This window comes from Bordetella sp. BOR01 (assembly GCF_019218885.1).
In the GTDB taxonomy this organism is placed as follows: Bacteria; Pseudomonadota; Gammaproteobacteria; order Burkholderiales; family Burkholderiaceae_B; genus Bordetella_A.
Map to the genome: position 1 here is coordinate 1015664 of NZ_JAHUWT010000001.1, position 115343 is coordinate 1131006.

A 115343-nucleotide genomic window follows, 5' to 3' on the forward strand; every position below is an offset into this window, starting at 1 on the left:
CAGGCTTGCCGATCGACTATGTGGATGTACTGGGCAGCATGCCGGCCTACCTGACATCCACGGGATTTTCCATTACCCCGGTGCTGTCGCTGGTGCGGCCCGGGTTCACGCTGGTGCCCGATTCGTTCGAGGTGGCCGAAGTCTTCGAGGTGCCGCTGGCTTTCCTGATGGATCCGGCCAATCATCGCCTGTACCGCGCCCCGTTGCCCGACGGGCGCGAACGGCAGTACTACGCCATGCCCTGGCAGGGCCATTTCATCTGGGGCGCCACGGCGGGAATGCTGCGCAACCTGTACCACCTGGTGCGCCACAGGCTGGCCGCGAACGCGGACCAGGCCTGACCAGGCGTCAGTAGCGCTGCTGCGCGGCTTCGCTTTCTTCCAGGATGCGGCGATACAGGGCGTAGCGGCCGGCATCGATGGTGCCGGCCTGCAGCGCCGCCACCACGCCGCAGTCGGGTTCGCGGCGATGCGTACAGTTGTAGAAACGACAATGCTCGATATGCGGCGCAAATTCCGGAAAGCCACGCAGGATGTCGTCGCCGGACAAATGCTGCAGGCCGAATGCCTGGAACCCCGGTGAATCGATCAGGTCGCCGCCGGGGACTGGCAGGTGGTATAGCCGCGTGGTGGTGGTGGTGTGCCGGCCCATGTCCAGCGCGGTGGAATGCTCGCGCGTGGGGGCATCGGCGTCGGGCACCAGGGCATTGAGCAAGGTCGATTTGCCCATGCCGCTTTGGCCCAGCAGCAAGGTGGTGCGGCCCGCCAGCCGGGGCGCCAGCCGTTCGCGCACGGCGGCGGCGTCGTGCGCGCTGAGCTCGATTACCGGCACACCCAGGGCTTGCACCGACGCCAGCCGCGCGCGCGCTTCGTCCAGACCTGCCGGCAGGTCGACCTTGTTCAGGATGATCAGGGGCTCGATGTCGGCGCTCCAGGCGCCAGCCAGGGCGCGCCCGGCCAGGTCGTCGGAGAACGTGGGTTCGACCGCCACCACGATCAGCAACTGGTCGACATTGGCGGCAAACTGCTTGGCGCGCGTTTCGTCGGAGCGAAACAGCAGGTTGCGGCGCGGCAGGATAGCCTCGATGGCGCCCTCGTCGCGGCCCTGCGGCGCGATGCGGACCCGGTCGCCCACGGCGGCCCCCGCTTTCTTGCCGCGCGGAAAACAATGGCGCACGGATCCATCGGGGAATTCCACCACGTAGTGGCGGCCGTGTGCCGCAATGATGCGGCCTTCCAGGTGCGGGGCGGCAGCGGAACTCAACGGTGCGCCTTCGTGCTTCGCACTCCGGTATTCGCCCTTGGGGCGGCCCGGCGAGCTTGTTCGTGCGCCTTCGTGCTCCGCACTCCGGTATTCGCCCTTGGGGCGGCCCGGCGAGCTCATGTCCCCTGCGTCAGGTGGCGGATACGCACGGCGGCGGGGGGGTGGCTGTCGTAGAAGGCGGAGTGCACGGGATCGGGTGTCAGGGTGGCGGCGTTGTCATCGTACAGTTTGACCAGGGCCGAGACCAGCCTGTCGGGTGCGCTTTGCGTGGCGGCGTAGCGGTCGGCCTCGAATTCATCGCGGCGCGAATACCAGCTGGCCAACGGCGTCAGCATGAACGTGAACACGGGAATGGCCAGGAAGAACAGCAGCAGCGCCATGGCGTCGTTGCGGCCATCCAGGCGCGGCAGCACGCCCAGGCCTTCGTAGAACCAAGGCTGCTGGGCCAGCCAGCCCAGCACGGCAAAGAACAGCAGGGCGGCGCCGAAGCTCAGCACAATGCGCTTGATGATGTGGCGCTTGGCGAAATGGCCCAGTTCGTGCGCCAGCACGGCCTCGATTTCGTCGGCGTTCAGGCGCGCCAGCAGGGTGTCGAAGAACACGATGCGGCGCGATTTGCCGAAGCCGGTGAAATAGGCGTTGCCATGGGCCGAACGGCGCGAGCCGTCCATGACGAACAGCCCGCTGAGCGCAAAGCCGCAGCGTTGGGCCAGTTGCTTGATGCGGCCCGCCAATTCGGGGTCGGACAAGGGGGTGAATTTGTTGAAGATCGGCGCGATGAAGCTGGGGTAGATGAACAGCAGCAACAAGTTGAAGGCGGTCCAGAGGCCCCATGCCCAGACCCACCACAGGCTGCCGGCCTCGGCCATCAGCCACAGGATGGCGGCAGCCAGCGGCGTGCCCAGCACCAGGGCGATCAAGAGGCCCTTGGCCAGGTCGGCCGTGAACAAGGCCGGAGTCATGCGATTGAAGCCGAAGCGCGCCTCTAGCTTGAACTGCCGGTACAGCGTGAAGGGCAATCCCAGCAGGCCCAGCAGCAGCGCCACGCTGCCCAGCAGCAATAGTTGCCGCAGCAGGTCGTGCGAGGTGACTTGCGCCACCAGCAGATCGATGGCCTGCAGGCCGCCCAGCAAGGTCAGCGCCACCAGCAATACGGCGTCGTAGACGCGCTCGAGCATGCCCAGCCGCACGCGGGCCACGGTGTAGTCGGCTGCGCGCTGATGGCTGGTCAGGCCGATGCGCGGGGCGAACTCGGGGGGTACCTGGTCACGGTGGCGGGCCACATGGCGGATCTGGCGCGAGGCAAGCCACAGCCGCACGCAGATGTCGGCCAGCAGGAAGGAAACGAACAGCAGGGTCAGGAAGGTTAGCGGCACGGAATGGGAAGCGTATGAGAAAATGCGGTGTTTTAAAGGCAAATTATATGGCTGCGAACGAAAATCGACTGGTCTGGCTCGATATGGAGATGACCGGGCTCGATCCCACCAAAGAGCGCATCATCGAAGTGGCGGTGGTGGTGACCGAACCCGACCTGACCCTGGTGGCCGAGGGACCGGTGCTGGTCGTGCACCAATCCGACAGCCTGCTCGATGCCATGGACAACTGGAACAAGTCCACCCACGGCAAGAGCGGCTTGATCGACAAGGTGAAGGCATCCACGCTGACCGAGGCACAGGCCGAGCAGACGCTGCTGGATTTCCTGGCGCAGCACGTGCCGGCGGGCAAGTCGCCGCTGTGCGGCAACACCATCAGCCAAGACCGCCGTTTCATGTATGCCTACATGCCCAACCTCGAGCGCTTCTTCCATTATCGCAACCTGGACGTCAGTACCTTGAAAGAACTGGCGCGCCGCTGGGCGCCCGCGGTCTACAAAGGGTTCGAGAAAAAAAGCAAGCACGAGGCGCTGGCCGACATCTACGAGTCCATCGACGAACTGAAGTACTACCGCGAGCATTTCCTGAAGGCCTAGGTGCTTGCGGGCCAGCCAGCCATGCCCGCCTATTCCGTTGCCCAGATCCGCCGTGCCGAGCAGCAGGCGCTGGCGCTGGGCCGTGCCCTGATGCCACTGGCCGGCGCGGCGGCGGCTGATTTCATTGCCGCGCGCTTTCCCGCCGGCAGCGCCGTGCTGGCCCTGGTGGGGCCGGGCAACAACGGTGGCGATGCACTGGTGGCGTCTGCGCAACTGCTTGCCGCCGGCTACGCGGTGCGCGCGGTGATGCCGCGCGGCCCGCAGGGGCTGCCCGCCGATGCGGCCCGGGCTTATGCCGCCTGGCGCGCGCAGGGCGGGATGGAGCAAACCACCCTGGTAGCCGACCCGCCGCCCGAAGTCATCATCGACGGCCTGTTCGGCATCGGACTGAACCGGCCGCTGGGCCCGGCCTGGCAGGCGTTGGTCGACGCCGTCAATACATGGGGCAAGCCCGTGCTGGCGCTGGACGTGCCCAGCGGCGTGGAAGCCGACAGCGGCCGGGTGCTGGGGCGCGCGTTGCGCGCCCGCTGGACGCTGTCTTTCATCGGCACGGCGCGCGGCCTGCACATGCCCGGCGCGGGGCGCGAGGCCGCCGGCGAACTGCATGCGAATACCTTGGGCGTGGCGATCGCACCGTCCTAGGCGTGGCTCGGTGCTACCCGGGGGCGGATACGCTATGCCGCCAGGCGGCCGCCGAAGCGGGTATAGGCCTCGGAAGACAGCGCCGTGTAGCGCGCGTTGTCGCGCCCCGCTACCGCATCCAGGTGCCGTTCGGACGCGTCGAACAATTTCCAGTAGACCTGCCCGCACAGCGCGCGGGCGGCATGGCCCGGCCAGCGCTCGGGCAGCATCGGCATCGGCAGTTGCGGGTCGTGCAGCACGATGCGGCGCCAGGTGTGCAGCAAGAGCATGCGGCCGGCGAAGGCATCGGCGGGGTCGAGCGGTTCGTCCAGCAGTTTTTCCAGCGGCCCGAACTGGCGCGAGAAATGGCGGTATTGCGCCGCCAGCGTATCCAGGTTCCAGCATTGCGGCGCCAGGCTGGCGATGGGCAGGCCGCCGGCACCGGCCAGGTCGCGCCCCGACAGCACCAGGGCCTTGTCGGGAATGCCCAGTTTTTCCAGGATGGCGTGGGCGGTGTGTGCATCGGCCTGCGGGTGCGCGAACAGGCCTGGCGCGATCATGCCGAAGCCTTCCCAGGCCAGCTCGCGACGCAGTTCGGTGCGCTCGGCCAGGCCGTTGTTGCCCAGGCGCGGCAGGGCCACCAGTGTCCATTCGCCGTTCCAGTCGGCCGCCGGGCCCTCGTAGATGCGCTGCGAGGCATGCGCGGTATGGCGGCGGCCCTGGTCAGACAACTGGTACAGGCTGCGTCGTCCGTGCCGTTCGGCCTGCAGCCAGCCCTGGGCCACCAGCCGGAAGACGCTGGTGCGCAGCAGCCGTTCGTTGATGCCCAGCGGTTCCAGCAATTCGATGATGCCCCCCAGCCAGATGGCGCCGCCATGGCAGGCCAGCGCATCCCCCAGCAGGCTGACGCATAGCGACTTGGCGCGCGGCGGATCGTCCTTGAGCAGGCGGGCGATATAGCGGCCGACAGGAGAGGGGGGATTTGCCATGGGATCCAGGGCTATATGACGATGATCAACATGATACACATATCCAATGTGATACAAAAATAGGTTTGACAATTAAATTTGTGTATTAAATAATCGTCTCATGCCTGGCCTGACGAATGGCCGGCGCGCGCGCCATCGCTGGCGGGGCGCGACCGACAGGAGACGAACATGTACGCACAGCTTGTTGAAACCGGCGTCAAGCAGGTCCGAGGCGTCGACCAGCTTACCGGCCCGGAACAGGCGTTCCAGCGCCGCATCGACGAAGGCGTGCGCATCGAGCCCCAGGACTGGATGCCCGAGGCTTATCGCAAGACCCTCATCCGCCAGATCTCGCAGCACGCCCATTCCGAGATCGTCGGCATGCTGCCCGAAGGCAACTGGATCACCCGCGCGCCGTCGCTCAAGCGCAAGGCGATTTTGCTGGCCAAGGTGCAAGACGAGGCCGGGCACGGCCTGTACCTGTATAGCGCCGCCGAAACCCTGGGCGTGTCGCGCGATGAACTGGTCGACGAGCTGCACACCGGCCGCGCCAAGTATTCCAGCATCTTCAACTACCCGACGCTGAGCTGGGCCGATATCGGCATGATCGGCTGGCTGGTCGATGGCTCGGCCATCATCAACCAGATCCCCCTGTGCCGCTGTTCGTACGGCCCCTACGCGCGCGCCATGGTGCGGGTCTGCAAGGAAGAGTCGTTTCACCAGCGCCAGGGCTACGATCTGCTGATCCAGATGTGCCGGCATGGCACGCCCGAACAAAAAGCCATGTGCCAGGACGCGCTGAATCGCTGGTGGTGGCCCGCGCTGATGATGTTCGGCCCGTCTGATTCCGAATCGCCGAACAGCGCGCAGTCGATGGCCTGGAAGATCAAGCTGTTCTCCAATGACGAGCTGCGCCAGAAAATGGTGGACCAGACCGTGCCGCAGGCCGAATACCTGGGCCTGGCCGTGCCCGACCCCGACCTGAAGTGGAACGCCGAGCGTGGCCACTACGACTTCGGCGAGATCGACTGGACCGAGTTCTATGCGGTGATCAAGGGCCACGGGCCCTGCAACCGTGAACGCCTGGCCGCCCGCAAGCAGGCCCATGAGGCCGGTACCTGGGTGCGCGACGGCCTGGCCGCCCACGCCGAGAAGCAGGCACGCCGCAAGGCAGCCTGAGCCGCGCCCGTCTTTATTCTTTGGGCCGCCGGCCCAACCCTGAAGGATACGCATCATGAGCAAGGAATGGCCGCTGTGGGAAGTATTCATCCGCAGCCAGCACGGCCTGGCGCACAAGCACGTGGGCAGCCTGCATGCCACCGATGCCGAGATGGCCATCAACCATGCGCGCGACGTCTACACGCGGCGCAATGAAGGCCTGAGCATCTGGGTGGTGCGCGCCGCCGATATCGTGGCCAGCAGCCCGGGCGACAAAGAACCGTTCTTCGACCCGGCCAATAACAAGGTTTACCGGCACCCCACGTTCTTTCCCATGCCCGACGAAATCAAGCACATGTAAGGCATGGCCATGGACAAGCCGTTTTTCGAATACCTGTTGCGCCTGGGCGATACCACGCTGGTGCTGTCGCAGCGCCTGTCGGAATGGTGTGGTCACGGGCCGGCGCTGGAAGAAGACCTGGCGCTGACCAATACCGCGCTCGACCTGCTGGGCCAGGCCCGCATGTGGCTGACCCTGGCCGGCGAGGTCGAAGGCGCCGGGCGCGACGAAGACGCGCTGGCCTATCTACGCCATGCACATGAGTTCCGCAACGCGATCCTGGCCGAGCGGCCCAATGGCCACTATGGCGACACGCTGGCGCGCCAGTTTTTCTTTGACGTATGGCACTACTTCCTGCTGCAGCGCCTGGCGCAATCCACGGATGAGCGCGTGGCCGCGATCGCCGCCAAGTCGCTGAAAGAAGTCACCTATCACGTGCGGCGCTCGTCCGACCTGGTGGTGCGCCTGGGCGACGGCACGCCGGAAAGCCACGCGCGCATGCAAGAGGCCGTCGATAGCGCCTGGCGCTATACCGGCGAGCTGTTCACCGATGACGCGGTCGACCGCGACCTGGCCGCGCGCGGCATAGGCTGTGAACTGGCGGCGCTGCGCGAGCCCTGGCTGGCCCACGTGCGCGAAGTGCTGGACGAGGGCACGCTGGCCATGCCCGATGCCGACGATGCCGGCCATGCCGCGTACACGGGCGGGCGGCAGGGGCGGCATACCGAGGCCTTGAGCTACCTGCTGGCCGAAATGCAGGCGCTGCCGCGCGCTTATCCAGGAGCCGTGTGGTGAGCCACGCCACGTCCGCACCCACATCGCCGAGCCAGGTCATGACGTGGCTGGAAAGCGTGCCCGACCCCGAGATCCCCGTGCTGTCGGTGGTGGACCTGGGCGTGGTGCGCGACGTGGCCTGGGACGGCGAGACCTGCGTGGTCACCATCACGCCCACGTACTCGGGCTGCCCGGCCATGCGCGAGATCACGCATGACATCGAGTGCACGCTGGCCGGGCACGGCATTGCGACGGTACGCGTCGAAACCCGGCTGGCACCGGCCTGGACCACCGACTGGATGAGCCAACGCGGGCGCGCGGCCCTGAAGGGCTACGGCATCGCGGCGCCTGCCGAACGCGCCATAGACGTATCGGGCATCAGCCGGCGCATGACGGGGCCAGTCGTGGCTTGCCCGCATTGTGGTTCGGCGCAGACCCGGCTGGTCAGCAACTTCGGTTCGACGTCGTGCAAGGCCTTGTATCGCTGCAGCGCCTGCCGCGAGCCGTTCGATTATTTCAAGACACACTGAGCAGGGCAGCTTCGCGCCATGAGCCAGACTTCGTTCCATTCCCTGAAGGTTGCCTCGGTGGCGCGCAATACGCGCGACGCGGTGGTCGTCACCTTCGATTTGCCCCAAGACCTGCAAGCGCAGTTCGCGTTCCGGCCCGGGCAGTACCTGACGCTGCGCACCGAACTGGACGGCGAGGAATTGCGCCGCTCGTATTCGATTTGCTCGGCCCCCGGCGACGGCCTGCTGCGCGTGGCCATCAAGAAAGTCGATGAAGGCGCGTTCTCGAGCTGGGCCAACCATCAGCTGCAGCCCGGCCAGACGCTCGAAGTGATGCCGCCGGCCGGCAATTTCACGGTGGACTTCGCGCCTGCGCACCGCCACCACTACGTGGCCTTTGCCGTGGGCAGCGGCATCACGCCGGTGTTCTCGCTGGTGAAGACGGCGCTGTCGACCGAGCCGCACAGCCGTTTCACGCTGTTCTTCGGCAATCGAGCCTCGTCGTCGGTGCTGTTCCGCGAAGAAATCGAAGACTTGAAGAACCAGTACATGGAGCGATTTTCGCTGGTCTACATCATGAGCCGCGAAAGCCAGGACATCGAGCTGTTCAACGGCCGCCTGGACGGCGACAAAGTCGATCAACTCATGTCGGCCTGGATGCAGCCGGACGATATCGACTATGCCTTCGTCTGCGGGCCGCAGACCATGATCGAGAGCGTGGTGCAGCATCTGCAGCAGCGCGGCATCCCGAAGTCGCACATCAAGTTCGAGTTGTTCGGCGCGCCGCGCGGGCCGCGTGCCTTGCGCACCGGCCGCGATGCGCCGGTTGCGCCGGGCAAGGGCCAGTGCGAAGTCACCGTGGTGCAAGACGGCCACAGCCGCAGTTTCTTCATCGACAAGAACAAAGACAGCGTGCTGGACTCGGCGCTGGCGCAAGGCGTAGAGCTGCCTTATTCCTGCAAGGGCGGCGTCTGTTCGACGTGCCGCTGCAAAGTCATCGAGGGCGAGGTCGACATGGACGCCAACTTCGCGTTGGAAGACTACGAAGTGGCGCGCGGTTTCGTGCTCAGTTGCCAGAGTTTCCCGGTCAGCGACCGCCTGGTGCTGGATTTCGACCAGGAAACCTGATCTGCCCGCCATTCATTCCAGAACCTGATTCATTCCGGAGATCGTTTCGTGTCACAAGATTTTTTTGAACGCCACCAACCCCTGCTCGAGCGTGCACAGGCGGCCGCGGCCGAGCGCGGCTATTGGAGCCCCTTCGCCGAATCGCCCAGCCCGCGCCATTACGGCGAGACGGCCGGCGACGATGGCCGCGCGGCCTTCGAGGCCCAGCGCGGCAAGGCATTTCCGCTGGAATTGACCGGTGCCCAGGGGACGGTGGGCGGTGAGCAATCGCCCTACGGCTTCGCGCTGGACATCACGTATCCGCGCGTGCCGCCCGCCACGCTGGTGCAGAATGCCGGACGCGCCCTGGAACAATGGCGGCGCGCGGGCCCGCGCACCTGGGTCGGCGTGTCGCTGGAGATCCTGGCGCGCCTGAACAAGCGCAGCTTCGAGATTGCCCACGCCGTCCAGCACACGACGGGGCAGGGTTTCATGATGGCCTTCCAGGCTGGCGGCCCGCACGCGCAAGATCGTGGCGTCGAAGCCGTGACCTATGCCTGGCAGGAAATGGCGCGCATTCCGGGCGTGGCGCTATGGGAAAAACCGCAGGGCAAGAACGATCCCATCAAGATGGAAAAGCGCTTCACGGTGGTGCCGCGCGGCATTGCGCTGGTGATCGGCTGCTCGACCTTTCCCACCTGGAACGGTTATCCGGGCCTGTTCGCCAGCCTGGCTACCGGCAACACGGTGATCGTCAAGCCGCATCCCGGCGCGATCCTGCCGCTGGCCATCACCGTGCAGGTGGCGCGCGAAGTGCTGGCCGAAGCCGGCCTGGATGCCGACGTGGTGCAGTTGGCCGCCCATGCGGCCGGCGACGACACGGCGCAGCAACTGGCGCAGGACCCGGCCGTCAGGATCATCGACTTCACGGGCAGCAGCGCCAACGGCAACTGGCTGGAACAGCATGCGCGACAGGCGCAGGTATATACCGAGAAAGCCGGCGTGAACCAGGTCATCGTCGATTCCACCGACGACCTGAAAGGCATGGCGCGCAACCTGGCGTTCTCGCTGGCCCTGTATTCGGGCCAGATGTGCACGGCGCCGCAGAACATCTACGTGCCGCGTGACGGTATCCAGACCGCCGAGGGCCGCGCCAGTTTCGACGAGGTGGCGGCGGCCCTGGGCACGGCGCTGCAGAAATTGTGCGCCGATCCGGCCAAGGCGGTGGAACTGACCGGCGCCATCCAGAACGACGGCATCGCGGCGCGCATCGAACAGGCGCGCGGCCTGGGGCTGCCAGTGGTGGCCGACAGCCAGGCGCTGGCGCATCCGCAGTTCGAGGGGGCGCGCGTGCATACGCCCTTGCTGCTGCGTGCCGAGGCCGGCAACCCGGCCATCGCGCAGGAATGGTTCGGCCCCATCGCCTTCGTGGTGGCAACCGATTCCACCGTCCACAGCATCGAACTGGCCCGCGATAGCGTGATGCGCCACGGGGCCTTGTCGCTGGCGGCCTACAGCACCGATGACGCCGTGGCCGGCCAGGTGCAGGACGCGGCCGAAGTGGCGGGAGTGGCGTTGTCGTTGAACCTGACTGGCGCGGTGTTCGTGAACCAGACCGCCGCTTTCAGCGATTTCCACGGCACCGGCGCCAACCCGGCCGCCAATTCGGCGTTGTCGGATTCGGCCTTCGTGTCCAACCGCTTTCGCGTCGTGCAGACGCGCCGCCATGTCTGAACGGGATACGCCATGACATACCAAAGCATCTTGTTTGATTTGTCCGGCGGTATCGCACGCCTGACCTTGAACCGGCCCGACAGGCTCAACAGTTTCACGGCGGCCATGCATGGCGAGGTGGCCGATGCCCTGACCCGCATCGAGCGCGACGGCGCGCGCGTGTTGGTGCTGACGGGCGCCGGCCGCGGTTTCTGCGCCGGGCAAGACCTGAGCGAACGGCAGATGGCCGCCGCAGGCACGCCGCCCGACCTGGGCGAGACCGTGGAAAAGTTTTACGCGCCGCTGGTGCGCCGCCTGAACGCCCTGCCGCTGCCAGTGGTGGTGGGGGTCAATGGCGTTGCGGCGGGAGCGGGCGCCAACCTGGCCTTCGCGGGCGATATCGTCATCGCCAAGGAATCGGCGAGCTTTATCCAGTCGTTCTGCCGCCTGGGCCTGATTCCCGATACCGGCGGCACTTTCGCGTTGCCGCGGCTGGTGGGCCGTGCGCGCGCCATGGGGCTGGCCATGCTGGGCGACAAGCTGAGCGCGCGCCAGGCGCAAGATTGGGGGTTGATCTGGCAATGCGTGCCCGATGAGGAATTCGAGGCCGCGCTGGACAGGCTGGCCACGCATTTTTCGACCGCGCCGACGCGCGGCCTGGCCGGCACCAAGCAGGCCCTGCAAGCCAGCCTGCGCAACGACCTGGCCACCCAGCTCGACCTGGAACGCGACCTGATGCGCGAACTGGGCCGCAGCGCCGACTACGCCGAAGGCGTGGCCGCGTTCCTGGGCAAGCGCGAACCGCAATTCAAGGGGCGTTGATGACCGCGCATGTGCCTTCTGTAGACGTGCCGAACGATCCGCACGAACTGGCCCAGGCCGTGGGGGCCGCCATGTATTCGGCCGACGCCGCCACGCAGGGCCTGGACATGGACGTGGCCGAGATCGCCCCCGGCTTTGCGCGCCTGACCATGCGGGTGCGTCCGGACATGCTGAACGGACACCAGACCTGCCATGGCGGCTTCCTTTTTGCACTGGCCGACAGCGCGTTCGCGTTCGCCTGCAACTCGCGCAACGCCAGCACCGTGGCGTCGGGCTGCACCATCGATTTCCTGACACCGGGCTACGCCGGCGACGTGTTGACTGCCATCGCGCAGGAGCGCTCGCTGGCAGGCCGCACCGGTGTCTACGACGTGATCGTCACCAACCAGGATGGGCGGCAGTTGGCGCTGTTCCGCGGGCGCTCGTACCGTATCAAGGGCCAGATCGTCGGCGCGTCGCCGGATGCGTGAAGACCCGGGTTACGCCATACCGCCAGACTCAATAAGATAAGCGGCGCTGCGCCGCATTGCATTCCAGGAGACCGATCCCATGTCCAATACCGTGAGCAAACCCGGGCTGGATCCCATCGAACATGCCAGCCGCGATGAAATCGAATCGCTGCAGCTCGAGCGCCTGAAGTGGACGCTGGCGCATGCTTACCAGCATGTGCCGCACTACAAGCAGGCGTTCGATGCGGCCGGCGTGCATCCGGACGACTTGAAGCAACTGTCCGATATCGCCAAGTTTCCATTCACCACCAAGCAAGACCTGCGCGACAACTATCCGTTCGGCATGTTCGCGGTGCCGCGCGAGCAGGTGGCGCGGGTGCATGCATCCAGCGGCACCACGGGCAAGCCGACCGTGGTGGGCTACACCGCGCAAGACCTGGACAACTGGGCCAGCCTGGTGGCACGCTCGATACGCGCGGCGGGCGGCAAGCCGGGCGATATCGTGCACGTGGCGTACGGCTACGGTTTGTTCACCGGCGGGCTGGGCGCGCATTACGGCGCCGAGCGCCTGGGGTGCACCGTGATCCCGATGTCGGGCGGCCAGACGGAAAAACAGGTGCAGCTGATCAGCGACTTCCGGCCGGACATCATCATGGTGACGCCTTCGTACTTCTGCAACATCGTCGAAGAGCAGCGCCGCCAGGGTATCGACCCGCGCCAGAGCTCGCTGCGCATCGGCATTTTCGGCGCCGAACCCTGGACGGCGCAGATGCGCCAGGACATCGAGACCGAGGCGGCCATCGACGCCGTCGATATTTACGGCCTGTCCGAGGTGATGGGGCCGGGCGTGGCCAGCGAATGCGTGGAAACCAAAGACGGCCCGGTGGTTTGGGAAGACCATTTCTACGCCGAGATCGTCGATCCGGAAACCGGCCTGCCGGTGGCCGATGGCGAGTCCGGCGAACTGGTGTTCACGTCGCTGACCAAAGAGGCGATGCCCATCGTTCGCTATCGCACCCGCGACCTGACCCGGCTGCTGGCGCCGACCTCGCGCAGCATGCGCCGCATCGGCAAGATCACCGGCCGCAGCGATGACATGCTGATCGTGCGCGGCGTGAACCTGTTTCCCACGCAGGTGGAAGAACAGGTGCTGAAGATTGCCCAACTGGCGCCGCACTACCAGCTGGTGCTGACGCGCAGCGGCCACCTGGACGACTTGGAGATCCTGACCGAGGTGCGCGATGAGTTCGCCAGCCTGGCCGAGGCCGAGCGCGAGGCGCTGGGCAAGCAACTGCAGCATGCCGTCAAGTCGTATATCGGCGTGACCGCCCGGGTGCGGGTGGCCGATTGCGGGTTCGTGGAACGGACCTTGACGGGCAAGGCGCGCCGCGTGGTGGACAAGCGGCCGCGCTGATAGTCTTGCCGGACGCTGGCTTGAGCCCGGTTCGGGCATGCCCGCGTCCGGCTCAGGCCAGCCCCAGCATATCGGCCAGGCTCAGTTCGGTCTGCGCTTCGACCAGATGGATGTGCGATTCCAGGTCGCGTAGATGCAGGTCCATTTCGGCTACGGCCTGCTCCACGCGGCCCTGCTCTAGATAGTCGACCACGCGGGCGTGTTCATCGTGTTCGCAGGCGGCGTTGCCGGGCGGCTGAAAAATGGCCACGACCAATGAGCAGCGGGAAATGATTTCCATCAGGTAGCGCGCCAGCAGGGGGTTGCCCGACAACTCTCCCAGCTTCAGGTGGAAGGTGCTGGCCAGGCGGGCCCATTCGGTTTGCGGCGCGCGGTGCATGGCGCGGTGTTCTTCGCGCAGTTGCCGGCGCAGCATGGCGTAGTCGGCCCGATTGGCCGACTGGGCCACCAGCGGCAGGATGGCGGCTTCCAGCGCGCGCCGGGCTTCGAACAGCTTGTCGATTTCTTCGCGCGTAGGCATGGCCACGATAGCGCCGCGATTGGGCCGCAATTCCACGACGTGGTCGTGGGCCAGGCGCTGCAGGACCTTTTGCACGATGCTGCGGCCCACGCCGAACAGTTCGCACAAGGCGGCCTCGGGCAGCTTGGTGCCGGGACGCAAGCGCTGGCTCATGACCCCGCTGACGACAGACTGGTAGATGCGGGTCTCGGCATCTTCGGATATGTCGCCCGCCGGCGAGACGGCCAGCGTGCCGGGACGAACTTTGGGCCGTCCCCGTACGGGACGCGCGCTGCCGGCTGCAGCGGACGGGGTTTTGCTGGCGGTCGGATTTGCTGCTTTTTTCATGAGGAAGTGGCTAAGGATGAACCGGTTCCTGATGCCGTGTATTGTGCCACCAGCGCGTGGGCAGGAATCGCGGGCGCGCGTTGGCGGCAACGGGTTCAGGACGATGAGGTTCCCAGGGCGTCCAGATGCCGCCCAACCGCGGCGGCAAGCTGGATAAGCGCCATATCCGTGCCGGCCGGGCCCAGCAGCGATACACCCGCGGGCAGGCCGTCGGCGCCGATGAAAGGGATGTTGACCTGAGGCAGTCCGGCCAGGCCGGCGATCGACGTGATGCGGAACGTGTTGGCGCGGATGGCATCTACCGTGGCCGGGTCCGCGCTGCGGGATATGGCGGCGCTGGATGCCGAAGGCAGGATGCCGACTCTGTCCGCGCCCAGCAGATCACGCAGCTGCGCGCGCAGCCCTGCCTGCACGGTGCCGGCGTGAGTGGCCGTGCTGGCGTTTATTCCAGCGGCGGCCTGCCAGCGCGCCGCGATGGCAGCGCCGAATGCCGGACGCGCGCGCGTGATCCAGTCTTGGTGCGTTTGCCAGGCGTCATGGGCCGAGACGGTGATATAGGTCTGCCGCCAGATATCCAGGTCTGTGTCCGAGGTGGCCGCAGGCTCGACGGGCAGGGCGAAATGGCTTTCCAGAGCACTGCCGACTGCGTCGACCAGCGGCCCGAAGGCGGGTTCGGCCTGCCTGCAGGCATCGGTCAGCAAGACGGCGCCGCGCCATGCCGGGGCGTCGGCCGAAAGCAGCGCACGGCCCACGCGCTCGAAGATGTCGGCGCGCGCGGCCAGCCAGGTCATGGTGTCGAACTGTGGTGACAGCGGCACCACCCCGGCGGCGCTGAGGCGGCCATGGGTGGTGCGCAGACCCCACAGCCCGCAGTAACTGGACGGCACGCGGGTAGACCCGCCTGTGTCGGTGCCCAGCGCGAAGTCCACCAGTCCGGCGGCCACCGCGGCGGCCGAGCCGCTGGACGACCCCCCCGGCACGCGATCGGGCGCGCGCGTATTGCATGGCGTGCCATAGTGTGCATTCTCGCCCTGGATGCTGTAGGCCAGTTCGTCGGTCAGTGTCTTGCCGTGCAGGCATGCGCCGGCCGCCAGCAATTGGGCAACGAGCGCGCTGTGCGCGGCTGCCGGCGCATGGGATTCCAGCCAGGTGGGATTGCCTGCGCCAGTGCGCTGGCCCGCCACGTCGAACAAGTCTTTGGCTGCGAAGCTCAGGCCGTCGAGGGGACCGCTGCCGGTGGGCGGCAGGCTGAAGCGCCCATGGGGAACCCAGGCGCCGACGGTGTCTTCGAAGGGCAGGGCAGATAGAAGGGCTGTCATGCGCGGGTTTCCTGGATGAGTGTGTCGGTGTGGGCGCAAATGGCGCCCGGCGTGGTGAACCAGACTTGGCCGCTGTCGCGGTGGCCGGCAATGTGTGCCAGCGCGCGGCGCAAGTGCCGCAGTCGATACGGCTGGCCCACCAGATAGGGGTGCAGCGCAATGCCCATTACCAGTGGCTGCCGGCGCGATTGTTCGAGCATTTCGTCGAAGTTGTCGATGATGAGCTGGGCAAAGTCCTTGCCGTCCATGTGGCGCGCCACGATCATCGGGATATCGTTGACTTCCTGTGGGTAGGGAATGGCCCACAAGGGTGTGCCGCCGCGGGTGCGCAATTGGGTGGGCTGGTCGTCGTGGCACCAGTTCAGCGTGTAGCGGTACCCCGTCTCGGCCAACAGGTCGGGCGTCAGCTGCGATTCGGCGATCCAGGGCGAGAGCCAACCGGTGGGCCGCACGCCGGCCATGTCTTCGAAGCGGCCGGCGCAATGCGCAAGCAGCGCGCGCTCGGTGGCTTCGGGATAGGCGCCCTGGTGTTCGGCGTTGGTGTGGCCGTGTGCGATCAGTTCGTCGCCGCGTGCCACGCAGGCCGCGATCAGATCGGGACAGTGGTCCAGGATGGCAGTATTGGCGATGACGCCTGCCGGCAGGCACAGGGCATCGAAGAGTTCCAGGCAGCGCCAGGCGCCCACACGGTTGCCGTACTCGCGCCAGGCGTAGTTCAGGATGTCGGGCTCGGCAAAGCTCGCGCCCAGCCGCGCGCCCAGGCCGCTACCAAAGGCGAAATGTTCCAGGTTGAATCCCAGGTAGACCGCCAGCCGCGCGCCCTGCGGCCAGTGATAGTCGTGCCGGCGATGGATAGGCGAATAATCGAAACGGCCATGCGCGGCCAGGAGGCCGAACTCGGGCAGCGTGTCCATGGGGGGCGTCATGGCGTTGCCATTCCGGCCCTGACCAGCAGCCATTCGGCGCTGTCGTTCCAGACGTCCATTTCGGCGATCAAGCCATCGCGCACGACATAACGGTCGACATAACGATTGCCTTCGAAGGGCGTGCCATCCAGCCATGCGCCATATAACGTGCCGCGGTTGTACACGACCGCGTGCGCGGCGCTGGCGCCGGCCACCACGTCAGTCGATTCGAAGCGCTTCTTTACCCAGGCATAGCGTGCCTTGTTGAAGGCGGAGCATTCGGCCGGGTCGCGCATTTTGCGGCCGCCGGTGAAGCGAATACGCAATTGCGGGCTGACGTAGCGCCGCGCACCTTCAGGATCGGGCTTCATCAAGGTGACCAGGTAGGCGTCGACCAGTGCGCCGGGGTCGGTCGTATCCCCGGGAATGTGCTGATCTGGTGCGTCATGCATGGTTTTCTCCCATTTTTGCGCTGTTTTGGTGCGCGGTCGTCGTGGCGCTTGGTAGCGGGCAATGCAGCGTCGCGCTACATCCGCACCGAGCCTGGCGCCGGGAAATCGATTAATTGTCGTCAATGATGTGGGATTGATTGACGACAAAAATCTATGGAAGATCAAGCAAACAACATGCCAGCATGCCAACAAAAATTTCCGGACTGGCATGGGTTTTGCTTGATGAGGGGCAGGGCCTTGCCTGGCTGCGTACAACCCCAATTCGGGAGAACTCCATGTTTTGTCTTTCTCGCCGTAGTTTTGCCTGCACCGCTTTTGCCCTGGCCTGCGTGGGCCTGGGGGCGGGCGCGCAGGCCGCCGAACCCATCAAGATCGGCCTGATCACCGCGTTGTCGGGGCAATCGGCCCTGGCGGGCGAGGCCATTACCCGGGGCATGCAGGTTGCCATCGACGAAATCAATGCCCAGGGCGGATTGCTGGGTGGACGCCAGCTCGAACTGGTGCGGCGCGATGACGAGGCCAGCCCCGCCAAGGGCGTGGTGGCCGCGCGCGAGTTGATCTACAAGGAAAAAGTGGCGGTGATTTTCGGCGGGCTCGATACCCCGGTGTCCCTGGCCGTCGTGCCGCTGGTCAACCAAGCCAAGATGCCCTTCATGGGCCCCTGGGCCGCCGGTACGCCCATCACGAAGAATGGCTCCCGGCCCAATTACGTATTCCGCGTATCGGCGGTTGACGAGATCGTGGATGCGGGCATGGTGGACTATGCCCAGAAGGCCTTCGGCACCTCGAAGTTCGGGCTCATCATGGTCAACAACCCCTGGGGGGAATCCAACCAGAAAGGCCTGGTGGCGGCCCTTGCCGCCAAAGGCATGAAGCCGGTGGGCAGCGAAAAGTTCGACGGCAACGAAGTGGATGTCGTGCCGCAGCTCGGCCGCTTGAAAGCGGCGGGCGCCGATACGCTGTTCATGGTCGGCAACGTCGGCCCTTCGGCGCAAGTGGTGAAGTCGCTCGACCGAATGGGATGGAAGGTGCCCGTGGTTTCGCACTGGGGGCCGGCGGGCGGCCGCTTTACCGAGCTGGCCGGCCCCAATGCGAAGAACGTGCATTTCGTGCAGACCTACAGTTTCTTCGGCAAGCAATCGCCCACCGGCGAAAAGGTGATCGATGCGCTCAAAGCCAGGTATTCCAACGTGAAGGGTCCCGCAGACATCACGCCGGCCGTGGGCGTGGCCAACGCCTATGACGCCATGCACCTGACTGCGCTGGCTATCCAGAAGGCGGGCTCTACCGACGGCGATGCCATCCGCGAGGGCTTCTACAAAATCGACACCTACGACGGGCTGATCAAGCAGTACAAGCAGCCTTACTCGCCCGACGTGCACGATGCCATCACTGCGCAGGACTACGTCTGGGCGCAGTTCATCGATGACCGCATCCTGCCGGTCGGGCTGGTGAAGTAGGCGGCCACGGGAGCGTGCGATGCAATTGTTGGCAGCGATGATCAGCGGCCTGGGCCTGGGCAGCATGTATGGCCTGATGGCCCTGGGTTTCCATATCACTCATTCCGTTTCGGGGACGGTGAACTTTGCCCAGGGCAGTTCCATGATGCTGGGGGCGGTGCTGTGCTTCACTTTTGCCCAGACCCTGGGCTGGGGCATGGCACCGGCCATCGTGCTGGCATTGCTGTGCTGCGCGCTGTATGGGCTGCTGGTGGAATTCCTGGCCGTGCGGCCTTTTGCCTCGCGTGGCTCGAATGCCTGGCTGATGTCCACGGTGGCGCTGGGCATCGTGCTGGACAACGTGGTCATGCATACGTTCGGCAAAGAGTCCCGCAGCCTGCCTTCGCCGTTGGCGGTGGCGCCGATCGAGATGGCGGGGCTGGGGCTGGGTGTGTATCCGCTGCAGCTGGTGATCCCGTTGATGGGCTTTGCCTTGGCCGCCGTGCTGCATCTGGTGGCCCGCCGCACGCGCTGGGGAACGGCGCTGCTGGCGGTGGTGCAGAACCGCGATGCGGCGCGCCTGATGGGAATTCCCATCAGGCGCGCGGTCGCGGCCGCCTTTGCCGTGTCCACGCTGTTTGCTGGCGTGGCGGGCATCTTGATCGCACCCTTGTTCAACGTGAATGCCGACATGGGCACGCTGTTCGGCTTGAAGGCATTTGCCGTTGCCATACTGGGCGGCATTTCCAGTGCCTGGGGCGTGATGTTCGCCGGCCTGATCTTCGGCATGGCCGAGGCGCTGGTCACGGTCACGCTGGGTTCGGGCTACACCCACATTATTACTTTCGCCCTGGTGATTGCCGTGCTGGCGATGCGGCCCAATGGCCTGTTCGGGCGTGCAGAGGTCAAGAAAGTATGAATCTCAAGTCTTTCATGGCGGGCCTGACCGTGGCGGCCCTGGCGCTGGTGCTGGCCTTCACGCTCAACAGCTACTACGTCTTCGTGCTGGCCAATATCGTGCTGATTGCGATCGTGGGGATCGGCCTGAACGTTCTGCTGGGCCTGACCGGCCAGGTGTCTTTCGGGCATGTGGGTTTCTATGCCATCGGCGCCTATACGGTGGCCATTCTTACTACCAAGGCGGGCTGGAGCTTCTGGCCGGCCTGGGGCATGGGGGCGCTGCTGGCCGCGGGCCTGGGTACGTTGTTGGCGCTGCCGGCCTTGCGGGTCAAGGGCCCGTACCTGGCCATGATCACGATCGCTTTCAGCTTCATCGTGCAGCACGCCATCGTCGAGATGCACGGCCTGACGGGTGGCCAGAGCGGCATCATGGGTATTCTGCCGCCGCAGTTGGGCGCGGCCTGGGGGCCCGAGCAGACCGTGACGGTGCTGGCGGTGGCAACTGCCGCGGTGCTGCTGATCGGCTATGCACTGTTGTCCCGCGGCGCCTGGGGCGCGGCCATGCGCGCCGTCAACGACAGCGAGACCGCCGCGCAATCCATCGGCTTGAACCAACTGGTGATCAAGACCATGGCGTTCACCTTGTCGGCCGCGGCCGCAGGCCTGGCGGGCGGGCTGTTTGCGGCGCTGTCCGGTTTCGTCACTGCCGAGACCTTCGGCTTCATGCAGTCGATCCTGTTTGTGCTGGTCGTGATCGTGGGCGGCGCGGGTACGGTGGCCGGGCCCGTCATCGGCGCCTTGATTGTGGGCGTATTACCCGAGATGCTGGCTTCGCTGGAAGATTACCGGCTGCTGTTCTTCGGTGCCCTGTTGTTGCTGGTGCTCTGGGTAGCGCCGGACGGCGTGGTGGGTTTATGGCGCCAGGCCTGCGGCAAGATCAAGGCGCCTGTCCTGGCGGCCGAGGCGGCTGGCGCCGATCAGGCTGCCTTGCCCCGCCGAGCCCGTGCGTCGCTGGCCGCGCACAGGCTGGGCATTGCGTTCGGAGGTGTGCACGCCGTCAGCGACTTGTCGATGCAAATGCCCGAAGGTGCCGTTACCAGCCTGATCGGCCCGAACGGCGCCGGCAAGACCACCGCGTTGAACATGCTTAGCGGGTTCTACCAGCCTTCGGCGGGCCAGGTCACGCTGGGCGCGCAGCCGCTGGGCGGCCTGCCGGCCTTTCGTATCGCGCGCCACGGCGTGGCGCGTACTTACCAGACCTCGCAGTTGTTCGGTTCGCTCAGCGTGGAAGACAACGTGGTCTTGGCCATGCGCCGCGGCCGCCTGGGCGGACTGTTCGCCGCGCGGCATTTCCACGGTACGGCGGCCCGCCAGCGGGCACGGGCGCTGCTGGCATTCTGCGGCTATCAAGGCGCACCGCAAGCCAATGCGGCTGGCCTGGCGCACGTCGACCGCCGCCTGGTGGAAATCGCCCGCGCCCTGGCTACCGATCCCGACGTAGTCTTGCTGGACGAGCCGGCCGCCGGCCTGTCGCGTGAAGACAAGAGCATGCTGGCCAGCTTGCTGCGCCGTATCGCCGATGCGGGTGTGGGGGTGGTGCTGGTCGAGCACGACATGGCACTGGTGATGTCGGTCTCGGACCAGCTTGTCGTGCTGGATGCCGGCCGCCGGCTGGCCGGGGGCACGCCGGCCGAGGTACAGAATGACCCGGCGGTAAAGCAGGCGTACCTGGGCGAGACACTCGACACTCATGCGGATGCGCCGCGTGCGCCGCGCCCCCCAGGCGCGGAATTGCTGGGCGTGGACAAGCTGGTGGCGGGTTATGGCGCCGAGCCGGTATTGCACGGCATCAGCCTGCAAGTGCGTAGCGGGGAAATGGTCGCCTTGCTGGGCGCCAACGGGGCGGGCAAGTCGACGCTGATGCGCACCCTGGCCGGCCTGCACGGCAGCCAGTCGGGCGCCATGCACATCGATGGCCATCAACTGGAAGGGCTCGCGGCGGAACACGTCGTGGGGCTGGGCCTGGTTCTGGTGCCGGAAGGCCGACAGGTCTTTCCCGAGTTGTCCGTGCTGGACAACATCCGTCTAGGGGCTTTTCTGGACCCGCGCGATCGCGATGCGCGCGTCGAAAGCATGCTGCAGCGGTTTCCCCGCTTGCGTGAGCGCCTGCACCAGCGCGCCGGCCTGTTGTCGGGCGGCGAGCAGCAGATGCTGGCGGTGGCGCGCGGGCTGATGAGCCGGCCGCGGGTATTGCTGCTTGACGAGCCCTCGCTGGGCCTGGCTCCTAGAGTGATCGTCGAACTGTTCGCCGCGCTGGATTGCCTGCGCGACGAGAACATGACCATCTTGCTGGTGGACCAAATGGCCGGCCTGGCGCTGGCCTTGGCGGATCGGGCCTATGTGGTGGAAGGCGGACGGGTGGTGGCGCAAGGCACTGCGGCCGAGATCGCGGCCAATGATGAGTTGGCGGATGCCTATCTGGGCGGGCATGCCTGACATCCCGCATGGCAAAGAAGCCGGTGGCTGGCTCGATTGCGTTTCAGTGCCCCGCGGCGTCGGCGTGCGACCACAGCGGCGCGCCGATATCGGGCAGTGTCGCGTGCAGTACGGTACCCGTCTGCGATTCTGTCATCACCAGCGTGGATGTTTCCGGCTGGAAGGCCAGGTTGGTGACGGTGGAGCCCGCCGGGCTGCGCACGAAATGGGTGACCTCGCCGCGCGCGTTCAACACGAATGCGCCGCCCAGGCTGGCATGCGCCACCACCAGCCTGCCTTTGGCATCCACGGCCAGGCCGTCCGGCCCGCTGGCGCCGAAGAAGGTGCGGAACGCGCCCACCTTCGATAGCGAGCCGTCGGCCAGCAGCGGAGCGCGCCAGACCGCATTGGCGCGTGTCATGGCCATGTACAGCACCTGGCCGGCCGGATCCAGCGCGACGCCGTTCGGGCTGGGGCCGTTGGCCAGCAGCAGGTCCAATTGCCCGGATGGCCGCAGCCGGTACACGCGGCCGCTGGGGTCGTGCAGCCCGGTCTGGCCCTGGTCGGTGAAGTACAGATTGCCGCGCAGGTCGAAGTGCAGGTCGTTGAGGCCCTTGAAGCTTTCCGAGTTGCGGTGCCCCAGCATCACTTCCACGTTGCCTTCAGCCGGCCGCACGCGCAAGAGGCCGCGCCGGTAATCGGCCACCCACAGATCGCCGTCGCGGTCGATCGCGATGCCGTTGGGCCAGCCGCCGGTTTCGGCGACAGCTTGCCACTGGCCGGCCGGAGTCAGGCGGAAGATGCGCCCGTGCGCGATATCGGTCAGGTACAGGTTGCCGGCCCGGTCGAACGCCGGGCCTTCCAGGAAGCTGTCGACCACCTGGCCGGGCTTGTTGGCATGGGCCCAGTCGCTTGCGCGGCGCAGGCGCAGGGCATCGGGCAGGGTGGCCAGCACGCGTGCCTGCACTACCTGGGGAGGCTCGAACGAGAGATTCCACATGGTTTACTCCGTGCGCGGCAGCGGCCGGGGGGGCGGGCCATCGTAGGTGGGAATGAACTGGCGCGGCATGGGGCCTTTGATGCGGCCGCCTTGCTGGGTCTGTTCCCAGGCATGGGCCAGCACGCCCACCGAGCGCGACAGGCAGAACAGGCCGCGCGCCAGCGGCGGGGCGAAGCCGAGTTCGGCGTAGATGACGGCGGTGGCGCCGTCGATGTTCATGGGAATGGGCTTGCCCTTGCGTGTGCGCAGCAGGGCCTCGATGGCACGCGCGGTGGCGGCGTGGCGGCCGCTGATCTCGCCGGCTTGCGCGGCGCGATCCACCAATGCCAGCAGCGGCGCGCTGCGTGGATCGACCGGATGGAAGCGATGCCCGAAACCGGGAATCGCCTTGCCATGCGCGGCCGCATAGGTGTCCACGGCGTCGGCCACGGACTGTGCCTGGGGCGTGCCGGCATCGATGCGCGCGGCCGCATCCAGGTACAGCGCCAGCGCCTGCTCGCCCGCGCCGCCATGCACATCGCCCAGCACATTCACCGCCGAGGCCATGGCGCCGTTCAGGCCCACGCCGCAGGTGGCCGCCATGCGGGCGATGGCAATGCTGGGGGCCTGCGGCCCGTGATCCACGGCCGACATCAGGGCGGCTTCCAGCAGGCCGGCCTGTTGCGGGCTGGGCAGGTCGCCGCGCGTCAGCAGCCAGATCATCTGCGCCAGGCCGATATTGCCGATCAGGTCTTCAACGGCGTAGCCGCGATAGCGGATCACGCCGGGCTGCATGTCGATGATGGACGTGCGCCACCAGTCCTGGGCAAGTTGGCGGGGGTCGGTCGTGGAATTCGTCATGGATGGCCTTGAAAATCAGCGGGGTTGCCAGGCGGGGGCATCGCCGCCCAGGCGTGGCGTGGGGATGGCCCAGCGCGGCGCGGTCTCGGACATGCGCAACACCGGGCCCAGGGTTTTCAGGGCCCCGTAGCAGGTGTCCGATGCCACCGTGTAGGCATCCAGTTCATTGGCATCGAGCTGCTGCGGCGCGTCCTGGTAGGTATCGACCAATCCTTGGCGCTGCGCGAACATGGCCGATTGGCACAGCGATACGTCCACCCGATAGCTGCCGCCTTCGCGCGCCCGGCGGGCCAGCGCCAGCATGACGCCCAGCGCGCCCAGGTAGCCGGTGGTGTAGTCGCACAGCGGCGCAAACACCAGCTTGGGCCGGCCATTGCTGGTCAGTTGGCCGTTGCGATGGCATACCCCGGTCACGGCCTGCGCCACTTGTTCCCAGCCCGCGCGGTCGGCCCACGGACCGCCCGGCCCGAAGCAACTGACCGATAACTGCACCAGGCCGGGACGCAGGCGCAGCAGCTCGTCGGAGGTGAATCCCAGGCTGCCCAGGCGGCCGGGCCGGTAGCCGTCGATAAATACATCGGCCTCGCGCAACAGCGTGCGCATGGTGTCGGCCTGGCTCGACTGGCGCAGGTCGAGGAAGCAACTGCGCTTGCCATGGCTGGTGTCGCGCACGTGTTCCGGTGTTTGCGGCAGGTGCGGCGCCGTCACCATCAGGACATCGGCACCATGCTCGGCCAGGGTGCGGCCCGCCACGGGGCCCGCCAGGATGCGCGTCAGGTCCAGCACGCGCACGCCGGACAGGGGGCGGCGGCCGGGGGCGAAGGGTTCGGGCGCCGAGTCGGCCACCTTGGTGATCTGGACGATAGGCTGGCCCGCCAGGTAGCGGCCTTGCGGATGCGCCAGCCATTGTGCTTCGGTGCGAATCTTGCCGCCGCAGGCGCGCGCCGCCGCGATGGCGTCTTCCAGGGCATCGGCGTCCCAGCGGCCCACGGCCGCGCCGACCGCGGCCGGCGTGCTTTCGCACTGCAGTACTTCCAGCACCCGCTCCGACAGGTGCGGCAGGTTCAAGTGCGGCAGCAGCCATTGTCCGTCGCGCGTCTGCCACGGCTGGGTCACCGAAATCATGTGCGACATGGCCTGGGGAATGGGCACGGCCGCGTAGCTGCCGTCGCCCTGGCGGGCGCGGGTGTAGTCGACCGTGCGCAAGGTAGCGGCCGCGGCCCGCACATCCACGCTCAGGGCCTGGCGCCGGCCGGCGCGCAGTTGCCAGATGTCGTTGGCCGCCACGCCCACCGCCGCGATGCTGGCCGCCACCGCCTCGCCCACCCGGTAAGGGGTGGCGAAGAACGGATCGTGGCCCGTGATCGTGACTTCGGCCGGGTCGATGGCGCCCAGGCCGCGCACTTGCATCAGTTCCGCAAAGGCGGCAGCCTTGCCGGGTTCAGGGGTGTTCATACTGCCTGCTCCGTTTTCAGCGTTGCGATGTCTTCGGCCGTATAGCCCAGTTCCGCCAGGATCGCGTCAGTGTGCTGGCCCAGCGTGGGCGGCGGCGTGTCCACGGCCGGCGCCTGTCCGTCCAGCTTGATGCCGGTGCGCAGCACGCTGATATCGCGGTCCACGCCGGGGGCATTCTTGAAGGTGGCGATCATGCCGCGCTCGGCGACCTGCGGATGCGCCAGAGCCTGTGGCACGGTGTAGACCGGGCCCGACGGCACGCTGGCGGCAGTCAGCAGCGGCCACCATTGCTCGGCCGTCCTGGCCTGCAGCGCTGCTTCGATATCGGCCTTGAGTTCGTAACGATGGCGCAGCCGCGCTTCGCGTTCGGCGTAGCGCGTGTCCTGTGCCAGCTCGGGGCGCCCGATCACCTGGCACAGCGCTTCGAACTGGCTTTGCCGGTTGGCCGCGATGTTCAGCAGCCCCGAGCCGGTCTGGAACGTGCCCGAAGGGCTTGCCGTCATGTTCTCATTGCCCAGCGGCTGAGCCTCCCGGCCCGCCACCAGGTAATTGGAAACCGCCCACCCCATGGTTGCCATGATGGCTTCCAGCATCGAGATATCGATGAAGCAGCCCTGGGTGCGCTGGCGGTCGGCCAGGGCCGCCGCGATGGCGTAGGCCGCCGTCATGCCGCCGATGGTATCGGCCACCGGATAGCCCACCCGCAGTGGTGCCGCCTCGGGGCTGCCGGTGATGCTCATTGCGCCCGACATGCCTTGCACGATCTGGTCGTAGGCAGGCAGGTCGCGCAGCGAGCCGTCCTGGCCGAAGCCCGAGATGGCGCAGTAAACCAGCTTGGGGTTGTCCGCGCACAAGGCTTCGAAGTCCAGGCCCAGGCGCCGCATGACACCGGGCCGGAAATTCTCGACCACCACGTCGGCGCGCTGCACCAGGCGGCGGAACACCGCCTTGCCGCGTGGCTGCTTGAGGTCGACGGTGATCGAGCGCTTGCCGGCGTTCTGGGCCAGGAACGACGCGCCCATGCCGCGCTGGTTCAAGCCGGGGTCGGCGCCCAATTGGCGCGCCAGGTCGCCCGTGCCGCGCGCCTCGACCTTGATGACATCGGCGCCCAGGTGGGCAAGTTGGTGGCAGGCGAAGGGGCCTGCCAGCACATTGGTCAGGTCCAGGACACGAATGCCATGCAAAGGTCGGTATGCCATGTCGTGAGGTTCAGTCTACTTTGATGCCGCGTTGCTTGACGACGTCTGCCCAGCGGCTCATTTCCTGGTCGACCAGCTGGGTGGCTTCGGCCGGGGTGTTGCCGATGGTCTCCAGGCCCATCTGCCCCAGCCGCTCTTGCGAGGCGGGCAGGCGCAGCGTGGCGATGATGGATTGGTTGAGCTTGTCGATGGCCGCCTGCGGCGTGCCGGCAGGAGCGGCGAAACCGATCCAGAATTTGATGTCCATGCGCGGCAGGCCGACTTCTGGCGCGCTGGGCACGTCGGGCAGGGCAGGGCTGCGCTTGTCGCTGGCGATCATCAAGGCGCGCAGCTTGCCCGACTGGATGTGGGGCAGGGCGGTGGGCAGCGAGGTGATCAGCATCTGTACCTGGCCGCCCATCAGGTCGGCCAGCACGGCGCCCGCACCCTTGTACGGCACGTGCACGATATCCAGGTCGCCGGCCGAATCCTTGAACAGTTCGGCGGCCAGGTGAGTGTTGGTGCCGTTGCCGCCCGATCCGTAGAACAGTTGGCCGGGTTTTTCCTTGGCCAGCGCGATCAGTTCCTGCACCGTCTTGGCGGGTACCTTGGGGTTGACCACCAGCACGTGCGGTACTTGCACGGCCGTGGTGATGTGCGTGAAGTCTTTCTTGGCGTCGAAAGGCAGGTTCGACACCAGGCCGGGCGCGATGGCGAACGACATTTCGGTGGTCAGCAGCGTATAGCCGTCGGGCTGGGCGCGCGCCACGTTGCTCCAGCCCACGACGCCGCCGCCACCGGTGCGGTTGGTCACGATGGCGGGCTGGCCCAGTGCGGCGCCAAGCTGGTCGCCGATCAGGCGCGCCACCAGGTCGGTGCTGCCGCCCACGGCGAACGGCACCACGATGGTGACCGGCTTGTTGGGGTAGGGATCCTGGCCATAGGCGGGCGCCAGCGCGGCTGCCCCCAACATGGCGAGCAGGGCTCGGCGGGAAAGGGAAATGCTCATGGGGTTGTCTCCTGTGACGGGGTGTGGTTGTTGTGGTGCCGGATGCCGGCATTGACGCGCTGGCCATACTCCATGGCCTCGCGCCAGCCGCGGATGACCGCGGGAATGTGATCCAGGGCCTGCTTGACCGCCGTCAGCGCCACCGGGTCGTAGCCGGCCAGGCGTTCGGCCAGGGCGGCCGCGCGCGGCAGCAAGGCCGGTGGCGCAACGACTTCATTGAGCAAGCCCCAGCGTTCGACGGTGGTTGCGTCCAGGCGCTCGGTGGTCAGCAACAGCCAGGCGGCGCGCTTGCGGGCAATACCCGATAGCTGCGTTGTCGGGCCCGAGGCGCTGGCATACGTGGCGAAGCCCAGCTCGGGGCAGGCGAAGGTGGCGTTGTCGCTGGCCAGCGCCAGGTCGCAGGAATTCATCAGCGTGACGCCCCCGCCCAGCGCCATGCCATTGACCGCCGCAATGAAGGCGGCCGGGTGGGCGCGGATGGCGGCGTTCAGTTCCACCCACTCGGCCCCGCCGGTGTCTTGGCCGGCGGCGCGGTCGGCCGCGCGTTCGGTCAGGTCCAGGCCGGCGCAGAAGGCGCTGCCGCTGCCGGTCAGGACGATGGCGCGGGCCTCGCCTTCCAGGCCGCGCAAGGCGGCCATCAGGCCGGCGCGCAGGGCGCGGTCCAGGGCATTGCGTTTGTGGGGGCGGTCGATCCGGATCAAGGCCCAGCCGGGGTGCCGTTCGACGCGCAGCTTGTCTCTAGTCAAGGTAATCACTAAGATAGAACGATATTCTATCTTTATGATATGGCAGGGCGGATCGGCGTGTCAAACTACACTTCCCGTCATCGCCATTGCCCGAATCCGCCGCCCGCATGCCACGCAAACCCGCTGTTCCTTCTGTTGCCGACCTGAATGCCGCCGCGGGCGGTGTTGCCACGCTGGACCGCGGGCTGTCGGTGCTGGCCGTGTTCTCGGGCGAGTTGCCCAACCCCACCCTGGCCGATATCGCGGCGAGCACGCGCATTCCCAAAAGCACTGTGCTGCGCATGCTGTCATCGCTGGAGCATGCGCACCTGGCCGTCAAGCTGCCCGATGGCCGCTACGCGCTGGGGCCCGAGATTGCCCGCCTGCACCTGGTGTATGCCAGTTCGTTCTCGCTGGAACCCTTGGTCATGCCCCTGCTGCGCGACCTGGTGGCGCAAACCCAGGAAAGCGCCGCCTTCTACATCCGTGAAGGCGGCAAGCGCCTGTGCCTGCATCGCGTCGATTCGCCACGACCGGTGCGCGACCACATCCGGGTAGGCGACCTGCTGCCGCTGGAGCGCGGCGCAGGCGGCCGGGTGATGCTGGCCTACGACGGCGTGCCTGGCGATATCTACGCACGCATCCGTCGCGAGCACGTGGTGGTGCTGGCGGGCGACCGCGTGGCCGAGGTGGCCGGCGTGGCGGCACCGGTGTTCGGCGCAGCAGGGCAGTTGGCCGGTACCCTGACCCTGACCATGCCGGCAGAGCGGCTGGATGCGGCGTTTGCAGGCCCGGTATTGCAGGCGGCACGGCGCTTGACGGTGCAGCTGGGCGGGACGTTTCCCGCCGTGGACGAAGCCGCGGCGTAGAAGGCGGACGACGTCTCAGCGTGCGCCGCGCGCCGGCTTGCGCGCGATGGCGCGCTTCGATGGTGGGGCATCGGCGGCCGCGCGGAATCCGGCGGCCTGGGTTTGCAGGAATTCCCACAAGCGGTTGGCCGCCGGCCCGTGCGGGCGGTCGCGGCGGCGCGCCGCGACCAACTCTTCGGTGCGGCCCGGCAAATGGCGGCCGGTGATGGCCAGCAGGTGGCCCTTGGCCAGTTCGCGTTCGATCAGGAAGCGCGGCAGATGGCCCCAGGCCATGCCCTGCAGAATGATTTCTTTCTTCATCAGCTGGTCGGGCACGGTGCACTGGTGCGCATCTTCGATCACGAAATAGCTCTCGGCATCGGTATGGCGTGCGGTGTCGCGAATGATGCATTGAGTGAAGTCGCGCAACTGGTTGGGCGCCAGGCTGCGCGACGGCGCAAAGGGCAGGAAGCCGGGTGCCACCACCGGTACGAATGCCACTTTGCACAGGTCGACCCATTCAATGCGGGGATCGCTCTTGTCTATCCGGTGCAGGATCAGGTCGGCCTGGTCATCGAACAGGCGTTCCCATGGCCCCGTGACGGCCTCGTAGTGCAGGTCCAGCCGCGTGACGGGGCAGTTCGCGAAAAAGCGGCTGAGCAGCGCCAGGGTGGCCGGGCGCGGGCACAGGTCGCCGATGACGACGCGCAATTCGCTTTCTTCGCCCATGGCCAATTGGGCAGCATGCGCCTGCAGCCCTTCCAGTTCGTGCAGCAGCGCTTGGGCCTTGCGGTGGAAGGATCGTCCGGCGTCGGTCAGGCACACCCGGTAGCCGCCGCGGTCCAGCAGGGCCAGGCCCAACTGGCGCTCCAGCTTGGCCACGGCCGCAAACACGGCGGGATGCGAACGGTGCAGCGCTGTCGCGGCGGCCTGGAACCCGCCGGTACGCACCACGGCATCGAAGCATTGCAGGTCGTGCAGGGTGAATGCGCTCATGTTGGCTTTGTCAGGTTGATCTACAAAGAATGTGAAAGCTTTGTAATATCTTCCGGGACGGCCCGCAACTACGATTTGCTCATGAACCTTCATACAGGAACTGTCATGAGCGTACTGTCTTTCTTTTCCACCAGCGACGGGCAGCGCATTGCCTACCGGTACGACGGCCAGCCGGGCAAGCCGGTGCTGGTGCTGTCGAATTCGATCGCCACCACGCTGCATATGTGGGATGGGCAGGTGCAGGCCCTGGCGCGCCATTTCCACGTGCTGCGCTACGACGCCCGCGGCCATGGCGCCTCGGATGCGCCGGCCGGGCCGTACGACCTGGAACGGCTGGGCCGCGATGTGCTGGAACTGCTGGATACCCTGGGTGTCGGGCGCGCGCATTTCCTGGGCTTGTCGCTGGGCGGCATCGTGGGACAGTGGCTGGGGGTGCATGCGCCCGATCGTATCGACCGCCTGGTGCTGAGCAATACCTCGCCTTATCTGGGGCCGGCCGACCAGTGGGGCGCCTTGATCGATTCGGTGCTGCGCGCGCCGGATTTGTCGCAGGCGGCCGAGATGTTCATGGGCAATTGGTTTCCGCCACAGTTGCGGCGCGACACCCCTGAACTGGTCGAGCGGTTTCGCGCCATGGTGATGCATACGCCGGCGCAGGGGCTGGCGGGTAATTTCGGAGCGGTGCGCGATACGGACCTGCGGGCGGTGCTGGGGCGCATATCGCGGCCGACGCTGGTGATCGCGGGGCGCGACGATACGGTGACCCTGGCCAGCCATGGCGAGCAGATTGCGGCCGCGGTGCCCGGGGCCGGGCTGGTGATGCTGCAGGCGGTCCATATGCCCAACGTCGAGGTGGCCGAGGAATTCCTGCAGGCGGTACTGGCATTCCTGGCGGAGTCGCCGAATGGGGGCTGAGGTTTCTTGGCAGGGTCGGGGTTTTCCAGGATAGGAGCGGTCTGAGGATATAAGTAGGATGTCCAACAACCTACATCGTCATGACAAGGTGCTCCATGATTTTTGCCCCGCTCGATCGTTTCACGGTTCTCGACTTGTCGCGCGTGCGTTCAGGCCCCACCGCGGTCCGGCAGTTCGCCGACTGGGGCGCCGATGTGATCAAGATCGAAGAGCCTAGCCAGGTCAAGGACGACAAGCCGGGCGGCGCCGCCAAGTTCAGCGATTACCAGAACACGCATCGCAACAAGCGCAGCCTGACGCTCAACCTGAAGCACCCCGAGGGCAAGGCGGTGTTCCTGGAACTGGTCAAGCGCGCCGACGTGCTGGTGGAAAACTACCGGCCGTCGGTCAAGCGCAAGCTGGGCATCGACTTCGAGTCGCTAAGGCAGATAAACCCCCGCCTGGTGTACGCCAGTATCTCGGGCTTCGGCCAGGATGGCCCATATGCCGACCGCCCCGGGTTGGATCAGATCGCCCAGGGCCTCGGCGGCCTGATGTCGGTCACCGGCGAGGCCGGCCGCGGTCCGATGCGTGCCGGCATCCCGATCGCCGACCTCAGCGCCGGCCTGTTCGCGGCCATCGGCATCCTGATGGCCCTGCTGGACCGCGAGCGGACCGGGCAGGGGCGTTGGGTGCATACCTCGCTCTTGCAGGCACAGGTCTGGATGATGGACTTCCAGGCCACGCGCTGGCTGATCGACGGCGAAGTGCCCGGCCAATCGGGCAACGATCATCCCACCAGCGCGCCCACGGGCGTGTATCCCACAGCCGATGGCTATATCAACATCGCGGCCATGGGGTCGGGCATGTACGCGCGGCTGTGCGAAGTGCTGGAAATGCCGGAAATGAACGGCGACCCGCGCTTTGCCTCGGCCGGCCTGCGGGTGGAAAACCGGGCCGACCTGAACCGCGAGATCATCGCGCGCACGCGCCGCCGCACCAGCGCGCAATGGATCGAGAACCTGAATGCCGCCGGCGTGCCCTGCGGGCCGATCCTGTCCATGGATACGGCGTTCCAGGATGAACAGGTGCGGCACCTGGCCATGACCCGGCGCGTCAGCCATCCGCAACGCGGCGGCATCGACATCATGGCGCCGCCCGTGGTGTTCGATGGGGCCGAGATGCCGCCGGTAAGCGCCGCGCCTGAAACCGGCGCCCATTCCGACGAGATCCTGGGCTGGCTGGGGCTGGATGCCGCCGCGTGCGAGCGTTTGCGCGCCGCCGGGGCCGTGTGACACCATCGCCATTTTCCACGTTCATCCGTCAGGAATTCCATGGCCCGCCCGAAACCCTTGCCCGATTCGCTGTTCGACAGCCTGGACCGGCCCGACAATCTACCTGACGAGATCGCCCAGCAGATCCGCCAGAAGATCATCAGCCAGGCTTTCGAACCGGGCCAGCGCCTGCCCACCGAACTGGAGCTGTCCCAGTCGTTCGGCGTCAGCCGCAATGTGGTGCGCGAGGCCATCGCGCGCCTGAAGCTGTCGGGCTACATCGAGACGCGGCGCGGGGTCGGCAGCTTCGTGGCGGCCGAGCCCGGCCAGCACAACTTCGAGATACTGCCGTCCGACCTGCTGCATGCCGATGCGCTGGAGCAGGTCTACCAACTGCGCGTCGAGATCGAGGCCGGCGCGGCGGCATTGGCCGCGCAGCAGCGCACCGAGGTGCAACTGGACACGCTGCGCCAGGCACTGGCGCGGGTGGACGCCGCCGGCGGCGACTGGCGCCACGGCGCCGACCGCGCCCTGGATTTCCATATGGTGGTTTGCCAAGCCACCAACAATCCGTATTTCGTCAGGCTGCTGTCGCTGTTCGGGCGGGCCATCGGCGATGCCGTGCGCACGCTGCGCTACGGCAGTACCGGCACCGACCGCGTGGCACAGATCGAGGCCGAGCACCATCGCATTTTCGACGCGATCGTCGCGCGCGACAGCGACGCCGCGCGCGCCGCCATGCGCCAGCATCTTTCCAACGGCATGCAGCGCCGGCGCGCGCTGCTGCAATCCGAACAAGACCCGAATCAGGCAGGCACCCCATGACATCCGAACGCATTCTGCAAGACCGCATCACCGAGAACCTTGTCGTCGAGAAACGCGGCCCGGCAGGCTGGATCACGTTCAACGATCCGGGCCGGCACAACGCGGTGTCGTACGCCATGTGGGAAGGCCTGCCTATTGCGTTGCAGGCGCTGGCCGAAGACCCGGCCATCCGGCTGGTGGTGTTGACCGGCGCCGGTGAGCGCGCATTCGTCAGCGGCGCCAATATCTCGCAGTTCGATACGCTGCGCGCGGGCGAAGACGCAGTGCAGGCGTACGAAAAAGTCGCCGAGGCGGCGCAGTTGGCGCTGTATGACTACGACAAGCCCACGGTGGCGCGCATCAAGGGCTACTGCATCGGCGGCGGCCTGAATATCGCGCTGTGCTGCGACGTGCGCATCGCCTCGGACGACAGTTCGTTCGCCATCCCGGCCGGCAAGCTGGGGCTGGGCTACCGCATGACGGCCATCCGCAACCTGGTGACGACGGTAGGCCCCGCGCGCGCGCTGGAAATCTTCCTGACGGCGGCGCGCTACACAGCCGCCGAGGCCGAGGCGCGCGGGCTGCTGCATCAGGTGGTCGGCGCGGCCGACCTGGATGCGGCGGTGCAGGACTCGATCGCGAAGATCGGCGCCAACGCGCCGCTGACCCTGCATGCCGGCAAGAAGATGATCCGCCAGATGCAGCAGTTGGGCCCCGAAGTCGACCTGCAGGCCATGAACCGGCTGGTGATGGCCTGCTTCGAGAGCAATGACTACCGCGAAGGACGCAAGGCCTTCGCCGAGAAGCGGGCGCCGGTGTTCACCGGCACCTGAACCCCGGCCGCGCGGTAAGCGGCCGGGCGTTTCACCTACACCTGTACCTGATTGCCGGGCGCCTGCCCCGGCAGGGCCGCGTGCGCTCGCCACGCGGGGATGGCGGCTGCCTTCGCGCCGGCGTCCCGATCCGCGGGCTGCCCGGGCCATGTGTCACGGCCCTCATGAAGCAGATTCAGCACAATACGGAGACAAGCATGAAAGGCATACGCATGAAACGCTTCCTGGCCGTCCTGGCCATGGCGGGCGCGGCCGGCGGCCTGCCCGCGGCCCGGGCCGCGTATCCCGACCAGCCGATACGCATCGTGGTCGGCTATGCCGCCGGCGGCACCACCGATATCCTGGCGCGGGTACTGGGCGAGCAACTGGGCAAGGAGCTCAAGCAATCGATCATCGTCGAGAACAAGCCCGGCGCGGCCGGTAATATCGCCGCTTCGTACGTGCAGGATTCGCGGCCCGACGGCTACACCTTGTTCATGGCGACGGTGTCCAGCCATGGCATCAATCCGGCGCTCTACCAGCGCACGCTGGGCTATGACCCGCTGGGCGGCTTCACGCCCGTGGCGATGGTCGCGTCGATTCCGCTGGTGCTGGTCACCAACCCCAAGCTGCCGGCCAAGAGCGTGGACGAACTGGTGGCCCTGGCCAGATCCAAGCCGGGCGAACTGAACTATTCGTCCAGCGGCAATGGCTCACCGGTGCACTTGGCCGGGGCCATGTTCGCGCAGCAGGCGCACCTGGACCTGGTGCACGTCCCGTACCGCGGCGGCGCGCTGGCCAACACGGCGGTGATGAGCGGCGAGGCGCAATTCAGTTTTGCCACGCTGCCCGGCGCCATGTCGCAAGTGAAGGCCGGCAATTTGCGCGCCCTGGCGGTCACCACGCAGGAACGGTCACCGCAGTTGCCCGATGTGCCCGCGCTGGGCGAGAACGCCGCCTTCCAGGGCTACGACATCAATACGTGGAACGCGCTGCTGGCGCCGCGCGGCACGCCGCAAGCGGTGGTGGACACGCTGAGCGCGGCAATCAAGAAAGCCATGAGTGCGCCCAGCCTGCGGCAGCATTTCGAGAAAGAAGGCGCCGTGCCCACCGCCAGCACGCCCGCCGAACTGGAAAGTTTCATCCGTGGCGAGCTCGACAAATGGGCCGGGGTCGTCAAGTCGGTGAACATCCGCGTCGATTGAGCCGGGCGCGGCGCCGACGGAAATCAACCGCCGCCCAGCAGGTCGTAGGAATCGAGCAGCGCATAGACGATTTCCGGCTTGCGTTCCAGCCCGCGGCGAATGGCGGCGGGCAAGGTCTGCCGGGTCTTGCTGCACAGGCCCGGCAGGCTTGCGATCTCGATGTGCAGGCCGCGCACGGTGCGCACTTCATTGGCGCCGGGCGCGATGGTGAGGGCAACGCCCAGCTGGGCGCGCATCAGTTCCTGCATGCGACGCAAGTCATCCAGGCTGGCCAGGTTTTCCAGGCGCGCCACCAGTTTTTTTTCTTCTTCGCGGGTCAGGCGCAGGATGCGGATATCGCCGCCAGGCGTGGCCAGCAGCCTGTCGCGATCGCAGACACAGGCTCCCGGGGGGCATTCCTGGCGCAGGGGAAACGAAGCATTCATAACGCCAGCAACGGTATCACACGCGGCGGCCGGCTACTTGGCGTAGACCAGATCGCGCAGCCCCAGCGACAGGCCCGGCCAATAGGTGATCACCATCAAGCAGGCGATCACCACCAGCACGAAGGGAATCAGCGGCTTGACCAGGCGTTCGAGCGGCAGCTTGGCCACTGCGCAGGCGGCAAACAGGTTGACGCCGAACGGCGGCGTGATCATGCCCAGCGCCAGGTTGACCACCATGATGACGCCGAAATGCACGGGCTCGACGCCGAACTGCATGGCCACCGGCAGCAGCAGGGGGGCCAGCACCACCACCGAGGCCGAGGTCTCGATGAACATGCCGATGACGAACAGTGCGGCATTGACGCCCAGCAGGAAAGTGATCTTGTCGTGGAACAATTGCGCCAGCCAGGCGCCCAGCGCGTCGGGCACCCCGGCACGGTTGAGCAGGAAGCTGAATACGCCGGCGTTGGCGATGATGAACATGATCACCGAGGTGGATATCACCGAGCGGTGCAGCGTCTGGGACAGCGTGCGGAAGCTGAGCCGGCCATAGACGAACTTGCCGACCACCACGGCGTACATCACCGCCACCACCGAGGCCTCGGTGGGCGTGAAGATGCCGCCATAGATGCCGCCCAGGATGATCACGGGCATCATCAGCGCCAGCCAGGCGCGCTTGAAAGCCGGCCACAGCGGCAGCCTGCCTTCGCCGTCCAGCTTGCCCAGGCCGTGGCGCTTGGCATACAGCCACACATACAGCATCAACGCGCCGCCGATCAGGATGCCGGGCAAGACACCGGCAATGAACAGCTCGCCGGTGGACGTGTCGGTGGACACGGCGAACAGGATCATCGGGATCGACGGCGGGATGATCACGCCCAGCTCGGCCGCGCTGGCCTGCAGCGACGCCGCGAATGGCGCCGGATAGCCATGGCGGATCATCGCCGGGATCAGGATCGCGCCGACGGCGAAGGTGGTGGCCACGCTGGAACCGGCCACGGCCGCGAAAATCATGCAGGTCAGCACGCAGGTGCATGCCAGGCCGCCCTGGACACCGCCCACCACGCTTTTCGCGAACTCGACCATGCGGTCCGATATGCCGCCTGCTTCCATCAGGTTGCCGGCCAGGATGAAGAAGGGCACCGCCACCAGCGGGTACTTGTCCAGCGCCGCGTACAGCTGCTGCGCCACCACCAGCCAGGGCAGGCCGGCCAGCGACACCCCGGTCAGGCTGGCCAGGCCGATCGCGATCGCCACGGGCACTGACAGCCCGAAGAAGATCAGCATCGTCAGAATCATCAATTGGGACATGGCAAACAGCCTATATGGTCAGTGCGTATCAGTTTTTCATTGCGCTACGGCCCACCCAGCGTCGCATGAAGCAGGCGCGGGCTCGACCGGGGACGCCGCGGAGCCGGCTTTGCCGGTCCGCCAGCGTCGCCCCCTTGAGGGGGGAGCGCGCAGCGCTTCGGGGGTGGGTCTCACTCTCAGCCTTGTGCGTCGTTGCGCACCGGGGCGGGTTCGTCGGCGCCGAGCAGCCAGCGCGCCAGCACGGCAAGGGCCGCCAGCGAGGCGCCCACGGGAATCGCCAGGTAGATCCAGGAAATCGAGATATCCAGGCTGGGCACGTTCTGGAAACGCACCCGGTAGGTCATGTGTCCGCCGATCCAGGCGATGAACACCAGGAAGGCGATGCACGTGACGGCGATCAGGTGTTCCAGCGCGCGCTGCTTGCCGCCCTGCAACAGGTTGTGCAGCAGTTCCACGCTGATCATCGCGCCATGGCGAAAGGCCAGGGCGATGCCCAGCAGCACCGTCCAGATCAGCAGCGCGCGGGTCAGCACCTCGCTCCAGTCAGAGGGCTCGTGCAGGACGAAGCGGGCGATAACCTGGTAGAAAGCGGCGGCCGCGGCGGCCACCAGCAAGATCTGGGCGATGACCGACACGCCCTTGAACAGGGAGCGTTCGGCAAGACTGAGCAAGCGCATGGTGAGTTCCGGATGCGGAGATGGCGTCGGTGCTGAATGGGGCGGACAGGTGGCCGGGCCGCGCGCGGCAGCCCGGCCCGGCCGGGGCCGGCCTTACTTCGTGTCGCGGATCGCCTCGATCAGCTTCTTGTCGTATTTCTTGTAGTACTCGGCGTAGGCGGGTTCCACCGCGGCGGCGAAGGCATCGCGGTCGACATCGGTGGTGACTTCCATGCCTTCCTTGCGCAATTGTTCGACGCCGGTTTTCTCGATGTTGTCGACGTAGTCGCGCATGGCCTGGGCCGAAGCCTTGCCGGCCTGCTGGAAGCTGGCCTTCTCGGCGTCGGACAGGCCTTCATACACATTGGCCGACATCAGCACCAGGGCCGGGCCGTACACGTGGCCGGTCAGCGACAGGTATTTTTGTATTTGCGACAGCTTGGCCGAGGTGATCACCGACAGCGGGTTTTCCTGGCCGTCGATGGTGCCTTGCTGCAAGGCGGTGGCCACTTCAGGCCAGGCCATGGGAGTGGGCAGGATGCCGATGGCGCGGAAGGCCGAAATATGGATGGGGTTCTCGGTGGTGCGGATCTTCAGGCCCTTGGCGTCGGCCGGCGTCTTTACCGGGCGCACGTTGTTGGTCAGGTGGCGAAAGCCTTGCTCGCCCCAGGCCAGCGCGATGATGCCGCGGTCCGGGAACTTGGCCAGCATGTCCTGGCCGATCTGGCTGTCGAGCACCTTGCGGGCGTGCTGCAGGTCGCGCAGCAGGAAGGGAATATCGAAGACGCCCGTCTCGGGCACGAAGTTCAGGGTGGCGCCGGTGGACACGATGGCCAGGTCGATGGTGCCGATCTGCAGGCCTTCGATCACTTCGCGTTCGCCGCCCAGCGCGCTATTGGCGAACTGCTGGACTTTGTACTTGCCGTTGCTGGACGCCTCGATGGATTTGGCGAAGGCGTCGGCGCCGGCACCATAGTGCGACGACGTCGATAGGGCATACGCCATCTTCAGCGTATTCTGGGCGGCTGCGGGCAGCGCGGCGGTGGCGGCGCAGGCAGCCAGGATGGTGGCGGCAAGCCAAGTCTTACGCATGGTGTCTTCTCCGGGGAACAAATATTGGTATTGGCGCATCGCATGTTACGCCCAGCGCGAATGATAGCGGGATTCCCCTGACAAACAGACCATTGGTTACCATTGCAAAATGATGGATTTCCCTGATTCTTCTCCCCGTACCCGGCCGCCCGGCCTGATGACAGCCCTGCGCCAGGGCGCGCGCATGATGATGCGCGATGCCCGGGCCGGCGAACTGCGCCTGCTGGTGCTGGCCCTGGTGGTGGCCGTGGCCGCCGTCACCAGCGTGGGGTTCCTGGCCGACCGGGTCGGCCGCGCCCTTGAGCGCGATGCCAGCCAGATGCTGGGGGCCGACCTGGTGCTGGACGCCGACGAGCCCATTTCCGCCGGGTTCATCGACGCCGCCCGCCAGCAGGGGCTGGAAGTCTCGCGCACCCTGCAGTTTCCTTCCATGGCCAGCGCCGGCGATGCCGCGCAACTGGTCTCGTTGAAGGCCGTCGAGCCCGGCTATCCGCTGCGCGGCAGCCTGCGGGTGGCCGACGCCGCCTACGCCGAGGGCACGCCCACGCGCGACATCCCGGCGCCCGGCACGGTCTGGGCCGACCCGCAGTTGCTGGCCCTGCTGGGCATAGGCGTGGGCGACACCGTCGGCCTGGGCGATAGCCGGCTGCGGGTGGCGCGCGTGATCACCTATGAACCCGATCGCGGCATGCAGTTCGTGAACGTGGCGCCGCGCATCATGATGCGGGCCGACGACGTGCCGGCCACCGGCCTGGTGGCGCCCGGCAGCCGTATCGACTACGCCTTGCTGGCCGCCGGCGAACCGGCCGCCGTGGCCGCTTATTCCGATTGGCTGGGCGAGCACCTGCAGCGCGGCCAGAAACTGGCCACCCTGGAATCCGGACGCCCCGAAGTCCAGCGCACGCTCGATCGCGCGCAACGCTTCCTGTCGCTGGTGGCATTGCTGGCCGTGTTGATCTCGGCCGTGGCGGTGGCGCTGGCGGCCGGGCGGTTCATGGTGCGGCACCGCGATGGCATCGCGGTCATGCGCTGCCTGGGCGCCGTGCAGGCGCAGGTCACCCGCATGCTGGTACTGGAATTCACCCTGGTCGGCCTGTTCGCATCGGCGGCTGGCTGCCTGCTGGGCTACGCCGTGCACCAGGGCCTGGTGCTGGCGCTGGGCAGCCTGATCGACACCCAGTTGCCGGCGCCATCGGCCATTCCGGCCTTGCAGGGCCTGGTGACAGGGGTGCTGCTGTTGCTGGGCTTCGCGCTGCCTGCGCTGGCGCAATTGCGCCACGTACCGCCGGCCCGGGTGCTGCGCCGCGATGCCGATACCTTGCGCGCCCGCAGCGCGGCGGGCTATGCCCTAGGCGCGGTCGGCTTTGCCCTGCTGATCTGGTGGTTCGCCGGCAACGCGCGGCTGGGAGCCGTGGTAGCGGGCGGTTTCCTGGGCGCGTTCGCGGCCTTCGCGCTGGTGGCCTGGCTGTGCGTGCTGGGCCTGGGCCGGCTGCGCGGCGTGGCCGCCGGCCTGCCGGCACTGCGCTTCGCACTGGCCGGCGTGGTGCGCCGGCGCGCCGCCACCATCACCCAGGTGTGCGCGCTGGCCATCGGCCTGATGGCCCTGCTGCTGTTGGCCATGACCCGCACCGACCTGGTGGCCGGTTGGCAGCGCACGCTGCCGCCCGATGCGCCCAACCGCTTCCTGATCAATATCCAGCCCGACCAGCGCCAGCCCGTGCTCGATTTCCTGGCCGGCCATGGGCTGCGCGATGTGGCGCTGTGGCCCATGGTGCGCGGCCGCCTGGTCGCGGTCGGCGGCCGCCCCGTGGGGCCGGCCGACTACGAAGAGCCACGCGCCAAGCGCCTGGTCGACCGCGAGTTCAACCTGTCTTATGGCGACGCCCTGCCGGCCGGCAATAGCATCGACCAAGGGCGCTGGCTGCGGCCCGACATGCCTGAGGTCTCGCTGGAATCGGGCCTGGCCAAGTCGCTGCGCCTGTCGCTGGGCGACGTGCTTACCTTCGATATCGCCGGCCAGCAGGTCGACGTCACCGTATCCGGCACGCGCAGCGTCGATTGGGATTCCATGCAGGTCAATTTCTTCGCGGTGCTGTCGCCCGCGGCGCTGGAAAACATGCCGCACAGCTGGATCACCTCGTTTCACTTGCCGCCCAGCCAGGCGGCGCTGCCCCGCGAGCTGCTGCGCCAGTTTCCCAACCTGACGGTGTTCGACGTGGGTTCCATCCTGAACCAGTTGCAATCGGTGCTGGACCAGGTCGTCACCGCGGTGCAACTGCTGTTTGTGTTCACGCTGGCCGCTGGCGTGCTGGTGCTGGCCGCGGCCCTTACGGCTACCCGCGACGAGCGGGTGCGCGAAGCCGCGGTGCTGCGCGCACTGGGCGCCACGCGGGCCCAGCTGGCGCGCGCACAGCGCCTGGAAGTCCTGGCCGTGGGCGGGCTGGCGGGCCTGCTGGCGGCGGCCGGGGCCAGCATCATTGCCTGGGCCTTGTCCACCTATGTGTTCGATTTCCGCATTACGCTCAGCGCCTGGCCCTGGCTGGTGGGCGTGGCGGGCGGCATGGTGGCCGCCTGGGGCGGCGCCGCGCTGGCCCTGCGCGGCGTGCTGCGCACGCCGCCGCTGCTTACCCTGCGAGAAGCCTGATGACTGCTACCCGTGTCCAACCCCAGGTCGAATCCCTGCAAACCTCGGCCACGCTTCATGAAACCCTGGGCGGCGATGCGGCCATCCGGGCCCTGGTCGACCGTTTCTACGACCTGATGGACCTCGAACCCGACTTGGCGGCCTTGCGCGCGGCGCACGGGCCCAGCCTGGATTCGGCGCGCGACAAGCTGTTCCTGTTCCTGTGCGGCTACTTCGGCGGCCCCAACTATTACATCGAGCGCTACGGCCATCCGCGGCTGCGCGCGCGCCACCTGCCGTTTTCCATTGGCCGCGTCGAACGCGACCAATGGCTGGCCTGCATGGGCCGCGCCATGCAAGACCAGGGCCTGGCGCCGGAACTGGTCGAGCGCCTGTTGGCCTCGTTCTATGGCGTGGCCGACTGGATGCGCAATCGTGAAGACTGAACACGGCTTCGATGTCGCCGCCGGCGCCCGGCGGCTGGCCTGGGCCGGCCCGCCGGCCGGCGCCATGCTTTGCGATGCCCGCCTGGGGGCGGCCGACCCGCGCTGGCTGGATCCCGCCTGGTATGGTGCGCAGGCGCGCCCGGTGGACGCAGGCGGCCGCCAGTCGGCCTGGTTCGTGCAGGGCGACGACTGGCAAGGCGTATTGCGCGGCTACCGGCGCGGCGGGCTGGCGGCGCGGGTCAGCCGCAATGCCTATTTGTGGCAGGGCGAATCCCGCACCCGCAGCTTTCGCGAATACCGCCTGCTGGCCTGGCTGCGCGAACGCGGCCTGAGCGTGCCGGCGCCGCTGGCGGCCGCGTACTGGCATCAAGGGCTGACTTACCGCGCGGCCATCCTGGTAGAACGCATTGCCCATGTGCGGCCGTTGGCGCACCTGCTGGACGAGCCGGTGTGGGATGCCGCCGCCAGCGCCATCGCCGCCATGCACCGCCTGGGCGTGTGGCATGCCGACCTGAATGCCTACAACATCCTGCTCGACGCGCAAGGGCGCGCATGGCTGATCGATTTCGATCGCGGCACGGCGGGCGGGGTGTCGCCACGGGCCCGCCGCGCCAACTTGCTGCGCCTGCGGCGTTCGCTGCAGAAGGTGGGCGGCGCGGCCGGCCTGGCGTTCTGGCACCGGCTCGACCAGGCCTACCGCGCCTGCCTGGATTGAAACATATGTCCAGGTGTCAGGCTCCCACAGGGAGCCTGACACCATACGACTGAGACAGTCGTGGCACACAATGGTGTCAGGCACCTGCGGAGCCTGACACCTGGCCTCGTTCCACCTGGACCCATCATCGCCCACGCTGGCTGGCCCCGGCCTGTCCCGGGGCAAAAAGGGCGGCTTCGTCGGCTTTTCCTGGACAACCCCCCGTAAAAAGGCTTTATTATTTTGCCCTTTGGCAAATTTCGCACAATGTGTGGCAAGGGGCTCGCAATGAACATGAAGGCGGGAATGCAATGGGCGCTGGGCGCGGCGCTGGCCGCCGCCGCCGTGGCGAGCGCGGGGGCGCAGGACAAGGTCGTCAATGTCTATAACTGGGCCGAGTACACGGCGCCCGACACTATTCCGGGTTTCGAACGCGAAACCGGCATCAAGGTGCGCTACGACGTCTACGACAACAACGACACGCTGCAGGCCAAGCTGCTGACTGGCAAGTCGGGTTACGACGTGGTGGTGCCGTCCACCCATTACGCATCGCGCCAGATCCAGGCCGGGCTGTACCAGAAGCTGGACAAGTCCAAGATCCCCAATTGGAAGAACCTGGACCCCGACATCATGGCCCTGGTGGCCTCGGTGGATCCGGGCAATGAACACGTCATCCCCTGGGGCTACGGCACCAACGGCCTGGGCTACAACGTCACCAAGGTCAGGCAGGTCATGGGCGACGACGTCGACCTGGCCAGCTGGGACATGCTGTTCAAGCCGGAAAACGCCGCCAAGCTCAAAGACTGCGGCATTTCGGTGCTGGACGAGGCCGCGCAGGTGTTCCCGGCAGTGCTGAAGTACCTGGGCAAGGATCCCAACAGCGACAACCCAGATGACTACCAGGCCGCGCTGGCCCTGCTCAAGCAGATCCGGCCGTATATCCGCCAGTTCAGTTCGTCGGGCTACATCGACGAGCTCGCCGTGGGCGACCTGTGCATGGTCTACGGCTTTTCGGGCGACGTCATGATTTCCCGCAAGCGCGCCCAAGAGGCCAAGCGCCCCTACGAGATCAACTACTTCATTCCGAAGGGCGGGGCGCCCGCCTGGTTCGACGTCATGGCCATCCCGAAAGACGCGCCGCACCCGGAGGCCGCCCACGCGTTCATCAACTATATCGAGACGCCCCAAGTGCATGCGGCCATCACCAACACCATGTTCTACCCCAACGCCAACAAGGCGGCGCGCGAGTTCGTGGTGAAAGACGTGGCCGACAACCCCATGATCTACCCGCCGCCCGAAGTGGCCAAATCGCTCTATGTGATCAAGGCCCAGCCCCTGAAGATCCAGCGCCTGCAAACCCGCATGTGGGCTGAATTGAAGTCCGGACGATAGCCATCATGAGCGAAAGCCGTTACGCGGCGCAGCATTCGGCCGACCCCGACGAATTCGTCAGGGTGTCCGACCTGGTCAAGATATTCGGCGATGTGGTCGCCGTGCGCTCGGTCGACCTGGCGGTCAAGCGCAACGAGATCTTCGCGCTGCTGGGCAGTTCCGGGTGCGGCAAATCGACCTTGCTGCGCATGCTGGCCGGCTTCGAGGAAGCCACCTCGGGCCAGATCATGCTCGATGGCGAAGACATCACCGCGATGCCGCCGTACCGGCGTCCGGTCAACATGATGTTCCAGTCGTACGCGCTGTTTCCCCACATGACGGTCGAGGCCAACGTGGCCTTCGGCCTGAAGCAGGAAGGCGTGGACCGCGCCGAGATCCACGACCGCGTGTTCGAGGCCCTGAACCTGGTGCAGATGGCCGGCTATTCGCGCCGCAAGCCGCACCAGTTGTCGGGCGGACAGCAGCAGCGCGTGGCGCTGGCGCGCAGCCTGGTCAAGCGGCCCAAGCTGTTGCTGCTGGACGAACCCATGTCGGCGCTGGACAAGCAGATCCGCCAGAAAACCCAGATCGAGCTGGTCAAGATCCTGGAGCAGGTGGGCGTGACCTGCATCATGGTCACGCACGACCAGGAAGAGGCCATGACCATGGCGCACCGCCTGGCCGTCATGACCGAAGGCCAGATCGTGCAATGCGGCACGCCGCAAGACGTCTACGCGTTTCCCAATTCGCGCTTCGTGGCCGGCTTCATTGGTTCGACCAATCTGCTCACCGGCACCATCGTGGTCGATGAGCCCGACCACGTCGCCATCGAATGCACCGAGCTCACCCGTCCGCTGTACGTCAGCCACGGCGTCAGCGAGCCGCTGGGCATGGAAGTGCACGTGTCGATCCGGCCCGAACGCCTGGTGGTGTCGCGCACCCAGCCCCAGGGCGATTACAACTGGGCGCATGGCATGGTCAGCCACATGGCCTGGATGGGCAGCTACGCGCTCTACCAGGTGCGCCTGGATTCCGGCAAAGTCGTCGAGGCCAGCGTGCCCAGCCTGCTGCTGGCCCAGATCGACGCGCCCGGCATCGACGAGGAAATCTTCGTCAGCTGGGATGCCGACAGCGCCACGGTGCTGGCCTCATGAAGCTGCCCGCGCCGCGCGACTGGCTGCCGTCGGGCCGCACCCTGGCGGTCGTGCCGCCGTTCCTGTGGCTGACGCTGTTCTTGCTGGTGCCGTTCCTGCTGGTGCTCAAGATCAGCTTTGCCGAACTGCAGTTCGGCATTCCGCCCTATACGGCGCTGGCCGAATTCCAGGACGAGGCCATCCAGTTCAGCCTGCACCTGCGCGGCTATATCCTGCTGTTCACCGACAGCCTGTATCTGGCCACGTACCTGAACTCGCTGAAAATGGCCGCCGTCACCACCGTATGGTGCGCGCTGATCGGCTACCCCATTGCCTACTACATTGCCCGCTCGTCGCCGTCGATACGCAACGTGCTGCTGCTGGGCGTGATCCTGCCGTTCTGGACCTCGCTGCTGCTGCGCGTGTACGCCTGGGTGGGCATCCTGCGCAACGACGGCCTGCTCAACAAGCTGCTGATGAGCCTGGGCATCATTTCCAGCCCGCTGGAAATTTATCGCACCGACCTGGCGGTGTATATCGGCCTGGTGTACGCCTACCTGCCGTTCTTCATCCTGCCGCTGTATGCCAACCTGGTGAAGATGGACCTGCGCCTGCTCGAGGCCGCCTACGACCTGGGCGCGCGGCCCTGGCAGGCGTTCTGGCGCATCACCGTGCCGCTGTCGCGCCCCGGCGTCATCGCCGGCGCCATGCTGGTGTTCATCCCCACGGTGGGCGAATACGTCATCCCGGAAATGCTGGGCGGCGCCGATACCCTGATGATGGGCCGCGTCATGTGGAATGAATTCTTCAACAACGCCGACTGGCCCATGGCCTCGGCGGTGACCTGCGTCATGGTCTTGCTGCTGCTGGTTCCGCTGGCGCTGTTCCAGTACAACCAGGTGCGCCAGCAAGAGGCCATGCAACGGGGGGGCGCATGAAGGGGCCCAACAAGACCGCGCGCGGCCTGGCGCTGGGGCTGGGCTACTTCTTCCTGTACGCGCCCATCATCAGCCTGATGGTGTTCTCGTTCAACGATTCGCCGCTGGTCACCTCCTGGAGCGGCTTCTCCCTGCGCTGGTACGGTTCCTTGTTCAGCGACGACGCGCTGCTGCGCGCCGCCTGGCTGTCGTTCAAGATCGCCGCCCTGACTGCCACCGCCGCGGTCATCATCGGCACCTGGGCCGGTTACGTGCTGGTGCGCATGGGCCGGTTTCGCGGCTTCACGCTGTACGTGGGCATGCTCAGCGCGCCGCTGGTCATTCCCGAGGTCGTGCTGGGTATCTCGCTCTTGCTGATGTTCGTGGAACTGCGCGGCACGCTGGGCTGGCCGGCGGAAAACGGTATTTTCACCATCTGGGTGGGCCACGTCACGCTGTGCATGGCCTTCGTGGCCGTGGTGATCCAGGCGCGCATCCGCGACCTGGACCGCTCGCTCGAAGAAGCTGCGCTCGACCTGGGCGCCACGCCGCTGACGGTGTTCTTCCGCATCACGCTGCCGCTGATCGCACCAGCGCTGGTGTCAGCCTGGCTGCTATCGTTCACCTTGTCGCTCGATGACGTGGTGCTGGCTTCGTTCCTGTCGGGGCCGGGGTCCACCACGCTGCCCATGGAAGTGTTCTCGCGCGTGCGGCTGGGCCTGAAACCCGAAGTCAACGCGCTGGCCACCCTGTTCATCCTGGCGGTGGGCACCTGCGTCATCCTGGTCAACCGCTTGCAACAGCGCAAGGAAGCCGAATCCAAATGAAACCCCAAACAACCCTGTATGGCCTGAACAAGTGCAGCACCTGCATCAAGGCGCGCGACTGGCTGGAAAGCCACGGCGTGGCGCATGAGTTCATCGACTACCGCGACCACCCCCTGCCCGCCGCCACGCTGAAGGCCTGGGCGGGCAAGGTGGGTGGCTGGGAAAAGCTGGTGAACCGCACCTCGATGACCTGGCGCAGCCTGTCCGACGACCGCAAGGCGGCGCAAACCGACGCCGACTGGACGCGCCTCATCGCCGACTACCCGGCGCTGGTGCGCCGCCCGGTCACGGTGACTCCCGACGGCGAAGTCACGGTGGGTTACTCGGAAAAACGCTACGGCGAGCGCTTCGCCTGAGCATGCCCACCGATTCCGCCCGGCGCCGCAGGCCGCCCGAGCGGGGCGGCCGGTTGCCGGGGGCCGCGCTGCCCGATAGCTTCTTCAACCGCGATCCCGGCCAATTGGCGCGCGAGCTGCTGGGCATGGTCATCCGGCGGCGCCTGGACGGCCTGTGGCTGTCGGCCCGCATCATCGAGACCGAAGCGTATTACCTGGCAGAAAAGGGCAGCCACGCCTCGCTGGGCTATACGCATAAGCGGCGCGCGCTCTTCATGGATGGCGGCACCGTATACATGTACTACGCCCGTGGCGGCGATTCGCTCAATTTCAGTGCCGGCGGGCCGGGCAACGCGGTGCTGATCAAGTCGGCCCTTCCCTGGGTCGACGAAGTATCGGGCCCGGCGTCGCTGGCCCGCATGCAGGCCCTGAACCCCGATGCCAGCGGCCAGCCGCGCGCGCCCGCGCGGCTGTGCGCCGGGCAGACCCTGCTGTGCCGCGCGCTGGGCCTGAAAGTGCCCGACTGGGATGCACAGCATTTTGATCCGGCCGAGTTTTTCGTTGAAGATTTGGGCCAGTCGCCCCAGCGCCTGGTCTGCACGACCCGCCTGGGCATCCCGGCAGGGCGCGACGAACATTTGCGCTATCGGTATGTCGACCCCGCTTATGCGGCTTTCTGCACGCGCAACCCGTTGCGCCGCGGCCAGCAGGCCGGGCGCGACTACGACTGGACGGACCGCTACGGGGCGATCCTGAGCTGAGCCTTGGCCTGGGCTTCATCGTACTGGCGTTGCAGGCGGGCACGCCATAGCTTGTACTTGCGCCGCATGCGGCGCTTGTTCAGCCGCTTGCTCCAGGCGTACAGCGGAATCAACGGCAGCACGCCGAAGCCATCGATCAGGTACATGCCGGGTTTGCCATTGGCATTGCGGCCCAGGGCGATATTCTTGGCCGACAGGTCGCTGATCACGATGTGCGCGTCGATCAGGTCTTCGAAGAATGCATCCAGCCGGGCGCTCAGCGCCGGGCTGATGCCGTCGCGCGCGATGACCTGGGCCAGGGTGGGGGCCAGTTCGCCGTCGTCGCCGGTGATTTTTTCCACCAGTTGGCCCAGGCCCAGGGTGGTCTGGGCCAGGCCCACCACACGGGCCATGGGCACGTCCCACACGCCCGACGGCAGGGTGGTGGTGGTGACATATTCCGATAGCTCGTTCAGGTACACCCGGTAGGCGCTTTCGCGCTGGAACTGCTTATAGAAGCGCTTGAGCGGCTTGCGTTCCAGGTAGGCCGCGTAGGCATCCATGTTGATCACCTTGACCAGCAGCGACGCTTCGTTGGGGTGCTGGAAGATGTATCGGTCGGCGCCTTTGGCCAGTATCCGGGCCCCCGCAAGATCCAATGGTCCGAATACTGCGGCGTAGCTTGCGGACGACGTCGCGGGCACGGTGGCCAGCAGGTCCAGTGAGGTTTGCGGACCCAGGTCGAGGCGGGGGGCGACGGCCAGGGTGCGGGATTCGTCTTGCACGGTGTTGTTGGGATAGGTCTTTATTTTCGCGATTGTCGAAGTTAACCGGGTTTTACGCAACCGAGCCGGGCAAGCCGATGCGACGGCCCGCCTACAATGAGGCTTTCAGGAGACAGCCCTTGATCGAAGCCTTGCCCTGGATCACGGCGGCGGTGGCCGTCGTGGTGTTATTGGCTGTAGCCGGCCTGTGGCTGCGCCCCTCGGCCGATCATCGTGTAACAGACGCACTGGAACGCCTGGAACGCACCCTGCGCGCCGACCTGGACGAAAGCCAGCGCGGGCTGCGCACCGAGTTCGCCGAATCGACCCGGGGCTTGCGCGCCGAACTGGCCCAAAGCCATGAAGCGTTGCGCACGGTACTGTCGCGCGATGGGCAAGCGGCCCGCGCCGAATACGCCGATGCGCTGGCGCGTTTTGCCGCGCAGTTCGGCGAACGGCTGGAAGGCCTGGTGGCCTTGAACGACCGCCGCATGCAAGACGTGCGCCAGACGGTCGACCAGCGCTTGCAGGCTTTGCAGACCGACAACGGCGCACGGCTCGACGAAATGCGCCGCACCGTAGACGAAAAACTGCACGCCACGCTCGAGCAGCGCCTGGGCGAATCGTTCAAGCTGGTGTCCGATCGGCTCGAGGCCGTGCACAAGGGCCTGGGCGAGATGCAGTCGCTGGCCGCCGGGGTGGGCGACCTCAAGCGCGTGCTCACCAACGTGAAGTCGCGCGGCACTTGGGGCGAAGTGCAGTTGGCGCGCCTGATCCAGGACACCATGACGGCCGACCAGTACGCCAGCAACGTCAAGCCGGTGCCGGGCAGCGATGCAATCGTCGAGTTCGCCATCCGCCTGCCCGGTCGCCAGGCTGGCGCCGAGCCGGTATGGCTGCCGATCGATGCAAAGTTTCCCAAAGAAGAATACGAACGGCTGATGGACGCCTACGATGCTGCCGACCCCGACGGCGAACGCTCGGCCGGCGCCGCGCTGGCGCGGGCCATCGAGGTGCAGGCGCGCCAGATCGCCGCCAAATACGTGGCGCCGCCGCATACCACCGATTTCGCCATCATGTTCCTGCCCACCGAAGGCCTGTATGCCGAAGTGCTGCGCCGGCCCGGGCTGCTGGACAAGTTGCAGGCCCTGCGCGTCAATGTCGCCGGCCCCAGCAACCTGGCGGCCATGTTGAACAGCCTGCAAATGGGTTTTCGGACACTGGCCATCGAGCAGCGCTCGTCCGAGGTGTGGCAAGTGCTGCGGGCCGTCAAGACCGAGTTCGCCAAGTTCGGCGATTCGCTGGCGAGCGTCAAGAAGACACTGGACACCGCCAGCACCAAGCTGGGGCAGACCGAAGTGCGCACGCGGGCGATGTTGCGCAACTTGCGGACGGTAGAGGTCTTGTCCGAGGACGATGCGCAGAAGTTGCTGGGCGACGAGGGCGATCATTAACCCCCCTTGCCCTTGCGCCCAAAAATGAAAAGTGCTAACGGTGGGGTTTGGTCGAGCGCGACCGGGAGCCCCGCATGCCGCCTTTCCAGACCCATATCGTCGTCAACCAGGTAGCGCCCCTGGAAGATTATTCGCTGTACGACACCGACATCGCCCTGAACCAGGCTGTGCAGCGCGAAGGCGCCGCCGCTGCCGTGGCCGAGTTGCGCGAGCACGGCGCCTGGCTGGGGCGCGGGCATATCCTGGCGGCGGCCGAGCAGGCCAACCGCTGCTCGCCCCGCTGGCACGGCTACGATCGCTACGGCAACCGGGTCGACCAGGTCGAATTCCACGCCGCCTGGCACACGCTGCTGGCCGGCATCGTGTCGCGCGGCCTGCACAGCCGCGCCTGGCTGCAGCCCGAGCCGGGCGCCCAGGTGGCGCGCGCGGCGGCCTACCTGATGCAGGGCCAGGTCGAAGCCGGCACGCTGTGCCCCACCACCATGACTTTCGCCGCGGTGCCGCTGCTGCAGGACGAGCCCGCCGGCACCATCGATTTTGCCCAGGCCTGGCTGCCCGCGCTGGCTTCGCGCGATTACGACAGCGCCGACGCGCCGCTGCCGGCCAGGCGCAACGCCCTGATCGGCATGGGCCTGACCGAAAAGCAGGGCGGTTCCGACCTGCGCGCCATCACGACGCGCGCCGAGCCCGTCGGGCAGGGCGGACGCGGCGCGGCCTATCTGTTGACCGGCCACAAGTGGTTCTTGTCGGTGCCTCATGCCGATGCACACTTGGTGCTGGCCAATACCGATGCCGGACCGGGCTGCTTTTTCGTGCCGCGCTGGACACCCGACGGGCCGCGCAATGCGGTACGCATCCGCCGCCTGAAAGACAAATTGGGCAATCGCAGCAACGCCAGCGGCGAAGTGGAGTTCGAGCAGGCCTGGGGCATGTTGATGGGCGAACCCGGCCGCGGCTTGCCGCTGTTGTTGCAGATGGCCGCCACCACCCGGCTGGATTGCGTGCTGGGCAGTGCAGCCTTGCTGCGCCAGGCTGTGGTGCAGGCCGCGCATCATGCGCAACACCGGCAGGCCTTTGGCCAGGCCCTGGCGGCCCAGCCCTTGATGCGCCAGGTGCTGGCCGACCTGGCCCTGGAAAGCGAAGCCGCCACGGCATGGGCCTTGCGGCTGGCCCGCGCGGTCGACGAGCGCGGCCGGGCCGATGCGCGCGCGCTGGTGCGCGTGGGCACGCCGGCCGCCAAGTTGTGGGTATGCAAGCGCGCCATCGCTGCCATCGCCGAATGCATGGAGACCTGGGGCGGCAATGGTTATGTGGAAGACGGCCCGCTGCCGCGGCTGTACCGCGAGGCGCCGGTCAACTCCATCTGGGAAGGGTCGGGCAACATCATGGCCCTGGACGTGCTGCGCGCCCTGCAGCGCGACCCGGACTGCCTGGCCGCCCTGCATGCCGAACTGGAGCCCGCACGCGGTGCCTGGGCGGCCTACGACCAGGCCTGGGACGCCTGGCGTGCGCTGGCGGCGGACCAGGCCGGCCAGGCGCCGGACCCGGCCCACGCGCGCCGGGTGGCGGCCGGGCTGGCCCGGCTGTGGCAGGCCGCCCTGCTGATCCGGCACGCCCCGGCGGCGGTGGCCGACGCCTTCGTGGCCAGCCGCCTGGCGCATCCCGGGGGCATCGTCGGCGAACTGCCGCCGGGCGCCGACCTGGGGGCGATCCTGGCCCGGGCCTGGCCGGGTATCTGCTAAATTGCAGCGCTGGCTTCTTATCGACTTTCCGCGCGCCCGGCGCGCCACCGCACCATGCTTACTCAGCAAGAACTCAAACAACAGGCCGCCGACGCGGCGCTGGCCCTCATCCAGCCTGTGCTGGGCCCGGACGTGGTCATCGGCGTGGGCACGGGCTCTACCGCCGACTTGTTCATTGACGGCCTGGCCCGCTACCGTGGCCAGCTGCGCGGCACGGTCGCCAGTTCCGAGCGCAGCGCAGCGCGCCTGGCCGGCCATGGACTGGCCGTGCTGGACCTGAACCAGGTGGCCGGCATGCCCGTCTATGTCGACGGGGCCGACGAAATCGACGCCCGCCTGCACATGATCAAGGGCGGCGGCGGGGCGCTCACGCGCGAGAAAATCGTGGCCTCGGTGGCCGAGCGCTTCATCTGCATCGCCGACGAATCCAAGCTGGTCGAGCGCCTGGGGCGCTTCCCGCTGCCTGTCGAGGTCATTCCCATGGCCCGCCAGGCCGTGGCGCGCGCCCTGGCCGCCCTGGGCGGCCAGCCCGTCCTGCGCGAGGGTTTCACCACCGACAACGGCAATCTCATCCTGGACGTGGCCGGGCTGCAGATCGACGACGCGCCCGGTCTCGAGGCCGCGGTCAACAACCTGCCCGGGGTGGTTACCTGCGGCCTGTTCGCCCGTGCCGGCGCCGATGTGGCGCTACTGGCCACGCAGGGCGGCATCCGCCGGCTCGAGCGGTCCTAGCCTGGGCTGGGGCGGGCCGGGCAGCGGCCTTGCCGGCCTGCCGGGCCCGATTCATAATCCTGTCATACTCAAGTCATAACCTTGCGGGTCGGCAGGCCCATCACGCACTGCGCACAAAGGGCATCGCCATGTACACACCTACGCAGGGAGTCCGGATGACGGAGCATACCAACAAGCAATTCGACGCCGATCTGGAAAGCGTCCGTTCGCAGTTTCTGCAAATGGGCGGCGTGGTCGAGGCCATGATCCAGGAATCGGTCGACGCCATTCCCACCGGCGACCTGGAACTGGTCGACAAGGTGCGCGAACGCGAAAAACAGGTCAATCGCTACGAAGTCGAGATCGACGAGCGTGTCAGCCTGATCCTGGCCCGCCACCAGCCCACCGCCATCGACCTGCGTACCTTGCTGGCGGTGTCCAAGATGCTGACCGACATGGAACGCTGCGGCGACGAGGCCGAGAAAATCGCCAACACCGTGCGCCGCATGTACGAGGCCGAGCAGCGCCATATCCCGGTGATCGAGCTGCGCCACATGGCCAACAGCGTGGGTCGCATGCTGCACAACGTGCTCGACGCGTTCGCGCGGCTGGATCCCATCCTGGCGGCCCAGGTGGTGCGCAGCGACAAGGAAGTCGATCGCGAATGGAAAAGCGCGCTGCGCAACCTGATCACCTACATGATGGAAGACCCGCGCACCATTTCGCGCGCCATCGACATGGTGTTCATTGCCCGGGCGCTCGAACGCATCGGCGACCATACCAAGAACATGGCCGAACGGGTCATCTACATGGTGAAGGGCGCCGATGTGCGGCACACGGGCGTCAAGAACGCCGAGCGCCAGGCACGCGGCGAAGACGACGCGCCCGCGCCTGACCAGCCGCCGGCCGGCGAGGCCTGAGGCTCCGGCACCGCGGCTCGGCGTTTCGCAGCCGAGCCGCGGTGTACTACGCCGGCCAACTGGACATCGCCTTACCAGTCCCGCAGCGGACCAACCCCCTGCGTACGTAGGGGAGCCTATTGGTTGTACTGTTCCACCACGTTCAGCAGCGTGCGCTCAGACAAGTCCAGGTAGATTTCGAGCTCGCTCAGGGCTGCGCCCCGGTCGTCGTTGGACAGGTGCTGGTAGATACTGCGTTCGCGGACGATCCAGTCGGAAGTCTGGATCCGGCTCTCGTCGGGATGCGACGCGAACACCAGGCGCAATTGGGCACATAGCGTCTGGAAGAAATCATCCAGCAATGGGCTGCCCAGCATGGCCACGATCTGCTGGTGCACTTGCAGGCTGAGCGTGCCGACATCGCGCCAGCGCTTGCCGGCCAGGGCGCCCTCCGCCGTATCCAGCGTGGTGCGCATGGCGCCCAAGGCGGCCGCGTCGAGCTGCTGCCCCTTGGATATCGCGTGAAGCTCCAGCGCTCGCCGTGCCGCATAGATGTCGCGCAGCTCGCTGCTTTGCATGCGCCGCACGACCACACCTTTGTGGCGCACGAATGTAGCCAGCCCTTCGCGTCCCAATTGATGAAGGACTTCACGTATGGTGTTGCGGGACGCCTCGTACTTCGAGCTGAGATCGACTTCAACCAGTTGCGTGCCCGGGGGCAGGCGCCCGCCAATGATGTCGTCCCGCAATTGCCTGCTGATCCGGTCGGCGATGGGCGTCGCCGAGTGGTCGACCTGGGTTGTGCGCGTTCTCAATCTTTCCATACAACCTGTTCGGGGTGCATGCCGTGGTTGCCCTGGTAGGACGCCGTTTCGGGCGGCGCCCAGTTTACCAGCAAGGCCGGGTCTAGATCGTGGATTTCCACGCCCAACGGCCTGCATACATCGATCGGGTCGCGGGCATCCGGGCCCCACATCGGCACCGACAGGTCGCCGCCCGGGCAGGTGGACAGCGCGCATAGCAGATCGATTTCGGCAAAGAATTCCAGGTAGTCGCCCTGCTTGGCCGGGCAGGCTTTCATGAAATACTGGTCGTGATCGTTCAAGCCGGTGCACTGGAAGACATTGAGCACATCGTGCACGTCGTATTCGGTGAGGCCATGCGGAGCAATGGCACGGGTCAGATTCGAGTGGCAGTGGAAATGGAAATCCTGGCCTGTGAGCAAGCGGTTCACGTAAGGGTCGCAGCGCGTGCCCAGAAGGTCGTGCACCCGGCCGCCATCACCGTCCACGCCGTAGTGGGCCAATGTATCGTCCGTTATGGTCGCCATGGGGCGCAGGAACGGCAGTGTCGACCACAGGCGGTCATGCGTGCTGACGTGCGCCTGCTGCAACTGCCGGGTGCGCGAAGCCCACATGCGCTCGCGCGGATTGTGCAGGTTCCACATATTCAGGTCCGCCACCTGGGGCCCTTCGACCGTGACGATACGGAACACTTGTCCCGCCCTGACTTTCCAGGCGCGGCCGCTGCGAATCGGCACCACGAAGGATTCCGCCACTTCGCGCGCGTCTTGCCGAGCGGCGATCTGGTCGTAGAAGGCTTTGTCCACGCTCAGGACTGAGCCCTTGGTAACTTGATAAGCGGCAGGGTAGTTCGACATGCGTGCTCTCCATGTTCAGGTGTTGTCGTTGGCAGGCGGGCCGTAGCTGCCATCCGGGCCATGCACTTCGGTGCCGGCCAGTGGCGGGTTGAATACGCACACCAGGCGCAGGTCGCCCTTGGTGGCACGCAATATGTGCTGGTCGTGCTTGTCCAGCACATAGAGCGTGCCGGGCCGGATCGGGTATACCGCGCCGCAGGACACATCGACCACCTCGCCTTCGCCGTCGATACAATAATTGGCTTCGTAGTGGTGCTTGTAGTGCAGGTGTAGCTCGGCGCCCTCCAGCACACGCGTCTCATTGAGCGAATAGCCAACGCCATCGCGTTTGACGAGCATGCGCAGGCTCTCCCAGCCCGCGCCTCGCGCATGGCGCTCGGTATTGTTCAACTCGGATGCATTGACAACTAACATTTGAGTGTCCTTAGAAAGCAAGGGGATAATCGGCTCGACGGGCTGGGCGAGCGGGGGCATCCTTGGCCAGCACGCGCTCAACGCGTTCAGCCAGGGCTAGCAGGGTGGCATCGCCGGCCCGTTTGCCGGTGAGCATCAGGCCGATCGGCTGGCACGGGTTGGCGCCGGGCAGTGTGATGCTGGGCAGGTCCAGCCGATTGGCGAATTCAGTCAATTGAAAGGCGCGGCGGTTGTTGGCCGTGTAGGCATCGTCTTGCCGTAGCGCGTCAATGGCAGGCGGAACCATGGGCACGGTAGGGGTGGCAATGGCGTCGGCCCAAGTTATGGCGGCATCGTAGGCACGCGACAGCTCAGCCAGCCGCGTTTGCGCTTGCGCGTAGGCATGGGCCCGGACCTCGGCGCCCAACTGTATGCGCGGTCCGACCCGCGCGTCGTACAGATCCGCGTGGCTCGCCAGTCGCGCGGCATGCAGGCAGTAGGCCTCGGCTGCGATAATGCCGCCCTCGCTTGCCACCTGGCCCGCCATGGGTAGCATCGGCAAGGGTAGCGAACGGATCTTCGCGCCTGCTGCGGCCAACTGTCCCAGCCAGGTTTCGAATGCCAGTGCCACAGGCCGGTCCAGCACGTCGCACAGCCAGCGGTCGGGAACCAGCAGCCGTACGCCATGCAAGTGGTTGCACGGTTCGACCGCCTGGCGGGATTCCGGGCGTGTCAGTGCTTGGTCGGCGCGGCGGCACAACGCCGCGTTGGCCGCCATCAGGCCGGGCACGTCGAAGCTGGGCGACAGGTACAGCATGCCATCGCTCGGATAGCGTCCCCGGCTGGGCTTGAAGCCCACGACACCGCAGAATGCAGCGGGTATGCGGGTCGAGCCGCTGGTGTCCGAGCACACGGCGAGGTCGGACATGCCCAGCGCGGTGGCGACAGCGGCGCCCGAGCTGGAGCCGCCCGCCACGCATTCCGTCTCGGTCACCAGCGGCGTGCGTGGCGTGCCGTACCAGGGGTTGATACCCAAGGCGCCGTAGGCGAATTCGGTCATATTGGTCTGGGCCCGCAACAGGCAGCCTGCCTGCCGCAGCCGTGCGACCAATGGCGCATCGCGCCGGGCTGGAGGATCGTCCGCCAGCAGCCGCGAGCCCGCGTGGGTGATCCAGCCGGCCACCTCGAAGCAGGCTTTCACGCTCAATACGATACCGAACAGCTCCGCTGGCGCCGGATTGCCTGTCTCGGATAGCCTGTCCCAGGCCTCGGCCTCTTGCATGGCGGGCTCGTCGCGCCGATCGAGCAGGGCCAGGCCGGATGCCGCGCCATGTCTTCGGCTGTTGGCGATGCATTGTTGCAACGCCTGCCGGGCGCCCGCGAGAGAAAAAGGGGCTGTCATGCTGCACTCAGGCTGCGATCGGGGAGTCGTCGTGGATATGCACGTGATGCAGGAACTCTTGTACCCGCGAGTCGCTGCTCTGCAAGATCTCGCGTGCGGGGGCGTCGTGCAGGATGCGTCCCTGTTCCATGAACAGGATCCTGTCCGATACGCGGAAGGCGAAGTTCATCTCGTGCGTGACGATAAGCATCGTCATGCCTTCCTGCACCAGCGTTTCCACGACCTTGAGCACCTCTCCGACCAGTTCCGGGTCCAGCGCCGAAGTGGGCTCGTCGAACAGCATGATCGACGGCTTCATCGCCAGAGCGCGCGCGATCGCCACGCGCTGCTGCTGGCCTCCGGAGAGCTGGTGAGGATACTTGTGCGCGTGATCCAGCATGCCTACCTTGGCAAGCAGGACCAACGCCTCCAGCCGCAAGTCCTGCTCGCTGCCGCGTCGGTGATAGCGTGGGGCCATCATGACGTTGTTCAGGACGGTCTTGTGCGGAAAGAGGTTGAAGCTCTGGAACACCATGCCTACATCGAGGATGCGCGGCCCCGGGGCGGCCGTCCGTCCGCCGTCTGCCTGCAGGAAAGACTTGCCATGCAACAGGATTTCCCCGCCGTCCAGGGCTTCCAGGCCATTGATGGTGCGGATCAACGATGTCTTGCCCGAGCCGGAAGGGCCGATCAGGCAGATGACTTGTCCGGCTTCGACCGTCAGGTCGATGTGTTTGAGCACCTGCAGTGAACCGTATTGCTTCTGCACGTCTTTCAGTTGCAGGGCCGGCGCGCATCCGTTGTCCTGCGTGGCGGGTATGGCGGGCGCGCACGCACGGCGCTGTATCGCCTCAACCACCTTGGCCGGCAGGGAGAGTTCGGGCGGGGCGCGCCGGCTGATGTCCATGTGCGCCTCCAGCCAGCCCAGCAGCTTGTCGAATACCGTGACGACCAGCACGTAATAGACCGCCACGGCCAGCATGGTTTCGAACACCAGGAAATTCTGCGTGTACAACCTCTGGCCCACCAGCAGAATCTCGGCCAGTGAAATGACGGAAACCAGCGAAGTGAGCTTGGCAATGGTGATGAACTCATTGCTCAGCGCAGGCAGGGCGATGCGCAGGGCCTGGGGAATGACGATAAGCCGCTGGATGCCGGTATAGCGGATACCCAATGCCTTGCCAGCCTCAATCTGCCCCCTGGGCACTGCCAGTATGCCGCCCCGGTGGATTTCGGCGATGAAAGCGGTTTCGCTGACCACCATGGCGACCAGGCCGGCGTAGAAGGCATCTGATAGCAAGGCACTGGATGAGGGGAAGATCTGCGGCAGGTTGTAGACGAAGACCAGCAGCACCAACAGGGGCAGGCTGCGAAAAAACCAGATATACAGCCCGGCCAGGCGGTTGATCACCAGGCTCTTCGACTGTTTGCCCAGCGCCAGGACAAAGCCGAATGCCACGCCCAGTATCCAGGTGAGCACACTCAGTTTGACAACTACCCAGCAGGCGCGCCAGAAGTCGGAATCCCAGAATAGGCTTGCCGTGTAGGTCCAGTCGAAATCCATGTGTCAGCTCGAAGAATGCGGGGCAGGCGGGAGATCCGACCGAGCGCTACTGGCCCAGTGCGCTTTGCACATCCGCCGCATCCGGCTTGTCCAGCCCGTACTTCTTGAGCAGCGCCGGATACTCGCCGTTGTCGGTCGTGGCCTTGAGCGCCGCGTTCAACGCATCGAGCAGCGCGGTGTCATCCTTGTTGACGCCCAGGCCTATCACAATGGGATAAATCAGCTTGGTGGACGTGACCTTGATCGATCCAGCCGATTGTTGAACCAGTTCGTGCGAAACCGCCGCGTCTTCCATCATCACGTCGACCGCCTTGGACTTCAATGCCATCAGCGCTTCGGGCGATGTGGGGTATTCGCGCACCTGGATGGCGCCCCGCTTGCCGGGTACGCAATGCTCGGCCGAGACCTTGGCCAGCTTGGGCGTCCAGGACGCGCCCTTGATCGTGCCGATCCGCTTGCCGCACAGTGCATCGACGTCAGCGGGTGCGTAGGTGCCCGAGGTCAGTACCAGCAGCGACGATCCGGTCGTCAGGTATGGAACGTAATTGATCAGCTTGTGGCGCTCGGGGGTGACATACAGCGCCGACGCGACAATATCGAAGCGGTGCGCGCGCATGCCCAGGATCAAATCGGGAAAGCGAGTGTCCAGGAACACGGGCTGCAGCGACATCTGGCGGGCGAGCATGCGCGAGAAATCCGCATCGAATCCTGCGGGTTTGCCATCCTGCATGTAGGCGTAGGGGGGATAGGTCAGGTCCGAACCGACCGTGAGCTTGCCTGGCTGTACCGTCGTCACTGCGGCTGCCATGGCCGGGCCGGTGCCCAACACCACGGCGGCCAGTATGGCGGCAGCGCGGCGAAAGGGGGGCACAAGCGCGCGGAGGCAAAAAGTCGAAGCATGCATTTGGGTTCCGTCCGATGGTGGCGACGCGGCAGCACGCAAGACGTGCGATGCGTCCGGGTTTCGGGATGCGGCTCAAGATTGTTGAACAATCCAGATTTTGAGAGTCTTGCCTGGCTGAGACAATCCGGGTTTGCCCCTAAGGCGGCGTGGGGTGTCGACCTGCGAACGTAAGCTCGCGGGTGATGCTGGACAGGGTTGCTGAAAGGTGCGGGATGCCCAGGTCGGCCATCGTGGATGGCGGTGGGCCAGAATCCGCTGGCAGGGGCCTTCGGTGCCTGGGCTTACCCTGCCAGGGCGGGTGTTTCAAGGGCAGCAGCCATGGGTTTGCGCGCATGCATCGCGCACCTTGCGTGCGCGATGCATGTTTGCCAGGCTGCAGGGATTACGCCGAAGGCGGCACGAAGCCCTGGGCCTCGACGCTGCCGTCTTCGAACAGAAAACGTTCCATTTGCTGCTGCAGGTACTTGCGGGCGCGGGCGTCGGCCAGGTTAAGGCGGTTTTCGTTGACCAGCCGGGTTTGCACCTGCTTCCATTCTTCCCAGGCTTCCTTGGACACGCTTTGCCAGATGCGGGTGCCCAGTTCGCCGGGATAGGGCGGGAAGTCCAGCCCTTCGGCTTCGCGCTTCAGTTTTACACAGTTGACGGTACGGGACATGGTTCGCTGCCGGTTTCAATGATGGACCTGCCATTTTAGCGGCCCGCGGCCCGGCGCGCCGGCCAGCCGCGGTTACAAACCGGGCCGTTTACAGTTTCTTGATGAAAACCAGGCTGTTGCGCGAGCGGTTGTAGTTGTGCTGCTTCTCGCGCGGCAGGTCGGCAACCCCGCCCTGCACGAACCCGCGCTTCATGAACCAGTGCGAAGTGCGGGTGGTCAGCACGAACAGGCGCCGCGCGCCCATGGCACGGGCGCGCGATTCCATGTGGCGCAACAGGATCTCGCCTTCGCCCGAACCCTGCCATTCGGGATTCACGATCAGGCAGGCCATTTCCGCCATGTGATCGTCAGGGTAGGGATGCAGCGCGGCACAGCCGTAAATGACGCCGTCGTGCTCCAGTACCGTGAAGCGCTCGACCTCGCGTTCGATCACGCTGCGCGGGCGCGGCACCAGCGTGCCGTCGGCCTCGAGCGGCTCGATCAGGCTCAGGATAGCGCCCACGTCATCCAGCGTGGCCGGGCGCAAGTCGTCCAGCGTGTCTTCGACCACCATGGTGCCCACGCCATCGTGGGTGAAGATTTCCAGCAGCACGCTGCCATCCAGGGCATAGGGCACCAGGTGCGCGCGCGCCACTCCGCGCTTGACCGATAGCGAAGCATGGCGCAGGAAGAACGCCGTGTCTTCGTCCAGTTCGCCTTGCTGCAGCAGGGCGTCGGCATCGATCCGGGCCAGTTCGGTGTCCACCGTGCCGTCGGGGGCCAGCACGCCGGGCGAGCTGGACAGGAAAATCAGTTTCTCGGCGCGCAGGGCCACCGCCACGCTGGTGGCCAGCTCTTCCATGGCCAGGTTGAAGGCATCGCCCGTGGGCGAAAAACCCAGCGGCGACAGCAGCACCACCGACGAGCCCTTTTCAATGGCGAACTTCAAGGCGTCGACATCGATCTTGCGGACCTGGCCGGTGTGCTGGTAATCGATGCCGCCCACCACCCCGGTGGGGCGGGCGGTGACGAAATTGCCCGAGATGACGCGGATATGCGAATGCGACATCGGCGTGTTGGGCAAGCCCTGGCTGAAGGCTGCCTCGATATCCAGGCGGATCTCGCCGGCGGCTTCCTTGGCGCATTCCAGCGCGGCCGGGTCGGTGGGCGCCATGCCGCGGTCGAACTGCTGGGTATAGCCTTTCAGGCGCAATTGCTCATTGACCTGCGGGCGCGAACCATGCACCAGCACCAGCCGCACCCCCAGCGCCGACAACAACGACAAGTCCTGCACCAGCGCGTTCAGCGCGCCCGCCTGCACCAGGTCGCCGCCGAAGGCGACCACGAAGGTCTTGCCTCGGAAAGCATGCACGTAGGGGGCAACCTCGCGGAACCATCGTACGAATTGCGCGGCGGCGAATTCTGGGGCTTCTTGGGCAGAGACGGTGTCGGGTTCCTGGTCGGGCATGATGGGTGATTGGGCTTCCTGAAGAATAGGGCACGCCGGCAGGCGCGGCCGGTGCCGGGCGCAAGGCCCGGCGCTGGCGGAAATTATATGACTGCGGGGCAGGCATTGCCGGGGTTTGCGGCAGGGGCCGGGCGTACGCGCAACACTTCGGGCCGGGGTACGGGTGTACCGGGCAGGCCGTCTGGCCGCTAGCGGCCCTTGCCGGCCTGGCCGCGCGGGCTGGCGGCCAGGATGCGCAGTTGGGCCTTGTCTATCTTGCCGGTGGCGCCCTTGGGCAGTTCCAGCAGCACGACGAAGCGTTCGGGGATCTGCCAGCGCGGGAAGCGCGTTTCAAGATAGGCGGCGAAATTCGGCGTGCCGCATTCCGGCTGGTGCGCCAGCGACAGGTATGCCATGGGCCGTTCCTGCCAGATATCGTCGGGCACGGCCACGACGGCCGCCTCGCGTACGGCGGGATGCTCCATCAGCGCGGTTTCGAGATCCTGGCTCGAGATCCATTCGCCGCCGGATTTGATCAGGTCCTTGGCCCGGTCGACGATATGCACGTATCCCAACGCGTTGATCCAGGCCATGTCGCCGGTCTTGAGCCAGCGCCGGTCGTCCGAGTCGGTGACGAACGCCTGTGCGTCGTTGCGCAGGCCCGGGCTGTCCGGCGCGTAATAACTGTCGGCGACCCAGGCGCCGCGCAATTGCAGTTCGCCCACCGTCTTGCCGTCGCGCGGGGCCACCACGCCGGTATCGGTTACGACCCGCACCTGGCAGCCAACCGGCGCAATGCCTTGATGGTTGCGCGCCGCCGCCCATTCCGTGTCGCTGAGTTCGCTGCGCCGCATCGATACCAGGCCCAGCGGCGACGCTTCGGTCATGCCCCAGCAGTGGCGCACGTGGATGCCGAATTCGGCGTAGCCCTCGATCAGGTGGCCCGGCACCACGGCGCCCCCGATGGGGATGTGGCGCAGGGTTTGCAGGCGGCCGGCCGGGATGGCGCCGCTGCGAAGCTGCTCCAGCAGATTGATCCATACCGTGGGGACGGCGGTCGCAAGGGTGACGCCGGCGCGCTCGATGAGCTCGGCCAGTGCGGCGGGGTCGGAATTGCGGTGGCTGAAGGCGAGCGAGGCGCCCGCCAGGCAGGATGCGTACGGAAAACCCCAGCCATGGGCATGGAACAGGGGCACGACCGGCAGGCAGGTATCGCGCTCGCGCAGGCCGATGCCGTCGGCGTACAGGCAGGACATGGCGTGCAACACGGTCGAGCGGTGGCTGTACACCACCCCCTTGGGCGCGCCTGTGGTTCCGGACGTATGGCAAATGCCGCAGGCGCTGCGTTCGTCGAGTGCCGGCCAGAAATAGTGGCGATCGGCCTGCGCCAGCAGGTCTTCGTAGCGCAACCAGCGGTGGGCGCCGCGCGCGGGTTCGGGCCATGCATGGCACGCGTTGCGGCAGTCGGCCACCAGCACGGCACATACCGACGAAGGCAGCGGTACCGAGAGCAGTACGTCGGCCAGGGATTCCTCAACCAGCACGACGCGTGGCGCCGTCTGCTCGAGCACGCGGGCGATCGAGGCAGGCGCCAGCCTGGCATTGACAGTGTGCAGCACGGCACCCATCGCGGGCACGGCCAGATGGGCTTCGAGATGTTCCGGGCCGTTCCACATCAAGGTGGAAACGCGCTCGCCGCGAGCGACACCCAGGTCATGCAGGGCGCCCGCCAACCGGTGCACGCGGGCGATCAGCGCGGCATAGGTGGACTGTTCGAATTGATGGGCGCGGCGGGTGGTCAGGACTTTATGGCCGTGTAGTTCGCCCATGCGTTCGAGCAGCATGCCGACGGTAAGCGGGTAGTCCTGCATCAGGCCGGGCAGGGCAGGTTGTTGCGATTGAGGCATCTTGGTCTGTTCACTCAAGGGGAAAAACGCCTTTCAGGCATTCTCGCGCGACGATCTGCCGCATCATTTCCGACGTGCCATCCAGGATCCTGACCACGCGCGATTCCCGCCACATGCGCTCGATCGGGTGGTTCTTGCAATAGCCATAACCACCGTACAACTGCAGCGTATGGTCCGCAATCCGGAAAACCATATCGGCATTTGCCAGCTTGGCCATGGCCGACCAGAGCGTGCGGCCCGCGGGATCATGGTCGAACTGCCAGGCGGCGTCGCGCGCCACCAGCCGGGCGGCATGCAGCGATGCCGCCATGTCGGCCAGCAGCCATTGCGTGGCCTGGTTGTCGGCCAGCGCCCGGCCGAACTGGCGGCGTTCGGTCGCGCGCGCCATGGCCAGGCGCAGCAATGCGCTCGCCAGGCCGGTACAGTAAAACGCCCAATGCGTGCGGCCATGGTCCAGGCATTGCATGGCCAGCCTGAAGCCTTCGCCTTCGCGCCCCAGCAGATGGCTGGCGGGTATTGCGCAATCGGTGAAGGTCACTTCGTTGTGCAGTGAACCTGCCCCGCCCAGCATGGGCATCGGCGGCCCCACCATCAGGCCGGGCGTATCGCCGGGAACGATGAATGCCGATAGTCCGCCGCTGCCCGGGTTGTCGGCCGTGCGCGCGATCACCGTAAAACAATCGGCGATCTGGGCGTTGGTAATGAAGGTCTTGCTGCCATTCAAGACGTAGCGGTCGCCCTGCCGCACCGCTCGTGTCGCAATGGCGGCGGCATCGGATCCGGCCTGCGGCTCGGTCATGGCCAGGGCACCGATGAATTCGCCGCGCGCCAGCGGCGCCAGGTAATCGCGCTTTTGCGCCTCGGTGCCGGCAATCTCGATGGCCTTGGAGCCTATGTGGATGTTCACGCCGCAGGTGTAATAGAAGGCGATGTGCGCGGCGGCTAGCTCTTCCACCGCGATGCAACTGCCCAGCATGGACAGCCCCAGGCCGCCGTACTGGCGCGGCGTGTGGGTTCCGAACAGCCCCATGTCGCGCAGCCGGGCGATGGCCGATTGCGGTATGCGTGCCTCTGCTTCGATGCGGCTGGACAAGGGAACCAGTTCGTCGCGCACGAACGCGCGCACTTGCTGCTGCCAGGCCAGGTGTTCGGCGTCGAGTTGCATGTTCATCCCGGCGTTCCCAACAGCGGGCAGCGCGACTGCGCCAGGGGCAGCACCGTGTCTTCGGCCGCGATGGTCTCGACGATGTCGTAGTAGTCCCAGGGGTAGCGGGATTGGTCCGGCTGCTTGACCCGCATCAGATAGGCCTCGTGCACCATGCGTCCGTCGGCGCGGATCTTTCCGCTCCGGGTGAACATGTCCTGGATGGTCATCGACTTGAGCGTCTTCATCACGGCGTCGGCGTCCTTGCTGCCGGTCTTCAGCGTGGCCTCGAGATACGTGGATACGGCAGAGTAGGCTCCGGCCTGCGCCATGTTGGGCATGCGCTTCATTTTCTGGAAGTAGCGTTTTCCGAAAGCGCGAGTATCGTCGTTCAGGTCCCAGTACCAGGCGGTGGTCAGGTACATGTTCTTGGCCACCGGCAAGGTCAGGCTGTCGATGTCGTTGATGAAGAGCAGCAGGCCCGCCAGTTTCTGTTGTCCGGTAAGGCCGAACTCGTTGGCGGTCTTGATGGCATTGATGGTGTCGCCGCCGGCGTTGGCCAGGCCGATCACGTCGGCGTGCGAGCTTTGGGCCTGCAGCAGGTAGGACGAGAAGTCCGGCGTGTTGACTGGGTGCCTGACGGCACCCAGCACTTCCCCGCCGCTCTGTGTCACGGTCTTGCTGGTATCGGCTTCCAGCGAATGGCCGAAGGCATAGTCCGCGGTCAGGAAGAACCAGCGCTTTCCGCCATGCTTGACCAGCGCGCTGGCGGTCGCGTGCGACAGCATATAGGTGTCATAGACGTACTGGACGGTGTAGGGCGTGCAACTTTCGTTGCTCAGCCGCGTGGTCGCCGCCCCGACATCGAAATTGACACGATGCTTTTCGGCGGCGACGCCCGCCACGGCCAGCCCGGTTGCCGAGTTGGCTCCGTTCATCACCATGTCCACATTCTCGCGGTCTATCCATTCCCGTGCCCGGGCGCTGGCGATATCGGCCTTGTTCTGGTGATCCGCCGCCAGGATCTCGACCTTCCATCCCGGGTTGCGTTGCATGAAATCCTGTGCCGCGAGCGTCGCGCCGTGGACCACGCCCGCACCGCTGACATCCGCATAGACTCCCGACATGTCGGCCACGATGCCGATGCGTACAGACTGCGCGGCGCTGGCCTGAGCCCCCGCCAGCAGGCCCGCCAGCATGGCCAGGGGTATGCGCCATGCCCCATTGGATAGGTACTTGTGCGTGTTCATGCGTGTCTCCGGTTTTTTTAGGATGTGGGACACATTAAAGGACTGGCCGGCCACCATATTTGCTATAAAAGCCAAAGTATTTGCAAAAAACGCCATCTTTTCCACCAGCCTTCAAGGCGCGCCGTGTACGGTAAAAGCGAGAAATTCGAAGACTACGAAAACGCCAGCGCGCCCGTCAGCGCCATGGCCGCGGCGTGGGCAGCCGGCACGCGCCGCACGAGCAGCGGCCGCAATCGCGCGCGGCTGCTGATCGTGCTGTCCGGTGTGCTGGCGGTGCGCACCCAGGCGGATGTCTGGTTGCTGGCGGGCGACTCGGCACTCTGGCTGCCGGCCGGCGTAGACGCGGAATTGTCGGCGCGGGCCGGCAGCCGGATCGTCACCGTATTCATTTCGCGCGGCCGCAGCCGGCCGTTGCGCGCCGAGCCTTGCCGCGTGACGCTCAGTGCCTTGCTGCGCGAATTGGTGCTGGCCCTGGCGGAAGCGCCGCTGAAAGCGCCACGAGTGCCGCGGCTGGATCGGATCACCCGCCTGGTGGTCGACGAAATCCGCCTGCTGCCGGCGCCGGCCATCAACCTGCCATGGCCCCGCTCGGCTGGCCTGCGGTACCTGTGCGAGCACGTGCTGGAAGATCCCGCGCAAGCGCCCGCCACCCAGGATGCGGCGCGCCATGCCGGCATGTCGCTGCGCACGTTCGGCCGCCGAATGACGGCCGAGACCGGCGTTTCTTACGCGGTGTGGCTACGGCAGGCCAAGGTACTGCATGCGCTGACCCTGATGGCAAGGGGCGAATCCATGTTCGCCGCGGCGGTCGAGTCAGGCTTTGCCGATGCCTCGACGTTCTGCACCACCTTCAAGCGCATCGCGGACACCACGCCGCGGGCCTTTTTCAGTCGCAGCGCCAGCCCGTGGGGATCCGACGAAAGCATGTATTCCTGAGGCGGGCGGCCCCATGCCATCGCCGTCTCACAGCGTGCCCGGATACAGCCCGCCATCCAGCACCAGGTTCTGCCCGGTCATGTAGCCGGCCTGGGCGCTGCACAGGAAGGCGCAGGCCTCGCCGAATTCGGCCGGGTCGCCGAAGCGGCGGGCCGGGATGCCGGCCTGGCGGGCCGCGATTACGTCTTCGACGCTGCGCCCGGTATTTTCGGCCGCCTTGACGGCGGTCTGGGTCAGGCGGTCGGTGGCGAACGGGCCGGGCAGCAGGTTGTTGATGGTAACGTTGTGGGCCGCCACCTGGCGAGCCAGGCCGGCCACGAAGCCGGTCAGGCCGGTGCGGGCGCCGTTGGACAGGCCCAGGATGTCGATGGGCATCTTCACCGCGGCCGAGGTAATGTTGACGATGCGGCCGAAGCGGCGCTCGATCATCTTGTCCACCGTGGCGCGGATCAACTCGATGGGCGTCAGCATGTTGGCATCCAGCGCGGCGATCCAGTCGTCGCGCGACCAGTCGCGAAAATCGCCGGGCTTGGGGCCGCCGGCATTGGTGACCAGGATATCCGGGTCGGGGCAGGCGGCCAGCGCGGCCGCGCGGCCGGCCGGCGTGGTGATGTCGGCGGCCACCGTGGCCACCTGGGCGCCGGTCTGCTGGCGGATCTCGGCCGCGGCGGCTTCCAGGGCATCGCGGCCGCGCGCCAGCATCACCACCTGTGCACCTTCGCGCGCCAGCGACAGCGCACAGGCGCGGCCCAGGCCCTTGCTCGATGCGCACACCAGGGCGCGCCTGCCCTCGATTCCCAGATCCATCGTATTGCTCCTGTAGGGGCCGCCCAGCGGCAGAATTGGCAAGTTTTTATAATAGGCGCTCAGAGGATAATCCGTACATGCCCGAAGTCTCCCGCCCGCCCGCGCGCGGCACCACGCAGCGCCCCGAGCGACCCATTCCCGCCATCGCCTATCCCGAAGACCTGCCCGTCAGCGCGCGGCGGGCCGAGATCGCGCGCGCCATCGCCGGTCACCAGGTCGTTATCGTCAGCGGCGAAACCGGTTCGGGCAAGACCACGCAGCTACCCAAGATCTGCCTGGAACTGGGCCGAGGCCGCCAGCGCATGATCGGCCACACCCAGCCGCGGCGCCTGGCCGCCACTTCGGTGGCCAAGCGCATCGCCGAAGAGCTGAACACGCCATTGGGCGAGATCGTGGGCTACCAGGTGCGCTTCAACGACCGCACCGGTCCGAACGCCTCGGTGAAGCTGATGACCGACGGCATCCTGCTGGCCGAGTCGCAGCGCGACCCGCTGCTGCGCCGCTACGACACGCTGATCATCGACGAAGCGCACGAGCGCAGCCTGAACATCGATTTCCTGCTGGGCTACCTGAAGCAATTGCTGCCGCGGCGCCCCGACCTGAAAGTCATCATCACCTCGGCCACCATCGATGCCGAGCGCTTTGCCCGCCATTTCGGTGCGTCGCAAGACGAGCCGGCACCGGTCATCGAAGTGTCGGGCCGGCTGTACCCGGTTGAACTGCGCTATCGCCCCGTACGGCAGGAAGCCGCCGAAGACGAACCTGCCGCGGGTGCCAAGCCGAACCGCGAGCGCCTGGCAGGCGACGAAGAGCGCGACCTGATCGATGCCATCGTCGATGCGGTCGACGAGTGCGCGCGCCACGGCGCAGGCGACGTGCTGGTGTTCCTGCCGGGCGAGCGCGAGATCCGTGAATCGGCCGAGGCCTTGCGCAAGCACCATCCGGTCGGCACGGAGGTGCTGCCGCTGTATGCGCGGCTGTCGCAGGCCGAACAAGAACAGATCTTTCATCCGCGCACCAACGCGCGCCGCATTGTGCTGGCCACCAACGTGGCCGAGACCTCGCTGACCGTGCCCGGCATCCGCTTCGTGATAGACAGCGGGCTGGCTCGCATCAAGCGGTATTCGTGGCGCAACAAGGTCGAGCAACTGCGCATCGAGCCCATCAGCCGCGCCTCGGCCAACCAGCGGGCCGGCCGCTGCGGCCGCGTGGGGCCTGGGGTGTGCATCCGCCTGTACGACGAACAGGATTTCGACGCCCGGGCGGCCTTCACCGACCCCGAGGTGCTGCGTTCCTCGCTGGCCTCGGTGATCTTGCGCATGAAATCACTGAAGCTCGACGATATCGAGCAGTTTCCGTTCGTCGAGGCGCCGCCGGGGCGTGCCGTCGCCGATGGCTACCACCTGCTGCAGGAACTGGGTGCCATCGAACTGGCCTCGGCCACAGCCGAGGACGAGGCCCCCGATACGGCCGACAGCACGCGCACCGGTTCGGCTTACGTGCTGACCCGCACCGGCCACGAACTGGCCAAGCTGCCGGTCGATCCGCGTATCGGCCGCATGATCCTGGCCGCGCGCGAACACCAGTGCCTGGCCGAGATGCTGATCATCGCCTCGGCCCTGTCGGTGCAAGATCCGCGCGACCGCCCCATGGCCGAGCGCGAGGCCGCCGAAGCCGCACATGCCAAGTTCAGCGACGAGAAGTCCGAATTCATTTCCTTTCTGAAGCTGTGGCGCTGGTACGGCGAGCAGGTGCAGCACAAGGCCTCGCAGCGCAAGCTGGTGGCATTGCTGCGCCAGAATTTCCTGTCGCCCATCCGCCTGCGCGAATGGCACGACGTGCATACGCAGTTGGCGGCGCTGGTGGGCGAGCAGGGCTGGCGTGTCAACCAGTCCGAGGCAACTTACGAGCAACTGCACCTGGCGCTGTTGGCGGGCCTGCTGGGCAATATCGGCTTCAAGGGCGAAGAGGGCGGCCTGTACCGGGGCGCGCGCGACATCCGCTTTTACATCCACCCGGGCTCGCGCCTGGCCAAGAAAGGCGGGCGCTGGATCGTGGCGGCCGAACTGGTCGAGACCACGCGGCTATACGCGCGCTGCATCGCGCGCATCGAACCCACCTGGCTGGAGCGCGCGGCAGCGCACTTGCTGCGCCGCAACTGGTCGGATCCGCGCTGGGAAAAAAAAGCCGGCCAGGTGGTCGCCAATGAACGGGCCACGCTGTATGGGCTGGTGGTCTACGCCGGCCGCCGTATCCATTACGGGCGCGTCAATCCGCAGCATGCGCGCGAATTGTTCATCCGCCAGGCGCTGGTGCCCGGCGATATCGACACGCGGCTGCCATTCGTTGCGCACAACCGCAAGCTGATTGCCGGCATCGAGAAGCTGGAACACCAGGCCCGGCGGCCCGACATCCTGGTCGATGACGAGCTTATCCATGCCTTCTACGACCGCCAGTTGCCGCCGGATATTTCACAGACCACCGCACTGGAAAACTGGGTGCATGGCCTGGACAAGCCAGCCGCCGCCGCGCTGCTGCTCACGCGCGACGAGCTGATGCGCCACGAGGCGGCCGGCGTCACCACCGACGTGTTTCCCAAGCAGGTCGAATGGCAGGGCGTGTCCATGCCACTGGACTACCATTTCGAACCGGGTTCGCCGCGCGATGGCGTGACGCTGTCAGTGCCGCTGTTCGCCTTGAACCAGGTCGATCCGGCGCGCTGCGAATGGCTGGTACCCGGCATGCTGAAAGAAAAAGTGCACCTGCTGCTGAAGTCGCTGCCGCAGAAGCTGCGCAGGCACTGCGTGCCGCTGCCCGATTACGCCGCCGGTTTCTACGAACGCTGTTACGAGCAGCTCGACGATCCGCAGCACGGCCTGGTGGACGCGCTGATCGCCGATATGTGGGCCCAGGTGCAGGTGCGCCCCGTGCCGGGCGATTTCAAGCTCGAGACGCTGCCCGCCCACCTGTTCATGAATTTCAAGGTGGTCGACGAGCACGGCCGCATGCTGGCCGCGGGCCGCAACCTGGCGCAATTGAAGGCCGAATTCGGCAAGCAGGCCCAGGCCACGTTCCAGCAATTGGCGGTACGCGATGCCGGCGTCGCCCAGGCGCTGGCGCACGAGAACCTGAGCTCATGGTCGTTCGGCCCGCTGCCCGAGATCATGGAGATCAAGCGCAAGGGCCAGTCGGTCATCGGCTACCCGGCACTGGTCGACCGCGGCACGCATTGCGACCTGGATGTGTTCGACGATCCGGACGAGGCGCGGCGGCATCATCGGGCAGGGCTGTTGCGGCTGTTTCGCCTGGGCCTGCGCGAGCAGGTGAAGTTCCTGGACAAGAACCTGCCCGACCTGACCAAGATGAGCATGCTGTACATGAACCTGGGCACGCAGGAAGAACTGCGCGACCAGATCATCGACTGTGCCCTGGCGCAGGCCTGCCTGGGCGAACCCTGGCCGGCCAATGCCGAAGCGTTCGAGGCGCGCCGCCAGGAAGGCAAGGGCCGCCTGGGGCTGCTGGCGCAGGAAGCCGCGCGCCTGGCGCAGGCCGTGCTGACCGAATATGGCGCCGTGCAGCGCAAGCTGCCGCAGGCCAAGCCGCATGCCGCGGCCTATGCCGACCTGCAGCAGCAGATCTGGGCGCTGATGCCCAAGTGGTTCGTGCGCGACACGCCGCACGCGCAGTTGGCGCATTACCCGCGCTACCTGAAGGCAGTGGTGGCGCGTATCGACAAGCTGCGGGCCGACCCGGCACGCGATGCCCGGCTGATGTCCGACATGGCGCCGTTGCTGACCCAGTACCAGCGCGCACGCTCGGCTCTGAAGGGCGCACCCGATCCGGCGCTGGACGACTTCCGCTGGCTGCTCGAAGAACTGCGCGTCGCCTTGTTCGCGCAAGAATTGCGGACGCCTATGCCGGTCTCGGTGAAGAGGCTGATGAAGACTTGGGAGTCTTTGCGGCGGTAAGAGGATGATTCCTGCGGGATGGGCTTGTTTTCTGGCCGTCGTGGTTGCAATCCTGAAGTCCCGCAACCCCCAGCCCACCGCACCGACGCCTCAAGAACCCGAACTCAACCAACCAGCCTGACAGTCACTCCTGCAACGTAGCCTTATCCACCAATTCATCCTTACCATAAAACTTCACGCCAATATGCACCCGATCCCGCCCCTGCGACCGCCGATGCCGGTTAGTGTCGCGCAGTGAATACACGCATCCGCAGTATTCCTGCTGGTAGAAGTTCTCGCGCTTGGAGATCTCGATCATGCGCTGCGACCCGCCGCCCTTGCGCCAGTTGTAGGTCCAGTAGACCAGGTCGTCATAGCGTGCCGCGGCGCGTTCGCCGCAGCCGTTGATCTGGTTCATGTCCTTCCAGCGCGAAATACCCAGCGAACTGGTGATGGTGTCGAAACCATGCTCGTGGGCATACAGCGCCGTGCGCTCGAACCGCATGTCGAAGCATACGGTGCAGCGTTCGCCGCGTTCCGGTGAGTTTTCCAGGCCCTTGACCCGATCGAACCAGTTGTCCATGTCGTAGTCGGCGTCGATGAACGCGATGCCGTGCTGCTCGGCGAAGCGGATGTTTTCCTGCTTGCGGATCTCGTACTCTTTGACCGGATGGATGTTCGGGTTGTAGAAGAAAATGGAATAGTCGATACCGGACGCCTGCATGGCTTCCATGACCTCGCCGGAACAGGGCGCGCAGCACGAGTGCATCAGCACTTTGCGACGGCCGGCGGGAAGGTCGAGTTTGGGGCGCACGAATTCAGACATGGCAAGGCAGCACTACGGCGGTAAAAACCCTTATTTTACGCCGACTTGCCTATGCCGGCGAGGCCTCGCCCAGTACCCGGGCCCACAAGGCGGTCACGGTTGCGCGCTCTTCGGTCAACTGGTCTTGCGGCACGCGGGCTTTCTCGGTGCCTTGCAGGCGCAATTGGTGCTGCTTGCGCCGCAAAGTGCGGTAGGCATCGCCCGCGCGCTGCGCCAGGTCGGCGGGGATCAGGCCCGCCTCGGCCGCCAGGCGCAGCAGTGCGATGTTGCCCAGGTTGTTCACCAGCACGCGGTGCGTGGCGGCGTGGCACAGCACCAGGTATTGCGTCACGAATTCCACGTCCACCATGCCGCCGCGATCGTGCTTCAGGTCGAAGTCGCCGCTATGGTTGGGGTGGCCCGCGCTGATCTTGTCGCGCATGGCGAGCACTTCGTCGCGCAGCGCCGCCGTGTCGCGCGGTTGTACCAGCACGTCGGCGCGGATGCGCTCGAAGCGTGCGCCGACGGCGGTGTCGCCGGCCGCATAGCGGGCCCGTGTCAGCGCCTGGTGTTCCCAGGCCCAGGCATGTTTCAGTTGGTACTGCTCGAAGGCCTCGACCGACACCGCAAGCAGGCCGGCTTCGCCATCGGGCCGCAGCCGCAAGTCGGTTTCGTACAGGCGGCCGGACGAAGTCATGGTCGATAGCCACGAGGTCATGCGGCGGCCCAGCTTGGCGTAGAGCTCGGGTGCATCGTCGCGCGGGTCGTCGAACAGGAACACCAGGTCCAGGTCCGAGGCGTAGCCCAATTCCTTGCCGCCCAGCTTGCCGTAGGCGATAACCGCAAAGTGTGGCTGCGCTCCGGCCTGGCGGTTCACCAGCGGCCAGACGCGGCGCACGGTCTCGGCCAGCAGCATGTCGGCCAGCGCCGACAACTGGTCGGCCAGTTGCTCTACCGTAAGCTCGCCCTCCAGGTCTTGCGCCAGCAATTGGAAACTGGCCTGGCGCTGCACGTCGCGCATCAGGTTCATCTGCCGTTCGATGTCGGGGTCGCCGTCAGGCAGCTTGCAGGCGTCCAGGTCGGCCGATAACTGGTGCGCCATCTGTGCGAAATCAAGTGACTCGAACAAGGTGCGCCAATCGATCAGGCTGTCGAGCAGCAGCGGGTGCTGGGTCAGGTACTGCGCCGCCCATGGGCTGGCCGCCACCATGCGGGCCACGCGCGCCAGCGTGTCCGGAAATTCCGCCAGCAAGGCCAGGTACGCGCTACGCTGCGCGATGGTCTCGATCAGGTCGAACAGGCGTACCGCCGCCTGTTGCGGGGCGGGGGTCTGCCCGGCGGCTTGCACGGCGGCGGGCAGCAGCGCTTCCAGGCGGCGCCGGCTGCTTTCGGGCAGGCTGCGCACGCGATGACTGTCCAGCAGCGATTCGGCCCGCCGCAGCAGGTCATCAGCCTGGTCGCCGAAGGCCTGGCGGATCTGGGCGGCCAGGCGGCTCTCGGCATCCTGGTCGCCGCTGTCGGCGCAGCTTTCGGCCGCGGCCGACGCCGGGCTGGCTGCTTCTTCGCCATCGCCCATGCCGGCCAGGCGGAAGGCGTTGCGAAAAGTTTGCGCCACGAAGCCCCGGTGATCGGCCAGGGTTCGTTCGAATTCATCGGCCGGCATGCCCAGGGCGCCCGCCAGCCGGGCGCGTTGCTCGGGGTCGCCGGGCAACAGATGCGTTTGCTCGTCTTCGCGGTATTGCAGAGTGTGTTCGACCCGGCGCAGAAAGCGGTAGGCTTGTTCCAGGCGTTGCGCGTCTTGCGTGCCGATCAGGCCGGCGTCGCGCTCGGCATGCAAGGCCGCCAGCAGGCTGCGCTGCTGCAGGGCAGGCATGCGCCCGCCGCGCACCAGCTGGAATAACTGCACGACGAATTCGATCTCGCGGATACCCCCGTCGCCCAGCTTGATGTTGTTGGCGCTATCGATGCCGTTGCGCGCCAGCGCACGGCGCTGCCAGTCCTGGCGAATGCGCTCGCGCAGGGCGCGCAGCGATGCCAGCGCATCGAAGTCGAAATACTTGCGATATACAAAGGGCACCCGCAGGCTTTCAAGCTGGCGCACTTGCGCGGTTGTGTCGCTGTCGGCGAATGCCTGCACCGGGATCAGGCGTGCCTTCAGCCACGCATAGCGCTCCCATTCGCGGCCCTGTGCCACCAGGTAGTGTTCCAGCGCATCCAGGCTCCAGGCCGGCGGCCCGGCGTCGCCGTCGGGCCGCAGCCGCAGGTCGGTGCGAAACACCTGGCCATGGGCGTCGGCTTCGGACAGCACCGGCATCATGCGCCGCGTCAGGCGCCCGTAGAACTCGTGATGGCTGATACGGCGCGGTCCATCGGTGTCGCCTTCTTCGCCGTACAGCATGATCAGGTCGATGTCCGACGACACATTCAGTTCGCAGCCGCCCAGCTTGCCCATGCCCAGTATCAGCATTTCCTGCGGCGCGCCGGTGGCCGGGTCGCGCGGCACGCCATGTACGGCGGCCAGCTCGGCGGCCACGCTGCGATAGGCTGCCGCCACGGCCAGGTCGGCCAGCGCCGTCATGGCACCCACCACCTCTTCCAGGCTGGCCTGGCCGTCCAGGTCGCGCACCATCAGGGTCGTGAATACGCGCTCGCGCAGTTTGCGCAGGATTTCCCGGCACAGCGCCACCGGCAGGATCTCGGGGGCGTCGTCGCCCGCCAGTTCGGCCTGCCAGGCCGCCAGGGCATTGGGCGTGACGGGATGGCGGGCTGCCGTTTCCAGCCAGGCAGCCAGGTCGGGGTGGGCATCGACACGGCGGCGCAGGTAGCCAGACCAGGCAAGGGCGGGGGCAAGCAGGGAAGCAGGCATTGTGGGGGCGGGCAGACGGAATGACGCGTTTCAGGTATAAGGGGACGATACCCGAAGACGCTTGCCCTGCCCACTGATCCGTGTCCCTGCCTGCCAAAGTCATTCGCTCTCTTTGCTGGATTGCACTGGCCCTCTACGTTGTCGTGGCCGTCGTACTTCTGGGATTGCGCTACTGGGTCTTGCCGCAGATCGACCAATGGCGTCCCCGCATCGAGGCATATGCCAGCGAAACACTGGGTGCCCGGGTCGACATCGGGCACATCGAGGCCGACTGGCGCGGCTTGAACCCCCGCCTGAAGCTGACCTCGCTGTCGATTTACGACGATCAAGCCGAACCCGTCCTGGTCTTGCCCGAGGTCTCGGCCGTGCTGGCCTGGCGCAGCGTGCTGCTGCTGTCGCCCAGCCTGCTCAGCCTGCGTATCGACGGGCCCGAACTGCGGGTGCGGCGCGATACCGGCAACCATTTATGGGTGGCAGGCCAGTCCATCGATCTCGACGGCGGGCACGACGCGCGCAGCCAGTCGCGGCTGCTGCGCTGGCTGGGCGCGCAGCGCGATATTGCGCTGGCCAATGCCACGGTGCATTGGCACGATCAATACCGCCAGGCGCCCGAGATGACGCTGCGCAGCGTCAGCCTGCGCTTGTACAACGGCACGCTGGCGCACCGTTTTGCGCTCAATGCCGAACCGCCCGCCGCGCTGGCGCGCGATGTGTCGCTGCGCGGGCGCTTTTCGCGCAATCCCTTGCTGGCCGGCCAGCAACGCTGGACGGGCGAGATCTATGCCGAAGTCAACGATGCCGAGCCCTCGGCGTGGGCGCCCTGGCTGGCGGTGCCCAAGGTTGCCGGCCGTGCGGCCGCGCGTGCGTGGTTGACGCTGGAGCAGGGCGCAGTGACGGATCTCACCCTGGATACCGCCTTGCGCGACGTGTACTGGCAGGGCCGCGATGCCACGTCGGTCGGCCTGGCCGAAGCCAGCTTGCGCGTGCAGGGGGCCCCTGGCGATGTGGTGCAGTTCGCCGACGTGCAACTGGCGCGCGGCGACGAAGGATCGGGCATGGCCTTGCGCGGCGAACTCACCGGCCTGCGTGCCAATCTGCCGCACACATTCGATCCCGCGCTGCTGCAGGCCGATACGGTGCGCATCGACGCCAGCCTGCGCCGCCCGGCGCAGCAGCCCGCCGTGATCGACGTGCGCCAGCTCGATATCGTCAACACCGACCTGGATGCGCGCCTGCATGGCCGCTGGACCAGCCAGGGCAAGACTGCCGCCGGCACCGCCGATTTCCAGGGCAACCTGGCGCGCGCCGCCATGCCCGCCATCTACAAGTACCTGCCGCTCGAGGTCAACGCCGATGCCCGTGAATGGCTGGCACGCGGCCTGCCGGCCGGCCAGGCGCGCGACGCATCGGTCACCGTCAAGGGCGACCTGGACGAATTCCCGTTCGAGGATCCGGGCGACGTCGGCGAATTCCGCATCGCCGGGGCCTACGCCGGCGCCATCGTCGACTATGCCCCGGCGCATGGCGACACCAAGGGCTGGCCGCGGCTTGAGAACCTGTCGGGCCATTTCGCGGTAGACAAGGTCAGCCTGTCGCTGGACAGCCCGGGCGGCGCGATTGCCCACACCGGAGACGGTCACACGGTCACGCTGGGCGCCGTGACCGCCTCGATCCCCGACATGGAGCACCATTCCATATTGCACGTCGACGGACAGACCTCGGGACCGGTGCCGGCCTACCTGGCGCTGGCGGCCAATTCGCCGTTGGGTGAATTGCTCGACGGCACGCTCGAGTCGGCCGAGGGCACGGGTACGTGGCAGGTTCCGCTGAAGCTGGAAGTGCCGCTGCTCGATGCCGACGACACCAAGGTCGATGGCCGTATCATTTTTGCAGGCAACAATTTCCGGTTCGTGCCGCAGATGCCCGAACTGCGCCAGTTGCACGGCGTACTGCATTTTTCCGAGCTCGGCATCCGCACGGAAGCACTGCGGGGCGAGTTCCTGGACGGGCCTGCCACGGTCTCCGGCAGGCTGGAACACGATGGCGACGCGTTGAACCTGGCGGGTACGCTGCCGGCGGCCGGGCTGGCGCAACTGACCGATAGTCCCGCCATGGAACGCTTCACGGGCCAGACCAGGTACCGCGGGAAACTGGGCTATGGCGCGGGTGGCACGCTGGACATTTCGATCGAATCCGACCTGGCCGGCCTGGGCATCGATCTTCCGGCACCCATAGGCAAGGCCCGGGCCGACAGCCGGGCGCTGAAGGCCCGCTGGGCCCCGGCTGAGTCGGCGGCGGGCAAGCGCGACCAGCTATCGGTCAACCTGGGCACCGAGCTGGCGCTGTTGCTCGAACACGATCGCGCGGCGCCGCGCCGCGCGCCATATTTCTTGCGCGGCGCCCTGGGCGTGCACCGGTCGGCCGCGCTGCCGTCGACCGGCCTTGCGGTCGACGTCCAGATGCCCGAACTCGACCTGGATGCCTGGGAAAAAATCGCCGATGAAGCCACGCCGTCCAAAGGTGGCGGCAAGGCAGGGGGCAAGCAGGGCCGTGCGGCCTTGCCCATGCTCAATCGTGTCGATCTGCAAACGACACGCTTGCGCACGGCAGGCTGGACGCTCGACGACCTGAAGCTCAGCGCCACTCGGCCGCAGCCGGATCACTGGCAGGTGCAGCTGGATTCTCGCCAGGCGGCTGGCTCGCTGGCCTGGCAAGAGGCCTCGGGCGCCATTGCCGGCCAGGTCACGGCGCGCTTGACGCACTTGGCGGTGGGCAGCCAGGAAGCAAAAGACGCCACCCAGGACGACACGCAGGTGTCGGACAGCGACCTGTCCGATATCCCCGCCATCGACCTGCGTGCCGAGCAGTTTTCACTGTACGGGCACAACGTGGGGGCGCTTGAAGTGCTGGGCACCAACCTGGAACGCGGCAAGTCCTGGCGCCTGGACAAGTTGCGCCTCGCCAGCGATTCGGCCGAACTGGACGCCACCGGCAACTGGCGGCTCGAGGGCGCGCAGCGCGGCCTGACGGTCGATGCCAAGGCCCAGTTCAAGGACCTGGGCGCTTTCATGGACAGCATCGGCTACAAGCAGGTGGTCGGCGGCGGCAGCGGCACCGTACAAGGCAAGCTGACCTGGCGCGACCTGCCCTGGACGCATGACCTGGCCAATATCGACGGCGAGGCGCGCGTCAGCCTGGACAAGGGGCGCTTCATGAATGTGAATTCGCGCAGCGCACGCTTGCTGGAATTGCTGTCGCTGCAATCGGTGCAGCGGCTGGCCAAGCTGGAATTCAATCCCGCCAACCTGCTGCGCGATGGCTTTCCGTTCGACACCATTCGCGGTGACATGACGCTCAGCCGTGGCATCCTGCATACCGAGGGCTACAAGCTCAGTAGTCCGGTGGCCACCATTGTGCTGGCCGGCGACACCGATATCGTGGCCGAGCGCTGGGACTTGCAGGCAGTGGTGATTCCGAACCTGGATGCCAGCGGGGCAGCCGTGGTGACGGCGCTGGCGGTCAATCCGCTGATCGGGCTGGGCGCGTTCGTGACCCAGTGGCTGCTGAAGCAACCCCTGGCCCGCGCCATGACCATGGAATACACGGTAACCGGCTCTTGGGACGCCCCCAAGCTGCAGCCGGTCGAGACCAAGCCCGAGCCCAAGCCCGGGCCAGTCGAGAACTACATCGAACACTGATCAAGGTAGGCCTCCCGCCAGGGGGCCAGGCACCGTGCTATTGAAACAATCGCTGCCTACTTCGGTGTCTGGCACCTACGGAGCCAGACACCCGGCATGAAACAGGCCTTCCCAGACCCGGGACGCCGCGGATCCGGCTCTGCCGGTCCGCCAGCGTCGCCCCCTGGGGGGAAGCGCGCAGCGCTTCGGGGGGGATCTACTTCTTCATCATGTCGAAGAATTCGGCGTTGGTCTTGGTGGCGCGCATCTTGTCCAGGATGAATTCCATCGACTGGACTTCGTCCATGTCGTGGATGAACTTGCGCAGCACCCACACCTTTTGCAGCAGCTCGGGCTTGATCAGCAGTTCTTCGCGGCGGGTACCCGATTTGTTCAGGTTGATGGCCGGGTAGACGCGCTTTTCAGCCAGGCGGCGTTCAAGGTGGACTTCGGAGTTACCGGTGCCCTTGAATTCTTCGTAGATGACTTCATCCATGCGGCTGCCGGTTTCGATCAGCGCGGTGCCCAGGATGGTGAGCGAGCCGCCTTCTTCGAGGTTGCGCGCCGCGCCGAAGAAGCGCTTGGGACGCTGCAGCGCATTGGCATCGACACCGCCGGTCAGTACCTTGCCCGAGGCCGGCACCACCGTGTTATAGGCGCGGGCCAGGCGTGTGATGGAATCCAGCAGGATCACCACGTCTTTTTTCATCTCGACCAGCCGCTTGGCCTTTTCGATGACCATCTCGGCCACTTGCACGTGGCGGGTGGCCGGCTCGTCGAAGGTGGACGCCACGACTTCGCCGCGCACGGTGCGCTGCATCTCGGTGACTTCTTCGGGGCGTTCGTCCACCAGCAGGACGATCATGACGGCATCGGGATAGTTGGTGGTGATGGCGTGGGCGATATGCTGCATCATCACCGTCTTGCCCGATTTGGGGCTGGCCACGATCAGGCCGCGCTGCCCCTTGCCGATGGGAGCGAAGATGTCCATGATCCGGCCGGTCAGGTTTTCTTCGCTCTTGATGTCGCGTTCCAGGCGCATTGGCTGATTGGGGTGCAGCGGCGTCAGGTTCTCGAACATGATGCGATGCTTGATCGCTTCGGGCGCCACGCCGTTGACCTTGTCGACCTTGACCAGGGCAAAGTAGCGTTCGCCGTCTTTGGGGGTGCGAACTTCGCCTTCGATGGAGTCGCCGGTGTGCAGGTTGAAGCGGCGGATCTGCGACGGCGAAATGTAGATGTCGTCGGTGCTGGCCAGGTACGAGGTCTCGGGCGAACGCAGGAAGCCGAAGCCGTCGGGCAACACTTCCAGCACGCCATCGCCGAAAATCTGCTCGCCCTGCTTGGCTCGCCGTTTCATGATGGCGAACATCAGCTCTTGCTTGCGCAAGCGGTTGGCGTTTTCGATTTCCAGGCCTGCGGCCATTTCCAGCAGCTGCGAGACGTGCAGCGCCTTCAGTTCATTGAGGTGCATCGCGGTGAAAGGGGGAAATTAGAGAAGGGCTTGGGCGGCGGGCCACGGACGGGCCCGCGCGGTATATGGGTGGGCGCCGACACCGCCGGCGCGTGGTTCACAGCACGTAGTGTATTACAACGCGCCGTCCAGGAAAGCAGTCAATTGGGATTTCGACAGGGCGCCGACCTTGGTGGCGGCGGCCTGGCCATCCTTGAACAGCATCAGGGTGGGAATGCCACGGATGCCGTATTTGGAGGCGGTATCCTGGTTTTCGTCGACATTGAGCTTGGCGACCGTCAGGCGGCCGGCGTATTCAGAAGCGACTTCTTCCAGGATCGGGGCGATCATCTTGCACGGACCACACCAGGCTGCCCAGTAGTCGACCAGCACGGGCTGGCTGGACTTGATCACATCGGCATCGAAGCTTGCGTCGCTGACGTTCTTGATTTGCTCGCTCATGGTGATTCTCGGTTCAGCAGCATGGGACGCCTGGGCGGCCCTGCCGTTTGTTCTACTGAAAGGTAAGGGGTTAAGCATACCACTGTTGATAACAACAGGGTTTGCCGGTTTTGTGTAGGATGTGGCGGCGCGGCCCGCTGGGTGCTGCCCCGCAATCGTTGCGGCAACCCCGGGCCGCCAGACTTGTCATCGTACCGAATTCGGGGCTGGTCAGGTCGTGCGCATCCCACCTCAGGCCGCGCAGAATCTAGACTTGTCCGTAAAATGTCGGTTTTTTTCCACAGATCTTGGGGATAACTTGGCTACACCACGTTACACCGAAGCGTCCATCCGTGTCCTGAAGGGGCTGGAGCCGGTTCGCCAGCGCCCGGGTATGTATACCCGCACTGAAAATCCCTTGCACGTCGTGCAAGAGGTCATCGACAACGCCGCCGATGAGGCGCTGGCCGGCTACGGCAAGCAGGTTCAAGTCACTTTGCATACCGATGGCAGCGTGTCCGTCGAAGATGATGGCCGCGGCATTCCGGTCGGCCTGCATCCGGAAGAAAAAGCGCCCGTGGTCGAACTGGTGTTCACTCGCCTGCATGCCGGTGGCAAATTCGACAAGCAGGGCGGCGGGGCCTATGCGTTTTCGGGCGGCCTGCACGGTGTTGGTGTATCGGTCACCAACGCGTTGGCCACCCGGCTCGAAGTCGTGGTGTGGCGCGATGGCAGCACCAGCCGCCTGGTATTCCGGGGTGGCGACGTGGCCGAGCCCCTGGCGCCGTATCCCGAGGGAGGCCGCAAGAAGTCCGGCACCCGGGTGCGTGTCTGGCCCGACGCCAAGTATTTCGACAGCCCGCAGATTCCGCTGGGCGAATTGACCCACTTGCTGCGCAGCAAGGCGGTGCTGCTGCCGGGCGTGAAAGTCACCTTGGTGCTCGAGAAAACCGGCGACACCAAGACCTGGCAATACGAGGACGGCCTGCGCGGCTATCTGGCCGAGGCCCTGGCCGGCGCCGAACTGATGGTGCCGTTCTTCGAAGGCCAGCAGTACGCCGGCGCCGACCACGAAACCTTTGCCGACGGCGAGGGTGCCCAGTGGGTGGTGGCCTGGACCGAAGACGGCAATGCCGTGCGCGAATCGTACGTCAACCTGATTCCCACCCCGGCGGGCGGCACCCACGAATCGGGGCTGCGCGAAGGGTTGTACGGCGCGGTCAAGGGTTTTGCCGAGCTGCACGGCCTGCTGCCCAAGGGCGTCAAGGTGCTGCCCGAAGATGTGTTTGCCCGCGCCAGTTTCGTGCTGTCGGCCAAGGTGCTCGACCCGCAATTCCAGGGCCAGATCAAAGAACGCCTGAACAGCCGCGACGCGGTGCGGCTGGTGGGTGGCTTCGTGAAAAGCGCGCTCGATCTGTGGCTGCACAGCAATGTCGAATACGGCAAGAAGCTGGCCGAGCTGGCCATCCGGCAGGCCCAGGCGCGCGCGCGTTCGGCCCAGAAGGTCGAAAAACGCAAGAGCTCGGGCGTGGCGGTATTGCCCGGCAAGCTTACCGATTGCGAATCGTCGGATGCCACCCGTACCGAGGTCTTCCTGGTCGAGGGCGATTCGGCCGGCGGGTCGGCCAAGATGGGCCGCGACAAGGAATTCCAGGCCATCCTGCCGCTGCGCGGCAAGGTGCTCAATTCGTGGGAAGTCGACCGCGACCGCCTGTTCGCCAACAACGAAATCCACGATATCGCGGTGGCGATCGGGGTCGATCCGCACGGCCCGAACGATACGCCCGACCTGTCCGGCCTGCGCTATGGCCGCATCTGCATCCTGTCCGACGCCGACGTCGACGGTTCGCACATCCAGGTGCTGCTGCTGACCCTGTTCTATCGCCATTTTCCCAAGTTGGTCGAAGCCGGCAACGTCTACGTGGCCAAGCCGCCGCTTTTTCGCCTGGATGTGCCGGCGCAAGGCAAGCGGCCGGCGCGCAAGATCTATTGCCTGGATACCGGCGAGCTCGAGGCCGCGCAAGACAAGCTGCGCAAGGAAGGGGTGCGCGAGGGTGCCTGGAGCATCAGCCGCTTCAAGGGCCTGGGCGAGATGAACCCGGAACAATTGTGGGAAACCACCATGAATCCCGATACGCGCCGCCTGTTGCCCGTGGGCTACGGCAGCTTGTCGCCAGAGGACACCACCCGCATGTTCGACATGCTGATGGGCAAGGGCGAGTCCTCGCAGCGCCGCGCCTGGATCGAAGAAAAAGGCAACCTGGCCGAGCTCGACATCTGAGCGCGCCCGCCTGACCGTACACGCTACCTCGAAGACACATGACCGACACCAATCAACCCGGCCTGTTCGATGCGGCCGCCAGCGAGGCCGACGAGGCCATCACGCTGGCCCGCTACGCCGAGCAGGCGTACCTGGATTACGCCGTTTCCGTAGTGCGCGGCCGTGCCCTGCCCGATGTGGGCGATGGCCAGAAACCCGTGCAGCGCCGCATTCTCTTCGCCATGCAGGACATGGGCCTGGGCCCCGGCGCCAAGCCGGTGAAGTCGGCCCGCGTGGTCGGCGACGTGCTGGGCAAGTACCATCCGCACGGCGACCAGGCCGCGTACGACGCCATGGTGCGCATGGCGCAAAACTTCTCGCTGCGCTATCCGCTGATCGACGGCCACGGCAATTTTGGCTCGCGCGATGGCGACAATGCCGCGGCCATGCGCTACACCGAAGCGCGCCTGACGCCGTTCTCGCGCCTGCTGCTCGATGAACTCAACGAGGGCACGGTCGATTTCATACCCAACTACGACGGCAGCCAGCAAGAGCCGCAGATGCTGCCGGCGCGCTTGCCCGTCATGCTGCTCAATGGCGCGTCCGGCATCGCCGTGGGCATGGCCACCGAGATCCCGTCGCACAACCTGCGCGAGGTTGCGCAGGCCTGCGTGGCACTCATCAAGCAGCCCAAGCTGTCCGATGAAGAACTGCACGTCATGGTGCCGGGCCCCGACTTCGCCGGTGGCGCCCAGATCATTACCCCCGCCGCCGATATTGCCCAGATCTACGCCGGCGGCCGCGGCTCGCTCAAGGCGCGGGCGCGCTGGCAGTTCGAAGAAATGGCCCGCGGGCAGTGGCAGTTGGTGGTGCACGAGCTTCCCCCGGGTACTTCGGGGCAGAAGGTGCTCGAAGAAATCGAAGAGATCACCAACCCCAAGGTCAAGGCCGGCAAGAAAAGCCTTACGGCGGATCAGCAGCAGGCCAAGGCAGTGATGCTGAACCTGCTGGATGCGGTGCGCGACGAGTCGGGCAAGGATGCCGCCGTGCGGCTGGTGTTCGAGCCCAAGACTTCGCGCGTGGACCGCGATGAGTTCGTCAACACCCTGCTGGCGCAGACCAGCATGGAAAGCAGCGTGCCGATCAACCTGGTGTGCATCGGCACCGACGGGCGCCCGCGCCAGAAGGGCCTGCGCGACATCCTGACCGAGTGGGTGGCGTTCCGCACCGATACCGTGGTGCGCCGAACCCGCTACCGCCTGGACAAGGTCATCGACCGCATCCATGTGCTGGAAGGGCGCATGGTGGTGTATCTGAATGTCGATGAAGTCATCCAGACCATCCGCGAATCCGACGAGCCCAAGGCGGCGTTGATGCAGCGCTTCCAGTTGTCCGAGCGCCAGGCCGAAGACATCCTGGAAATGCGTTTGCGCCAACTGGCCCGCCTGGAAGGCATCAAGATCGAGCAGGAACTGGCCGAAAAGCGCGGTGAACAAGCGCGTCTGCAAGAATTGCTGGACAACCCCACTTCGCTCAAGCGCTTGCTGATCAAGGAAATCGAAAGCGATGCCAAGCAGTACGGCGATGATCGCCGCACGCTGATCAAGACCGCCGAGCGCGCCGTGCTGGAAACCAAGGTGGTCGACGAGCCCGTCACGGTGGTCGTGTCGCAGAAGGGCTGGTTGCGGGCGCGCCAGGGGCACGGGCACGATGCCTCGCAATTCGGTTTCAAGCAGGGCGACGACCTGTACGGCGCGTTCGAATGCCGCACCACCGATACGCTGATCGCCGTGGGCGACAACGGACGGGTGTATTCCGTGGCCGTGGCGGGCCTGCCATCGGCGCGCGGCGACGGCCAGCCCGTGACCACCATGATCGACCTGGCGCCGGGCACCCGCATCGTGCACAGCATTGCCGCGTCGCCCGACAGCCGGTGGCTGCTGGCCACCCAGCGTGGCTTCGGTTTCGCCACCCGCCTGGGCGATATGGTGTCGCGCCAGCGCGGCGGCAAGCAATTCATCACGCTCGAAGCGGGCGATGCGCTGTTGCGTCCCGTGCCGCTGTTCGACGGCGCGCGGCAATTGGCGTTGCTGTCGGCCAAGGGCAAGTTCCTGGTGTTTGGCCTGGACGAGGTCAAGGCCCTGTCGGGCGGCGGCCGCGGCACCACCCTGATCGGCCTGGACGCGGCCGACAAGCTGGCCCAGACCGTGCCGATCGGGGCGGCGGGCTTGCGGGCCACGGGTATCTACCGCAACAAGGTTACCGAGGACATCCTGGCGGGAGCGGCGTTGCAGCCGTATGTGGGCAAGCGGGCGCGCAAGGGGCGGGCGCTGGATGTCCGGCCCAAACAGCCAGTGCTGTCGCCCGTGCTGTAGCGGGGCTGTCCCGCCAGATGCAGCCAGGTGTCAGGCTCCGCAGGTGCCTGACACCATTGTGTGCCACGACTGTCTCAACAGTACGGTGTCAGGCACCTGCGGAGCCTGACACCTGTATGCTTCAAGCCACCACCAACCCCTTCAGCCGCTTCTCGCGCCGGCCCTGCAGGCCCCAGATCAGGGCAAGCAGCGCCAGTGCCGGCACATAGACCCAGAACTCGGACGGCCGATGCGGGTTGGGAACCTTGACGTTGGTCACATCCCAGCCCTGTTCCCAGCCCGCGCGGCGGGCCCGGCTGCCGAATTGCACGGCGCCGATCTGCACCTGGTCGCCCAGCGACGTGACCATCAGGCCGGCCTCGCTCAGGCGTTTGCGGCCGGCCGCGACGCCAGTGGTGGTGTCGCCCTCGGGCAGCGCGGGCAGGGCCACCGCCACGGTCTTGGTGAGCTCGTCGCCTTCGATGTTCATGCCGTGCAGCACCGCCACCAGCCGGCCGCCATCGGGCATTTCGCTCGCCGTGGCCATGAGTTCGGACGCTGGCCGGTTTTCATACTTGTCGGCCAGGTGGTTCATGAACCAGTCCGGGCGAAACAGCATGAAAGTCACCAGCAGCAGCACGCCGATCTCGAGCACGGTGCAACGCACTCGCATCCAGCCCAGCGTGGCCGCGGCGAAGGTCAGCGATGCCAGGATGGCGCCGCTTACCACCAGCAGCAGTTCCCACCAGCCGTGCACGTCGATCAGCAGCAGCAGCGGGTTGAACACGAACATGAACGGCAGTACCGCCGTGCGCAAGGCATAGGTGGTGCCCTGGATGCCGGTCTTGATCGGGTCTTCGCCCGAGATGGCCGCCGCCGCGAACGTGGCCAGGCCCACCGGTGGCGTGATGTCGGCCATGATGCCGTAATAGAACACGAACATGTGCACCGCGATCAGCGGGATCACCAGCCCGTTCTGCGCGCCCAGTTCCACCACGACCGGGGCCATCAGCGTGGCCATCAGGATGTAGTTGGCGGTGGTGGGCATGCCCAGCCCCAGGATCAGGCACACGACGGCCGTGAAGATCAGCATCAGCAGCACATTGCCCATCGAGACCAACTCGACAAAGGCCGTCATGCGCAGGCCCAGGCCGGTCAGGGTGATGGCGCCGACGATCAGGCCGGCGGTGCCGCACGCGATGGCGATGCCGATCATGTTGCGCGCGCCTTCCTCCAGGCCACCGATGGCTTCGCGCCAGCCGCGCTGCGCCGCGGGCGCGACCTGCTGGCCGCGGAACCACGCCACCAACGGCCGCTGGGTGACCATCTGCACCAGCATCGCCACCGCCGCCCAGAAAGCCGACAGGCCGGCCGACAGTTCTTCGATGCTCAGGCACCATACCAGTATCCCGATGGGAATCAGGAAATGCAGCCCGGCCCGCACGGTGGGCCAGGGTTCCGGGCGCACCGGATTGGTGATGCTGATTTCCTCGGACAGGTCGGGATGGCGGGCGGCGAGGCGCAGGAGCCAGACATCCAGCGCCACCAGCAAGGCCAGCAATATCCACAGCGCGGCTGCGCCGGCCATGGCCTTGACGCCTATGCCTATCCAGTAGACCAGGCCCATCACGATCAGCGTGCCGCTGATTCCCATGCCCCAGCCCGCCAGCTTCTGCAGTGGCGTGCGCGGCTTGCCGGCCGACATCATGGGCTGGATGCCGAGCTTCAGGGCTTCCAGGTGCACGATATAGAACAGCGCGATGTACGAGATCGAGGCCGGCAGGATCGCGTGGCGGATGATGTCGGTGTACGGAATGCCCACGTATTCGATCATCAGGAACGCGGCCGCGCCCATCACCGGCGGCATGATCTGGCCGTTGACCGACGATGCGGTTTCGATGGCGCCGGCCCGGATCCCCCCATAGCCGGCTTTTTTCATCAGCGGAATGGTGAAGATGCCGCCGGTGACTACGTTGGCGACCGACGAGGCCGAAACCAGGCCGTTCACGGCCGAAGACACCACGGCTACTTTGGCCGGGCCGCCGCGCAGGTGGCCCAGCAGCGCGAATGACACCTGCATCATGTAGTTGCCGGCGCCGCACTTGTCCAGCAGCGAGCCCAGCAGCACGAAGATGAAGATATACGACACCGATACGCCCAGCGCCACGCCGTACACGCCTTCGGTGGTCAGCCACATGTGCGAGGCCAGGCGTTCGATCGAGGCGCCGCGGTGCGCCAGCACGTCGGGCAACCAGGGGCCGGCCAGCACGTACAGCACGAATACCGCACCCAGTACGGTCATGGGCAGGCCCAGCGAACGGCGCGTGACTTCCAGCAGCAGCAACAGGCCGATGGCCGCCGTGGCCACGTCCATGCTGGTGGGCTGGCCGGGCCGGGCCGCCAGTTCCCTGTAGAACAGGAACAGATAGGCGCCGCAGAACGCCGCGATGATGGCCAGCACCCAGTCGTGCCATGGCATGCGGTCGCGCGGCGAACTCTTGCGCGCCGGATAGGCCAGATAGCCCAGGAACATGGCGATGCCCAAGTGCAGCGCACGGGCCTCGGTGTCGTTGAAAATGCCCCAACTGAACGTGAACGGCAGTGGCGAGGCATACCAGAGCTGGAACAGCGACCATAGCAGCGCGCCCAGTGCGAGCGTAGCCCCGGCGATGCCGCCGGCTTTGCGCCCGCCCCGGTCAACGTCGGCGACCAGTTGTTCCAGATCGGCAGTCGTGGTGGACGGCTCGGTCTTCATTGAATTTCCCCAGCGTGTTCGGGTGGCCGGCACGCGCCGCACATGCATGCGGTGCGCGCCCCGGCGTCACGGTAAAACCAGGGCCGGCCCCGCCGCCATGCGGTGCGGCCAGCCGGCACGGACGGCTACAGCAGGCCTTTTTCCTTGAAGTACTTCTCGGCACCCGGGTGCAGCGGGGCCGACAGGCCGTTCTTGGTCATGTCTTCGGCTTTCAGGTGCGCGAAGGCCGGATGCAGTTTCTTGAAGTCATCCAGGTTGTCGAATACCGCCTTGACGATGGTGTAGACGGTTTCCTCGGGCACGTCCGCCGAGGTGACGAACGTCGCCGTCACGCCGTAGGTCTTGGTGTCCTCGGGGTTGCCGGGGTACAGCCCGCCGGGAATGGTGGCGTGGGCATAGTACGCGTACTTCTCGACCAGCTCGTCCACTGCCGGCCCGGTCAGCGACACCAGTTGCGCGCCGCAGGTGGTGGCCGGATCCTGGATGTTGGCCGACGGGTGGCCCACGCCGTAGAAGAAGCCGTCGATCTTGCCGTCGCACAGCGCCGAGCCATGCTCGTCGGGGCGCAGTTCCGAGGCCAGCGAGAAGTCCTTCATGGTCCAGCCCATGGTGGCCAGCAGCTCTTCCATGGAAGCGCGGGTGCCGGAACCGGGGTTGCCCACGTTGAAGCGCTTGCCCTTGAAGTCTTCGAACGACTTGATGTTGGCTTCTTTGCGAGCCACCACGGTGAAGGGTTCGGGATGGATCGAGAAGACCGAGCGCAGTTTCTTGAATTCACCCGCGTCCTTGAATTGGCCGGCGCCGTTGTAGGCGTTGTAGCCCACGTCGGATTGCACCACGCCCAGGTCCAGTTCGCCGGCCTTGATGGTGTTCACGTTGAACACCGAGCCGCCGGTGGATTCGACCGAGCAGCGGATGCCGTGCGACGAGCGGTCTTTATTGACCAGCCGGCAGATCGAGCCGCCGGCGGCGTAGTACACGCCCGTGACACCACCGGTGCCGATGCTGACGAACTTTTGCTGCGCCGAGGCGGGCAGCGGGGCGGCGAATGCCATGGCCACGGCCGCGCAAGCCGCGGCCAGGCCCAAGGTTTTCTTCTTGTTGCCCAAGGTGTGTTTGACTGACTTGCTCATACAAACTCCTTTTGAGGATTTTCCCCGTGAAATACCGGTGTTTCCGGCGAATGGCGCGTCCGAGCCAGGGCGCGCGGTGTACGGCGCCGGGGCTGTGCCCCGGTGCATCAGTAAAGCCTAAGATCGGGTTTGAGCGATGGCCGCGTCGATGGCGCCGGCCAGGCGTTCGGTCAATTGGTCCAGTTCGTCGTTCGACACAATGAAAGGCGGAGCCAGCAGCACGTGATCGCCCAGTTGGCCGTCGATGGTGCCGCCCATGGGGTAGACCATCAGTCCGCGGGCCATGGCCTCGCGCTTGATGCGTGCGTGCAGGGCATGCCTGGGGTCGAATGGCTGCTTGCTCGCGCGGTCGGCGACCAGTTCGACGCCCATGAACAGGCCGCGCCCGCGGATATCGCCCACATGGGGATGTTCGCCCAGCGCGGCGTGCAGGCGCTGGCGCAGGCCGGCCCCCTGGTCGCGCACGCGTTGCAGCAGGCCGTCGCGGCGTATCACGTCCTGTACGGCCAGCGCCGCGGCGCAGGCCGTGGCATGCCCCAGGTAGGTATGGCCATGCTGGAAAAAGCCGGTTCCCGCGCTCATGGCGGCGACGATCTTCTGCTGTGCCATGACGGCGCCGATGGCCTGGTAGCCGCCGCCCAGGCCCTTGGCGATGGTGATCAGATCGGGCACGATGTCTTCCTGTTCAACGGCGTACAGGCTGCCGGTGCGGCCCATGCCGCACATGACTTCATCGGCGATCAGCAGCACGCCATGGCGGTCGCACACTTCGCGGATACGGCGGAAGTAGCCCGGCACCGCGGCCAGGGCGCCGGCGGTGGCGCCCACCACCGGTTCGGCCACGAAGGCGATCACGCTGTCGCCGCCCAGCCGTGCGATGGTGTCTTCGAGTTCCTGCGCCAGGCGTGCCCCATAGGCCTCGGGCGACTCGCCAGTGCCGGCGTCGCGGTATTCATAGCACGGCGATACGTGCGTCACGTCGATCAGCAGCGGCTTGAATTGCGCACGGCGCCACTCGTTGCCGCCCACGGCCAGGGCGCCCAGGGTGTTGCCGTGGTAACTCTGGCGGCGGGCGATGATGTGGCGCCGCTGCGGCTGGCCGATCTCGACGAAATACTGGCGCGCCATCTTCAATGCGGCCTCGACGGCTTCCGAACCTCCCGAGACGAAATAGGCGTGGCTGGTGCCGGCCGGGGCATCCGCCACCAACCGCCGGGCCAGCCGCTCGGCGACCTCGGTAGTGAAGAAGCCCGTGTGCGCATAGGCCAGTTGGTCGATCTGCGCATGCATGGCCGCCTGTACATCGGGATGATTGTGACCCAGGCACGAAACGGCGGCGCCGCCCGAGCCATCGAGATACGCGCGGCCGGCGCTGTCGTAAAGCCAGGCACCCTGGCCCCGCACGGCCACGGGCGGGGTGGCGCGCAATGATCGGTGGAATACGTGGGTAGTGCTCATGTCGGTAGGTTCGATGAAAAGCGGGCGCCGCAGGCGCTCAGGAAGGGTGGTCGCAAAAGGGGTAGGCCTGGCGATCGGCGTGGCGGTAGGGCAGCGTGGTCAGGTCGGCGGGCCCGTAATCGGGCGTATCGACGATCAATATCTCTTGCGCCAGCGGCTCGTAATGGTGGCGGAAATGGGTCTTGGAACGCAGCACGATGATGTCGAAGTCTGACGATTTCAGGCCGAAAATCCGGAACGGGTCTTCGTCCACGCCGAAGACGTAATTTGACGTGACGCTGACCGACACGCCGCCGATCTGCAGCAGGGCGCTCGGGCCCAAATCCACCGGCATGCCGTGGTTCATGCGCCCCGACACGCGAAACTGCATCGGGCCGGCTTGCAGCACGCGGGCCTCGACGGTCAGGCGCGGCCCCGCCCGTTCGGACGTCCAGCCGCCCAGTTCCAGGGGGCCGGTGCGGCCCGCACCGATTTCGGCGGCGCGTTGCGCGGCCTGCGGGTCCATGACAAAGGGCACCGCGGCGCTCTCGACATGGCGGGCCAGCAGTTCGGCCAGCACATAGGTGGAGTCATTCATGCGGTCGGCATGTTCCAGCAGCACATAGGGTTTGCCGGCCGGATGCGCCAACACGTAATCGACCGCCTGCTTCACGTTCAGCACCTGCAGGGCGTGGTACAGCTCGCGGCGTTGCGCGTGGATGCGGGCGCTGAGCTGTTCGGCCACCTGGCGGGCGCGTTCGGGGGCGGCGTCGGTGACGCACAGCACCGCAAAACCGGTATTGGGGGCATCGGCGTAGGAAAAGCCGGCCATCACCGAGATATCCATATAGCCAGCTTCGGCGCGCTCGAGTTCGCGGGCCTGGGCCAGGATGCCGGCCAGGCAGGGCAGGGCCGTGGCGCTGAAAATGCTGGGCACCAGCACGCCAGGCTTGGCGATGGCCATGCTGGGCCGGATCTCGCCGCGCAGGGTGCGCACCAGGCAGCACGCCGCGCGGCGGCCCGTGTCGCCCATGTCGGTATGGGGCGACTGCTGGTAGGCAAAGGCTGCGTCCAGGTTCTGCAGGGTGCGTGCGTCCAGGTTGCCATGGTAGTCGAATGCCACCACCAGCGGCAGGTCCGGGCCGATCGCGGCGCGCACCGTGTCGATGATATGGTGCTCGGGGTCCAGGTACGACGGCGCCCAGGATGCGCCATGCAGGTGCAGCAGCACGCCATCGAGCTTGCCGCGCTCGGCCCGCAGCGCCGTGGCGATCTCGTCGGCGTAGCGCTCGATGGCCTCGTCCGAGGCGGGGCCCAGCGCGCCGCGATACGCGTTCAAGATGGGCAACATGCGGGCCCCTTCCTGCTCGCAGACCTCGATGAACCCGCCGATCACGGTGTTGGTGCCGCGCAGGGCCGTCACTATATCGGTGCCGCGCTGGCAGCCTTGTTCGAAATCGGCGTAAGTCGAGACTACCGGCAGGAAGCTGACCGACTCGATATGGAAACCGGCGATGGCGATGTTCATGGCGGGGTTCATTGCACGGGCAGCTTGGCCTGCTTGACGACTTCGGCCCATTTGCGGGTTTCCTGGGCGGCGTAGTCCGATAGCGCCTGGGGCGTGCCGCCCACGATTTCGATGCCCATGTCCTGCAGCCGTTGGCGCGTGGCCGGCTCTTGCAGGGCCTTGTTGAAGGCGGCGTTGAGTTTTTGCACGATCTCTGCGGGCGTGCCCGGCGGGGCCACCAGCCCGCCCCAGGCCACGCTCTCGAAGCCGGGCTGCAGCGTTTCCGCAATGGTGGGCAGGTCGGGAAACAGCGGCGAGCGCTGCAGGCTTGTGATGGCCAGCGGCCGCAGCTTCCCGGACCGGATGTGCGCGCTGATGCTGGCGGTATTGTCGATCAAGGCATCGACCGTGCCGCCGATCACGTCGGTGGTGGCCGCGGGGCTGCCGCGGTAGGGCACGTGCATCATGCGCAGGCCTGCCGTTTGCGCGAGCAGCTCGCCGCTCAGGTGGCCCGACGTGCCCTGGCCGGGCGAGGCGTAGGTGACCTGGTCGGGACGCTGCTTCACATAGTCGGCGAACTGGCCTATCGACTGTGCCGGCGATTGCGGGTTGACGGCCAGGATGTTGGCGACCTTGATCAGCAGCGCCACGGGCGCCAGCCGGTCGGGATCGTAGGGCAATTCCTTGAACGTACTGCGGTTGATGGCCAGGGTGACGTTGTTGGCATAGCCTACGGTGTAGCCATCGGGCTGCGCGCGGTAGACCTCGGTAATGCCGGCGATGCCGGACGAGCCGGGCTTGTTTTCCACCACCAGGGTCTGGCCCAGGTCCTGGCCGGCTACCTGCGCCAGCAGGCGGATGATGATGTCGGGCGAACCGCCGGCGGCCGATGGCACCACGACCTTGATTGCCCGTTGCGGATAATCCTGCGCGGCCGCAGGCGCGGCCAGCAGCGCGCACAGCAGCGCACCGGTCAGGCGGAATTTCATGTTGCGGCCAGGCAGGTGCTCCATGGTGGTTCCTCTTCGGTCTAGTGGTTGGGCTGTCCCGCCGCTGCCGACCAGTACACCTTGTCGGCATGCATCCGGTCTTCGATCTCGCTCAGGCGATTCAGTATTTCCACGCCGCCGCGTGCCGTCAGGCGCGCGATCAGGTGTTCGGCAAGGCCCAGCAGCCCCGCGGTCGTGTGAAAGAAAGAGCCCGGCCCGCGCTGCAGGGGCTGCTGCCGCACGCCATCGCGGTCGGGGCGCTCGAACAGCAGAACGTGGCGTGCATCGACCGCCAGCGGCGACAGGGTGTCGTCGGTCAGGGCGATGACGGCCACGCCTTGCTGCGCGGCTTGCCGCGCGAGCCGCACGGTCGCGCTGGGATAGGGCGATTGCGAAATGGCGATCAGCGCGTCGGTTTCCCGCAGGTTGTCGACGGTCTCGGCCTGCAGGCCGCCCAGCCCATCGATCAGCACGCTGTTGCGCCGTACCAGTTGGTAGGCGTAGTGCATCTGGAAGGCAATGCCGAACGCCGAGCGTGTTCCCAGGAATCCCACCTGGCGCGCGTCGAGCAGGGTCTTGACGGCGGCGTCGAAGGCCGCCGAACTGTTCAGCGTGCACACTGACTGGATCGCCTGCGCCTGCAGGCCTGTCAGGGCGTCATGGCCGGGCTGGCCGGCGCTGCCGTGCAGGGCCTGAAGTTCGGCGGCACGTTCGCGCAGGCTGGCGGGGCGTTCGCCGGCCAGCGCCTGCTGGAACGGCGCACGGAAGACCTCGTAGCTGTCGTAGCCGGCCGCCCGGGCCAGCCGCAGCATGGTGGCCGGGGCCACCCCCAGCGCCTGCGCCTGGCGCCGCATCGACCACAGGCCGACTTCGACAGGATGGTCGGCGACCCAATGCGCGGCGCGCTGCAGCTCGGGCGGCAATTGCTCAAGCAGGCTTTGCAGGCGTTGCAGGACCAATAAAGGAGGGGCGGGCGCAGGCACGATGGCGGTGGCAGCAAGCGATAAAAAACACATGATAAATAAACGTGAAAATAAAAAACATATGTTTTTTCCACCCCCAGGGTAATCCCCAGTCCCGCCGGTGAGGCTGCGGCCATACCCCGGCAACGCCTTTGAAAATTCCCCGGGCGTTTCCCTAAAAAGCCATATTTTTCATCATCTTCTTGAAATGTGAATGCATTTATTCACATCTTCACGGCATTTTGGGTTGACCTGGGCCTGTCAAGCGCATATTATCTGGGTAGAATCATTTGAGTAGAAATCAATCCTACTGAACTATTTTCAGTCATGAACAACGTGCCTACGTCCGATCCGTCACAGCAGTACGACCTGCGCATCTTGCGTGCCCTGCGCCGCATCACGCGTTCGATCGCGCTGCATTCGCGCCAACTCGCCGCGGTCAGCCATATCACCGCGCCGCAGTTGATGTGCCTGCGCACGGTTATCGCCAATGGCCCGCTGACTGCTACCGCCATCAGCCGCGAGATCCATGTCAGCCCCAGCACCGTGGTGGGCATTCTCGATCGCCTGGAAGACAAGGGCCTGGTGCGCCGCGAACGCGGCCGCGAAGACCGCCGCATTGTGTTCGTGTCGGCTACCGACGCCGGCCGCGAACTGGCCTTGCAGGCGCCGTCGCCCTTGCAAAAGCACCTGGCGGACGCGCTGAACGCGCTGCCCGAGCTCGAGCAGGCCACCATCACGCTCTCGCTCGAACGCATCGTGGCCCTGATGGAACAGGAAGGCCATGCGGTCGAAACCCATGGCGACGTGTCCTCGCCCATCCTGGAAGTGCCCACCGGCGGCGCGCCGCCCGAATCGGGGCTGGTCGTATGAGGGGGCAAGTCCTGCAATCCCCCCAACCTTCTTCGGCCGCCCAGCCGGCCGCTGCCAGCCAGCGCCTGCAATTGCGCCCGCCGCGCCGCAACGATGGCGCCGCACTGCACCGCCTGGTGTCCGAGTGCCCGCCGCTGGACGTCAATTCTTTATATGCCTATCTGCTGCTGTGCGAGCACTTCAGCGCCACCTGCGTGGTGGCCGAAAGCGCCGGCGGCCGCATCGATGGGTTCATTTCCGCATATTTGCCGCCAACCCGCCCCGACGCGATCTTCGTCTGGCAGGTTGCCGTGCATCCCCGCGCGCGCGGCCAACGGTTGGGCCGCACCATGCTTCGCGAACTTTTGCAGCGCAAAGAGCTGGAGCATGTTCGTCATCTTGAAACCACGGTGGGACCTGACAACCAGGCTTCGCGCCGCACCTTCGCCGGCTTGGCCGGCGAGCTGGGCGCGCACATCTCCGAACAGCCTTTTTTCGACCGGCAGTTGTTCGGGGGTGCCGACCATGACGACGAGATGTTGTTGAAGATAGGCCCGTTCACGCTGCCGCCACCCTGAAGGGTGTGCAGGTCGACGGCCTACCGAACCGGGACGCAGGCTGGTTCCATGCCCGCCGGGCATTGGCTGCCTCTGTGTCTGTCAATTCACGAGATGAAGGGAGGATTCTATGGACTTGAAAATCTTTGACCGGATGGAGTCGGAAGTGCGTGGCTACATCCGGTCGTTTCCGGTGATATTCAGTCAGGCTCGGGGCTCTGTCCTGATCGATGAGGAAGGTGGCGAGTACATCGACTTCTTCAGCGGCGCGGGCACCTTGAACTACGGCCACAACAACCCGGTCTTCAAGGAAAAACTGCTCGAGTACCTGGAATCCGACGGCGTCGTGCATGGCCTGGACATGGCCACCAGTGCCAAGAAGCAATTCCTGGAGACTGTCGATCGCGTGTTGCTTAAGCCGCGCAACTGGCAGTACACCTTGCAGTTCACGGGGCCGACCGGTACCAATGCGGTCGAGGCAGCGTTGAAGATCGCGCGCCAGGTCAAGGGCCGTTCCAACATCATTTCGTTCACGCACGGATTCCACGGCGTCAGCGGCGGTTCGTTGGCCGCGACGGCCAACATGAAGTTCCGCGACGCGGCCGGCTATGCGCTGGGCAATACGACCTTCATGCCGTATGACGGCTATTTCGGCCCCGACGTCGACACCATCGCCTATCTCGAGCGCATGCTGGAAGACCCCAGCAGCGGCCTGGACAAGCCGGCCGGCGTCATCGTCGAGACGGTGCAGGGCGAGGGCGGCGTCAACGTGGCCACGCTGCGCTGGCTGAAAGAGCTGGAAAAACTCTGCCACCGCCATGACATGCTGTTGATCGTGGACGACATCCAGGTCGGTTGCGGCCGTACCGGCAGCTTCTTCAGCTTCGAATCGGCGGGCATCCGTCCCGACATCATCACGCTGTCGAAATCCCTGTCGGGTTTCGGGCTGCCCATGTCGCTGGTGCTGATGAAGCCCGAGCTCGACATCTGGAAACCGGGCGCGCACAGCGGCACGTTCCGCGGCAACAACCTGGCGTTCGTCACCGCCACGCAGGCGCTGGACACGTATTGGTCCAGCGATGCCTTCTCGACCGAAGTGCAGCGCAAAGAGCGCCTGGTGCGCGACTGGCTGGAAAACCTGGCCCACAGCTATCCCAATGCCGGCCTGGCCGTGCGCGGACGCGGCCTGATCCAGGGCCTGGTCACCACCGCCGATCCGTCGCTGGCCAACCGTATTGCGCATCAGGCCTTCAAGCGCGGCGTCGTCATCGAGACCTCGGGCGCGCAAGACGAAGTGCTGAAGCTGCTGCCGGCCCTGACCATCGAAGACGAGCTGCTGACCCGCGGCCTGGAAACCATCGAAGCCTCGGTGGCCGAAGCGCTGGGCGAGTCGGGCCAATCTGCCCGTGTTCTGAAATTTGGAGGAAAACGTCGATGATCGTACGCAATGTGAAAGATGTGATCGGAACTCAGGACGAAGTCCGCACCGACACCTGGGTCAGCCGCCGCGTGCTGCTGAAGAAGGACGGCATGGGGTTTTCGTTTCACGAGACCACCATTTTTCCCGGCGGACGTACGCACATCCACTACAAGAATCATCTTGAAGCGGTCTGGTGCGTCGAAGGCGATGGTTCCATCGAGACGATCGCCGATGGCAAGAAATATGAGCTGGGACCGGGCGTCGTGTACGCCCTGAACGAGAACGACGAGCATTGGCTGTGCGGCGGCAAAGAGCCGCTGCGCGTCATATGCGTGTTCAACCCGCCGCTGACCGGCCAGGAAGTGCACGACGCCGAGGGCGTCTACGCGCTGCCTGCCCAAGCCCAAGCGGCCTGAGAACAAGGAGGCTGATTATGATCTCACCTGCGCAGGATCCGTACGCCTCGCGTACGGATCGCAGTTCCGCCATCATTGCCCGCCAGGACCCGGTGGTCTATGGCGATGGAAAGTACGCCGATGCATTGTCGGCCGAACAAGTCCAGGGCTACGACCGCGATGGCTTCCTGCTGCTGGAAAATGTGTTTTCCGAAGCGGAAGTGCAAGCCCTGGTCGCCGAGGTCGAGCGCATGACGCGCGATCCCGCCATCGTGCGCCGCGAAGAGGCCATCACCGAGCCGGGCAGCAATGCCGTGCGTTCGATCTTCATGGTGCATGTGCTCAATTCCATGCTTGCGCGCCTGACCCGCGATCCGCGCTTGTCCAACGTGGCGCGCCAGTTGCTGGGTTCCGAGGTGTACATCCACCAGTCGCGCGCGAACATGAAGCCCGGCTTCAAGGGCAAAGAGTTCTACTGGCATTCCGATTTCGAGACCTGGCACGTGGAAGACGGCATGCCGTCGATGCGCGCGCTCAGTTGCTCGGTGCTGCTGAGCGACAACAATGAGTGCAACGGCCCGCTGATGCTGGTGCCTGGTTCGCACCGCCAGTTCATCTCGTGCGTGGGCGAAACGCCGAGCGACCACTACAAGCAGTCGCTGAAGAAGCAGGAATACGGCGTGCCCGATCCTGTCAGCCTGCAACTGCTGGTCGAGCAGGGCGGTATCCGTACCATGATGGGCAAGGCCGGCTCGGTGGTGTTTTTCGACTGCAACACGATGCACGGGTCGAACAGCAATATCTCGCCGTGGCCGCGCGCCAATGTCTTCATGGTCTACAACAGCATGGAGAACACACTGAACCCGCCGAAGTACGGGCTGAATCCCAGGCCCGAGCACATCGCCACCCGCAAGGCGTTCAAGGCTGTGACGCCGCTGGACAAGCTGAAGCTGGTGGAATAAGGCGGGCCGTCCAGGCAGCCTGTCGTACCGAGCCCCGGAGCCTGCCGCTCCGGGGCTTTTTGCTGGCCAGGCCTTGGGGCCGATCGAGGAGGATGTTCTGTACGTACAGCTTGTACGTATCGATGTACACTAGCGTTTTCCGCGCCGGCGTATCCGGATTTTCCTGGTTGGCCGGCCCCTGATAAAAGGTCCTGGAGACACGTACATGAACTCCGAAGTTTCCCGCTTTCCCATGTTTTCGGCCATGATGAAAGTGCCGGGCGGGCTGATGCTGCTGCCGCTGATCCTGGGCTCCATCATCGGCACGTTCGCGCCCGACGCGCTGGCCGTCGGCGGCTTTACCACCGCATTGTTCAAGAACAGCGCGCTGCCCTTGATCGCCCTGCTGATCTTCGCCACGGGTACGCAAGTGAACATGCGCACCGGCGGCCCCATCCTGGCCACGGCGGGGACCATCCTCTTGATGAAGACGCTGGTGCCCGCCACGCTGATCGTGCTGCTGGGCAGCTACGTGGGCCTGGATGGCATCATGGGCGTGTCGATCCTGGCGATGCTGGCGGCGTTCGACAACAGCAACGGCGGCCTGTGGCTGGCCTATACAGGGCAATACGGCGACAGCCGCGACCGCGGCGCCTATGTGGCCAGTGCGGTCAACGACGGCCCGTTTTTCAGCCTGCTGTTCCTGGGGGCCTCGGGCCTGGCCGATATCCCGGTGACGGCGCTGGTGGCCGCGCTGGTGCCGTTCCTGCTGGGCGTGGCGGTGGGCAACCTCGACGTGCAATGGCGCAACGTGCTCAAGCCGGTGCCCAACATCGTGATCCCGTTCTTCGCTTTTTCCCTGGGTACCGGTATCAACCTGGGCGCCGTGGTGTCCGGCGGCATGACCGGCCTCGTGCTGGGCCTGTTGATCAGCCCCATTACCGGCTTCCTGGTGTACCTGGGCTATCGCTACATCCTGCGGCGCGGCGGCAAAAGCGGCATCGGCTTTGCCGCGGGCACCACGGCCGGCAACGCCATCGCCACGCCAGCCGTGGTGGCGGCCGCCGACCCGTCGCTGCAGCAATATGTCGGCACCGCCACCGCGCAAGTTGCCGCGTGCGTGCTAATCAGTTCGATCCTGGCCCCGTTGCTGGCGTCATACTTCCTGAAGCGGGCCGGCGAACTGAAACCCGCCGACGACGTGGCCGTCGCAATGGGCGCACCGGCCCAGCCGGCCCCCGAGGCAAGGGTTTGAACATGGCGCCCTTCATCGCCGTCGTCGCCGACGACCTGACCGGGTCGGGCGACACCGCTGTGCAGTTCGTGCGCGCGGGGTGGCCCACGCAATTGTCGGTAGGGCGGGCCAGCCAGGCGCTGGCCGACCCGGCCGCCAGCCAGGCCGAGGTCATCGCGGTCACCACGCACAGCCGCCCCTTGCCCGCCCCGCAGGCGGCCGCCGTGGTGGGCGGCGACGTGGCGGCCTTGCGTGCTGCCGGCGTGCGGCGCCTGTACAAGAAGGTGGACTCGACCCTGCGCGGCGCCTTCAAGGCCGAGATCGACGCGGCGCGCCACGCCTGGCGCGACGATGCGATTGCGGTGGTGTGCCCGGCATTTCCCGCCACGGGCCGCACCGTGCGCGACGGCGTCCTGTACGTGGACGGCCGGCCGGTCACCGAGACTTCGGCTGCCACCGACCCGGTCACGCCCGTGACCGAAAGCCATATTCCCACGCTGTTGGGCGGCGCCCAGTTGGCCGTCATCGATGGCGAGTCTGCCCGTGCCCTGGCCGACCGCATCCTGGCCGCGGGTACCGTGGTGGTAGTGGATGCGCAAACCCCCGCCGACATGGACCGCCTGGCCCATGCCATCGTGCTGATCGGCGAACGCGCGTTGCCGGTCGGGTCCGGCGGTTTGGCGGCACCGCTGGCGCGGTTGTGGGCGGGGGCTGAATCGCGTGGCGCGGTCATTGTGGTGGTGACTTCGCAGCACAGCGCGGCGCGCCGCCAGGCAGCCGCCCTGCAGGTCGCCGGCGCGCAAGCCTGGTCGCCCACCTTGGCGCAATTGGCCGATGACGCGGCCTGGCGCGCCTGGTCTGCGCAGGTATGCCGAGCAACGGCATCGGCGCACGGGCAGCCGGCCACGCTGTTGTTGCTGGCCCCGGAAGGCCGGCGCGATGGCCTGGATTCGGATAAGGTGGCGGCGCGCCTGGGCGAGCTGGCCGGGCAACTGATTCAGGCTGGCGGCACCGCAGGCGTGGTGGCCACCGGAGGTGACGGCGCCAGCGCCGTGCTGGCCGCCTTGCAGGCCGGCGGTATCGCACTGGTCGACGAGGTAACCGGCGGCGTGCCGCTGGGCACCCTGACCGGCGGGCCGGCAGCCGGCCTGCCCATCGTGACCAAGGCAGGCGGCTTCGGCACCGACGATGTATTGATCCGGGCCGCAAGCGCGGTCCGCGAACGGAGATTCCAAGCATGACGCAAGATCAAACCCCTCATCGCATTCCCACCCTGGCGGTCACTTTGGGTGACGTGGCAGGGATCGGGCCCGAAATCACGGCCAAGATGCTGCTGGGGCATGACGACCTGCGCCAGCGTGCGCGCCTGGTGGTGGTGGGCGATGCGGCAGCCCTGCGCAAAGCCGCGCAGGCGCTCGGCGCCGACGCATCGCGGGTACGCGTGGTCGAAGGGCCCGAACAGGTCGAGAACACGCCGGGCATCATCGAAGTCATCCAGGCCGGGCCATCGCTCGACCACGTACCGCTGGGCGAGCTGAGCGGCGATGCCGGCGACGGGTCGGTGCGCTTTGTCACCACGGCGTGTGCCCTGGCGCGCGAAGGCCGCATTGACGGCATCGTCACGGCGCCGCTGAACAAGGCCGCCATGCATATGGCCGGCCACAAATGGCCCGGTCATACCGAATTGCTGGCGCATGAATTCGGCGTCAAGACTTTCTCGCTGGTGCTGTCGGCCGGCGACCTGTACATCTTCCATGCCACGACCCACGTGTCGTTGCGCCAGGCCATCGACGACGTCACGCCGCAGCGCATGCGGGCCGTGCTGCGCCTGGCCGGCTCGTTCGCACGCGCGCTGGGGCGCGGCGACGAGCCCGTGGCCGTGGCGGGCCTGAACCCGCACGCGGGCGAGAACGGTATTTTCGGCAGCGAAGACGCCGACATCCTGGCGCCCGCGGTGGCCGAGGCCAACGCGGCCGGCATTCGCGCAGCCGGTCCCATTCCGGCCGACGCGCTGTTCCCGCAAGCGGTGCGCGGCAAATGGAAGTTCGTCATTGCCTGCTATCACGACCAGGGGCATGCGCCTTTCAAGTCGGTGTATGGCGATGACGGCGTCAACATCACCGTGGGCTTGCCGGTGGTGCGCGTCTCGGTCGATCATGGCACGGCCTTCGATATCGCGGGCAAGGGCGTGGCGCGCGAAGAAAGCCTGGTGCTGGCCGCCGAACGGGCCGCCCACCTGGCCCCGGGGTGGACGCAGGTATGGGAAACTGCGCGCTCCACTACCGGAGGCTGATCCCATGGCGTCGCCCGCCGATCCCGACGCACCGCTGGACCGGTCCAGCGGCCATCCCCTGCATGTTCAGGTTGCCCAGGCGCTGCGTCGCGATATCCGCGGCCGGCAATGGGCGCCGGGCACGGTACTGCCCAGCGAGGCCGTGCTGTGCCAGCAGTTCGGCGTGGCCCGCAGCGTGGTGCGGCAGGCGTTGGCGGCGCTGGTGGCCGAAGGCCTCATACGGCGCGATCCCGGCCGCGCGCCCACCGTGGCGCCAGCCCTGGAACACCATCGCATGGTGCAGCGTTCGACCGGGCTGTTCGAGCAATTCGCCAACACGGGCACGGCGCTGCTGACGCGCGTACTGCATTGCGAACCGGCCGCGCCACCCCCGGACGTGGCCGCCTTTTTCGGTTCCGACGACACCTTGTTGCTCGAGCGCCTGCGCCGTGTCGACGACGAGCCGCTGGCCTTCGTGCGTACCTGGCTGCCGCGCGCGAGGTTGCCCGGGCTGTCCGCGGCCCATTTGCAGGACACCTCGCTGCATCGCACCCTGGTGCAGCGCTTCGGCCTGCATCCGGGCCGGGGGCGCAATCGCATACGCGCCGTGGGGGCCGACGCCGCGCTGGCCAGCGTACTGCAAGTGCCGGCCGGTAGCCCCTTGCTGATGCTGGAAGGGCAGGGGTTCGACCAGCATGGCCAGCCCCTGGAATGGTTCACCACGTGGCATCGCGCCGAGAAGCTGGTGTTCGATGTGGATGTCAGCCCGGCGGGCGAGCACATCCAGGCCGCCTTGCCCCGCGCGGCAACCGCCACGGCGGCCATACCCGATGCGGCACCCGTCGCGCCGCAATCGCTGGAACCGGTCGAGGCGGCCCTGAGCGCCGCGCTCGACACGGTGCGCCGCCTGCGGCGCGGCGAAACCTAGCTTCGTATCCGCGCTCGTGCGCCGCCTGGCGTGGGTGCTATGCTTGGCGGCCACTTCGTCCACGCCCGCGCCGCCATGACTGCACGCATCGCCAGCCTGCACATCTATCCCATCAAATCCTGCGCCGCCATCGATCTGGCCGAGTCGCCCATCGACCGTGCCGGCCTGGCGGGCGACCGGCGCTGGATGATCCTGACGGCGCAAGGCCAGTTCATGACACAACGCCAGTGGCCCGCCATGGCGCTGATCCGCCCGGCCATCACGGCCCGGCACCTGGAACTGCACGCGGCCGGCATGCCGGTGCTGCAGGTTCCGCTCGACGATTCCCAACTGGCCGCCGTGGCGCGTCCGGTCACGGTCTGGAAAGACACGGTGCCCGCGCGCGATGAAAGCGCCGAGGCTGCCGCCTGGATCAGCCAGGTGCTGGGCCAGGACTGCGTGCTGGTCAAGCTGGATGCGCAGGCGCGGCGTCCCGCCCGGCCCGAATGGGTCGAACGCTGGCGCGAGGGGCATGCCGACCTGGCCCAGGCCTTCGAGGGCGAGCACGCATTCGGTTTCGCAGACGGGTTTCCGCTGCTGATCGCCAACCAGGCCTCGTTGGACGAGCTGAATGCCAGGCTGGCCGCACAAGGCCAACCGGCCGTGCCCATGAATCGCTTTCGGCCGAATATCGTCATTCAGGGCGAATGGGAAGCCTACGACGAAGACCACACCGCCGTGGTTTCGGTAGGCCCGGTGCGCATGGCGCTGGTCAAGCCATGTACGCGCTGCCCCATGCCCAATATCGACCAGCTGACCGCCCAGCGCCATGACGAACCGGGTCGCACGCTGGCCGCTTATCGCCAGTTCGAGATCGGGGTGGTGTTCGGGCAGAATGCCATTGTCGATGCCCCGGCCGGCGCACGCCTGCGCGTGGGTGACGCCGCCGAGATCGAACTGGATTTCTGACGCCGGGGCAGGGCGGGATCAGGTCGACAGCTTCAGTCCGATCAGCCCCGCCGCGATCAGCAGCACGCTGACCACGCGCATCGGGCTTAGTGCTTCGCCGAACAGGACGATGCCTGCCACGAAGGCGCCCAATGCGCCGATACCCACCCATACCGCATAGGCAGTGCCCAACGGCAGGGTTTTCATGGCCACCGAAAGCAGCCAGAAACTGATCAGCATGCCGACCAGCGTGACGATAGAAGGAACCAGGCGCGTAAAGCCGTGGGTGTACTTCAGGCCGATGGCCCACACCACTTCGAACAGCCCCGCCAGTATGAGAATGACCCAGGTCATGGAATGCCCCTTTCAACAAGGGCCGGCAAGTTTGCCGGCAATGGGGCCGTCCCCGGGAAGGAAAGCAGCCGGCAGTCGGGCCGGCGGCGGCCCCGGGCCGTCCCGGAGCGGTAAAAATTATAGAATATCAGATTGATCGCCGGGTGCGGCCGGATGCAAGTCCGGGCCTTCCTGCCGGCGCCGCGTATCGCTTCCTATAGATCGTACCCATGAGCTTTCAGGTCACCGTACAACCCAGCCAGCATCAATTCCCGGTCGAACCCGGCCAGACGGTGCTCGACGCCGCACTGGCCGCCGGCATCGTGCTGCCCTACAGCTGCCGCAACGGCGCATGTTCCACTTGCAAGGGCAAGGTCGTGTCCGGCCAGGTCGATGCCGGCGAATACCCCGCCCAGATCCTCTCGCCCGAAGACCTGGCGCAGGGCTATACGCTGTTTTGCCAGGCGCATCCGCAGTCCGACCTGGTGGTCGAAGCCAGCGAAGTCCGGCTGGCCAGCGATATCCAGATCCGCAAGCTGCCCGCCCGCGTGCAGGCCATGGACCTGGCCGCGCCCGATGTCACCGTCTTGCGCCTGCAACTGCCGGCCGCCGATCCGTTTCGCTACTACGCGGGGCAGTACATCGAGGTCATCCTGAAAGATGGCAAGCGCCGCAGCTATTCCATGGCTTGCCCCCCGCATGCAGGCAGCCCGCTCGAACTGCATATCCGCCATATGCCCGGCGGCGTGTTCACCGACCATGTGTTCGGCGCTGGCGACACGCAGATGAAAGTGCGCGAGATCCTGCGCCTGGAAGGGCCGTTCGGCTCGTTTTTCCTGCGCGAAGACAGCGACAAGCCCATCGTGCTGCTGGCCAGCGGCACCGGTTTCGCGCCGGTCAAGGCCATCGTCGAGCACATGGCGCACCATGGCATCCGCCGTCCCGTGGCGCTTTACTGGGGGGGGCGCCGTCCGCGCGACCTGTACATGCACGACCTGGCGCAATCGTGGGCCCAGGCGCTGCCCGACCTCCGCTATGTGCCGGTGGTCTCCGACAGCCTGCCCGAAGACAACTGGGCCGGCCGCACGGGCTATGTGCACGAAGCCGTGCTGCAAGATCTGCCGGATCTGTCGGGCTACCAAGTGTACGCTTGTGGCGCGCCGCCCATGGTCGATGCCGCCCGCCGCGAATTCACGGCGCAATGCGGCCTGCCGGCCGACGAGTTCTACGCCGACGCATTCACCTCCGAGGCCGACCTGGCCCGCGTGGGGGCCTGAGGCGGGCCGTGGCGCACGGGCGGGAAACTTCCAGGTGCAAATGGATACCGCACCTGCTTTTATGTTATAGGCGAGGCCGGCCCGGCGCAGTAAACTGCCGCACCGACAACTCGATCGGAACGAGCCGCGACAGCAGGGGGGGAACCCCGCTGCGGCCGGCGGCGCAAGGAGCAAGGCGCGCATGAAAGTAGCGGTATTGGGTAGCGGCATCATCGGCATTTCCAGCGCCTGGTGGCTGCGCCAGGCAGGCCACGACGTCGTGGTCATCGATCGCCGCAGCGGCCCGGCCCAGGAAACCAGCCTGGCCAACGGCGGCCAGATTTCCGTCTCGTACGCCGAGCCCTGGGCCAATCCGCAAGCCCCCCTGAAGCTGCTGAAATGGGTGTTCCAGGATGACGCGCCGCTGTTGTTCCGTCCGCAGCTCGACTGGCGCCAATGGATGTGGGGGCTGGCCTTCCTGCGCGAATGCCTGCCGGGCCGGCTGGCACCCAATATCCGCGCCATGGTCCGGCTTGCCGAATACAGCCGGGCCACCCTGCAGGGCATGCGCGCCCAGCTGGGTATTCCCTACGATCACCTTGAGCGCGGCATCCTCAACTTCTACCGCGATCCCCACGAATTCGAGACCTCGCAGAAGGCCGCCGGTCTGATGCGCGATTTCGGCGTCGAGCGCCGGGTCGTCACCACCGACGAGGTGGTGGCCATCGAACCCGCGCTGGCGCCGCACCGGGCCGCCATCGTGGGCGGTGACTACACCCCCGAAGACGAAAGCGGCGATGTCCACCTGTTCGCGGCAGGCCTGGCGCGGCAATGCGAGTCTGCCGGCGTTGAATTCCGCTACGATACCAGCGCCACTCGCCTGGTCAGCCACGGCGGCCAGGTGCAGGGCCTGGAAATCATCCAGCCCGATGGCCGCTATGCCAGCATCGTGGCCGACGCCTATGTGGTGGCGCTGGGCAGCTTCAGCTCGCGGCTGGTCAGGCCGCTGGGCGTGGCCTGCAACGTCTATCCCGCCAAAGGCTACTCGGCCACCTACGCCGTGCGCGACCCTGAACGCGCTCCCTCGGTCAGCCTGACCGACAGCAGCCACAAGGTGGTGTTCTCGCGCCTGGGCAATCGGTTGCGCATGGCAGGCACCGCCGAACTGTCCGGTTATTCGCGTGCCCTGAATACCGGCCGTTGCGAGGCGCTGACGCGCCTGGCGCGCGAACTGTTTCCCGACGCCCTGGATTTCGAGGACGTCAACTATTGGTCGGGGTTGCGCCCGTCCACCCCTTCGAACGTGCCTCTCATTGGCCGCACCCGCATTCCCAACCTGTACTTGAATACAGGCCATGGCACGCTGGGCTGGACAATGGGAGTCGGTTCGGGCCGGGCCCTGGCCGATCTGCTCAGCGGACGCAAGCCGGAGCCCGAATTTCCTTTTCTTGGTCTGTGAACCTATGAAGACACTGCAATTGGCGGGCCTGGCCCGCTCACTGGTCGCCAGCCGGCGCACCTGGGTTTTCGGAGCGGCCATGATGGCCGCGGGCGCGGCGCAAGGCGCTGCCGTTGAAATCCAGGTCTGGCACACGCTCAGCGGCTCCAACAAGGCCGAATTCGAAAAGCTCACCAAGAAGTACAACAAAGAGCAAGACGAGGTTGTCGTCAAGCTGCGCGACTTCTCCAGTTCGCAAGAACTGAAGCAAGAAACCGCCGGCATCCTCAAGACGAAAAAAGCCGGGCCCAACCTGGTTCAACTGACAGATAACCGCTCGCCCGAAGTCGTATCCGAGCACAAGGCCATCCTGCCCATGTACCAGTTGCTGGCCAAGTACCCCATCAAGGACCTGAACTGGTTCCTGCCCGCCACGTCCAGCTTTACCCGCGACGGCAAGGGGCGCCTGCTGGCCTTCCCCTGGATGGCTGAAGTGCCCATCATGTACTACAACCTGGCCTATTACAAAAAGGCCGGCCTCGATCCCAAGAATCCGGCGCGTACCTGGGCCGACCTGCAGGGCGAACTGCTGAAATTGCGCGACGTCGCCAATATCGAATGTCCGTACGCGTCCAGCGACCAGGTGCAGGTGCACCTGGAAAACCTGGCGCCTATCAACAAGCAGCTGTTCACCAGCAACGATAACGGCCTGGCATCCAGCAAGGCGGCGCCCGCTCTGAAATTCGACACGCTTTACATGCGCCATATCTCGCTGATGGTCAGCTGGAAACGTTCGCTGCTTTTCATGGCGCATTCCGACAACAACCAAAGCGACAAGCTGTTCGCCAAGGGCGATTGCGCCGTGCTCACCTCGGGTTCCGGGGCCGCCGGTACCTTCATGAATACGCGCTCGCTGTCGTTCGGGGTTGCGCCGCTGCCGTACTACACGCAAGCCACCAAGGAAGCCGGCAGCCCGTTCGTCAGCGGCTCGGCGCTGTGGGCCATCGATGGCCATCCGCAAGCCCAGGAAAAGGCGACCGCGCAGTTCCTGGCCTGGCTTGCCAAGCCGGTCAACGCCGCCGAATGGCACCAGCGTACCGGTTACCTGCCGCTGACCGACGCGGCGTTCCGTGCCTCTGATGTGTCGTTCTACGGCAAGATCCCTGGCGCGCAAGCCATCGTCCAGTCGATGCAGGGCAAATCGCTCTCCACCAGCCGCGGATTCCGCATGGCCAACTACGATCGTGTCGAGGCCGTATTGAATACCGAGCTGAACGAAGCCTTCGACGGCAAGACGCCGCCGGTGGCCGCGCTGAACCGTGCCGCCGAACAGGCGCGCCGCATCAGCCAGCAGCGCTGACGCCGCGCAACGCCGTGGCGGCTGTTCCGCCATGGTTTGCCACCTACTTGCCAACCGGCCGTACAGGCCGGTTTTTTTTTGCCGCAAACCCGCGCCTGGCTACGGCCTGCCAGCATCAATTGATCAACAAATCTGGTTGTTTATAGACAAACGTGTATTTATAAGGGTAAACCATAGTACTTTTGATCTATTTAATTTGGATAATATGTTCATATGTCTTAAAAATAGAATTTTCAATGAACAATTGTTCAAAAGCAGAGAAGGGCGGCGAATCCAAAGGGCCGTTGGCGGGTATCCAGGTACTCGATTTCACTCATGTGATTTCCGGTCCTTATTCCACCCAGATCCTGGCTGACCTGGGGGCGAGCGTCATCAAAGTGGAAGGCGTGGAGAAAGGCGATGTGGGTCGCGACATGGCGCCCGCCAAGAATGGCATGAGTCATTACTTCGCTACCTTCAATCGCAACAAGCGCAGCATCGCCGTCGACCTCAAGAGCGCGCAAGGCCAGGTTGTCGCCCGGCAGCTTGTCGAGCGCGCGGATGTCATCGTCGAAAACTTCGCACCCGGCGTCATCGATAAACTGGGCCTGGGCTATGAGGCAGCCAAAACCATCAATCCAGCGGTCGTCTATTGCAGCATCAGCGGTTTTGGCCAGATCGGTCCGCTGGCGCACAAGCGCAGCCTGGACCTGGTCGCCCAGGCCTACGCCGGAATCATGAGCACCAACGGCACTGCCGACGCGCCGCCGCTGAAGGTCGGTGTGCCTATTGGCGACACATCGGCATCGCTGTTTGCTGTCATCGGCATCGTCTCGGCCCTGTTCGAGCGCCGGACCACGGGCCTCGGCCGCTATCTGGACATCGCGATGTATGACTCGTTGCTGGCCTTGCTCGGCAACCACGGCGGCTATTTCCACTTTACCGGTACGCAGGCGCAGCGTGCCGGCTCGGGCCACTACTTCTCGGTCCCGTACGGGACTTTCGATGCCGCCGACAAGCCGATCGTCATCGCGGTCATGACCGACGCCAGTTGGATCGGCCTATGCGCAGCCCTGGGCGTGCCGGCACTCGGGCACGACCCGCGCTACGCCACGGTCGGCGCGCGGGCAGAGAACCGCGATGCGCTTCATCGCGAGATCTGCCCGCTTATCCGCGCCCAAGCCAGCCAGGACCTGCTCGAAAAGCTCGAAGCGCACAACGTTCCTCACGCTCCGGTCAATACCGTCGGCGATGCCCTGCAGCATGCCCATACCGAGGCGCGCAACATGGTCCTGCGGTTGGAGCATGCCCAGTACGGTCCGGTGTCTGTCACGTCGCTGCCCCTCAACGGCGTCATGCGCAGTGCCCACGCCGCGCCGCCGCTGCGCGGCGAGCACACGTCCGACGTATTGCTTGAACTTGGCCACAGCCAGGCCGACATCGACGCGCTCGTGCGCCAGTCGGCCGTCGGTACCCTCGTCAGCTCTCAGTGAATAGCCTCCCATGAATCAGAGCAGCCAGATCCGCACCCAACCTTGGGGCCACTACGACGATATTGTCGTGGGTTCGTCTTTCACCGGTTTCGGCCGCAGTGTCACCGATGCCGAAATCACCATGATGACGGCGATGACCACCGGCTTCCATCAGCCGCTCCATGCCGATGCCGAGTGGATCGAAAAACATACCGAATTCAAGGGCATCCTGTTGCCAGGCCCCATCATCGTCGCGTACGCCATCGGCCTGCTCAGCGCCACCCTGGTCTACAGCGGCATCACCATCGCCTTCCTGGGGCTGGACAAGGTCCGCTCCAAGGCCCCCGTGTACGGCGGCGATACCATCAGGCCCACTGCCACGGTCCAGTCAAAGAAGCGCACGTCGAATCCCGCCAGGGGAATTGTCGAGCTGGCCATCGTCGTTCACAACCAGGAAGGCGCCGAAGTCCAGTCGTTTTTGTATACCCTGATGGTCCGCGCATAACGCGCAACTCAGGAAATACAGCCATGATCGACCCTTCCGACAACGGTAGTTCCAGCCTTGCCGAATCAGGTACTGCAGTGTTCCCGCTCGATACAACCGACCGGCGCATCTTGTCCATTCTCGGCAAGAACGCCCGTTTATCCGCGCGGGCAATAGCCCGCGAAATGAATGTCTCGGCCGGCCAGGTGATAGAGCGCATGAAGCGGCTGGAGCAATCCGGCGTCATCCGCGGCTACCGCGTTGAAGTCAACCACGAACTGGCCGGTTTCGGCATCGCCGCCTTCGCCTCTATCCAGATAGAAATCGGGCAAGAACCCGAAGCCGTGCTGGCCGCCGCCATGGCCATTCCCGAGATCGAGGTTTCCCATTGGACGACCGGCACGGCCCAATTGCTCTTGACTATCCGCGTGAGCGACTACGCCCAGTTGCACCGCCTCATGATGGGGCCGCTGCGCCAATTGCCCGGCAGTCTTGCCATGTCGGTCAGCGTTGGCATGGCGGCTAAACGGCGCATCGGCGGCCAGTTCGCATTTACATGGCAGGACAACGGAGAGTGCACGGATGAGTGACTTAGTGCAGCAGCGCCACGATGACGTACTGTGGCTGACGATCGACAGGCAGGCCCAGCGCAATGCGCTGTCGCCCGCCATCATGGAAGCGCTTGCCGCCGCAATTACCCAGGCAGGCGATGACCGCGCGCTGCGCGCCATCGTCCTCACCGGTGCCGGCGATCGTGCCTTTTGCGCTGGCGCCGACCTGCAGGGCGATTCGTTCAAGTTCGACTACGCCGAACCCAGCTTGCCCTATGCCAATCTGCTGCGCGCGGCCCATCATTCACGCCTGCCGCTGATCGCGCGCGTGGGCGGCGCCTGCGTGGCTGGCGGCATGGGCCTGCTTGCCATGTGCGACATGGCTGTGGCCGCCAACACTGCGCGTTTCGGCCTTCCCGAGGTCAAGGTCGGCGTGTTCCCGATGCAGGTCCTGGCGCTGTTGCAGCGCATCGTGCCTTCTCGCGTTCTCTATGAGCTTTGCTACACCGGCGCCTTGTTCCGGGCAGACCGCGCACTATCGCTGGGCCTGGTCAACGACGTCGTGCCGCCCGAGCAGCTCGATGCACGGCTTGACGAGCTGCTGGCCCAAATGAAAGACAAATCGCCGGCCGCCATCCGCCGCGGCCGGTATGCCATGCGAACCATCGAATCGATGTCTTTTCATGAATCGATCGCTTTCATGGAAAGCCAGATCGGCTTGATGTCCATGACCGACGATGCGCGCGAAGGCATGCAAGCCTTCGCCGAGAAAAGGTCGCCACACTGGACGGGAAACTAGCCGGCGGCAGACGCATGGCATGCCGCCAGCGCCTATAAAAAAAGGAGACATACCATGAAGAGACATAGTTTGAGCCTGAAAGGGCTGGGCGCGGCATTGCTGCTCGCCGCCGGATTCTGCCAGGCCGAGGAAAGTTATCCGTCGCGCCCCATTACTGCAGTGGTGTGCTGCGCCGGAACCGTTGAAACCGTCGCGCGCTTCGTCACGGAGGCGGCGGGTGCCGAATTGGGGCAACCCATTGTCGTCATGACCAAACCCGGCGCCAGCGGCATGATCGCGGCCGACTACGTCTCCAAAGCCAAGCCGGACGGCTACACCATCTTCATCGGCACGAATTCCTCGCACGGCGCGAACCAGAGCCTGTTCAAGCGGGTGCCCTACGACTATGTCAAGGACTTCACGCCGATCTCGGGCGTAGCCGATGGCAAGCTGGTGTTGGTGGTCAATCCCGCCTTGCCCATCAAGAACGTCGCCGACCTCACCGCCGATGCACGGACAACGCCGGGCAAGTTGTCCTATGGCTGGGCCAGCTCGTCGACGCGCCTGGCGATGGAAAAGTACAAGATGATGGAGAAGATCGACATTCGCGATGTTCCCTACAAGACCAACCCGCAGGCCGCCATAGACATCTCGGGCGGCACCATCGACGTCATGTTCGCCGAGTTCAGCAGTGCATTGCCATTGATCAAGGCAGGCCGGCTACGCGCCCTGGCGGTGTCGTCGACCCATCGCGACAAGGCCTTGCCCGACGTTCCGACCATGGCCGAGGCAGGTGTGCCGGGCTACAGGCTGACATGGTGGATGGGCGTCTGGGCGCCCGCCGGCCTGCCGAAAGGCAAGGTCGAGAAGCTGAGCGCGGCCATCGCGAAGGCGCTTGCCAAACCCGAGTTGCAGAAGTCCTTCGCCGTCGCAGGCGTCGAACCCCTGCCGTTTTCTCCCTCCCGCCTGTCCGCCTTTCAGGTTGAAGAGCACGACAGCTGGAGAGACATCATCCGCGCCGCCGGAATCGAGCCACAGTGAGTTGAACATGAGTGTCGTACCGCAATACGTAGAAATACACGAAGAAGGCCCCCGTGAAGGATTCCAGTTCGAACAACGGCTGTATCCGCTCGCGCAGCGCGTCGAGCTGGTACATGCTCTGGCCGACACCGGCTTGAAGCAGATCCAGGTCGCATCCTTCGTGCATCCGGGCAAAGTGCCGCAGATGGCCGATTCCGAGGCCCTGTTCGAAGCGCTCGAGCCTCGGCCGGGCGTACGGTACACCGGTCTCTGGCTCAATAAGCGCGGCTTCGATCGCGCTCGCACGGTCAGCCACATCAGTTTGATGGGCAGCCTGAACTTCTATGCCTCCAATGCCTTCAGCCTGCAGAACAATAACTGTTCGGCCGACCAGATGCGCGATGCGCAGCGCGGCTGGATCGACATTTATCGCGAGTCGGGCGTGCCGTTGGAGACGGCCTACATCATGACGGCCTTCGGCTGCAATCTCGAGGGCGCGATACCCGTCGAAAGGGTCGCGGCGTTGGCGAAGTGGTGCAAGGCCGCCTGCGACGAGGCCGGCGTTGCGATGCCGGCACTCTACCTGTGCGACACGGTGGGCTGGGCCAATCCGCTGGCAATCCGCCGCGTCGTCGACGCCGTGAGGAATGCCGTGCCGGGCACCCGTATTGGCCTGCACTTGCATGACACCCGCGGTACCGGCGCCGCCAATTTCCTGGCCGGGCTGCAAAGTGGCGTCGATCTGTACGACAGTTCGGTGGCGGGCCTGGGCGGCTGCCCGTTCTGCGGGCATACCTCGGGTGCCGCGGGCAATGTCTGCACCGAAGACATGGTGTTCATGTGCCACGAGATGGGGATCGAGACCGGCATCGATCTCGAGAGGCTGATCGAGGCGGCGCGCCTGGCCGAACGCATCTTTGGCAAGACGCTGCCCGGCCGAGTCCTGCACGCCGGTTCCTTGGCGGCGTTTGCCTGATTGACTTACTGGAGATCCGCATGGCTGGCTCGTTGATGAAGGCTGTTGTTTGCGACCAATATGAACCCCTGGAGCAATTATGCGTGCGAGACACCCGGGTACCGCAGCTGGATGAGCAGTCGGTCCGCATCCAGACGCGCTATGCCAGCCTCAACGGGCCCGACCTGCTCATGCCGCTTGGCCTCTACCAGGTCAAGCCGGAATTGCCCTTCGTGCTCGGATTGGAGGCCATGGGTATTGTGGCCGAGTGCGGCGCGAGCGTGACAGATCTGCGGCCGGGCGACCGCGTGATGGCCTATGTGGGCCAAGGCTGTTTTGCCGAACAGATCGTGGCGCCGCGCCACACCCTGGCGCGCGTCCCGGCCGGCATGGATGATCCGGGCGCGGCCGGCTTCATCCTGGTCTACAGCACGGCCTACCATGCGCTGGTCGATTGCGGCCAGGTCCAGGCCGGCGACAAGGTGCTCATATCCGGCGCGTCAGGCGGGATCGGCATCGCGGCCATCCAGATCGCCAAGGCCAAGGGGGCCACGGTGATCGCGATGGCCGGCACGCCCGAGAAGATGGAGGCATGCCGCGCCGAGGGCGCCGATGTCGTCCTGGATTCGAATGTTGAAGACCTTACCCACGCCATCCGCGACGTTGCGGGCAGGCAGGGCGTGAATGTCGTGCTCGACATTGTCGGCGGCGAATTCACCGAGCAGGCGCTGCGCGCCATCGCGCCCAATGGGCGTCACCTGATCACGGGCTACGCCAGCGGCAATGTCCCGTTGATCAAGGGCAACCTGGTGTTGCTGAAGCGGGCTCAAGTCATCGGCGTGAGCTACCGCCAACTGCTGGCGAGCACGCCCGCCGCGGCGGCGCGCAACCTGGAAGAATTGTGCCGCATGTTCGAGGCCGGCCATCTCAGGCCCCGAACCTGTGCTGTGTATCCGTTGGACAGGATTGGCCAGGCCCTGATTCATGTCCGCGAGCGCCGCGTCGTCGGCAAGGTGGCCATCGCGATCACGCCCGACGCAGGTTCCTGACTTTTCCACATAGGTGATCAGATATGCGTGCCTACGCCGTCCAATGCTTCTGCGCGCCGGTTGCGCCCACGGTCCGTACCGACCCCATCCCACGTGGCACCGAGATTGTCGTCGATGTCCAGCGTTGCGGTGTCTGCCACACCGACCTGCATCTGCAGGACGGCTATTACGACCTGGGCGGCGGCAAGCGGCTGAGTCTGGCCGATCGTGGCCTCAAGCCGCCGCTCGTGCTGGGGCATGAGATAGTGGGCCGTCTGGCCGCGAAGGGCCCCGACGCGCCTGTCGCCGACGATGACATCGGCAAGCTGTTTCTTGTCTATCCCTGGCTGGGTTGCGGACGTTGCGAAGTATGCCTGAGCGGGCACGAGAACCTGTGCGCCGCACCCAACTCGATCGGCGTGGCGCGGCCGGGCGGCTACGCCGAGCAATGCCTCGTTCCCCATCCGCGGTACTTGGTCGACATCGATGGCATCGATCCTACCCTGGCAGCGACCTATGCCTGCTCGGGGCTCACGGCTTTCAGCGCGCTCGGCAAGGTGCACATCGACAAAGACAAGGATCTCCTGTTGCTGCTTGGCCTGGGCGGTGTCGGCATGGCGGGACTGCAACTGGCATTGGCGCAGGGTTACCAGCACATCGCGGTGGCGGACCTCGACCCCGCCAAACGCGACTACGCCTTGGCCAGCGGTGCTGCGCTTGCTGTAGACCCTCGCGAAGCCTCGGCGGCGGCCGCGCTGTCGGCGGCAGGAGGCGTTGCTGCCGCCGTCGACTTCGTGGGCGCCACTTCCACGGTAGAGCTGGCGGTCGCCGCGTTGCGAAAGGGGGGAACCTGCGTGGTCGTGGGCCTGTTCGGCGGCGATATCGCGCTGTCCCTGCCGCCGCTGGTGCAGCGCTCCATTACGCTGCGCGGATCTTATGTGGGTAGCCTGCAAGAACTGAAAGACCTGATCGACCTTGCCAAATCAGGCAAGATCCGGCCTTTGCCGGTGGAAGCGGTCCAGTTCGACGATATCAACCAGGCGCTGGCTCGCCTGCGTCAAGGCAAAGTCCAGGGGCGGCTGGTACTAAGCCGTTGATATTCGTGTTGCGCCAGCCCGAATGAACGAAAAATTCCGTTCGTACATCTCGGTCTAGCCGGCCCAGCCCAGGCACGCCACCATGCTGTCCAGGCGCTCCGATCCGGGGCGTTTCTTGATTCGGGACGAGCATGGTTCGATTCATTCTTCTGGGGCTGCTGCCACTGGGCCTGGCCGCGTGCGCACAGTGGCCGGGCAGCGTACCTGCCTGGCCGGCCGGCGGCGCGCCGGGCGCGCATTACGACTTCAACTGGCAGCTTTCGGGCGATCCCGCCGTGGCACCGCTACAAGTCTTCAGCGGAGCAGGGCGCACCTGGCTGCAATTCGCACCCGGGCGCACGCCGCCTGCCTTGTTCGCGCAAACGCCCGCCGGCCTGCAGCCGCTTCCGTACACGCGGCGCGACCCCTACGTCATCGTCGAGGGCGTGTGGCCGACCCTGGTGCTGCAAGGTGGGCAGCACGTCGCGCGAGCCGAACGGCAGGCCGCGGCCGCGCTGCCGGCACCGACCGGCCCGGCCCCGATTGCCTCAGCCAGCCTGCGGGTGCCAGACGCCGGGCCGCCCCAGTCGGCGCCGCCGCCACCCGCGCCACTCGCGCCACTCGCGCCACCCGCGCCACTCGCGCCACTCGCGCCACTCGCGCCACTCGCGCCACCCGCACCAGGCGACGCTCCTCCGCGCTACCGGGCCGGCCTGCCGGACAACACCCTGCGCGCCGTGCTGGCTCGCTGGGCAGCCGACTCAGGCTGGTCGTTCGAGCCGCAGCATTGGGCAGTCGATGCCGACATCCCGTTGGCGGGTAGCGCCGAATTTCCAACCGATTTCAAGTC

The 115343-nt window shown here is 66.1% G+C and carries 103 protein-coding genes (2 of these 103 running past the window's edge); 61 read left to right on the top strand and 42 right to left on the bottom strand.

Features of this window, described 5'->3' with window-relative positions; all coding sequences use genetic code 11:
- Positions 1 to 341, top strand: the final stretch of a protein-coding gene (locus KW845_RS04840) for a CoA pyrophosphatase (protein ID WP_218368017.1). 397 nt of this gene lie to the left of the window's left edge; 341 of the gene's 738 nt are visible here — the last part of the coding sequence; its start codon lies off the left edge, out of view; its stop codon occupies positions 339 to 341.
- A gap of 7 nt (positions 342 to 348) precedes the next feature.
- On the opposite strand, the gene rsgA is transcribed toward KW845_RS04840, so the two are convergent.
- Positions 349 to 1383 (bottom strand): ribosome small subunit-dependent GTPase A, encoded by a 1035-nt coding sequence (gene rsgA / locus KW845_RS04845; protein ID WP_255592380.1) that lies wholly within the window; start codon positions 1381 to 1383, stop codon positions 349 to 351.
- Complete coding sequence (locus tag KW845_RS04850; protein ID WP_218368018.1) at positions 1380 to 2639, bottom strand: M48 family metallopeptidase; 1260 nt, start codon at positions 2637 to 2639, stop codon at positions 1380 to 1382. The genes rsgA and KW845_RS04850 overlap by 4 nt, the downstream gene beginning before the upstream one ends.
- A gap of 47 nt (positions 2640 to 2686) precedes the next feature.
- Between KW845_RS04850 and orn the strand changes: the two genes are divergently transcribed.
- Positions 2687 to 3232: an oligoribonuclease gene (gene orn, locus KW845_RS04855; protein ID WP_218368019.1), complete on the top strand. Its 546-nt coding sequence runs from the start codon at positions 2687 to 2689 to the stop codon at positions 3230 to 3232.
- Between the two features lie 21 nt (positions 3233 to 3253).
- A complete protein-coding gene (locus KW845_RS04860) occupies positions 3254 to 3874 on the top strand; it encodes an NAD(P)H-hydrate epimerase (protein ID WP_218368020.1) in 621 nt (206 codons plus the stop codon).
- 32 nt (positions 3875 to 3906) lie between these two features.
- Here the strand turns inward: KW845_RS04860 and paaX are convergent, their stop codons facing one another.
- The gene (gene paaX / locus KW845_RS04865; RefSeq protein WP_218368021.1) at positions 3907 to 4842 is read right to left on the bottom strand and encodes a phenylacetic acid degradation operon negative regulatory protein PaaX; all 936 of its coding nucleotides are present in this window, start codon (positions 4840 to 4842) and stop codon (positions 3907 to 3909) included.
- Between the two features lie 168 nt (positions 4843 to 5010).
- On the opposite strand from paaX, the gene paaA reads away from it, so the two are divergent.
- From paaA to paaK, 9 genes are all read left to right on the top strand, one after another.
- Positions 5011 to 6000 carry a 1,2-phenylacetyl-CoA epoxidase subunit PaaA gene (gene paaA / locus KW845_RS04870; protein WP_218368022.1) on the top strand — a complete coding sequence of 330 codons (990 nt, stop codon included), beginning with the start codon at positions 5011 to 5013 and terminating at the stop codon, positions 5998 to 6000.
- A gap of 55 nt (positions 6001 to 6055) precedes the next feature.
- The gene (gene paaB, locus KW845_RS04875; RefSeq protein ID WP_218368023.1) at positions 6056 to 6340 is read left to right on the top strand and encodes a 1,2-phenylacetyl-CoA epoxidase subunit PaaB; all 285 of its coding nucleotides are present in this window, start codon (positions 6056 to 6058) and stop codon (positions 6338 to 6340) included.
- A gap of 9 nt (positions 6341 to 6349) precedes the next feature.
- The gene (paaC, locus tag KW845_RS04880; protein ID WP_218368024.1) at positions 6350 to 7114 is read left to right on the top strand and encodes a 1,2-phenylacetyl-CoA epoxidase subunit PaaC; all 765 of its coding nucleotides are present in this window, start codon (positions 6350 to 6352) and stop codon (positions 7112 to 7114) included.
- A 38-nt stretch (positions 7115 to 7152) separates the two neighbouring features.
- On the top strand, positions 7153 to 7623 hold the full coding sequence (paaD, locus tag KW845_RS04885; protein WP_218368025.1) for a 1,2-phenylacetyl-CoA epoxidase subunit PaaD: 471 nt from the start codon (positions 7153 to 7155) through the stop codon (positions 7621 to 7623).
- 18 nt (positions 7624 to 7641) lie between these two features.
- Positions 7642 to 8730 carry a 1,2-phenylacetyl-CoA epoxidase subunit PaaE gene (paaE, locus tag KW845_RS04890; RefSeq protein ID WP_218368026.1) on the top strand — a complete coding sequence of 363 codons (1089 nt, stop codon included), beginning with the start codon at positions 7642 to 7644 and terminating at the stop codon, positions 8728 to 8730.
- A gap of 48 nt (positions 8731 to 8778) precedes the next feature.
- A complete protein-coding gene (paaN, locus tag KW845_RS04895; protein WP_218368027.1) occupies positions 8779 to 10443 on the top strand; it encodes a phenylacetic acid degradation protein PaaN in 1665 nt (554 codons plus the stop codon).
- Between the two features lie 12 nt (positions 10444 to 10455).
- Positions 10456 to 11244 carry a 2-(1,2-epoxy-1,2-dihydrophenyl)acetyl-CoA isomerase PaaG gene (gene paaG, locus KW845_RS04900; RefSeq protein ID WP_218368028.1) on the top strand — a complete coding sequence of 263 codons (789 nt, stop codon included), beginning with the start codon at positions 10456 to 10458 and terminating at the stop codon, positions 11242 to 11244.
- On the top strand, positions 11244 to 11714 hold the full coding sequence (paaI, locus tag KW845_RS04905; RefSeq protein ID WP_218368029.1) for a hydroxyphenylacetyl-CoA thioesterase PaaI: 471 nt from the start codon (positions 11244 to 11246) through the stop codon (positions 11712 to 11714). Before paaG ends, paaI begins: the two co-directional genes overlap by 1 nt.
- A 79-nt stretch (positions 11715 to 11793) precedes the next feature.
- Positions 11794 to 13107, top strand: a complete 1314-nt coding sequence (paaK, locus tag KW845_RS04910; RefSeq protein ID WP_218368030.1) for a phenylacetate--CoA ligase PaaK — start codon at positions 11794 to 11796, stop codon at positions 13105 to 13107.
- Positions 13108 to 13159: 52 nt separating this feature from the next.
- Here paaK and KW845_RS04915 read toward each other — a convergent pair whose 3' ends face one another.
- The 4 genes from KW845_RS04915 to KW845_RS04930 all read right to left on the bottom strand — a co-directional run bounded on the left by KW845_RS04915 (position 13160) and on the right by KW845_RS04930 (position 16630).
- Positions 13160 to 13954 carry a GntR family transcriptional regulator gene (locus tag KW845_RS04915; RefSeq protein WP_218368031.1) on the bottom strand — a complete coding sequence of 265 codons (795 nt, stop codon included), beginning with the start codon at positions 13952 to 13954 and terminating at the stop codon, positions 13160 to 13162.
- A 95-nt stretch (positions 13955 to 14049) separates the two neighbouring features.
- Positions 14050 to 15273: an amidase gene (locus KW845_RS04920; RefSeq protein WP_218368032.1), complete on the bottom strand. Its 1224-nt coding sequence runs from the start codon at positions 15271 to 15273 to the stop codon at positions 14050 to 14052.
- Complete coding sequence (locus KW845_RS04925) at positions 15270 to 16199, bottom strand: polysaccharide deacetylase family protein (protein ID WP_255592381.1); 930 nt, start codon at positions 16197 to 16199, stop codon at positions 15270 to 15272. Before KW845_RS04925 ends, KW845_RS04920 begins: the two co-directional genes overlap by 4 nt.
- Positions 16196 to 16630, bottom strand: coding sequence for a nuclear transport factor 2 family protein (locus tag KW845_RS04930; protein WP_218368033.1), 435 nt, complete (start codon positions 16628 to 16630; stop codon positions 16196 to 16198). Before KW845_RS04930 ends, KW845_RS04925 begins: the two co-directional genes overlap by 4 nt.
- Before the next feature lie 275 nt (positions 16631 to 16905).
- Between KW845_RS04930 and KW845_RS04935 the strand changes: the two genes are divergently transcribed.
- The 3 genes from KW845_RS04935 to KW845_RS04945 are packed head-to-tail and all read left to right on the top strand — an operon-like array spanning position 16906 to position 21465.
- The gene (locus KW845_RS04935; protein ID WP_218368034.1) at positions 16906 to 18090 is read left to right on the top strand and encodes an ABC transporter substrate-binding protein; all 1185 of its coding nucleotides are present in this window, start codon (positions 16906 to 16908) and stop codon (positions 18088 to 18090) included.
- A 19-nt stretch (positions 18091 to 18109) separates the two neighbouring features.
- On the top strand, positions 18110 to 18988 hold the full coding sequence (locus KW845_RS04940) for a branched-chain amino acid ABC transporter permease (protein ID WP_218368035.1): 879 nt from the start codon (positions 18110 to 18112) through the stop codon (positions 18986 to 18988).
- On the top strand, positions 18985 to 21465 hold the full coding sequence (locus KW845_RS04945) for a branched-chain amino acid ABC transporter ATP-binding protein/permease (RefSeq protein WP_218368036.1): 2481 nt from the start codon (positions 18985 to 18987) through the stop codon (positions 21463 to 21465). The genes KW845_RS04940 and KW845_RS04945 overlap by 4 nt, the downstream gene beginning before the upstream one ends.
- Positions 21466 to 21508: 43 nt before the next feature.
- Here the strand turns inward: KW845_RS04945 and KW845_RS04950 are convergent, their stop codons facing one another.
- The 6 genes from KW845_RS04950 to KW845_RS04975 are packed head-to-tail and all read right to left on the bottom strand — an operon-like array spanning position 21509 to position 27672.
- Entirely contained in the window at positions 21509 to 22444 is a 936-nt protein-coding gene (locus KW845_RS04950) for an SMP-30/gluconolactonase/LRE family protein (RefSeq protein WP_218368037.1), read from the bottom strand.
- Between the two features lie 3 nt (positions 22445 to 22447).
- The gene (locus tag KW845_RS04955) at positions 22448 to 23284 is read right to left on the bottom strand and encodes a citryl-CoA lyase (protein ID WP_218368038.1); all 837 of its coding nucleotides are present in this window, start codon (positions 23282 to 23284) and stop codon (positions 22448 to 22450) included.
- Between the two features lie 15 nt (positions 23285 to 23299).
- Complete coding sequence (locus tag KW845_RS04960) at positions 23300 to 24739, bottom strand: CoA transferase (RefSeq protein WP_218368039.1); 1440 nt, start codon at positions 24737 to 24739, stop codon at positions 23300 to 23302.
- Positions 24736 to 25938 carry a CaiB/BaiF CoA-transferase family protein gene (locus KW845_RS04965; RefSeq protein ID WP_218368040.1) on the bottom strand — a complete coding sequence of 401 codons (1203 nt, stop codon included), beginning with the start codon at positions 25936 to 25938 and terminating at the stop codon, positions 24736 to 24738. The genes KW845_RS04960 and KW845_RS04965 overlap by 4 nt, the downstream gene beginning before the upstream one ends.
- Positions 25939 to 25948: 10 nt before the next feature.
- On the bottom strand, positions 25949 to 26926 hold the full coding sequence (locus tag KW845_RS04970; protein WP_218368041.1) for a tripartite tricarboxylate transporter substrate binding protein: 978 nt from the start codon (positions 26924 to 26926) through the stop codon (positions 25949 to 25951).
- Complete coding sequence (locus KW845_RS04975) at positions 26923 to 27672, bottom strand: enoyl-CoA hydratase/isomerase family protein (protein WP_218368042.1); 750 nt, start codon at positions 27670 to 27672, stop codon at positions 26923 to 26925. Before KW845_RS04975 ends, KW845_RS04970 begins: the two co-directional genes overlap by 4 nt.
- Before the next feature lie 107 nt (positions 27673 to 27779).
- On the opposite strand from KW845_RS04975, the gene KW845_RS04980 reads away from it, so the two are divergent.
- Complete coding sequence (locus tag KW845_RS04980) at positions 27780 to 28520, top strand: IclR family transcriptional regulator (protein ID WP_218368043.1); 741 nt, start codon at positions 27780 to 27782, stop codon at positions 28518 to 28520.
- Between the two features lie 15 nt (positions 28521 to 28535).
- On the opposite strand, the gene KW845_RS04985 is transcribed toward KW845_RS04980, so the two are convergent.
- Positions 28536 to 29495 carry a LysR family transcriptional regulator gene (locus KW845_RS04985; protein WP_218368044.1) on the bottom strand — a complete coding sequence of 320 codons (960 nt, stop codon included), beginning with the start codon at positions 29493 to 29495 and terminating at the stop codon, positions 28536 to 28538.
- Between the two features lie 105 nt (positions 29496 to 29600).
- On the opposite strand from KW845_RS04985, the gene pcaD reads away from it, so the two are divergent.
- From pcaD to KW845_RS05010, 5 genes are all read left to right on the top strand, one after another.
- A complete protein-coding gene (gene pcaD, locus KW845_RS04990) occupies positions 29601 to 30410 on the top strand; it encodes a 3-oxoadipate enol-lactonase (protein WP_218368045.1) in 810 nt (269 codons plus the stop codon).
- Between the two features lie 95 nt (positions 30411 to 30505).
- Positions 30506 to 31684, top strand: coding sequence for a CaiB/BaiF CoA-transferase family protein (locus KW845_RS04995; protein WP_218368046.1), 1179 nt, complete (start codon positions 30506 to 30508; stop codon positions 31682 to 31684).
- A 39-nt stretch (positions 31685 to 31723) separates the two neighbouring features.
- Positions 31724 to 32488, top strand: a complete 765-nt coding sequence (locus KW845_RS05000; protein ID WP_218368047.1) for a FadR/GntR family transcriptional regulator — start codon at positions 31724 to 31726, stop codon at positions 32486 to 32488.
- Positions 32485 to 33300: an enoyl-CoA hydratase gene (locus KW845_RS05005; protein ID WP_218368048.1), complete on the top strand. Its 816-nt coding sequence runs from the start codon at positions 32485 to 32487 to the stop codon at positions 33298 to 33300. Before KW845_RS05000 ends, KW845_RS05005 begins: the two co-directional genes overlap by 4 nt.
- Before the next feature lie 197 nt (positions 33301 to 33497).
- Positions 33498 to 34484 carry a tripartite tricarboxylate transporter substrate binding protein gene (locus KW845_RS05010; protein ID WP_218368049.1) on the top strand — a complete coding sequence of 329 codons (987 nt, stop codon included), beginning with the start codon at positions 33498 to 33500 and terminating at the stop codon, positions 34482 to 34484.
- Positions 34485 to 34507: 23 nt separating this feature from the next.
- On the opposite strand, the gene KW845_RS05015 is transcribed toward KW845_RS05010, so the two are convergent.
- The 4 genes from KW845_RS05015 to KW845_RS05030 form a co-directional block, all read right to left on the bottom strand.
- Positions 34508 to 34909, bottom strand: coding sequence for a hypothetical protein (locus tag KW845_RS05015; protein WP_218368050.1), 402 nt, complete (start codon positions 34907 to 34909; stop codon positions 34508 to 34510).
- Positions 34910 to 34942: 33 nt separating this feature from the next.
- The gene (locus KW845_RS05020; RefSeq protein WP_218368051.1) at positions 34943 to 36220 is read right to left on the bottom strand and encodes a TRAP transporter large permease; all 1278 of its coding nucleotides are present in this window, start codon (positions 36218 to 36220) and stop codon (positions 34943 to 34945) included.
- Positions 36221 to 36396: 176 nt separating this feature from the next.
- On the bottom strand, positions 36397 to 36897 hold the full coding sequence (locus KW845_RS05025; RefSeq protein ID WP_218368052.1) for a TRAP transporter small permease: 501 nt from the start codon (positions 36895 to 36897) through the stop codon (positions 36397 to 36399).
- A gap of 93 nt (positions 36898 to 36990) precedes the next feature.
- On the bottom strand, positions 36991 to 37968 hold the full coding sequence (locus KW845_RS05030) for a TRAP transporter substrate-binding protein (protein ID WP_218368053.1): 978 nt from the start codon (positions 37966 to 37968) through the stop codon (positions 36991 to 36993).
- A gap of 109 nt (positions 37969 to 38077) precedes the next feature.
- On the opposite strand from KW845_RS05030, the gene KW845_RS05035 reads away from it, so the two are divergent.
- From KW845_RS05035 to KW845_RS05075, 9 genes are all read left to right on the top strand, one after another.
- Positions 38078 to 40612 (top strand): ABC transporter permease, encoded by a 2535-nt coding sequence (locus KW845_RS05035; RefSeq protein ID WP_218368054.1) that lies wholly within the window; start codon positions 38078 to 38080, stop codon positions 40610 to 40612.
- On the top strand, positions 40612 to 41037 hold the full coding sequence (locus tag KW845_RS05040; RefSeq protein ID WP_218368055.1) for a group II truncated hemoglobin: 426 nt from the start codon (positions 40612 to 40614) through the stop codon (positions 41035 to 41037). The genes KW845_RS05035 and KW845_RS05040 overlap by 1 nt, the downstream gene beginning before the upstream one ends.
- Before the next feature lie 64 nt (positions 41038 to 41101).
- Positions 41102 to 41752 carry a 3-deoxy-D-manno-octulosonic acid kinase gene (locus KW845_RS05045; protein ID WP_255592474.1) on the top strand — a complete coding sequence of 217 codons (651 nt, stop codon included), beginning with the start codon at positions 41102 to 41104 and terminating at the stop codon, positions 41750 to 41752.
- Positions 41753 to 42019: 267 nt separating this feature from the next.
- Complete coding sequence (locus tag KW845_RS05050; protein WP_218368057.1) at positions 42020 to 43123, top strand: polyamine ABC transporter substrate-binding protein; 1104 nt, start codon at positions 42020 to 42022, stop codon at positions 43121 to 43123.
- Between the two features lie 5 nt (positions 43124 to 43128).
- Positions 43129 to 44256 carry an ABC transporter ATP-binding protein gene (locus KW845_RS05055; RefSeq protein ID WP_218368058.1) on the top strand — a complete coding sequence of 376 codons (1128 nt, stop codon included), beginning with the start codon at positions 43129 to 43131 and terminating at the stop codon, positions 44254 to 44256.
- A complete protein-coding gene (locus tag KW845_RS05060) occupies positions 44253 to 45173 on the top strand; it encodes an ABC transporter permease subunit (protein ID WP_218368059.1) in 921 nt (306 codons plus the stop codon). Before KW845_RS05055 ends, KW845_RS05060 begins: the two co-directional genes overlap by 4 nt.
- Positions 45170 to 45979, top strand: a complete 810-nt coding sequence (locus KW845_RS05065) for an ABC transporter permease subunit (RefSeq protein WP_218368060.1) — start codon at positions 45170 to 45172, stop codon at positions 45977 to 45979. The genes KW845_RS05060 and KW845_RS05065 overlap by 4 nt, the downstream gene beginning before the upstream one ends.
- Positions 45976 to 46335, top strand: a complete 360-nt coding sequence (locus KW845_RS05070) for a Spx/MgsR family RNA polymerase-binding regulatory protein (protein ID WP_218368061.1) — start codon at positions 45976 to 45978, stop codon at positions 46333 to 46335. Before KW845_RS05065 ends, KW845_RS05070 begins: the two co-directional genes overlap by 4 nt.
- Positions 46336 to 46337: 2 nt before the next feature.
- Positions 46338 to 47075: a DNA-3-methyladenine glycosylase gene (locus KW845_RS05075; RefSeq protein WP_218368062.1), complete on the top strand. Its 738-nt coding sequence runs from the start codon at positions 46338 to 46340 to the stop codon at positions 47073 to 47075.
- Here the strand turns inward: KW845_RS05075 and KW845_RS05080 are convergent.
- The gene (locus tag KW845_RS05080) at positions 47054 to 47770 is read right to left on the bottom strand and encodes a YrbL family protein (protein ID WP_370628192.1); all 717 of its coding nucleotides are present in this window, start codon (positions 47768 to 47770) and stop codon (positions 47054 to 47056) included. The two genes, KW845_RS05075 and KW845_RS05080, sit on opposite strands and share 22 nt — an antisense overlap.
- Positions 47771 to 47958: 188 nt before the next feature.
- Here KW845_RS05080 and rmuC point away from each other — a divergent pair, with 188 nt between their 5' ends.
- The 4 genes from rmuC to phoU all read left to right on the top strand — a co-directional run bounded on the left by rmuC (position 47959) and on the right by phoU (position 52645).
- Complete coding sequence (rmuC, locus tag KW845_RS05085) at positions 47959 to 49272, top strand: DNA recombination protein RmuC (protein WP_370628176.1); 1314 nt, start codon at positions 47959 to 47961, stop codon at positions 49270 to 49272.
- 74 nt (positions 49273 to 49346) lie between these two features.
- Entirely contained in the window at positions 49347 to 51014 is a 1668-nt protein-coding gene (locus tag KW845_RS05090; protein ID WP_218368064.1) for an isovaleryl-CoA dehydrogenase, read from the top strand.
- A 54-nt stretch (positions 51015 to 51068) separates the two neighbouring features.
- Positions 51069 to 51746 (top strand): ribose-5-phosphate isomerase RpiA, encoded by a 678-nt coding sequence (gene rpiA, locus KW845_RS05095; protein ID WP_218368065.1) that lies wholly within the window; start codon positions 51069 to 51071, stop codon positions 51744 to 51746.
- A 155-nt stretch (positions 51747 to 51901) separates the two neighbouring features.
- A complete protein-coding gene (gene phoU, locus KW845_RS05100; protein WP_218368066.1) occupies positions 51902 to 52645 on the top strand; it encodes a phosphate signaling complex protein PhoU in 744 nt (247 codons plus the stop codon).
- Between the two features lie 116 nt (positions 52646 to 52761).
- Here phoU and KW845_RS05105 read toward each other — a convergent pair whose 3' ends face one another.
- From KW845_RS05105 to KW845_RS05155, 11 genes are all read right to left on the bottom strand, one after another.
- Positions 52762 to 53448: a GntR family transcriptional regulator gene (locus KW845_RS05105; RefSeq protein WP_218368067.1), complete on the bottom strand. Its 687-nt coding sequence runs from the start codon at positions 53446 to 53448 to the stop codon at positions 52762 to 52764.
- Entirely contained in the window at positions 53436 to 54284 is an 849-nt protein-coding gene (locus tag KW845_RS05110; RefSeq protein WP_218368068.1) for a DUF1989 domain-containing protein, read from the bottom strand. The genes KW845_RS05105 and KW845_RS05110 overlap by 13 nt, the downstream gene beginning before the upstream one ends.
- 15 nt (positions 54285 to 54299) lie before the next feature.
- Positions 54300 to 54698 carry an ectoine synthase gene (locus KW845_RS05115; protein WP_218368069.1) on the bottom strand — a complete coding sequence of 133 codons (399 nt, stop codon included), beginning with the start codon at positions 54696 to 54698 and terminating at the stop codon, positions 54300 to 54302.
- A gap of 10 nt (positions 54699 to 54708) precedes the next feature.
- Complete coding sequence (locus KW845_RS05120) at positions 54709 to 56079, bottom strand: amidase (protein WP_218368070.1); 1371 nt, start codon at positions 56077 to 56079, stop codon at positions 54709 to 54711.
- A gap of 7 nt (positions 56080 to 56086) precedes the next feature.
- A complete protein-coding gene (locus KW845_RS05125; protein ID WP_218368071.1) occupies positions 56087 to 57622 on the bottom strand; it encodes an amino acid ABC transporter permease/ATP-binding protein in 1536 nt (511 codons plus the stop codon).
- A gap of 46 nt (positions 57623 to 57668) precedes the next feature.
- On the bottom strand, positions 57669 to 58493 hold the full coding sequence (locus tag KW845_RS05130) for a transporter substrate-binding domain-containing protein (protein ID WP_370628177.1): 825 nt from the start codon (positions 58491 to 58493) through the stop codon (positions 57669 to 57671).
- Positions 58494 to 58908: 415 nt separating this feature from the next.
- On the bottom strand, positions 58909 to 59181 hold the full coding sequence (locus tag KW845_RS05135) for an oxidative damage protection protein (RefSeq protein ID WP_218368073.1): 273 nt from the start codon (positions 59179 to 59181) through the stop codon (positions 58909 to 58911).
- 88 nt (positions 59182 to 59269) lie between these two features.
- Positions 59270 to 60628, bottom strand: coding sequence for an amino-acid N-acetyltransferase (argA, locus tag KW845_RS05140; protein ID WP_218368074.1), 1359 nt, complete (start codon positions 60626 to 60628; stop codon positions 59270 to 59272).
- A gap of 188 nt (positions 60629 to 60816) precedes the next feature.
- The gene (locus tag KW845_RS05145) at positions 60817 to 62514 is read right to left on the bottom strand and encodes a long-chain-fatty-acid--CoA ligase (protein ID WP_218368075.1); all 1698 of its coding nucleotides are present in this window, start codon (positions 62512 to 62514) and stop codon (positions 60817 to 60819) included.
- A 10-nt stretch (positions 62515 to 62524) separates the two neighbouring features.
- Positions 62525 to 63685 (bottom strand): acyl-CoA dehydrogenase family protein, encoded by a 1161-nt coding sequence (locus KW845_RS05150; protein ID WP_218368076.1) that lies wholly within the window; start codon positions 63683 to 63685, stop codon positions 62525 to 62527.
- On the bottom strand, positions 63682 to 64908 hold the full coding sequence (locus KW845_RS05155; protein WP_218368077.1) for an ABC transporter substrate-binding protein: 1227 nt from the start codon (positions 64906 to 64908) through the stop codon (positions 63682 to 63684). Before KW845_RS05155 ends, KW845_RS05150 begins: the two co-directional genes overlap by 4 nt.
- Before the next feature lie 123 nt (positions 64909 to 65031).
- Here KW845_RS05155 and KW845_RS05160 point away from each other — a divergent pair, with 123 nt between their 5' ends.
- Positions 65032 to 65844, top strand: coding sequence for an AraC family transcriptional regulator (locus KW845_RS05160; RefSeq protein WP_218368078.1), 813 nt, complete (start codon positions 65032 to 65034; stop codon positions 65842 to 65844).
- Between the two features lie 27 nt (positions 65845 to 65871).
- Here KW845_RS05160 and KW845_RS05165 read toward each other — a convergent pair whose 3' ends face one another.
- The gene (locus KW845_RS05165) at positions 65872 to 66651 is read right to left on the bottom strand and encodes an SDR family oxidoreductase (protein WP_218368079.1); all 780 of its coding nucleotides are present in this window, start codon (positions 66649 to 66651) and stop codon (positions 65872 to 65874) included.
- 77 nt (positions 66652 to 66728) lie between these two features.
- Here KW845_RS05165 and hrpA point away from each other — a divergent pair, with 77 nt between their 5' ends.
- Complete coding sequence (gene hrpA / locus KW845_RS05170; RefSeq protein WP_218368080.1) at positions 66729 to 70619, top strand: ATP-dependent RNA helicase HrpA; 3891 nt, start codon at positions 66729 to 66731, stop codon at positions 70617 to 70619.
- Positions 70620 to 70743: 124 nt separating this feature from the next.
- On the opposite strand, the gene KW845_RS05175 is transcribed toward hrpA, so the two are convergent.
- Both KW845_RS05175 and glnE read right to left on the bottom strand, forming a co-directional pair.
- On the bottom strand, positions 70744 to 71424 hold the full coding sequence (locus KW845_RS05175; protein WP_218368081.1) for an epoxyqueuosine reductase QueH: 681 nt from the start codon (positions 71422 to 71424) through the stop codon (positions 70744 to 70746).
- A gap of 49 nt (positions 71425 to 71473) precedes the next feature.
- Complete coding sequence (gene glnE, locus KW845_RS05180; RefSeq protein WP_218368082.1) at positions 71474 to 74269, bottom strand: bifunctional [glutamate--ammonia ligase]-adenylyl-L-tyrosine phosphorylase/[glutamate--ammonia-ligase] adenylyltransferase; 2796 nt, start codon at positions 74267 to 74269, stop codon at positions 71474 to 71476.
- Between the two features lie 143 nt (positions 74270 to 74412).
- Between glnE and KW845_RS05185 the strand changes: the two genes are divergently transcribed.
- Entirely contained in the window at positions 74413 to 77967 is a 3555-nt protein-coding gene (locus tag KW845_RS05185; protein WP_370628178.1) for a YhdP family protein, read from the top strand.
- A gap of 196 nt (positions 77968 to 78163) precedes the next feature.
- On the opposite strand, the gene rho is transcribed toward KW845_RS05185, so the two are convergent.
- Complete coding sequence (gene rho, locus KW845_RS05190) at positions 78164 to 79420, bottom strand: transcription termination factor Rho (protein ID WP_218368083.1); 1257 nt, start codon at positions 79418 to 79420, stop codon at positions 78164 to 78166.
- A gap of 114 nt (positions 79421 to 79534) precedes the next feature.
- Entirely contained in the window at positions 79535 to 79861 is a 327-nt protein-coding gene (gene trxA, locus KW845_RS05195; RefSeq protein WP_218368084.1) for a thioredoxin TrxA, read from the bottom strand.
- Positions 79862 to 80159: 298 nt separating this feature from the next.
- On the opposite strand from trxA, the gene KW845_RS05200 reads away from it, so the two are divergent.
- A complete protein-coding gene (locus KW845_RS05200) occupies positions 80160 to 82121 on the top strand; it encodes a DNA topoisomerase IV subunit B (RefSeq protein WP_218368085.1) in 1962 nt (653 codons plus the stop codon).
- Between the two features lie 38 nt (positions 82122 to 82159).
- Positions 82160 to 84475: a DNA topoisomerase IV subunit A gene (gene parC / locus KW845_RS05205; RefSeq protein WP_218368086.1), complete on the top strand. Its 2316-nt coding sequence runs from the start codon at positions 82160 to 82162 to the stop codon at positions 84473 to 84475.
- Positions 84476 to 84596: 121 nt separating this feature from the next.
- Here parC and KW845_RS05210 read toward each other — a convergent pair whose 3' ends face one another.
- The 6 genes from KW845_RS05210 to KW845_RS05235 all read right to left on the bottom strand — a co-directional run bounded on the left by KW845_RS05210 (position 84597) and on the right by KW845_RS05235 (position 93291).
- The gene (locus tag KW845_RS05210) at positions 84597 to 87209 is read right to left on the bottom strand and encodes a TRAP transporter fused permease subunit (protein ID WP_218368087.1); all 2613 of its coding nucleotides are present in this window, start codon (positions 87207 to 87209) and stop codon (positions 84597 to 84599) included.
- Positions 87210 to 87334: 125 nt separating this feature from the next.
- Positions 87335 to 88342, bottom strand: coding sequence for a TAXI family TRAP transporter solute-binding subunit (locus KW845_RS05215; RefSeq protein WP_218368088.1), 1008 nt, complete (start codon positions 88340 to 88342; stop codon positions 87335 to 87337).
- A 117-nt stretch (positions 88343 to 88459) separates the two neighbouring features.
- On the bottom strand, positions 88460 to 89800 hold the full coding sequence (locus KW845_RS05220) for an aspartate aminotransferase family protein (RefSeq protein ID WP_218368089.1): 1341 nt from the start codon (positions 89798 to 89800) through the stop codon (positions 88460 to 88462).
- A 37-nt stretch (positions 89801 to 89837) separates the two neighbouring features.
- Complete coding sequence (locus KW845_RS05225) at positions 89838 to 91307, bottom strand: M81 family metallopeptidase (protein ID WP_218368090.1); 1470 nt, start codon at positions 91305 to 91307, stop codon at positions 89838 to 89840.
- 8 nt (positions 91308 to 91315) lie between these two features.
- On the bottom strand, positions 91316 to 92299 hold the full coding sequence (locus KW845_RS05230; RefSeq protein WP_218368091.1) for a tripartite tricarboxylate transporter substrate binding protein: 984 nt from the start codon (positions 92297 to 92299) through the stop codon (positions 91316 to 91318).
- A 17-nt stretch (positions 92300 to 92316) separates the two neighbouring features.
- Positions 92317 to 93291 (bottom strand): MurR/RpiR family transcriptional regulator, encoded by a 975-nt coding sequence (locus KW845_RS05235; protein ID WP_255592383.1) that lies wholly within the window; start codon positions 93289 to 93291, stop codon positions 92317 to 92319.
- A gap of 273 nt (positions 93292 to 93564) precedes the next feature.
- Between KW845_RS05235 and KW845_RS05240 the strand changes: the two genes are divergently transcribed.
- From KW845_RS05240 to KW845_RS05285, 10 genes are all read left to right on the top strand, one after another.
- The gene (locus tag KW845_RS05240) at positions 93565 to 94110 is read left to right on the top strand and encodes a MarR family winged helix-turn-helix transcriptional regulator (RefSeq protein WP_218368092.1); all 546 of its coding nucleotides are present in this window, start codon (positions 93565 to 93567) and stop codon (positions 94108 to 94110) included.
- Complete coding sequence (ectA, locus tag KW845_RS05245) at positions 94107 to 94667, top strand: diaminobutyrate acetyltransferase (RefSeq protein WP_218368093.1); 561 nt, start codon at positions 94107 to 94109, stop codon at positions 94665 to 94667. The genes KW845_RS05240 and ectA overlap by 4 nt, the downstream gene beginning before the upstream one ends.
- Before the next feature lie 109 nt (positions 94668 to 94776).
- The gene (gene ectB / locus KW845_RS05250; protein ID WP_218368094.1) at positions 94777 to 96084 is read left to right on the top strand and encodes a diaminobutyrate--2-oxoglutarate transaminase; all 1308 of its coding nucleotides are present in this window, start codon (positions 94777 to 94779) and stop codon (positions 96082 to 96084) included.
- Positions 96081 to 96482 (top strand): ectoine synthase, encoded by a 402-nt coding sequence (locus tag KW845_RS05255; RefSeq protein ID WP_218368095.1) that lies wholly within the window; start codon positions 96081 to 96083, stop codon positions 96480 to 96482. The genes ectB and KW845_RS05255 overlap by 4 nt, the downstream gene beginning before the upstream one ends.
- A 17-nt stretch (positions 96483 to 96499) precedes the next feature.
- Positions 96500 to 97423 carry an ectoine hydroxylase gene (gene thpD / locus KW845_RS05260; protein ID WP_218368096.1) on the top strand — a complete coding sequence of 308 codons (924 nt, stop codon included), beginning with the start codon at positions 96500 to 96502 and terminating at the stop codon, positions 97421 to 97423.
- 205 nt (positions 97424 to 97628) lie between these two features.
- Entirely contained in the window at positions 97629 to 98657 is a 1029-nt protein-coding gene (locus KW845_RS05265; protein WP_218368097.1) for a 2-keto-3-deoxygluconate permease, read from the top strand.
- Positions 98658 to 98659: 2 nt separating this feature from the next.
- Entirely contained in the window at positions 98660 to 99877 is a 1218-nt protein-coding gene (gene dtnK, locus KW845_RS05270) for a D-threonate kinase (RefSeq protein WP_218368098.1), read from the top strand.
- On the top strand, positions 99874 to 100929 hold the full coding sequence (gene pdxA / locus KW845_RS05275) for a 4-hydroxythreonine-4-phosphate dehydrogenase PdxA (protein WP_218368099.1): 1056 nt from the start codon (positions 99874 to 99876) through the stop codon (positions 100927 to 100929). The genes dtnK and pdxA overlap by 4 nt, the downstream gene beginning before the upstream one ends.
- A 4-nt stretch (positions 100930 to 100933) precedes the next feature.
- Complete coding sequence (locus tag KW845_RS05280; protein ID WP_218368100.1) at positions 100934 to 101836, top strand: GntR family transcriptional regulator; 903 nt, start codon at positions 100934 to 100936, stop codon at positions 101834 to 101836.
- A gap of 75 nt (positions 101837 to 101911) precedes the next feature.
- Positions 101912 to 102784, top strand: a complete 873-nt coding sequence (locus KW845_RS05285) for an MOSC domain-containing protein (RefSeq protein ID WP_218368101.1) — start codon at positions 101912 to 101914, stop codon at positions 102782 to 102784.
- An 18-nt stretch (positions 102785 to 102802) separates the two neighbouring features.
- Here the strand turns inward: KW845_RS05285 and sugE are convergent, their stop codons facing one another.
- Positions 102803 to 103117, bottom strand: a complete 315-nt coding sequence (sugE, locus tag KW845_RS05290; protein WP_218368102.1) for a quaternary ammonium compound efflux SMR transporter SugE — start codon at positions 103115 to 103117, stop codon at positions 102803 to 102805.
- Between the two features lie 209 nt (positions 103118 to 103326).
- Here sugE and KW845_RS05295 point away from each other — a divergent pair, with 209 nt between their 5' ends.
- From KW845_RS05295 to KW845_RS05350, 12 genes are all read left to right on the top strand, one after another.
- A complete protein-coding gene (locus KW845_RS05295; protein ID WP_218368103.1) occupies positions 103327 to 104373 on the top strand; it encodes a CDP-6-deoxy-delta-3,4-glucoseen reductase in 1047 nt (348 codons plus the stop codon).
- Between the two features lie 94 nt (positions 104374 to 104467).
- A complete protein-coding gene (locus KW845_RS05300; protein WP_218368629.1) occupies positions 104468 to 105811 on the top strand; it encodes a D-amino acid dehydrogenase in 1344 nt (447 codons plus the stop codon).
- Positions 105812 to 105815: 4 nt separating this feature from the next.
- The gene (locus KW845_RS05305) at positions 105816 to 107150 is read left to right on the top strand and encodes an extracellular solute-binding protein (RefSeq protein WP_218368104.1); all 1335 of its coding nucleotides are present in this window, start codon (positions 105816 to 105818) and stop codon (positions 107148 to 107150) included.
- Positions 107151 to 107386: 236 nt separating this feature from the next.
- Entirely contained in the window at positions 107387 to 108622 is a 1236-nt protein-coding gene (locus KW845_RS05310; RefSeq protein ID WP_218368105.1) for a CaiB/BaiF CoA-transferase family protein, read from the top strand.
- Between the two features lie 10 nt (positions 108623 to 108632).
- Positions 108633 to 109106: a MaoC/PaaZ C-terminal domain-containing protein gene (locus KW845_RS05315; protein WP_218368106.1), complete on the top strand. Its 474-nt coding sequence runs from the start codon at positions 108633 to 108635 to the stop codon at positions 109104 to 109106.
- Positions 109107 to 109129: 23 nt separating this feature from the next.
- Positions 109130 to 109675: an Lrp/AsnC family transcriptional regulator gene (locus KW845_RS05320; protein ID WP_218368107.1), complete on the top strand. Its 546-nt coding sequence runs from the start codon at positions 109130 to 109132 to the stop codon at positions 109673 to 109675.
- Positions 109668 to 110435: an enoyl-CoA hydratase-related protein gene (locus KW845_RS05325; protein ID WP_218368108.1), complete on the top strand. Its 768-nt coding sequence runs from the start codon at positions 109668 to 109670 to the stop codon at positions 110433 to 110435. Before KW845_RS05320 ends, KW845_RS05325 begins: the two co-directional genes overlap by 8 nt.
- 69 nt (positions 110436 to 110504) lie before the next feature.
- Complete coding sequence (locus tag KW845_RS05330; protein ID WP_218368109.1) at positions 110505 to 111455, top strand: tripartite tricarboxylate transporter substrate binding protein; 951 nt, start codon at positions 110505 to 110507, stop codon at positions 111453 to 111455.
- A 7-nt stretch (positions 111456 to 111462) separates the two neighbouring features.
- Positions 111463 to 112410, top strand: coding sequence for a hydroxymethylglutaryl-CoA lyase (locus KW845_RS05335; RefSeq protein ID WP_218368110.1), 948 nt, complete (start codon positions 111463 to 111465; stop codon positions 112408 to 112410).
- Positions 112411 to 112430: 20 nt separating this feature from the next.
- Positions 112431 to 113438, top strand: coding sequence for an NADPH:quinone oxidoreductase family protein (locus KW845_RS05340; protein ID WP_218368111.1), 1008 nt, complete (start codon positions 112431 to 112433; stop codon positions 113436 to 113438).
- A 23-nt stretch (positions 113439 to 113461) separates the two neighbouring features.
- Entirely contained in the window at positions 113462 to 114514 is a 1053-nt protein-coding gene (locus KW845_RS05345) for a zinc-binding dehydrogenase (RefSeq protein ID WP_218368112.1), read from the top strand.
- A 131-nt stretch (positions 114515 to 114645) separates the two neighbouring features.
- Positions 114646 to 115343 carry the 5' portion of a TcpQ domain-containing protein gene (locus tag KW845_RS05350; RefSeq protein WP_218368113.1) on the top strand. Its footprint extends 139 nt past the window's final position, so the window shows 698 of its 837 coding nt (coding positions 1–698); its start codon is at positions 114646 to 114648; its stop codon lies off the right edge, out of view.

Coding starts and splice junctions, on each gene's coding strand:
- KW845_RS05025 (WP_218368052.1), bottom strand. CDS start 36,897: ATGCGCTTGCTCAGTCTTGCCGAACGCTCCCTGTTCAAGGGCGTGTCG.
- KW845_RS05215 (WP_218368088.1), bottom strand. CDS start 88,342: ATGAGCAAGTCAGTCAAACACACCTTGGGCAACAAGAAGAAAACCTTG.
- KW845_RS05340 (WP_218368111.1), top strand. CDS start 112,431: ATGGCTGGCTCGTTGATGAAGGCTGTTGTTTGCGACCAATATGAACCC.
- rpiA (WP_218368065.1), top strand. CDS start 51,069: ATGCTTACTCAGCAAGAACTCAAACAACAGGCCGCCGACGCGGCGCTG.
- paaB (WP_218368023.1), top strand. CDS start 6,056: ATGAGCAAGGAATGGCCGCTGTGGGAAGTATTCATCCGCAGCCAGCAC.
- KW845_RS04940 (WP_218368035.1), top strand. CDS start 18,110: ATGCAATTGTTGGCAGCGATGATCAGCGGCCTGGGCCTGGGCAGCATG.
- pcaD (WP_218368045.1), top strand. CDS start 29,601: ATGAGCGTACTGTCTTTCTTTTCCACCAGCGACGGGCAGCGCATTGCC.
- KW845_RS05005 (WP_218368048.1), top strand. CDS start 32,485: ATGACATCCGAACGCATTCTGCAAGACCGCATCACCGAGAACCTTGTC.
- rsgA (WP_255592380.1), bottom strand. CDS start 1,383: ATGAGCTCGCCGGGCCGCCCCAAGGGCGAATACCGGAGTGCGGAGCAC.
- parC (WP_218368086.1), top strand. CDS start 82,160: ATGACCGACACCAATCAACCCGGCCTGTTCGATGCGGCCGCCAGCGAG.
- KW845_RS04860 (WP_218368020.1), top strand. CDS start 3,254: ATGCCCGCCTATTCCGTTGCCCAGATCCGCCGTGCCGAGCAGCAGGCG.
- KW845_RS05125 (WP_218368071.1), bottom strand. CDS start 57,622: ATGGATTTCGACTGGACCTACACGGCAAGCCTATTCTGGGATTCCGAC.
- KW845_RS05155 (WP_218368077.1), bottom strand. CDS start 64,908: ATGAACACGCACAAGTACCTATCCAATGGGGCATGGCGCATACCCCTG.
- KW845_RS04955 (WP_218368038.1), bottom strand. CDS start 23,284: ATGACGAATTCCACGACCGACCCCCGCCAACTTGCCCAGGACTGGTGG.
- paaG (WP_218368028.1), top strand. CDS start 10,456: ATGACATACCAAAGCATCTTGTTTGATTTGTCCGGCGGTATCGCACGC.
- KW845_RS05335 (WP_218368110.1), top strand. CDS start 111,463: ATGAGTGTCGTACCGCAATACGTAGAAATACACGAAGAAGGCCCCCGT.
- dtnK (WP_218368098.1), top strand. CDS start 98,660: ATGGCGCCCTTCATCGCCGTCGTCGCCGACGACCTGACCGGGTCGGGC.
- paaE (WP_218368026.1), top strand. CDS start 7,642: ATGAGCCAGACTTCGTTCCATTCCCTGAAGGTTGCCTCGGTGGCGCGC.
- KW845_RS04925 (WP_255592381.1), bottom strand. CDS start 16,199: ATGACGCCCCCCATGGACACGCTGCCCGAGTTCGGCCTCCTGGCCGCG.
- KW845_RS05220 (WP_218368089.1), bottom strand. CDS start 89,800: ATGAGCACTACCCACGTATTCCACCGATCATTGCGCGCCACCCCGCCC.
- KW845_RS05050 (WP_218368057.1), top strand. CDS start 42,020: ATGAACATGAAGGCGGGAATGCAATGGGCGCTGGGCGCGGCGCTGGCC.
- KW845_RS05000 (WP_218368047.1), top strand. CDS start 31,724: ATGGCCCGCCCGAAACCCTTGCCCGATTCGCTGTTCGACAGCCTGGAC.
- KW845_RS05305 (WP_218368104.1), top strand. CDS start 105,816: ATGAAGACACTGCAATTGGCGGGCCTGGCCCGCTCACTGGTCGCCAGC.
- KW845_RS05235 (WP_255592383.1), bottom strand. CDS start 93,291: ATGTGTTTTTTATCGCTTGCTGCCACCGCCATCGTGCCTGCGCCCGCC.
- KW845_RS05165 (WP_218368079.1), bottom strand. CDS start 66,651: ATGGATCTGGGAATCGAGGGCAGGCGCGCCCTGGTGTGCGCATCGAGC.
- KW845_RS04980 (WP_218368043.1), top strand. CDS start 27,780: ATGCCACGCAAACCCGCTGTTCCTTCTGTTGCCGACCTGAATGCCGCC.
- KW845_RS05225 (WP_218368090.1), bottom strand. CDS start 91,307: ATGAACATCGCCATCGCCGGTTTCCATATCGAGTCGGTCAGCTTCCTG.
- thpD (WP_218368096.1), top strand. CDS start 96,500: ATGATCTCACCTGCGCAGGATCCGTACGCCTCGCGTACGGATCGCAGT.
- KW845_RS05065 (WP_218368060.1), top strand. CDS start 45,170: ATGAAGGGGCCCAACAAGACCGCGCGCGGCCTGGCGCTGGGGCTGGGC.
- KW845_RS05115 (WP_218368069.1), bottom strand. CDS start 54,698: ATGTTAGTTGTCAATGCATCCGAGTTGAACAATACCGAGCGCCATGCG.
- KW845_RS05030 (WP_218368053.1), bottom strand. CDS start 37,968: ATGCGTAAGACTTGGCTTGCCGCCACCATCCTGGCTGCCTGCGCCGCC.
- ectA (WP_218368093.1), top strand. CDS start 94,107: ATGAGGGGGCAAGTCCTGCAATCCCCCCAACCTTCTTCGGCCGCCCAG.
- KW845_RS05035 (WP_218368054.1), top strand. CDS start 38,078: ATGATGGATTTCCCTGATTCTTCTCCCCGTACCCGGCCGCCCGGCCTG.
- pdxA (WP_218368099.1), top strand. CDS start 99,874: ATGACGCAAGATCAAACCCCTCATCGCATTCCCACCCTGGCGGTCACT.
- KW845_RS04995 (WP_218368046.1), top strand. CDS start 30,506: ATGATTTTTGCCCCGCTCGATCGTTTCACGGTTCTCGACTTGTCGCGC.
- KW845_RS04985 (WP_218368044.1), bottom strand. CDS start 29,495: ATGAGCGCATTCACCCTGCACGACCTGCAATGCTTCGATGCCGTGGTG.
- paaK (WP_218368030.1), top strand. CDS start 11,794: ATGTCCAATACCGTGAGCAAACCCGGGCTGGATCCCATCGAACATGCC.
- KW845_RS05315 (WP_218368106.1), top strand. CDS start 108,633: ATGAATCAGAGCAGCCAGATCCGCACCCAACCTTGGGGCCACTACGAC.
- KW845_RS05265 (WP_218368097.1), top strand. CDS start 97,629: ATGAACTCCGAAGTTTCCCGCTTTCCCATGTTTTCGGCCATGATGAAA.
- KW845_RS05320 (WP_218368107.1), top strand. CDS start 109,130: ATGATCGACCCTTCCGACAACGGTAGTTCCAGCCTTGCCGAATCAGGT.
- KW845_RS04950 (WP_218368037.1), bottom strand. CDS start 22,444: ATGTGGAATCTCTCGTTCGAGCCTCCCCAGGTAGTGCAGGCACGCGTG.
- KW845_RS05285 (WP_218368101.1), top strand. CDS start 101,912: ATGACTGCACGCATCGCCAGCCTGCACATCTATCCCATCAAATCCTGC.
- orn (WP_218368019.1), top strand. CDS start 2,687: ATGGCTGCGAACGAAAATCGACTGGTCTGGCTCGATATGGAGATGACC.
- KW845_RS05210 (WP_218368087.1), bottom strand. CDS start 87,209: ATGAAGACCGAGCCGTCCACCACGACTGCCGATCTGGAACAACTGGTC.
- KW845_RS05135 (WP_218368073.1), bottom strand. CDS start 59,181: ATGTCCCGTACCGTCAACTGTGTAAAACTGAAGCGCGAAGCCGAAGGG.
- KW845_RS04965 (WP_218368040.1), bottom strand. CDS start 25,938: ATGGCATACCGACCTTTGCATGGCATTCGTGTCCTGGACCTGACCAAT.
- KW845_RS05345 (WP_218368112.1), top strand. CDS start 113,462: ATGCGTGCCTACGCCGTCCAATGCTTCTGCGCGCCGGTTGCGCCCACG.
- KW845_RS05120 (WP_218368070.1), bottom strand. CDS start 56,079: ATGACAGCCCCTTTTTCTCTCGCGGGCGCCCGGCAGGCGTTGCAACAA.
- KW845_RS05090 (WP_218368064.1), top strand. CDS start 49,347: ATGCCGCCTTTCCAGACCCATATCGTCGTCAACCAGGTAGCGCCCCTG.
- KW845_RS04960 (WP_218368039.1), bottom strand. CDS start 24,739: ATGAACACCCCTGAACCCGGCAAGGCTGCCGCCTTTGCGGAACTGATG.
- KW845_RS04915 (WP_218368031.1), bottom strand. CDS start 13,954: ATGAAAAAAGCAGCAAATCCGACCGCCAGCAAAACCCCGTCCGCTGCA.
- KW845_RS04970 (WP_218368041.1), bottom strand. CDS start 26,926: ATGAGCATTTCCCTTTCCCGCCGAGCCCTGCTCGCCATGTTGGGGGCA.
- paaC (WP_218368024.1), top strand. CDS start 6,350: ATGGACAAGCCGTTTTTCGAATACCTGTTGCGCCTGGGCGATACCACG.
- ectB (WP_218368094.1), top strand. CDS start 94,777: ATGGACTTGAAAATCTTTGACCGGATGGAGTCGGAAGTGCGTGGCTAC.
- KW845_RS05240 (WP_218368092.1), top strand. CDS start 93,565: ATGAACAACGTGCCTACGTCCGATCCGTCACAGCAGTACGACCTGCGC.
- sugE (WP_218368102.1), bottom strand. CDS start 103,117: ATGACCTGGGTCATTCTCATACTGGCGGGGCTGTTCGAAGTGGTGTGG.
- KW845_RS05075 (WP_218368062.1), top strand. CDS start 46,338: ATGCCCACCGATTCCGCCCGGCGCCGCAGGCCGCCCGAGCGGGGCGGC.
- KW845_RS05010 (WP_218368049.1), top strand. CDS start 33,498: ATGAAAGGCATACGCATGAAACGCTTCCTGGCCGTCCTGGCCATGGCG.
- KW845_RS05175 (WP_218368081.1), bottom strand. CDS start 71,424: ATGTCTGAATTCGTGCGCCCCAAACTCGACCTTCCCGCCGGCCGTCGC.
- phoU (WP_218368066.1), top strand. CDS start 51,902: ATGACGGAGCATACCAACAAGCAATTCGACGCCGATCTGGAAAGCGTC.
- KW845_RS05040 (WP_218368055.1), top strand. CDS start 40,612: ATGACTGCTACCCGTGTCCAACCCCAGGTCGAATCCCTGCAAACCTCG.
- KW845_RS05280 (WP_218368100.1), top strand. CDS start 100,934: ATGGCGTCGCCCGCCGATCCCGACGCACCGCTGGACCGGTCCAGCGGC.
- KW845_RS05295 (WP_218368103.1), top strand. CDS start 103,327: ATGAGCTTTCAGGTCACCGTACAACCCAGCCAGCATCAATTCCCGGTC.
- KW845_RS05255 (WP_218368095.1), top strand. CDS start 96,081: ATGATCGTACGCAATGTGAAAGATGTGATCGGAACTCAGGACGAAGTC.
- hrpA (WP_218368080.1), top strand. CDS start 66,729: ATGCCCGAAGTCTCCCGCCCGCCCGCGCGCGGCACCACGCAGCGCCCC.
- KW845_RS05230 (WP_218368091.1), bottom strand. CDS start 92,299: ATGGAGCACCTGCCTGGCCGCAACATGAAATTCCGCCTGACCGGTGCG.
- rho (WP_218368083.1), bottom strand. CDS start 79,420: ATGCACCTCAATGAACTGAAGGCGCTGCACGTCTCGCAGCTGCTGGAA.
- KW845_RS05110 (WP_218368068.1), bottom strand. CDS start 54,284: ATGTCGAACTACCCTGCCGCTTATCAAGTTACCAAGGGCTCAGTCCTG.
- paaA (WP_218368022.1), top strand. CDS start 5,011: ATGTACGCACAGCTTGTTGAAACCGGCGTCAAGCAGGTCCGAGGCGTC.
- paaI (WP_218368029.1), top strand. CDS start 11,244: ATGACCGCGCATGTGCCTTCTGTAGACGTGCCGAACGATCCGCACGAA.
- paaX (WP_218368021.1), bottom strand. CDS start 4,842: ATGGCAAATCCCCCCTCTCCTGTCGGCCGCTATATCGCCCGCCTGCTC.
- KW845_RS05060 (WP_218368059.1), top strand. CDS start 44,253: ATGAAGCTGCCCGCGCCGCGCGACTGGCTGCCGTCGGGCCGCACCCTG.
- argA (WP_218368074.1), bottom strand. CDS start 60,628: ATGCCCGACCAGGAACCCGACACCGTCTCTGCCCAAGAAGCCCCAGAA.
- KW845_RS05015 (WP_218368050.1), bottom strand. CDS start 34,909: ATGAATGCTTCGTTTCCCCTGCGCCAGGAATGCCCCCCGGGAGCCTGT.
- KW845_RS05150 (WP_218368076.1), bottom strand. CDS start 63,685: ATGAACATGCAACTCGACGCCGAACACCTGGCCTGGCAGCAGCAAGTG.
- KW845_RS05055 (WP_218368058.1), top strand. CDS start 43,129: ATGAGCGAAAGCCGTTACGCGGCGCAGCATTCGGCCGACCCCGACGAA.
- KW845_RS04920 (WP_218368032.1), bottom strand. CDS start 15,273: ATGACAGCCCTTCTATCTGCCCTGCCCTTCGAAGACACCGTCGGCGCC.
- KW845_RS05145 (WP_218368075.1), bottom strand. CDS start 62,514: ATGCCTCAATCGCAACAACCTGCCCTGCCCGGCCTGATGCAGGACTAC.
- paaD (WP_218368025.1), top strand. CDS start 7,153: ATGACGTGGCTGGAAAGCGTGCCCGACCCCGAGATCCCCGTGCTGTCG.
- KW845_RS05325 (WP_218368108.1), top strand. CDS start 109,668: ATGAGTGACTTAGTGCAGCAGCGCCACGATGACGTACTGTGGCTGACG.
- KW845_RS05105 (WP_218368067.1), bottom strand. CDS start 53,448: ATGGAAAGATTGAGAACGCGCACAACCCAGGTCGACCACTCGGCGACG.
- KW845_RS05045 (WP_255592474.1), top strand. CDS start 41,102: ATGCTTTGCGATGCCCGCCTGGGGGCGGCCGACCCGCGCTGGCTGGAT.
- KW845_RS04935 (WP_218368034.1), top strand. CDS start 16,906: ATGTTTTGTCTTTCTCGCCGTAGTTTTGCCTGCACCGCTTTTGCCCTG.
- KW845_RS05310 (WP_218368105.1), top strand. CDS start 107,387: ATGAACAATTGTTCAAAAGCAGAGAAGGGCGGCGAATCCAAAGGGCCG.
- KW845_RS05070 (WP_218368061.1), top strand. CDS start 45,976: ATGAAACCCCAAACAACCCTGTATGGCCTGAACAAGTGCAGCACCTGC.
- KW845_RS04945 (WP_218368036.1), top strand. CDS start 18,985: ATGAATCTCAAGTCTTTCATGGCGGGCCTGACCGTGGCGGCCCTGGCG.
- KW845_RS05020 (WP_218368051.1), bottom strand. CDS start 36,220: ATGTCCCAATTGATGATTCTGACGATGCTGATCTTCTTCGGGCTGTCA.
- glnE (WP_218368082.1), bottom strand. CDS start 74,269: ATGCCTGCTTCCCTGCTTGCCCCCGCCCTTGCCTGGTCTGGCTACCTG.
- KW845_RS04930 (WP_218368033.1), bottom strand. CDS start 16,630: ATGCATGACGCACCAGATCAGCACATTCCCGGGGATACGACCGACCCC.
- trxA (WP_218368084.1), bottom strand. CDS start 79,861: ATGAGCGAGCAAATCAAGAACGTCAGCGACGCAAGCTTCGATGCCGAT.